The following is a 112,904-nucleotide window of genomic DNA, read 5'->3' on the forward strand; positions in this document are numbered from 1 at the left end:
GATGCAAATCTGCCAGCAGGCGCTTAGATCGATGTCTTATAGCGGCCTCTGTAAAGCAGTCATAACCTGACTCTGGAAGCCAGCCGCAAGTTCATTCGAAATGATGTTCGGCGCCCCGGCCACACAGGTGTAGGCTTTGCAACTCAGACAGATCGGGCACACAGGCAGGTTCATCGTTCATGATTTCACGGATTACCCGACGTCATCGCCAGGCCTTGCGTCTGGCTGCGAGCTTCATCGCGCCGTATCGCTGGCAGGCGCTCGGCGCGTTGTTGGCATTGGTCATCACCGCAGGTATTACCCTGTCGATCGGGCAGGGCATCAAACTGATGGTCGATCAGGGTTTCATGACCCGCTCACCGCAACTGCTCGAGCGCTCGATCGGGTTTTTCATGCTGCTGACGGTCGGCCTCGCCGTCGGAACCTTCGCCCGCTTCTATCTGGTGTCGTGGATCGGCGAGCGTGTGGTTGCCGACTTGCGCAAGAAAGTATTCGATCACCAGATCGAACTGCATCCGGGCTTCTACGAAAACAATCGCAGTTCGGAAATCCAGTCGCGACTGACCGCCGACACCACGCTGTTGCAGTCGGTCATCGGCTCGTCAATGTCGATGTTCCTGCGCAACGCGCTGATGGTCATTGGCGGTATCGTGTTGTTGTTCATCACCAACCCCAAACTCACCAGTATCGTGGTGGTGGCGTTGCCGCTGATCATCGCACCCATTCTCATGTTCGGGCGGCGGGTACGAAATCTGTCGCGCGAAAGTCAGGACCGGGTCGCCAATGTCGGCAGTTACGTGGCCGAAGCCCTGGGGCAGATCAAGACAGTGCAGGCGTACAACCATCAGCAGCAGGACAAGCAGCGTTTTTCGCATACGGTGGAGCAGGCGTTCGAGACCGCTCGCAAACGTATCCTGCAGCGCTCATGGCTGATCACGCTGGTGATCGTTCTGGTGCTGGGTGCCGTGGCGGTGATGTTGTGGGTCGGCGGTATGGACGTGATCAGCGGCCGCATCTCAAGCGGTGAGCTGGCAGCATTCGTGTTCTACGCGCTGATGGTCGGTATGGCGTTCGGTACGTTGAGCGAGGTGATTGGCGATCTGCAGCGCGCCGCCGGTGCCGCAGAGAGGATCGGCGAGCTGCTTCAGGCACGCAGCGAGATCAGTGTGCCGACCACGGATCTGCAGAGCCTGCCGCAGCGCATCAGTGGGCGTCTGGCGCTGGAGAATGTCACCTTCGCCTACCCATCGCGTCCTGAGCGCAATGCGCTGGATAACCTGACCCTGAGCATCGAGCCCGGTGAAACCCTGGCGCTGGTCGGGCCCTCCGGCGCGGGCAAGTCGACCATTCTGGATCTGCTGTTGCGTTTTTACGACCCGATTCAAGGGCGCATTCTGATCGAGGGCGTACCGATCGCGCAGCTCGATCCCCATGATCTGCGCCGCTGCTTCGCGCTGGTTTCACAATCGCCCGCCCTGTTTTTCGGCAGTGTCGAGGACAATATTCGTTACGGTAACGCCACTGCGAGCCTTGAGCAGGTACAGGCGGCGGCGCGTATTGCCCATGCGCACGAGTTCATTCTCGACATGGCCAACGGCTACGGTACGCATCTGGGTGAGGGCGGGGTGGGATTGTCCGGCGGACAGCGTCAGCGTCTGGCGATTGCCCGTGCCTTGCTGGTCGATGCGCCGATTCTGTTGCTGGACGAGGCGACCAGTGCGCTGGACGCGCAGAGTGAGCACTTGATTCAACAGGCCCTGCCGAGCCTGATGCAGGGGCGTACGACGCTGGTCATCGCCCACCGGCTGGCCACGGTGCAGAATGCCGACCGGATTGCCGTCATGGATCAGGGGCGGTTGGTGGCCGTGGGCACCCATCAGCAGTTGATTGCCAGCAACCCGCTTTATGCGCGACTGGCGGCGTTGCAGTTCAATGCCGGGGTTGAGTAGGAGAGGGCGAGGAGGGCCTGTGGGCAACGTGGGAGGTCAAGCCTCCCACTCGCTGAGTCTCAGCGATATTCGCACAGGTAGGCGGTATCGACTTTGACCTTGAGCTGGAACTTGCTGTTGGCCGGTACGTTGAACTGGTTGCCGGTGGCAAAGGTTTCCCAGTCAGTGCTGTCCGGAAGCTTCACGCTCAATTCGCCGGAGATCACATGCATGATTTCCCGTTGCGCCGTACCGAACTCATATTCGCCCGCTGCCATGACACCGATGGTTGCCTCACCATCGGCCTGGGTGAAGGCGATGGATTTGACGGTGCCGTCGAAGTACTCGTTGACCTTGAACATGGGCGATTCCTTTTGAAAGGGCTGAAAATGGCTCGCCAGTATGCCCAACACGTTAAAACTCGTCACGCCCCTTGCACATCGACGCTGACGAAACGTCGACCTGCAGCGGCATTCAGTTGGGCAGAATCAACGGCAGCAGCCTGGCAGTATTGCGCGCATCGACCAAGGCGCGGTGCTGTTGCCCGCTGAACTGCATGCCTGCCAGTTGCAAGGCACTGTTCAGCCCCATCGGTTTCTGCAAGTGGCGGGCCTGGGCGAAACGCTGTTTGAGATTGACGTGCGGCATGCTGGACAGTGCACTGTCGAGGTGATGCTGACGCCATTCCTCTTCCAGTTGCTGACGATCGTAATCCCCCCAGCTGGCCCAGCCCACGATGCGTGCACGGTGATGGCTCAACCAGCGCTCGAACTGCGGCCACACCGTCGTCAGCGGTGCAGCGCTGTCGATGCTGCTCTGGTTGATATGGGTCAGCTCGCGGCAGAAATGGGTCAGCAGCGGCCTGCGCGTCGGGCGCACGAAGCGTTCGAAATGGTCCAGCTCGCGTCCGTCCTGATTGACCAGTGTCGCGCCTATCTCGATGACTTCCATTTCTGCGACCGGCCACCCACCTTCTTCGGTCGTAGCCTCAAGATCAATCACCAGCCAGTGCGGCATCATCAAGCTTCCTTACGATAGTCAATGGCTTGAGCGTAGCCAGATTAACCCGTTGCGCACACCCTGAGCCTTGCATCGGCACCCTTGTTGTAACAACTGCCCCTACAGTGACCACGGGTGATTGCATTGGTGCCTCGCAGGCGGCTGTCACTTGTCTGGGCGAATACCGCAAGGATGCCGCAGAGCGCTGACGCCGTCGATTTGACAGTTGTTTAAATCATGGAAACCGCATAGTTTGAACGGCTTTGATTGATGTCGTGTTTTATGAAAAGACTTGCAGTGTTAATTGACGGTGTGGCGCGCAAGATCGTTACCGGCGTCATGCTCTTCATTCCGTTGATGGCAACGCCGCAGGTCTTCGCCGCGCAGATCGTGCGCGTGGCCGCAGTGCACTTCCCCCCTTATATGGTGCGCCCTGAAAAAGGTGAAGACGCCGGTCTTTTACCCAGGTTGATCGACGCCCTGAATGGCGAGCAGGACGACTACGAATTCGTGATGATCCCGACCTCGGTGCCCCGGCGTTTTCGTGATTTCACGGAAGGGCGTTTCGATGTTGCAGTCTTCGAAAACCCTGACTGGGGCTGGAAGGACATTCCACATGAACAGCTCGATATGGGGCTCGAGGATGCCGAGGTCTATGTGGCGCGCCGGGAAGAAGGGCGGGGGCAGGATTACTTCGACACCCTGGCTGACAAACGTCTGGCATTGTTCAGTGGCTATCATTATGGATTTGCCAACTTCAATACCGATCAGAAGTACCTGAGCGAGCACTTCACCATTACCTCCACGTACTCCCACGACAGCAACTTGCTGATGGTGGTGCGCGGCCGCGCCGATATTGCACCCGTTACCCGTTCGTACCTGATTGATTTCATGGCGCATAACAAGGATGAAGCGGCGCAGTTGATGGTGTCCGACCGTGTCGATCAGATCTACCGTCAATATGCGTTGTTGCGCCCGAACGGCAACATTGATGTTTCGCACTTCAGGCAATTACTGGAGAGGTTGCGTGCAGATGGGCAGTTGGCGAAGATTTTCGAGCCGCTAAACATCAAGGTGCTTCCGATAAACGCCGAGATGCCTGACAAGTAGCGGGTGGCAGGTGTCCGCCTGCCACCCGGAGGCACTTAGCGGTCCTTGGCGTCCTTGGCATCCATTTCTGCGTTGCGCTCGTGGACGCGCTTGAGCTGTTCTTCAGTGAGGGGCAGTTTCTTGGCTGTGTCGCGCAGCATCATCAGACCGCCGACGACCGAGCCAATGGCTACGAGCAGAATTAACCAGGCATACCAGGGCATAGCGCTCTCCTTGTTGTGATACCGGTTTGAGCAGCACGGCTACCCAATGGTTCAAGTGTATGCGCCTTGAAGGGGTTGCGTGCGAAAGCATTCGCCCGCAACCCGAAGAACTCCGGTGATTACTCCCCGGTCAGCATCGCGTCGGTCGGCGCGTCGGCGCGGGATTTGGCGGTCAGACTGAAGTAGATAAAGCCGATGGCCATCAGGCCCAGGAAAATCAGGCCGATCAGTGCGTTGAACCAGGCCATTGCCACCAGGCACACGACGGCCAGCGCCAGAGCGATGCCGGGCATCACTGGATAGCCGGGTGCGCGGAACGTGCGCTCCAGGCCAGGCTCGGTCTTGCGCAGTTTGAACAGGCTGAGCATGCTCATGATGTACATGACGATGGCGCCGAACACGGCCATGGTGATCATCGCAGCGGTCAGCGTCATGCCGCTCAGGTTGATCAGGCCGTCGCTGTAGATCGCGGCGATGCCGATCAGGCCGCCGGCGATGATTGCCCGGTGCGGTGTCTGGAAGCGCGAGAGCCTGGCCAGCGAGGCGGGCAGGTAGCCAGCGCGGGCAAGGGCGAAGAACTGGCGCGAGTAACCCATGATGATCCCGTGGAAGCTGGCGACCAGGCCGAACAGGCCGATCCACACCAGCATGTGCAGCCAGCCGGAGCTGTCACCGACCACGGCTTTCATGGCTTGCGGCAGGGGATCGTTGATGTTGGCCAGGGTGCGCCAGTCACCCACGCCACCGGCAAACAGCATGACGCCGATCGCCAGTATCACCAAGGTCAGAATGCCGCTGATGTAGGCCTTCGGGATGGTACGTTTCGGGTCCTTGGCTTCTTCGGCGGCCATTGCAGCGCCTTCGATGGCCAGAAAGAACCAGATGGCGAAGGGAATGGCAGCGAACATGCCGGCAATGGCTTCGGGTCCGAAAGTCTGCGAACCGGCCCAGCCGTTCAGGGCGAAGTTGCTGAAGCTGAAAGCAGGTGCAACCACGCCCATGAACACCAGCAACTCGGCCACGGCCAGAATGCACACCACCAGCTCGAAGGTTGCCGCGAGCTTCACGCCCACGATGTTGAGCGCCATGAACACGATGTAGGCGCCGACTGCCGCATGCTTGGGGTCAAGACCCGGGTATTGCACATTGAGGTACGCACCGATCGCCATGGCAATCGCCGGTGGCGCAAAGACGAATTCGATCAGCGTGGCCATGCCGGCGATCAGTCCGCCTTTTTCGCCAAAGGCGCGACGGCTGTAGGCGAACGGACCGCCCGCGTGGGGGATGGCAGTGGTGAGCTCGGTAAAACTGAAGATGAAACAGGTGTACATGGTTGCAACCATCAGGGCTGTTACCAAAAAGCCCAACGTACCCGCGACGCCCCAGCCGTAGCTCCAGCCAAAGTATTCGCCGGAAATCACCAGCCCCACCGCGATCCCCCATAAATGAATCGTGCCGAGCGTCGGCTTGAGTTGTGTGCTCATTGTTCTCTCCCTGGGATTCGATAAACGTTGAAACATCCTGTTGCAGAGGCCGTGCCAGTGCACGCATCGGTGTCGTGATGCTTCAAAACGGGTCGTTTACAGAACGTCAGGGTGAATCGATTCAACTCGTTGTAAAGCTTTGGTCCGGATTGGTGCGGCGATGACCGCCAGGGGTGCATGGAATTCAGAGGTGTCAGGACGCTGTTCGGGCAAATGCCGATCTACGGGTCCCGCCAGTGCGCCGGTTCAGCTACAATGCGCGCCGATTTCGACTTACCTGAGACCACGCTCATGTCCGCCTGCCAGACTCCTGTCATCGTCGCCCTGGATTTTCCGACCCGCGAAGCCGCCTTGCGCCTGGCTGATCAGCTTGATCCCAAACTGTGCAGGGTCAAAGTTGGCAAGGAACTGTTCACCAGTTGCGCGGCCGACATCGTCGAGACCCTGCGCCACAGGGGCTTCGAGGTGTTTCTGGATCTGAAATTCCACGACATCCCCAACACCACGGCGATGGCGGTCAAGGCGGCGGCCGAGATGGGCGTGTGGATGGTCAACGTGCACTGCTCGGGTGGCCTGCGCATGATGGCGGCCTGTCGGGAAGTGCTTGAGCAGCGCACTGGCCCACAGCCGCTGCTGATCGGTGTGACCGTTCTGACCAGCATGGAACGTGAGGACCTGGCCGGTATCGGCCTGGACATCGACCCGCAGGTGCAGGTGCTGCGCCTCGCTGCTCTGGCCGAGAAAGCCGGGATGGATGGTCTGGTCTGCTCGGCGCTGGAAACGCAGGCTCTGAAAGCCGCTCACCCGTCATTGCAACTGGTGACACCGGGCATTCGTCCGGCGGGCAGTGCGCACGACGACCAGCGTCGTATCCTGACCCCTCGTCAGGCACTGGATGCAGGCTCCGACTACCTTGTCATCGGCCGCCCGATCAGCCAGGCGGCTGACCCGGCGAAGGCTCTGGCGGCGGTGGTTGCCGAGCTGGCTTGAGTGGATGGGTTCGTAGCGTCACGGCTCTTTACCTGCATCGTGGGGAAGGGCTGTGACGCTGCGAAAACCCTGCGGGTTTATTCCACTTTCAGGATCAGCTTGCCCTGATTCTCACCGCTGAACAGCATCTGGAAGGTTTCCGGGAACGTCTCGAGGCCTTCCACGATGTGCTCCTTGCTCTTGAGCTTGCCTTCCTTGATCCAGCCGGCCATGACCTGGCCCGCTTCTGCAAAGCGCTCCGGGTGGTCCAGTACGATGAAGCCTTCCATACGTGCACGGTTGACCAGCAGCGACATGTAGTTGGCCGGGCCTTTGATCGCCTTGGTGCTGTTGTACTGGCTGATGGCGCCACAGATCACCACACGCGCGCCGACCGCCAGTTGGCTGAGTGCCGCATCGAGGATGTCGCCACCGACGTTGTCGAAGTACACATTTACGCCATCCGGGCAGTGACGTTTCAGACCGTCCATGACGTCTTCGGATTTGTAGTCGATGGCGGCGTCAAAGCCCAGCTCCTCGGTCAGCAGACGGCATTTTTCCGTGCCTCCCGCAATGCCGACGACCCGGCATCCCTTGAGCTTGGCGATCTGCCCGGCCACGCTGCCGACAGCGCCTGCCGCACCGGAAATCACCACGGTGTCACCGCTTTTCGGTTGGCCGACGTCCAGCAGCGCCAGGTAGGCGGTCATGCCGGTCATGCCCAGTGCTGACAGATAAAGGGGCAGTGGCGCAAGGTTCGTGTCCACCGTGTAGAAACCCTTCGGTTCACCAGCAAAGTAGTCCTGCACGCCCAGAGCGCCCTGAACATGGTCACCTACGGCGAACTTGGGGTTTTTCGATTCAATTACTTCACCCACGCCGAGGGCACGCATTACTTCGCCCAGCTTTACGGCTGGAATGTAGGATTTGCCGTCATTCATCCAGCCACGCATTGCCGGGTCCAGTGACAGGTATTTGCTCCTGACCAGAATCTGCCCGTCGGCAAGTGCGCTGACCGGGACTTCCTGATAGGTGAAGTCTTCACGGCGCGCATCGCCCGAAGGGCGCTTGGCGAGCAGGAACTGGCGGTTGGAAAGATCGGTCATGGCAGGGTCTCCTGAAAAGGGTTCAAGAATGGATTCAAACGCTCATCGCGCCATTCGGACAAGAAGCGATCACCCAGCGAATGCCGTTTGATCCATGTGATTGATAGGAGTCCATTGCGCCGCTGGCGTTCAGACGGATCTGCGGATGAGCCATGCTGATGACGGATATGGCTTGAGTCGCGCCCCCTCAGTGCTCTAGGCTCTGCACGAAAAGTGGCTGCGCTCGGTGATGCTACGTTAAACACAGGCTCGGAATGTTCATTTACAACACGTACACTCCGCTTCCTCGCCTGTTTTTGCCTTGCCTGACCTTCGCTCGCCGACTTTTCGTACAGAACCTAGATTCCTAGTTCGATCAACGCTTGGACGACCGTGATGCCTACCACCTCTTCAAACACTCTTCACCCCCGGGCTCTGCGAGCTGGCGACGCCGTGGCACTGGTCTCTCCGGCAAGCCCTGTGGACCCCGGCAAGATCCAGGCGGCGGTGGCGGTACTTGAGGGGTGGGGGCTGCGCCCGCGGGTCTATCCGCATGCGCTGGGCAACTACTCGTTCTATTCGGGGACCGATGAAGAGCGGCTCGCCGACCTCAACGCCGCGCTGGCCGACCCGGAAATCCGCGCGGTCATCTGCACTCGCGGTGGCTATGGCGTGCAAAGGATTGTCCAGCAGGTGGATATGGACGCGGTGCGTCGTGATCCCAAGCTGGTGACTGGCTTTTCTGACATCACCGCGCTGCACGGTGCGCTGTGGAACCATGCGCGCCTGGCGACCATTCATGGACCGGTCGCTTCGCAGCTGGAACGTGGCGGTCTGTTCGTCAGCGGTATGCGCCATGTGTTGATGAGCACAGAGCCGGTCCTGCTCAAGGCTGATCCGGCCTCGCCAACGGCCAGGGTCAGAACCGCTGGCAGCGCACAGGGCCTGCTGTTGGGCGGCAACCTGTGCATCCTCGATACCTCTGTGGGTACGCCGTTCATGCCTGACTTGAGCGGCGCCATCCTGCTCATCGAAGAGGTCAACGAACCCGCCTACCGGGTCGACCGCATGCTCACCCACCTGGGTAACTGCGGGATTCTTGCGTCTCTGGCCGGCATTGCCGTCGGCGAATTTACCCCTGCTCCAAACACTGGCCGCACCATCAGCCCCGCGGATGTGCTGCTGGAGCGGCTGGGCAGTCTCGGCATCCCGGTGCTCGGCGGTCTGCCGGTAGGGCACGGAGATCCCAATCAGGCAGTGCCCCTGGGCACCCAGGCGATACTCGATGCCGACGCCGGAACCCTGCTGGTAGCGGCTGCCGCGCGTAGTTGATCTCTGCCGCGCTGCCAGCGGTTGGCCTAATCGGCCTTGCGTGTGTTCAGGATCAGCAAGGTCAGCAAACCCGCGACGATGCCCCAGAATGCCGAGCCTATGGAAAACAGCGTGAGTCCCGAGGCGGTTACCATGAAGGTGATCAAGGCGGGTTCGCGTTCCCTCGGTTCGGCCATCGCAACGGTCAGGCCATTGGTGATCGACCCGAGCAGCGCCAGCGCGGCAATCGAGAGCATCAGTTCCTTGGGGAACGCACTGAACAGACCCGCCAGGGTGGCACCGAAAATGCCGGCTATCGCATAGAAAATCCCGCACCAGATCGCCGCTGTATAGCGTTTGGACTTGTCCTCGTGCGCATGAGGGCTGGTACAGATGGCGGCACTGATCGCGGCCAGATTGATCCCGTGGCAGCCAAACGGTGCAGTGAGCAATGAGGCAAAGCCTGTCACCGATATCAGCGGCGAAACAGGCGGGAAGTAGCCGTCGGCTCGCAACACGGCCACACCCGGCATGTTCTGCGAGGTCATGGCCACCACGAACAGCGGGATGCCAATGCTCACTGTCGCTGCCCATGAAAACGCCGGGGTGGTCCAGACCGGTATGGCGACTTCCAGCGCCAGGCCGTCAAAGTTCAGCAAACCCAGCATGCCAGAGATGCCGATACCGACCAGCAGCGCGAGCAGCACCGAGTAGCGCGGCGACAGGCGCTTGACCAGCAGGTAAGTGAAAAACATGCCCATTACCAGGCTGGTGTGGTGCTGTGCGGCAATAAAGATCTCACTGCCGATCCGGAACAGAATCCCTGCCAGCAAGGCCGCAGCCAGCGACGCTGGCAGACGCCGCACAATGCGCTCGAAACTGCCGGTCACCCCGCACAGAATCACCAGCAGCGCGCTGGTGATGAACGCGCCAATGGCCTGCGGGTAGCTGACGCCGCCCAGGCTGGTGATCAGCAGTGCGGCGCCGGGTGTCGACCACGCCACGGTAATTGGCATGCGGTAGCGCAGCGAGAGGCCGATGCTGCACACCGCCATGCCTATGAACAGCGCCCACAGCCACGATGAAATCTGCACGCTGCTCAGCCCTGCCGCTTGGCCCGCCTGGAAAATCAACACCAGCGAACTGGTGCAGCCGGTCATCATGGCGATGAAACCGGCAACCACCGCCGACGGCGATGAGTCTGTCAGCGGGCGCAATGGCACCTTCAGGGATTGGTTCATGCTGGGCGTTCCTTGAAACGGGCAGGTAGCAAAGGGCGCCAAGCCTAAACGCCTGGCCGCTCGGCCTTGCAATACAGCGACACGAGTAAACGCCAGCACAGTTACGGCCGTGGCGTTTACTCGGTGTCAGCCCCGGTCGGGCAGGCGCCCGACTGCAGGGTCTGCCCCAAGGCCCGATTGACCGTCAGCCAGCCATCCACGGCATCCTGACCTGCTTCGGCGAACACCCGTTGTAGCAGTTTGACCTGTTCGCGGCGCAAGCCCTGTTCAAAGAGGGCGCCTTCATCGGTGAGGCCCAGCAGTCGTTTGCGCTTGTCATTTTCGGGGGCCGCGCTGTGCACCAGATTCATGGCGATCAGCTGACGTAGCGGGGCATTGAGGGCCTGTTTGCTGACGCCCAATACGGTGAGCAGCTCCTTGACGCTCAGGCCGGGGTAACGGGCGATGAAAAATACGATGCGCTGGTGCACGCGACTGAAGCCGCGTCTGGCCAGCATTTCATCAGCCTTGGCAGTGAATGCCTGATAGCCGAAGAAGAACGCTTCCATGGCCATTTGTTGATTGGCAGGTTTTTTAAGGTCAAGCATGTTGACGTATCCGGGTTGATCGTCGTAATTTGAGTCAACCAGTTTGACGTATTTCCAATTGTCTCGGCTACAGGTAACTGCCATGGCTTTCTCCGAACGCGTTTCCCGTCTGAAAAGTTCTCTGATTCGCGAGATCCTCGCCGCCGCTCAGCGCCCGGAAGTGATGTCGTTCGCCGGTGGGCTGCCCGCCGAGTCAATGCTGCCCAAAGTGGAGTGGGCCGACATGCCCGTTGCGCTGGGTCAGTACGGCATGAGCGAGGGCGAACCTGCGCTGCGTGAAGCGCTGGGCGCCGATGCCCGTGCTCTGGGTATCGACTGCGACGCCCGTCAGGTAATGGTGGTCAGTGGTTCTCAGCAGACACTGGACCTGGCCGCCAAGCTGTATATCGACAAAGGCACCGAAATTCTCCTCGAGGCGCCCACCTATCTGGCGGCGTTGCAGATATTCCAGCTGTTCGGCGCCGACTGCATCACCGTGCCGTTGCAGGCCGAAGGCCCGGACCTGCTTGCGATGCGTCAGCGTCTGGAACAGCACAAACCAGCCTTCGCCTACCTCATCCCGACGTTCCAGAACCCCTCGGCGGTGCGCTACAGCCAGGCCAGTCGCGATGCCGTTGCGGCCTTACTCGATGAGTTCGGTGTCACGTTGATCGAGGACGAACCGTACCGTGAACTGAGTTTTGACGGCGGCAGTGCCAGGCCGATTGTCAGCAGTCTGAAAACGGCCAGCTGGATTTATACCGGCACGGTTTCCAAGACACTGCTGCCAGGCCTGCGGGTGGGTTATCTGATCGCCAGCCCCGATCTGTTTCCGCACTTGCTGCGTCTGAAGCAGTCGGCCGATCTGCATACCAATCGCCTCGGCCAGTGGCAGGCCTTGCAGTGGATTGGTACTGAGCACTATCGTGAGCATCTGGTGACGCTGTGCGAGTTTTACCGGGGCCGTCGTGATGCGTTCGAGAGTGCCTTGCAAACGCATTTTTCAGACCTGGCCATCTGGAACAGCCCGCAAGGCGGACTGTTCTTCTGGTTGACGCTGAAGCAGCCGCTGGATACGCGCACCTTGCTGGATGCAGCGCTGGCGCACGATGTGGCGTTCATGCCGGGCGAACCTTTTTTCGCCGATCCGGACGCCAATCACGGTCACTTGCGGCTCAATTTCAGCCATATCGACCCTGCTCGGCTCGATGAGGGTATAAAACGTCTGGCGTCGGTGGTCCGCGCAGCACACCTTCTGCAAGCCGCCTGATTCAAGACGTCAACATAGACGCAGAAAGGGAGCAGTCTGATGTACAAGGTTTATGGCGATTACAACTCGGGCAACTGCTACAAGGTCAAGCTGATGCTTAATCTGCTGGGCAGCGAGTACGAGTGGGTGCCGGTCGATATTCTCAACGGCGAAACACAGACCCCGGCGTTTCTGGAAAAGAACCCCAACGGCAAGATTCCGGTGCTGGAGCTGGAGGATGGCACTTGCCTGTGGGAGTCCAACGCGATTCTCAACTTTCTGGCTGACGGCTCTTCGTACCTGCCAAGCGAACCGAGGTTGCGCACCCAGGTGCTGCAATGGCAGTTCTTCGAACAGTACAGCCATGAGCCGTCGGTCGCGGTGGCCCGTTTCATCCAGTTCTACCTGGGCTTGCCGGCTGAACGCATGACCGAGTATCGCGCCATGCAGAAAGCCGGCTATCGCGCACTGGCGGTCATGGAGCAGCAGCTCGACCGTACGCCGTTTCTGGTCGGCGAGAATTTCTCCATCGCCGACATTGCCTTGTATGCCTACACCCACGTCGCGCATCAGGGTGGTTTCGATCTGGCACCCTATACCGGGATCCGCCGTTGGCTGGATCGGGTCAAGGCACAGCCGGGTTATATCGGTATGCTGGACTGACACATCCGTCATTTGAACAAAGGGAAATGTATGCGCGTTTCAATCGTACTTCTGGGTGCTTTCATTGCGCTGGGTATCGGCTGCTCGGCCCAGGCCCAGGCCGAGGACTGCGACGCCAATCAGGCCAGCATGAACCGCTGCGCTGCCAGTCAGCAGGCAGCGCTCGATGCCGAGCTCAACAAGCAGTACAACGCGCAAATGGGGTGGTTGAAGACCCCGGCGAAAAAGCAGGCACTCAAGGACGCACAACGAAAGTGGATAGCCCTGCGTGATGCCGATTGCCTGTATCAGGCGGGCAAGCCCGAGGACTCAGGCTCTGTCTGGCCGTTGCTGCAATCGCAATGCCTGGCCGAGCAGACCCATGTGCGCCTGAAGCAGCTGCAAGCCTATGTGGCTTGCCGCGAGGAAGGTTGCCCGCGCTGAGAGGCGCCGGGCAAACAGCGGTCAGATCGCTCCGAAGCGCTGGTTCAGATAGTCGATGATCACCTTGGATTCATACATCCATACGGTTTTGTCGCCTTCCTCGATGCGCAGGCAAGGCACCTTGATCCTGCCGCCCTCGTTGAGCAGTGTCTGGCGATCAAGCTCATTGTTTTTCGCATCGCGCAACGCGACCGGAACATTCAGGCGGCGCAGGGCGCGACGCGTCTTCACGCAGAACGGGCAGGCATGGAACTGATACAGCGTCAGGTCCTGAGCCGCTTCAGCGACAGCCGCCTGGGCCTGCGGGTCACGTTTTTTCCTGCTCGGGCGAGTCAGGAAATCAATGCCGATGACGAGTTGGCCGAGGCCGACTCTTAACGCTTTCATGAACAAGGTCATACCTCTTGCGGGCGGTGGCGTGGCCAGCCGTGCATTCAGCGTGCCTCACGGCAGGTGAACGCAGGCTGAACGGTCACTTGATCAGGCTGAGAAACTCGCTGCGGGTGGCCGCGTTTTCACGGAACTCGCCCAGCATCACCGAGGTGATCATGGCCGAGTTCTGCTTCTCGACGCCACGCATCATCATGCACATGTGCTTGGCTTCGATCACCACCGCAACGCCCAGCGCGCCGGTGACCTGCTGAATGGCCTCGGCGATCTGGCGGCTCAGGTTTTCCTGGATCTGCAGACGGCGGGCATACATGTCGACGATCCGCGCTACTTTCGACAAGCCAAGCACCTTGCCCTGCGGGATGTAGGCCACGTGTGCCTTGCCAATGAACGGCAGCAGATGGTGCTCGCACAGTGAGTACAGCTCGATGTCCTTGACCATCACCATTTCACTGGCATCGGAGCTGAACAGCGCGCCGTTGGTCACTTCTTCCAGGGTCTGCGCGTAGCCGCGACACAGATACTGCATGGCCTTGGCGGCGCGCTTGGGGGTGTCCAGCAGACCTTCGCGCGAGACGTCCTCGCCCAATTGCCCGAGTATGGCGGTGTAATTCTGTTCCAGTGTCACAGAGGGTGATTCCGTATAGGTTTCAGAGCGGTACGTTTGGGGCTGTACCGATTTTTTACCAATCGAGCTGGTGTCCCGTTTGCCGATCCCGCTCCAGTGGAATTGGGCGATTTCGCATACGTGACCTGCGGATCTCGTTGATTGGCGATGAATGCGGGGTTTATCCCGGCGATTGGGCACATGGTAGCGTAGGTGTGCTCGCAGTTGTACTGCCGTGGCCTCGTAATGCTTTCGCAATCAGCTCCGGTTTTTAGACTTTGCCCGGCATTGCGCTATAGCCAGGTGCTTTCCAGAGTCGCTGGACCAAGCGCAGGTGTGCACATAACGCATGAACCGGCATTTCGAGAGAAGATGAGTATGAGTCACGATCAAGTCATAAAGCGGATGCGCGAAGACCTTGAGCAGTTGGGCAACGAGGTCCGCAATATGTCTGCCCATGAACCACGAAACGTCCTGGTGTCTGCTGCATCCGGTGCAGTATTTGCTCTGGTTTTTTCATGGCTTGCATTCAAGGTCTGGTTCTGAACGCCTGCGAGAGCTAGGCCACGGCAGTTAATCGCCTGAGTCAGGCCAAGGCCGTATGGCTTTTTTGTGTCTGACGGCCCGTATCTTGTTTGCCCTTGGAAATCCGCTTTTACAGCTTTTGTATCCTCTCGCTTACACGTTGGCGACCAGATCGCTACCCACTTCTGCCGTCCATCACGGTCTGAGTAGGCAGGTCATCAATCCATTGCCTGTCTAGAGAGTAAACCCGGATGTTGAGTCGAGTAGCAAAAATAGCGTTGTTCGCGATTGTACTGTCGTCCGTTTCAGGCTGCTGGCCGTTCTGGCCTGGCCCGGGCGGACATGGCGGCGGTGGCGGTCACCATGAAGGCGGTGGCCCTGGTCCTGGCGGCCCTGGCCCGGGTCGCTGATTCACCAGCAGGGCGGCGGTTCGCTGCCCGGCGTACAGGGTCTGACTGACTGGAAGGGCGCGGCGGGTTCTACTCGTCGCGCCCTTCCATCATGGTGCGCCTGAGGATTACGTACACTGCGCCTGCACCACCGTGTTTGGCCAGGCAGGAGCAAAAGCCCAGTACCTGCGGATGCTGACGCAGCCAGGTGTTGACGTGGCTTTTGATCATCGGTCGCTTGCCGTCCAGGCGTACCGCCTTGCCATGGGTGACACGTACGCAGCGTATTTCCAGACGCGTCGCTTCAGCCAGAAATTCCCACAGCGTCTCTCGCGCCACTTCCACGCTCATGCCATGCAGGTCAAGGCTGCCCTCGAAGCTGATCTGCCCGAGTTTGAGCTTGCGCATCTGACCTTCCTGCACGCCGTCACGCGACCAGCTCAGGACATCCTCAGGACCGACGTCGATCACGAATTGATCCGACAAGCCGTCGACGGTCACCGAGTCGGTACGCACGGTTGCCGACTGGCGCAGACGGGCCAGCATTTTTCGATCGGTCTTGGGTTTGCCGACATCGGCGTGTTCATGCTTGAGCGGCTTGACGCCGCGTGTCTCGCTTCTGAACAGGGAAAAATCGTCGTCTTGCATGGGGCCTCCGCGAAGGAGGCCATTCTAACCGCTCAGGCGAGAGGGTCAGTTGTGTTTTTTCATCAGATGCGAAGAGATACTCAAGCCGCCGCCACTGCGCTGACGACGGCAGCGGCGCCATAGCCAGACGCCCATGTACAGCACCAGCAATCCGCCGATGGCGACAAACGCCGCGCCGCCCGGGCTGGCATTCAGTTCGCCCAGCATCTGCGGGTGAACCGTGAGGCTGGATGCACCGGCAACTGCCAGCAACAGGCCTGCGACCACAAGGAGCAGTGCGATCAGCGTGCCGATGCGTTTGCCCCAGTTGCCCTGACCCCTGGGGCGCAGGCGACGTGCATCGAAACCATCTGACGTTTTCATGCCTTTTCCTCAACAGGTATCAGCTCAATGGAGTATCGGCGCTCTGACCCGGGGAAGGAGGGGTGGTTCCCGCCTCCGGGACGATCCATGACGGCAAAGGATGGGCGGTTATGTGAACGCTGTCACACGCTCCTTCGCCTGTGTAGCGTCAGACAAGGTCTTTGGTCAGTGCCAGGGTGGCGAAGTTGTCGGCCATGATTGCCATCTCGGTTTTGTGCACGACCTCAGCGCTGACCACACCGTGCGGGCTCGGCAGGTCACGGGTTGCGCAGGCATCGTCGACCAGGGTGCAGCGATAGCCGTAGTCCTTGGTGGCGCGAACCGTGGTACTGATACTCGAATGGCTCATGAAGCCGCAGACGATCAGGTCCAGGTGCCCCAGGCTCTGCAGCAGTTCATGCAGTCCGGTGCCATTGAAGGCATTGGGCAGGCGTTTTTCGACCAGATGTTCATCACCCTGCGGCAACAGCTCCGGCACCAGTTCGCCGCGCTCGCCATGTGGATCGAACGGGCCGCCCACAGTGCCCAGATGGCGGATGTGAACAATCGGGCACTTGACCGCCCGTGCTTTCTCGACCAGTCGGCCGATGTTGGCCATCGCTTCCCTGACGCCGGTCAGGGCCAGCGGGCCGCGAAGGTATTCTTTTTGCGCGTCGATGATGATCAGCGTCGCGTTACTCAGATGGGCAGGCGCATGCACCCGGCCACTGAGTTGAAACATGGTCTTTAAATCGGACATTCACGGGCTCCTTGGTGTGGGGCTTTTGCGACATTGTCCTCTGGCTGAAGCGTTCTGGGAATGGCAACCATCGCAAGCCACGGTTTTTATGGCCTGCAGGGCAGTTGGAGGAGGGGGTGGATGGCGGTTTGCCTTGATGGCGGTACGCGAATCATGGAAACTTCCCCGCCTATCGGGTACGAAGAATGCACGTTGTTCGTAACCAGACTGTTCACCGAGGCTCGTCTTACAACAGTTCGTGCCTTTCAAGGAGTTTGTCCATGATCACTTCCCGTCTGCGTACCGTGCGCGACCATATACGCTGGGCCGTCAGCCGCTTTCACGAGGAAGACGTATTTTTCGGTCATGGCACCGACAATGCCTGGGATGAAGCGCGGCAACTGGTACTGGGCGCACTGCACCTGCCTTGGGAAATTGCCGACAGCTACCTGGATTGCCGCCTGGAAGTCGACGAAATATCCGAACTGCAACGCTTGATCAAGCGGCGCATCGATGACCGTGTGCCGACCCCGTACCTGCTGGGCGAGGCCTGGTTCTGTGGCATGTCGTTCATTGTCGATGACCGCGTTCTGATCCCGCGCTCACCTATTGCCGAGCTGATCGAAGAGCGTTTCGCCCCTTGGCTGGCCGACGAGCCGGCGCGGATTCTCGACCTGTGCACTGGCTCCGGTTGCATCGGTATCGCCTGTGCCGATGTGTTCCCGGACGCCGAGGTGGCCTTGGCCGACCTGTCCTACGACGCGCTGGAAGTGGCCAACCAGAACATCGAACGTCACGGCATGGAGGACCGGGTCTACACCGTTCAGGGCGACGGATTCGACGGCCTGCCGGGTCAGCGCTTTGACCTGATCGTTTCCAACCCGCCCTATGTGGACGCCGAAGACTTTGCCGATATGCCTGACGAGTATCAGCATGAGCCGGAGCTGGCGCTGGCCTGTGGCAGCGATGGCCTGAACCTGGTCCGCCGCATGCTCGCCCAGGCCGCCGATCATCTCAACGAGAAGGGCCTGTTGATTGTCGAGGTCGGCAATAGCCAGGTGCACGTGCAGGCGCTGTATCCGGAGGTCGATTTCGCCTGGCTGGACTTCCAGCGGGGCGGGCATGGTGTGTTCATGCTCACGGCAGAACAGTGCCGCGACCATCAGGCATTGTTCCAGTCGAAGGTTTGAGCTCAACAACCGCGATAAGCGGCTGAGACCAAAGGGAGGCTGATATCAGCCTCCCTTTTTTATCGGCGTGTCTTTTATCGGTGCGTCGCGATCCAGATCAGCAGTCCGGCCTGAAAGACCGCGAAGGTCACCAGGCAGGCAATCGTGAAGCGCAGGCCGCTGTCCTCACGCTTGTATTTGCTCACCCGGTCTTCATGCTGACGGATCGTCACCTCCTGTTCGATCAGGTTTTTCTCGGCCTTTTCCAGCATTTGCGAGGCTTCGAGAATCTCGATGATCTGCACCTTGTCGTTGTTCCAGGTGCTGTGCAGGTTGCCGACGTGTACATCCTTGATCGCGCCTTTCATGTGCTGGGCATCGGCATACGTCACTTCAAAGCCCAGAGTGCGCAGAAAGTGATCGCGACGCAGACGTGTGTCTTCGTTCAGACCGTCCTTGCTGGCCAGCGCCACGCCTTCAATCTTGTAGGAAGACCATCTTTTCTGCGCCCAATGCACCGCATGCGCAATCATGAAACGCCCGATGCCGCGGTTCCATGGCTCGATCTGCAAGCCTGACTCGGGACCGAAGCGCACCATGCGCTTTTCATGGTCGGCCCAGATATCCAGATGGTTCTGTTCCTTGCGGACCCGCTGACCTGGCAATTGCACCGTGATCCGCAGCAGGCTCAAGGCCTTGCTGTGCCGCTCGGCACGCCCGAACTGTATGAAGCGCAGAGGGCGGCCGCCGGTAGCACGGTCGGTAGGCAGTGGCGACAGACGCAGCATCTGAAAGCTTTCGGGCAGAACGTCTTCCCACGGCTGCGGGGGTACTGGCACTGCGACTTCTGCGCTGGCCGGTTCTGCGAGGGTTTCAGTCATGGTAGTTGCGTCTGTCATAAGGGTGTCCTTTCCTGGGCCTTGCCCCGGAGCATGTTTGCCGGGGCATAAAGGTGCCGAAACACTAAGGTGCCGGAACACAGGGCCAGCACATTGCTATCGGCCAGATTTGCCAGGACTGAAGGGCTGTTGACTCGTGCGCGTCAGATCTTTTTTCCGTGTGGGGCGTCCGGGGCAGGGAGTGCCTTGATGAAGCTCAGGATCCGCTCGGTCACTTCACTGGCCAGCGGCTGGGTCGGATTGCGGTAGGAGAGCAGTTGCTGCTGCAGATCGTCCGGGACGATGCGCAGCACATGATTCATGCCGTCGATCAGGGCCAGTTGGGCATCCGGTTTGGCTTTCTGCAGCAGCAGCGCGTCGCCCACACCGACCTGAATATCGTTGCGACCCTGAACGATCAGCGCCGGAATGTGCAAGGCACCGAAAGCCGCCGCCGGATCCTGGCGGAACAGCGAGATCAGGTACGGCTGGACACTGGGGCGGAACACCACTTCCAGCTCGGCGGGCACGTTGTCATCGGTCTTGCCAGCCTTGAGTTCGTCGAGCAACTGATCGCTGCGCTGCAGCAGGTCCGGTGGCAGGCGCTCCTGAAACTGTTCACGCAGCACCTGATCCACCGGGCGTCCGGTGCCGGCCACGGAAATCAGTGCTGCTGCACCTACCTTCTCAGCCGCCAGCGTCGCCACCAGCGCACCTTCGCTGTGGCCCAACAGAATCAACTGGCCCAGGCGCGGGTTGGCTTTCAGTGCTCTGGCCCAGAGCTGGACATCGGCCACGTAGCGCTCGACGCTCAGGTTGCGTTCATCCGGTGTGACCGCCTTGCTGGCTGCGACGCCACGTTTGTCGTAGCGCACGCTGGCGATATTGTTGCTGGCCAGGATCACTGCCAGGCGTTTCATGCTGTCGTTGCGTCCACCTTCCGGGTTGTTGCCGTCGCGGTCGGTGGGGCCGGAACCGGCGACGATCAGCACCACCGGCACCGGTTTGTCGGAACGCGGCATCAGCAGCGTGCCGTACAGCTTGCCGTTTTCGGTGTCCACGCTTATCGGCCGCTGCACCGTGCCGGGGGCCGCAGCGCTGGCGGTCGCGGCGGCCAGACTCAGGATCAGGGTTATCGGCAGGGCCAGCAGACGCAGCGCGTTGGGAACTCGAAGCAGGGAAATACCGGATAACATCGCAAGGCCATCATTGGGGGAGTCACGCTTGGACGCACGCCGTGACAGAAGGTTCGAGGATGAACTGAACCGCGAGCCTGCGTATACTGGCGCGCTTGGTTTAACGATCTGGTTTTTTGGCTGATTTTTCGGAGCGCCCGCATGTCCGGCAACACTTTCGGCAAGCTGTTCACTGTCACCACCGCCGGCGAAAGCCACGGCCCGGCGCTGGTCGCTATCGTCGACGGCTGCCCGCCGGGGCTGGAGCTGGACCTGCAAGACCTGCAGCGCGACCTGGATCGGCGCAAGCCGGGCACCAGCCGCCATACCACGCAGCGTCAGGAGGCCGATGAGGTCGAGATTCTCTCGGGTGTCTTCGAGGGCAAGACCACAGGTGCGTCCATCGGCCTGCTGATCCGCAACACCGATCAGAAGTCCAAGGACTATTCGGCGATCAAGGACCTGTTCCGCCCGGCCCACGCCGATTACACCTATCACCACAAGTACGGCATCCGCGATTACCGTGGTGGTGGCCGCAGTTCGGCAAGGGAAACCGCCATGCGTGTGGCCGCAGGGGCCATTGCCAAGAAGTATCTGGCAAGCCAGGGCATCGTCATTCGCGGCTACATGAGCCAGCTTGGCCCGATCCCGATCCCGTTCAAGACCTGGGATTCGGTCGAAGACAACGCGTTTTTCTGCCCCGACCCTGACAAGGTGCCGGAACTGGAAGCCTACATGGACCAGCTGCGCCGTGATCAGGACTCGGTCGGTGCGAAAATCACCGTGGTCGCAGAAGGCGTGATGCCGGGGCTCGGCGAGCCGATCTTCGATCGTCTGGACGCTGAGCTCGCCCACGCGCTGATGAGCATCAACGCGGTCAAGGGTGTGGAGATCGGTGCCGGTTTCGACTGTGTTGCCCAGCGCGGCACCGAGCACCGCGACGAGATGACGCCCCAGGGTTTCCTGTCCAATCACGCGGGCGGCATTCTCGGCGGCATTTCCTCCGGCCAGCCGATCATCGCGAATCTGGCGCTCAAGCCGACCTCCAGCATCACCACGCCAGGGCGTTCGATCGATGTCGATGGCAACGCCGCCGACGTGATCACCAAAGGTCGGCATGACCCGTGTGTCGGCATCCGTGCCACACCGATTGCCGAGGCAATGATGGCCATCGTTCTTCTGGATCATCTGCTGCGTCATCGCGGTCAGAACGCCGACGTCAGCGTCAACACGCCTGTGCTGGGGCAGGTGTAATGCACGCTGTTACGGTTGCGGACTGCTAGCGTGGCGCAACCTGCCGGCGGACAGCTGCCTTACTGGCGGCTGTCCGGGTTCTACGTATGCTATTTCGCCTTGCTGGGCCTGTCGGCGCCTTTCATGGCCCTTTACCTGCATCATCTGGGTTTTTCCAGCGCACGGATCGGCGAACTGGTCGCCATCCCCATGCTGATGCGCTGCGTTGCGCCCAGTCTCTGGGGGTGGCTGGGTGATCACACCGGTTGGCGTCTGACCATTGTGCGGTCCGGCGCCATCTGCACGTTGCTGGCGTTTTCGCTGATCCTGGTCGAAAAAAGCTATGCCTGGCTGGCGATGGTCATGGCGCTCTACGCGTTCTTCTGGCACGCCGTGCTGCCGCAGTTCGAAGTCATCACCCTGGCACACCTGCAAGGCCAGACCTCGCGTTACAGCCAGATCCGCCTGTGGGGCTCGATCGGTTTCATTCTGGCGGTCGTGGTGCTGGGGCGGGTGTTCGAATGGTTCAGCCTGGACCTGTTCCCCTACATCGCACTGGCGATCATGTCCGGTATCGTTGTCAGCAGCTGGTGGGTGCCGAATGCGCATCCAGCACCGTCGAGCCTTGAAACCGGGCCGGGCGGCTTTCTCAGGCAACTGACGCGCCCCGGTGTATTGGCGTTCTACCTCAGTGTCGCGCTGATGGTGCTCAGCCATGGCCCGTATTACACCTTTTTGACCCTGCACCTCGAAGCGCTTGGTTACAGCCGGGGCCTGATCGGCCTGCTGTGGGCGGTCGGCGTGGTGGCCGAAGTGCTGATGTTCACGGTCATGAGTCGGATTCTGCAGCGCTTCACCGTGCGCCAGGTACTCTTCGCCAGCTTTCTGCTGGCCGCATTGCGCTGGCTGCTGCTGGGGCTGTTTGCCGATCACCTCACCGCGCTGCTGATTGCGCAGGTGATGCACGCCGCGACATTCGGCAGCTTTCACGCCGCTGCCATTCACTTCGTGCAAAGTAGCTTCGGTCCGCGTCAGCAAGGTCAAGGGCAGGCGCTTTATGCCGCCTTGTCCGGCGTCGGCGGGGCGTTGGGTGCTCTGTATTCCGGTTACAGCTGGAACGCACTGGGCCCGGTCTGGACCTTTGCCATCGCCAGCCTTGCAGCCTTGGCCGCTGCCGTCATGATTGTCACACCCAAGAAAGAGGAAGGTGTATGAGCCGCGAACAATTGAGCCTGGAAATCATCGAGGCCGGGCGTTTTCTGTACGGCCGTGGCTGGTCGCCTGCCACCAGCAGCAATTACTCTGCGCGTCTTTCTGCCAGCGAGGCGCTGTTGACCGTGTCCGGCAAGCACAAGGGCCAGTTGGGCCCTGACGATGTGTTGGCCACCGATCTGGCTGGCAACAGCCTGGAACCCGGTAAAAAACCGTCTGCCGAGACCTTGCTGCATACCCAGTTGTACAGCTGCAGGCCGCAGGTCGGCGCCGTGCTGCACACCCACTCGGTCAACGCGACCGTGTTGTCGAGGCTGACCACGGCCGATCATCTGGTGTTCGAGGATTACGAACTGCAAAAGGCCTTTAGCGGCGTGGTGACTCATGAGTCGCAGGTCGTGGTGCCGATTTTCGACAACGATCAGGATATTGCCCGCCTCGCGGCAAAGGTGCAGCCTTGGCTGGACGCCCATCCCGAGTGCGCCGGCTACCTGATCCGCGGTCATGGCCTCTACACCTGGGGCGCTAAAATGAGCGACGCCTTGCGCCAGATCGAAGCGTTCGAGTTCCTGTTCGAGTGCGAACTGAAAATGCGCGCGGTATTGAACCGCTGATCGTATCCCGCCCAAACCAGCTTTTAAGCCTGACCGGCCTGTAAAAGCCGGAAGGTGTTGCACCAAACCGAGGATTTCACGCATGAGCAGCCTGTCCGTTTATCACGTTTCAAGCCCTGATATGCCCAACAAGGTGCTGACCCATCTGGAAGACATCGCGTCGACGCTGGCCGAGCACGGTGTGGCGTTCGACCGTTGGGAGGCCGCGACGCCGATCACCCCCGGTGCCAGCCAGGAAGAGGTGATCAGCGCCTATCGCACCCAGATCGACAAGCTGATGACCGAGCGCGGTTATGTCACCGTGGACGTCATCAGTCTCAACAGCGATCATCCGCAAAAAGCCGAATTGCGCGCCAAATTTCTTGAAGAGCACCGCCACGGTGAAGACGAAGTACGCTTTTTTGTCGCCGGGCGCGGCTTGTTCACCCTGCACATCGACGACTATGTGTACGCCGTGTTGTGTGAAAAGAACGACTTGATTTCCGTACCGGCCGGCACGCGGCACTGGTTCGATATGGGCGAAAACCCGCACTTCGTTGCCATCCGCCTGTTCAACAACCCTGAAGGCTGGGTGGCCAATTTTACCGGTGAAGACATTGCCGGCCGTTTTCCACGGCTGGAAGACTGAGAGGAGCCCGATTCTGATGCCCATCAAAGCTATCCTCACGGATATCGAAGGCACCACCAGTGCAGTGAGTTTCGTGTTCGACGTGTTGTTTCCGTTCGCCAGAAAGCACTTGCCCGCATTCGTTCGCGAAAATGCCGAGCAACCGGCCGTGGCGCAGCAGCTGCAGGCGGTACGCGAGCAGGCCGCTGAACCGGACGCTGATGTCGAGCGCGTCATTGCGCTTCTGCTGGAGTGGATCGCCGAGGACCGCAAGGCCACGCCGCTCAAGGCCCTGCAGGGCATGGTCTGGGAGCAGGGCTACAGCGCCGGACAGCTCAAGGGCCATGTTTATCCGGATGCTGTCGAGGCCTTGAAACACTGGCATCAACAGGGTTACCGGCTTTACGTTTATTCCTCGGGCTCGATTCAGGCTCAACAATTGATTTTCGGCTGCTCCGAGGCGGGCGACCTGTCCGGCCTGTTCAGCGGTTACTTCGATACGACGTCCGGCCCCAAACGCGAAGCGCAGTCCTACCGGGCGATAGCGCAGGCAATGGACTGTCCTGCCGGGGAGATTCTGTTCCTGTCGGATATCGTCGAAGAACTCGATGCCGCACAGGCCGCCGGCATGGCCACCTGTGGTCTTGCGCGTGATGGCGGGGCACTTGCCGGGCACCGACATGTGGCCAGTTTTGCGCTTATCGATCCAGCGTCCTTCTAGAAAACTCCCGCCTGCTGTGCGCGGCATCGCCCTGATGCCGCTGCATTGAAATATGCCTGCCACAAGGCTCACACATTACTTTTGTAGGGCTTTTCCTGTTATCGAGTGAGCTGTTGCCTGGTCGAAAGTGCGTTGAATCTGTTTGTTCTGTTCGCGGTTTTTCAACGTGATTATTCGTGTAAGTTCTGCGCCATCGTCACCGGGGGCACGGACAACACCTGTACCGACTGCCGGGCGAAGAAGGAGCGGCAGCGATGGGCAGTGCCATGACAGAAAGCGCAACCAGGGATTTATTGATACAGCAGATGGTGAGCACGATTACCGAGCTTGATGGGCAGACTGCCATCGAAAACGCACTCGAGTGGTTACGGCGCGAATGCAGCAGTGAGCGCGCGATGTTCTTTCAGTTCAAGGGCCCGGTGTTGCTGACATTCATCACGTCCAGCGTCGACGATGCCTGGGGCGAGGCCTACCGCCAGCACGATTTGATCACGCAGGACCCGGTGATCCGTTGTTATCGCAATCAACTGGGCTTCCTGAACTGGCAGGATGCTTTCAGGCAATACCCGGTCTCCGCCTTTTATGACGAGCTCGTCGATGCCTGCGAACTGCTTCCGGCCATCTCCTACGGCTACACCAATCATTGCCGTGGTGCCGACAGCGTGACATCGGTCTGTACCCTGGGCGAAGTTGAGCGTCCCATCAGCGCTGAACAAAAGTACCTCATGAGCAGTCTCATGCCAGTGCTGCACAGTGTCGCGCGTGGTCTGAAGTTCTGTTCACGCGGTCTGACTCATCGCGAACTGGAAGTGTTGCAGTGGGCCAGAGACGGGAAAACGGCCTGGGAGATCTCGATGATCCGCGACGTATCGGAATCGACGGTGAAGTATCACCTCAAGACCATCTACTCCAAGCTGGGCGTTGCCAACAGGGCACAGGCGGTGGGCGAAGCACTTTGTCGTGGTCTGATCAGATAGTCGGCCGACAAAACGCAGGCAAAAAAAGCCGCGAGAACAAAGTGTAATCGCGGCAAACAAGGGATGAGAGAGCGTACAGCGGGTGCCACCCAAGAGGGTGGCGGGCAAAATCAACGTGTGTGGTACGTCGGCAGATCAAAACGGTGCTGGCTTTGCAGCATCGAGATAGCTGGCAGCTCGCTGGCTTGTGCAGCCAGGTCGCGGCGGATGGCGCTGATTACCCATTCCAGTTGAACTGGTGTGTGCAACTGAGCATAAGAGACTGAGCGACGGATCTGCTTACCATCCTGGGTACGCAGTGACAACAGAACACCACCATCTGGGCGCGGCTGGGTAGTAACGGTGTAGTCGGAGAATACGGAAGCGAATTTTTCTTGAATAAAAGTCATGTGAGGCGGCTCCATTGCTCATGGGATAACAAGCTTGCAAGTACTATTGCAGTGTCTGTGCCAGTCTTTCTCTTAAAATAAATCCTTTAAAATCAATCACTTGAAATAACCCCTAATTTTAGTCTTCGTGCATTTTGCATGAACACCCGTCGTGCGCCCTGCATTTTGCCGTTTCCTGCACGATGAGGATCGGGCAGAAGGGGGATTGCATGGATAGCGGCGATCAGGAGCAGGCATTGCGCATCCGCGTCGATGCTGATCGAACAGCTGGCGAGACTTGAGGTCAGTGTGTGTATCGACGCCGGGTCAACGCATGCCCGGAGTACCGTGCGCCAAGGAGTAGTTAATGACCGATACAGATATCAGCGCTTCGAAAACCATGACTGAAGACGAAGCCGCCGAGTTCGCCGAGCAGGTATTCGATGTGGCTCGCCAGGGAAATGCAGTCATGCTGGAGCGCCTGCTTGAAAAGGGCCTGCCTGCAGATCTGCGCAACCACAAAGGCGATACGCTGCTGATGCTGGCCAGCTATCACTGCCATGCGGATGCGGTCCGTGTGCTGCTGAACCACAAGGCTGATCCTGAAATCCGCAACGATAACGGCCAAAGCCCCATCGCCGGTGCAGCGTTCAAGGGCGATCTGGCGGTGGTCAGGTTGCTGGTCGAGGCGGGTGCCGACATAGACGGTGCCTCTGCTGATGGCCGTACCGCATTGATGATGGCGGCGATGTTCAATCGCAACGAAATAGTCGATTACCTGATCAGTCAGGGCGCGGACCCGCATGCCACTGACGCCAAGGGCATCACTGCACTGGGCGCCGCTCAGGCAATGGGTGCGACCGTCACCATTGAGCAGTTGACCAGAATGGGCGTGCAGCCAGCCCGGTCCTGACAGCGAGTGCAGTGACAGCAAGGCATGAACACATAGAGGCGCGATGGATTTACCGTTATCCTTCGCGCCTCTTTTTTTGCCCGCTATCAGGATCGCCCCCCATGAAAGACTCACTGGTCGAATTAATCAGCAAAGTCAGCTCCGGCTGCATGGGCGACGATGAAATCGTGCATATCGCCGATGAGGCCGCGCAGGCGTATGCCGATCCGCAGGCATTTCTGGCCGCCAACCCTGATATCAACTACGACGATACATTCCCGATCCCGCTGGGCGAGTGGGTCGTGGTGGGCAGTCTGCCGGAAACCGTTCTGTTCCAGGCCGACAGCTACATGGACCTGTTCGAGCAGATCGTTCAGTCGTTTGGCAAGGACGTGACCTTCAACATCAAGCCCAGGCAGCTGGCCAAGGTCGAGCCGCTGGTCGCGCTCAATCGCATTCAGATTCAGTTGAGCAGCATGAACAAGGAGATGGGCGGCTATGTGCTGATGAACTTCAGCCAGCCACTGGATGACGAGTTGCAAGCGGTGCTGGTGTACGGCCGTGACGAAGCGCGCGTAGTCGAGCTGGCAGCATCGGCAGGCATCCATGCCGCACCTGCACTGCAGGCATTGCGCGGTTAACCCAGCGCCGTATCGAGAAACATCATCACCGCAAAGCCGCCCATAAGGCCCAGGGTTGCCGAGGTCTGATGGCCATTGCGGTGGGTTTCCGGGATGACTTCATGGGACACCACGAAGATCATCGCGCCTGCTGCCAGCCCCATGCTCAGCGGATAGGCGATGGCAAAGCCGCTGGAGATACCCAGGCCCACCAGTGAGCCCAGTGGCTCCATGAGGCCGGAACCGATGGCCACCAGCATCGCCTTGAAGGCTGACAGGCCGGTGGCGCGCAGGGCCAGCGCAATGGCCAGACCTTCGGGAATGTCCTGAATGGCGATGGCGGTGGTCAATGGCAGGCCGACATTCATGTCGCCGCTGGCGAAACTGACGCCAATCGCCATGCCCTCAGGCAGGTTATGCAGGGTGATCGCCAGCACGAACAGCCAGACCCGACTGATTCGCTCCGAATGAGGTCCCTGGCGGCCTACGCTTTCATGCTCGTGCGGGGTGAATTTGTCCAGTCCCAGCATCAGCAGCACACCCAGTCCCAGACCGGCGACAACCGTCGCAGCGGCCCATGGGCCGCTGTCGGTAATGTCCCGGGCGGCTTCCAGGCCTGGAAGAATCAGCGAGAACGAACTGGCCGCCAGCATCATTCCAGCGGCAAAGCCGAGCATGATGTCCTGAGCGCGTTGCGAAACATTGCGCAGGGCAACCGCCATCACGGCGCCTAGCGCCGTGGCCAGAAAACCCGCCATGCCGCCCAGCAGGGCGTGATTGAAGTTGACCTCACTGGTGCCATGGAAGGCGTTATAAAGACTGATGCCAACGAGGCCGACGACGATCAGCAGGGCGAGGGCAAAGCCCAGGCTCACCAGTGGGCTGCCCTGGAACTGGTTTAACCAGGCCGCCCAGGGCGTTTGGGGTTGTGCGGGCGTAGGCATTGACAGGCTACCTTTGATAAAGGGGGAGCGATGGTGACTGAAATACAAAGTCGACCCCGTCTGGGAGACCGAGAATATAAGGTTGGTTCAACGGAACCCCCGAACGGCGCTACTATCCTAGGAGGGTAAGCATTCAATTTAGGGGCAACACCATGGGTTCTAGCTTCAACGGCCTGGTCGGCTTGATCATTCTGGCGCTCGATATCTGGGCCATCATCAACGTCTTGAAAAGCGGTGCCGAGACCGGCAAGAAAATCCTCTGGGTATTGCTGATCGTACTGCTTCCTGTGGTAGGCCTGATCATCTGGGCAATCCTCGGACCGCGTGGCAACGTACGCATGTGATACGTCCACACGCTGGGCAACACAACGCTTGATTACTTTGGGTAATCAGGCGTTTTTCGTTTCATGCGCCGGGCATTCGCAGCGGCAATGGCACGCCAGGCTGCATAGAGGTTCGACCTGTCATGTTCCTCGACGTAGAATGCGCGCCTTTGTTGTGGGCGGTCGGCCGTCCTGTCATCAGTACCCAGCGGGAGCTTACCCATGAGCGATTATCAGGAAACGTTATACGAAGGCTACGGCCAGCGCTTTCGTATGGAAAAAATGCTTCACGAAGTACGTACCGATCACCAGCACCTGGTGATCTTCCAGAACCCGCGCATGGGCCGTGTCATGGCGCTGGACGGCGTCATTCAGACCACCGAAGCCGACGAGTTCATCTACCACGAAATGCTCACCCATGTGCCGATTCTGGCGCACGGTGCAGCCAAGCGTGTGCTGATCATCGGCGGCGGCGACGGCGGTATGCTGCGTGAAGTCGCCAAGCACATGAGCGTCGAACACATCACCATGGTCGAGATCGATGCGACCGTGGTCGAGATGTGCAAGGGATATCTGCCCAATCATTCCAGCGGCGCCTTTGACGATTCGCGTCTGAACCTGGTCATCGACGACGGCATGCGCTTCGTCGCGACCACCGAAGAAAAGTTCGACGTGATCATCTCCGACTCCACCGATCCGATCGGCCCGGGTGAAGTCCTGTTCTCGGAAAACTTTTATCAGGCCTGCCATCGCTGCCTCAACGAAGGCGGCATTCTGGTCACCCAGAACGGCACGCCCTTCATGCAGTTGAGCGGTGTGCAGACCACGGCCGGGCGTATGAACGGTCTGTTTGCCGACTGGCATTTCTATCACGCTGCCATCCCGACCTACATCGGCGGAGCGATGACCTTCGCCTGGGGCTCGACCGACAAGAGCTATCGCAAATTGCCGCTGGAAACCCTGCGTCAGCGTTTCTCGGGCAGCGGTATTGTTACGCGTTATTACAATCCGGAAGTCCACATCGGTGCGTTCGCCTTGCCGCAGTACGTTCTGCAGGCCGTGGGCAAGGCCAGCAACGACTGATGAGTCGGTCCGGCTTCTCGAGCCGGATTCTCTCGAGCGTCGCCTGCAAGGCTTTATAAGCGCTTAATTCGCGACAGAAATTTCACACGTTCTGTCACAGAATTGCGCGCGAAGCTGAACAGGCACGCGTCTTCATGGGCTGACCTGGCCCCTGCGACCCGCAATCAAGTAATATCTGCGCCCTGTCGCGCGCCGTCTGCCTCAAGAGCAAGGCGGCGCTGCACCCTGAACCTACCCCTGAATCCACCGGATCCTGACAACCATGGCCAAAACGGACGCCCAGATTCATCGGCAAGCCCGCCTGCAAAATCCCACTGTCAAATCGCATCTGGCTTACATCCTGCTCAGTGGCTTCGCCCTGATGGTGATGTACACGCTGTTGCGTATCGGTCTGCTGGTCTACAACCGCGAGATGATTGGCGACACGCCTGCCTCGACGTTCCTTGAAGCACTGTTCAACGGCACGCGCTTCGACCTGCGCCTGACCATGTACCTGTTGATTCCGCTGGTGCTGTCGCTGTTCAGCGCACGCGCCATGGCGGCACGCGGGTTCTTCCGTTTCTGGCTGACCCTGGTCGGCAGCATCACGCTGTTCTTCGGCTTGATGGAAATGGACTTCTACCGTGAGTTTCACCAGCGCCTGAACGGCCTGGTGTTTCAGTACGTCAAGGAAGACCCGAAGACTGTCCTGAGCATGCTCTGGTACGGTTTCCCGGTGGTCCGCTACCTGCTGGCATGGGCCGTGGTGACCTGGCTGCTGAGTCTGGTGTTCAAGGGTATCGACCGTGCAACCCGTCCACGTGTTGCTGCAAAAACCAGTCCGGAGGCCACTCGTTCCATTGCGCCTTGGTATGTGCGCGCCGGTGTGTTCGTGCTGGTGTTGCTGGTCATGGTGGTCTGCATCCGTGGCACCTTGCGCCAGGGCCCGCCTTTGCGCTGGGGCGACGCCTACACCACCGAGTCCAATTTCGCCAACCAGTTGGGCCTCAATGGCACTCTGACGCTGATCACGGCGGCCAAGAGCCGTATGTCCGAAGATCGCGACAACATCTGGAAAGCCACGCTGCCACAGAACGAGGCCCAGCAGACCGTGCGCGACATGCTGCTGACCCCGAATGACAAGCTGGTCGAGCCGGATATTGCCGCTGTGCGTCGCGACTTCACGCCACCGGCAGAGACCACCTTGCCGATCCGCAACGTGGTCGTGATCCTGATGGAAAGCTTCGCCGGTCACTCGGTAGGCGCCCTGGGCAACGATGCCAACATTACGCCGTACTTCGACAAGTTGTCCAAGGAAGGCCTGTTGTTCGATCACTTCTTCTCCAACGGTACCCACACCCACCAGGGCATGTTCGCCACCATGGCGTGCTTCCCGAACCTGCCGGGCTTCGAGTACCTGATGCAGACGCCGGAAGGCAGCCACAAGCTGTCGGGTCTTCCGCAATTGCTGAGTACGGGCCGCAACTACGACGACGTCTACGTCTATAACGGCAACTTTGCCTGGGACAACCAGTCGGGTTTCTTCAGCAACCAGGGCATGACCAACTTCGTCGGCCGCGAGGACTTCGTCAATCCGGTGTTCTCCGATCCGACCTGGGGTGTTTCCGACCAGGACATGTTCGACCGTGGTGCGCAGGAGCTCAAGGCCCGTCAGGACGGCAAGCCGTTCTATGCCTTGTTGCAGACCCTGTCCAACCACACGCCGTATGCGCTGCCGGATCCTCTGCCGGTCGAGCGCGTCACCGGGCACGGCTCGCTGGACGAGCATTTGACCGCCATGCGTTATGCCGACTGGGCGCTCGGCCAGTTCTTCGAGAAGGCCAAAAAAGAGCCTTACTACAAGAACACGTTGTTCGTGGTGCTGGGCGACCATGGTTTCGGTAACGATAAGCAACTGACTGAAATGGACCTGGGCCGTTTCAACGTGCCTCTGCTGCTGATCGGCCCTGGTGTGCAGGAGAAGTTCGGCCAGCGCAGCAGCATTGTGGGTACGCAGGTTGACGTAGTGCCGACCATCATGGGGCGTCTGGGTGGCCTGAACCGCAACCAGTGCTGGGGCCGCGATCTGCTGAACCTGCCTGAGGGTGACAAGGGCTTCGGTGTGATCAAGCCGTCGGGCAGTGAGCAGGTGGTCGCTATCATCAGCGGCAATCGCATCCTGATCGAACCGACCGAGATGCCTGCCAAGCTGTTGACCTACACGCTCGGTGCCAAGCCGCATGCCGAAGAAGTGCCTGATGCGCCGGACACGCAGGAGCTCAAGCGCAAGCTGGAAAGCTTCCTGCAGACGGCCACCAAGAGCCTTCTGGACAACACGGCCGGTGTAGAAGCCAGCAAAAACCGCAACTGATGACAACTGACTCGTCCGGCTGACCGGCGAGTCGGATCAGTCTGGCGACAAGGGCCCTCGGCATTGACTGCGAGGGTCTTTTTTTTGCCCGTCATGGGTGGCCCTGCGGCGTAATCGGTTGAACGAATGCGTGGGCCAAAAGGTCCAGATCACATAAGCCAGAGTGCCTGGCTTCGTATGGGAGGCATTGATGAAACAGTGGGCCATTTTATATCTGGACAAGGATGGTGTGCAGCAGCGCCGCGAGGCTGGTTTTGATGAGCGTCCCAGTGAGGAAGAGGCTGCGCGTTTCCTGCGCAAGGACCTTTACCCAATGACCGACGAGCTGGATCTCAATGATCTTGACGGGCGTACTGAGGAGCCTACCGTGAAGACGCTCAAGGACCATAACAGTGTGCAGATTATTTCCATTACAGAAGTTGCCTGATCTGCGCTGATTCAAAAACCTTTTCGTGGCAACCACTTGGCATCCGGCCCACGATGGGGCTACTCTGCAGATGAGGCTGTTCAGACGGCCTCTGACATCTCGATACCCGACCGGCGCCAAGCCTGGTCCGGTCAGCTACATGCTTGATTCCCCACGCCGGATTATCTGTCGTGAGGCGGCCCCCGAGGACTCGGCGGTCGCTCTGGAAGAGTTGAAACTCTATCTATCGTTGCATAGGAGGACGTTTCATGAGCACAGCCTATCAAGAGGACATCAGCAGTAACGTACTGCGCCGCATGAAAGAAGGCGGTTTTGACTTCGCGCGAATCTATCCCATCGAGTTCTACGCCATCTTCCCGGATGAGGAACGGGCACGGCAGGCCGCAGAGCAATTTCGCGGCGAATCCCTCAACACCCAGGTAAACGTACGTGATGACGGCCATTGGCACCTGCAATTGAGCAAAGTCATGTACGCGACTTATCACGGCATTGGTGACTTCGAGCAGGACTTCCAGACGGTCATTTCACCTATGGACGGCGAAGTCGAGGGATGGGGCGTTACTCAGGAGATCAGAAGACTGCACGCTTGATGGCTGCGGATTGTCAGGCATACACCACCGGCTGATTCGGGACACGTTCCGGATCGGCCGGTTCTGTTTTCGGCCCGCGTTCATAAACAGTGGTCAAAAAAAAGCCACTCAAACGAGTGGCGCAAAGGGAAGTCTGTTTAAAATCCGCAGGCGTTCTTCATCTGCTGGACAAAATATCGGTTGCGGCAAAAACAGCGTTTGGTGCCCTGTTTGCTCGGTTGCTGTGGAGTGTGGCGAACTAATGCTGTTGGCGGAAATCAACTCTGACTATGCTGATCATAGATTTCACGGTTGAATGACGCTTCCGAATGAGGCGCGAAAGAATTGGCTTGGGCGTTTAGTGCACAGGAATGGTGCGTAGAACGTCGAGTGTTTACCTAACCTTTTGAAATTAAAGCGTTTATGCCGGTGGCACGGGCTTTGCGATGGTCTTGGTGTCCATGGTGACAAGGAGTACGGCATGATCCGCACCTTTTATGACGAGATGTACGATGCGGGCGGCGTAGTCCGTCCGCACTATCGGGAGTTCGCCCGCTGGCTGGGTGATACGCCTCCCGAGCTTTTGGCTCAACGCAGGCGCGAAGCCGATCTGCTGTTTCACCGTGCCGGGATCACGTTCACACTCTATGGTGATGAGCAGGGCACCGAGCGGCTTATCCCTTTCGATACCATCCCGCGCAGCATCCCGGCCAGCGAATGGCGGGTTGTCGAGCGTGGCTGCATTCAGCGCGTCAAGGCGCTGAACATGTTTCTCGCGGATCTGTATCACGACCAGCGGATTATCAAGGCCGGGATCATTCCCGCCGAACAGGTGCTGGCCAACGAGCAGTACCAGTTGGCAATGCAGGGCCTGAATCTGCACCGCGATCTGTACTCGCATATTTCCGGCGTCGATCTGGTGCGCGACGGTGATGGCACTTATTACGTGCTGGAAGACAACCTGCGCACTCCGAGCGGCGTAAGCTACATGCTCGAAGACCGCAAGATGATGATGCGCCTGTTTCCGGAGCTGTTTTCCGCACAGCGCATTGCGCCGATCGACCACTACCCGAACCTGTTGCTCGACACGCTCAAGAGTTCCAGCCATCTGGACAACCCAAGTGTCGTGGTGCTGACGCCTGGCCGCTTCAACAGCGCCTTTTTCGAGCATGCGTTTCTGGCTCGCGAGATGGGCGTCGAACTGGTGGAAGGTGCCGATCTGTTTGTCCGCGATGACCGCGTGTTCATGCGCACCACCGACGGCCCGAAAGCCGTTGACGTGATCTATCGTCGCCTCGATGACGCATTCCTAGATCCGTTGGCCTTCAACCCTGATTCGATGCTGGGCGTTCCTGGGCTGCTGTCTGCCTATCGATCCGGCAACGTGGTGCTGGCCAATGCCATCGGTACCGGCGTCGCGGATGACAAGTCGGTTTACCCCTACGTCACCGACATGATTCGCTTCTATCTGGACGAAGAGCCGATTCTCAAAAACGTGCCGACCTGGCAGTGCCGCAAGCCGGAAGAGCTGTCACATGTGTTGGCCAACCTCGGCGATCTGGTCGTCAAGGAAACCCAGGGCTCCGGTGGCTACGGCATGCTGGTCGGCCCCGCAGCGACCGCCGCCGAGATCGAAGCCTTCCGGGCGCGCCTCAAGGCCAAGCCGCATGCGTACATCGCCCAACCCACCTTGTGCCTGTCGACCTGTCCGACCTTTGTCGAGAACGGCATAGCCCCGCGACATATCGATTTGCGCCCGTTCGTTCTGTCCGGTCGCGAAACCCGCGTTGTGCCTGGCGGGCTTACCCGAGTGGCCTTGCGTGAAGGCTCGCTGGTGGTCAATTCGTCACAGGGTGGCGGAACCAAAGACACCTGGGTGGTCGAGGATTAAGGATGCCTGCCAATGTTAAGTAGAACTGCCTCTGATCTTTTCTGGATGTCGCGTTACCTGGAGCGAGCGGAGAACCTCGCCCGCATGCTGGACGTGAGCTATTCGCTGTCGCTGATGCCGCAGGACGGGCGGGGCGACGGGCTGGATGAAATAGCCATGCCGTTGCTGATCACCGGAACGCTGGAAACCTATATCGAGCGTCATGGCGAGCTGCATGCCGAGCGCATGCTGCATTTCTTTGCCCTGGACGCCACCAACCCGGCCAGCATCTACAGCTGCCTGGGCGCAGCGAGGGCCAGTGCGCACGCGGTGCGCGGGCGTATCACCGCAGACATGTGGGAGAACATCAACTCCACCTGGCTGGAGATTCGCGGCATCGCCCAGCAGGGGCTGACCCGCTACGGCATGAGCCGTTTCTGTGAATGGGTCAAGGAGCGTTCGCATCTGTTCCGTGGCGCGACCTACGGCACCATCATGCGTAACGATGCGTTCCGTTTCATCCGTCTGGGTACGTTCATCGAGCGCGCCGACAACACCATGCGCATGCTCGATGCCCGCTATGAAATGCTTGAATTGCGTGGGCCACAGGCCAATGCTGCGGCAGACAACTCGGCGGCCGGTTATTACCAGTGGAGCGCCTTGCTGCGCGCACTGTCCTCGTTCGAGGCTTACACTGAAGTCTATCGGGATGCGCCAGGCGCGCGTCAGGTTGCTGAACTGTTGTTGCTGCGTGCTGACATTCCACGCTCGCTACGCGCGTGTCTGGAGGAGATGGACGTCATTCTGGCCAGCCTGCCGGGCGTCAACGGGCGTCCCGCACAGCGCATGGCTGCCGAGATGGATGCCAGATTGCGCTACACCAGCATCGACGAGATCCTGGCTGAAGGCCTGCACGAGTGGTTGAACGAATTCATTCCGCTGCTGGCCCAACTGGGTGATGCCATTCACACTTCGTACCTGGAGGCTGCATGAGACTTTCGATAAGCCATGAGACCACCTATCACTACGATGACCAGGTGCGCTCGAGTATCCAGTATCTGCGCCTGACGCCTCACGACAGTGAGCGCCAGCAAGTGCTCAGCTGGCAGCTGACGTTGCCACGTCCGGTGCGTGCGCAGATCGACCCCTTTGGCAATATCCTGCACGTCCTGAGCCTGGAAGAGCCGCACGAAGCAATCATCATCGGCGCGCGCGGGCAAGTGGAAATCGATGAAACCCGCGAGGCCGAGCACGAAAGCCAGTCGGCATTACCGTTTTTGCGCGTGACGCGACTGACCGAGCCTGACGAAGCGATTCGCAGTTTTGCGGCCATGGAGTGTCGCAAGCGGGCTGACCGCACAGGGTTGATCGACCTGATGCAGGCGCTCAACCAGCACATGACCTACACCCAGGGCGCGACCGAAGTGGACACCAGTGCCGCGCAGGCCTTCGCCGGACGCTCTGGCGTCTGTCAGGACCATACTCACGCGTTTCTGGCCTGTGCCCGCAGCCTTGGGGTGCCGGCCCGTTATGTTTCCGGTTATCTGTGCAGCGAAGACAGCGAGCATCTGTCCAGCCACGCCTGGGCCGAGGCCTGGATAGACGACGCCTGGTACAGTTTCGATGTCACCAATCAGTTGGCGATCCCCGAGCGCCATTTGAAACTGGCGGTAGGCTTGGATTATCTGGACGCCTGTCCGGTGCGCGGCATGCGGCGCGGCGGCGGATCCGAGCAGATGCACGCCAAGGTCGTGGTGTCGCCCATGACCGGCACGCCGAAAGTGAAAACCCGCGTGCAGGTCCAGACGCAGCATCAGTAACCCGCAGCGGGTCTGCGCATCATGAAATGGCCGGGCTCAACTACCCGGCCATTGTTCATTCGGCAGGGTCGTCGGTGATGTCGTAGAGCGCGTTGTGCAGCTCTTCATAGTTGCCGCCATTGATGACGCTGAAGTAGCCCGCAGCCCTGAGCTGTTCCTGAGCCTTGTCGGCCTTGCTGTCCGTGCTGCTGAAAATGACGAACACGGCATTGCGGTCGTTGAGCACCTGTTTCATCTGATTGACCAACCGTCGGTCATCGACGCGTACGGCGTTCAGTACCGTGCCTGCGTCATAGTCGGTCTGGCTACGTACATCCATTGCCAGTTTGCCTTCCTTCAACGCTGCCACGGCCGCAGCCTGATCGACCATCCCCGCGTGTGCTGCGAAGCTGCTGACAAGTGCCCAAACAGCAATCCATTGGCGCATAAACCCACCTCCCTCAGTGCGAATGGAAAGAGTGGCACAGTTGAACATAGTTCGAAAGCGCGTGGATCAGCCAAACAATCGATTCAGGTTAGGCACGATCAATAACAGCGCAGTGGTAAAGAGGATCAATCCCGCCTGACGTACTTTGGAGTGCTTGAACTTGAACATGGCTGACCGCCTTTTGTTGTTATTCCTGAGCGACAGAAGCAGGCCGATCCGCAAAACAGATCATCGACTGCTGGCAAGGTTGCGCATTGAACAGGTGGGTCCGGTCATTCGACCGCTGGCCCGAGCGCTGAAAGGATTTTGCGCGCTTCCTGTTACAGATCTAACCATAGAGCCGAGGTGCCCTGGAGTTTAGAACTGTTGGGAATCTAAAATTGCTTATCTAGAAGCGAAGGCTATTATCGGAAGGGGCGCTGAATCAACAGGCCTTTTCTAGACGCTTCGTCTTTGCCCGTCAGCTTTGCACCGTTCGTCCGGGACAGATTTTTCCTACATGGAATAAACGTCTGAAACGGGCCGGGGCGCTGCTTGATTTGCCGAGGTCTTCAAGGCAGGCTCTGCCGGTGCGCTACTGCCTCATTACTGCTTCAGGGTCCCTTTTATGTCTTTACGCATCTGTATTCTGGAAACCGACAATCTGCGACCTGAACTGGTCGAGCAATATCACGGGTATGGGCGGATGTTCGAATTACTCTTCGCTCGCCAGCCCATCGCCGCAGAGCTGACGGTTTACAACGTTGTGCAGGGCGACTATCCACCTGCAGACGAGCAGTTCGATGCTTACCTGGTGACCGGCAGCAAGGCCGACTCATTTGGCACCGACCCTTGGATTCAGACCTTGAAGGTCTATCTGCTGGAACTGTATCAGCGCGGCGAAAAACTGCTGGGCATCTGCTTCGGTCACCAGTTGCTGGCCTTGCTGCTGGGCGGCAGGACCGAGCGTGCCGTGCAGGGGTGGGGCGTCGGGATTCACCATTATCAACTGGCCCCCGCCAGGCCGTGGATGACACCGGCGATGGACACGCTCACGCTGCTGATCAGTCATCAGGATCAGGTCACCGCGCTGCCCGAGAACGCCACGGTCATTGCGTCCAGCGAGTTCTGCCCGTTTGCGGCTTACCATATCAATGATCAGGTGCTGTGTTTCCAGGGGCATCCCGAGTTCATCCATGATTTTTCACGCACCTTGCTTGACCTTCGTCAGGAAGCGCTGGGCGAGCAGATTTACAAGCAGGGTGTGGCTAGCCTGGACCACGACCATCATGGCGCGACAGTGGCGGAATGGATGATGCGCTTTGTGGCGCACAAACCGGAAAAACAGTCAGTCTGACCCGGCGCATGGCCCATCGTCATGCGTTCGCCGGACTGTTTGAATGAGGTTGCAGTGGCGGGTTTATAGCCAGCCGGAGCGCTTGAAGCTGGCGAACAGTGCCGTACACCCGCCCAGAATGACGCCCAGCACGATGAAGTAGCCGTATTCCCACTTGAGTTCAGGCATGTTCTCGAAATTCATGCCGTAGATACCTGCAATCGCTGTCGGGAACGCCAGAATCGCTGCCCAACCGGCGAACTTGCGTTGCACGATGCTCTGCCGCGAAGACTCCAGCAGCAGGCCGATTTCGATCGTCTGGCTGGCGATGTCACACAGGTTGCCCAGGTCTTCCATCTGGCGCTTGACGTGAATTTCGACATCGCGAAAGTAGGGGCGCATGTTCTTGTCGATGAACGGAAAACTCAGTCTCTGCAATTCTTCGCCCACTTCCACCATGGGTGCCACGTAGCGACGCATGCGTAACAGGTCGCGGCGCAGGGCATGAATGTGCTGGATGTCGGACTCGCGCAACGAGCCACCGATGACGCTCTGCTCCAGTTGCTCGAGCTCGGCGTGAATGGCTTCGGTCACCGGCTGATAGTTCTCGGTCACGAAGTCCAGAAGCGCGTAGAGCACGAAGTCTTCGCCGTGCTCCAGCAGCAGTGGTCTGGCCTCGCAACGCTGACGCACCAGTCCGTAGGACTTGGAGTGGCCGTTGCGCGAGGTGATGACGTAGCCCTTGCCGGCGAAGATATGGGTTTCGATGAACAGCAGCTTGCCGTTGTCGCGTACGGGGGCGTAAGTCACGATGAACAGTGCATCGCCAAAGGTTTCCAGCTTCGGACGGCTATGCACCTCCAGCGCGTCTTCAAGGGCCAGCTCATGCAGATTGAACTGCTCCTTGAGGCTGGTCAGCTCCGCGTTGGTGGGCTGCTCCAGTCCTATCCAGACGAAGTGATCGGGCTTGGCTGCCCAGGCGGCGCCCTCATCGAGGGTGATATCACGGACTTTTTTACCCTTGCTGTACACCGCTGCTGCAACAACTCGACCCATGGTGCTATCGCTTCTTCAATTTGTCAGTGGCGCAAAAACATGCGCGGTCGCTGATCAGATTGATCAAATGCGTATGAGTTCGCCGATAAACGAAAGCCCGTTGGCGCGGGCTTCGGTCGAGCATCAGAGCATGTGCTGCCGATCCTGTTCGATCGCTGCCTCCAGCGTGTCGAGCAAGGCCTTTCTGACCTTGAGTTTGGTCTTCCTGTGCGCGCTCATGTTGATCTTCTTCAATTGCCCGGCGACGGCCAGCGCGGTGCTCTGCAGCTCCTCGACGCTGACCACGCGGTCGAGGAAGCCGGCGGCCATCGCTGCTTCAGGGTCGAACATCTCGGCGTTGATCACTGAGCGATTGAACGCCGATTTGCGCAGGCGATCGCGCGCCAGCTCTATACCGGCATGGTGCATGGTCATGCCGATCTGCACTTCGTTCAGACCGATACTGAATGGCCCGGCGACGCCGATTCGATAATCGGCGGACAGCAGCAGAAAAGCGCCCTTGGCAACCGCGTGGCCGGGGCAGGCGACGATGATCGGGAAGGGGTGCGACAGCATGCGCCGCGCCAGCGTCGAGCCCTGTGCGACCAGCTCGATCGCGGCCTCGGGGCTGGAGGTCATGACCTTGAGGTCGTAACCGCCCGACAGAATGCCCGGCTGGCCGGTGAGAATAACGATGGCCCTATCCTTTTCGGCCTGGTCCAGCGCGGCGTTGAACGCAACGATCACGTCCGGGGAAATGGCATTGACCTTGCCGTTGTTCAGGGTCAGCGTGGCGACACCGTCGTCCAGATGGTATGAGACCAGATCACTCATGACGTGATTCCTTTATTGAAGTGAGCAGACGTTACTCATCCATAGGGAGCAGGTAAAGCGCTGACTGCCGGGTCACTGAATGGCGTGCCGATCAATGGCGGATTCAGCGCCGACTGCGCTCTGCGTCATGGCTGGATATCGTTGAATCCGCAATATTCTTCCCAGTCCATCCCCAGCGCTTCGGCGACCTGGCGGTGTGCTTCCAGACGCATGCTCTGCAACTGTTCGGGCGACTCGGCAATCAGTTCCAGCGCCAGCTCCCAGGTTTCGAGACCCTGGCTCTCGGCCTCGTCTTCGAACGCCCACTGCACTTGCTGCTTTTGCTCCTTGGGGCTCAACGCGCTGATCTCATCCTTCAGGGTCGGATGGGTCGCGAGGTATTTCGCCAGCGCGGCCTCGTTCCACTCAAGCGTATTCATGTGGTTTTTCCTCAAACGTTTCGATAGCCAGGCTGTCTCTTGGAATAGCCCGGCAAGACGGCGTGATTGTGAGGGAGGTGCCCAGCAAAGCGAACATCGACAGCGTTATTGAAAGCCTTTTCATGATGTACTCCCGGCAGACGCAAGCATGGCGCAAGGCTACCATTTGCTCTTTGCCGCTGCCATATCCCTCTGCCAGGTCCGTTCGTCAGACACATCGCACGGCTGTGGTCACAGGCTCTCTGACTATCAGGTCCTGAATTTAACAAACGGAGGCGCACATGACCGGCACCCAGCCAGGCAGCAGCAACGGAAACAACAACGATCAGGGTTTCGACGAGAAGTCGCCGGACGCCAAAGACCCGCAGATCGACCCTACCGAGCCTGCAAAGACTCCTGCGACCGAAAAAGGCAGCAAGGATGATTACCCGCCTTACACCCCGGACAAGTAACTAACAGATTGCCCTCGGTGAGTACCGGGGGCGATTTATAGCCGAACCTCGCTTTACCCCCTCGTACTACTTGTTGGCATCAAGGTATTCCAGCAGATCTTCCATTCGCTCATCGTTACCCATCCACCACAGTTTCATGCGAGTGCCGGGGACAACTTCGCTCGGGTCCTTGATATACGTGCGCAACTCTTCGCGCGTCCATACCAGCCCCGAGTTCTTCATCGCGTCGGTGTAAACGTAGCCTTCCTGTTGCCCCGCCTGACGACCAATGATGCCGTTGAGGGGCGGGCCAAATGCGCTGCGTGCAGAAGGGCCGATCTTGTGACAGCCCGAGCAGAGGCGGGTGAAGACTGCTTTCCCGGCCTCTGCATCGCCCGCGCCTTGAGCAAGCGCAGGTAGGGCCAGTGCCAACAGGAGTAATGCGGTTTTTTTCATCGGTCATCCACAGCGCGTTCGGCCTTTTGCTCAAAAGTGGCAAATGTTAGCGCAATTATCGCGGGATCACTTGCTGGCCGGTATCTGGCTCGACAGTTCGTCGAAGTCACGCTTGTAACTCGCCATCTCGGCTGCGCTGACAAAGCTCTGCTCAAGAACCAGTTTCTTCGCTCCGGCTTCGATGGTCTCCAACTGGTGAAGAAAGCGCTTTTTCTTTCTGGCTTCCATTCGCGTGCCTGCCTCATCGATAGCTGTGCGTAGCTCTGTTGCCCGCTGGTTTACAAAATCCTGGCCTCGGCGGTCAACCGTGAGCCCGTCATTTTCGACATAACCTTCCAGCCCGGTTTTTTTCAAAACCAGCCACAACGCTTGATCCGGGGTAAACGTGCCCTTGAATTTCTTGACCTTTCTGCTGCTGTCCGCGCCCAGATCGACCTTCACCGGGCAGCCAGATCGGTGCGCCAGTTGCTGCAAGGCCTCGTCCAGACGTTGCGAAGGCATGTCATACGCCACCGGCGTCATCTGACACGCAGCGAACGCGGGAGCAGCCGCGAGACACGCAACGGCGAGGAGCAGTTTTTTCAGGGTGTTTTTCATGATTGCAGGGTTTTATCCGGCAGGTAGGGCTTGGAAATCGTTTTCTGCATGATGTTCCCTGTCTGCCCGACGCTTGCTTGAGCAGTCGTGTCCCTTATGTCTCTTGACCCATGCCAGACGCTGCATGCTCAAATCGCAGACAAAGAAAAGCCCGCGATGGGGGGTAGCGGGCTTAAGGTCTTGCTGGGAATTGAGTTAACAATAAACCCGCGAACGTGAAAAAAGCGTGAACTGCCAGATACAATTTACAAACAATTCAAATCACGGCTCGCCGTCCCAGTAATCGAGGTTTTCCGTGGTCCGCTGGTTGGCGGTGAACACTCGGGTCCCTTGAACCGAAACCATCGCCTGGTACTTGCCCGAGTCCGGGTACTCACACACTTCGGGCGTTTCCCGGGTGCTGATCGACAGGTACTTCAGCGGCGCCTGTGAGGTATTGATGATCTGGTGCGGGTAATCGGCACCCGCGGGGATAAATACGATGTCACCCGTTCTGATCGGCAGCATCTCGCCCGCAACACGCAAACTGCCTTCGCCCTCGATGATCACGAACATCTCTTCCTGCGCATGATGAAAATGATAAGGGCACGAGCGCTTGCCCGGCGCGACGACATCAATCGAGGCCCCGAGCTTTTGTGCCGCCGTGCCTGTGCCCAGGCGGGCTGCCGAGCTTTCATAGAGCGGTTCACGAACTTCATGTGCGAGGGGAGCCTCGTTGAAATTGCGAATCAGACGAGACGCCAGTTCACGTGCGCGTTCATTCATGTCGGTCGACGCTCGATGAGTTCAGAAGAGGGTACTTTAGACCAGAGCGCGTGAGGTGTTGCAGGCAGTTACCTCGATCAGGAAAAAACAGCCCCAGGCAGCCGCCACAAAAAGCCCGCTGCGCCGTATGCATGCGTTGCGCAACTCGGAAAGCTATTCACCTGAAACTCGTCTACACTTCAAATCACGATTTGGCCCCTATCAGAGGACGCACCATGTTTTCAAAACCCGACATTCAGCGCGTTCTTGAGACAGCTTTTCTGCCTTCAAAGTGCGAGTGCGTCGTAGCGCCAAATGAAACCTTCTCGGTGAAGCTTCTCCATCCCGAGTCAGGTGATATCCAGCCCTACGTAACGGGGCTGTCCCTGTCCGAGGTAGACAGCAGCCGATCCATCGCACGGCTGGTGCTTTCGCTGAGAGAACAACGAGACCTGATGGGGTTGATGGATTTGTCCCTGAGGCGGATGGCGTAGGGGCTGGGCTCGTATGTTGATTGCGTTGTATCAGTGATGACCAGAAAGCATCTTTCAGGGTGAAGTTACCTTCAACCCTGACAAGGCTCTTTACTCGCAGTGGGTAGCGGTGGGCAAATGCATAGGCAGTCACTCCGACCGAATGCCCAACAGGACTCACTGCTCATTCATTGAGCTCGGCTTCGACGCATGTCGTGTATTCGTCCGACCCGTCCCTGAATATTGATATTCCCTACAGGCGTATCTTGGTGGTTTCAATAGCCGTAAAGGTCAGGTGCAAGGAAGGCCGATCACCGAGCTGTCTATGAATCTCGGGATCATTCAATGTACCGATAAGCCACTCCTTGGGTATCGTCGTTCCGCGCATGCTTGCTTCGATCTTCTGATGATCTCAACCCTATATTCATTCAGATCACGAAAGTTCTTGATCGTCCAAGCATGCGGAGGCACTTTCATGCCGTTCTCTTTCAAGGTTTTAGGGATCAGATTGCCGTTGGGTCGCGGTATGACCGACGACACGATAACTCCAGAATACTCCGCCCGACGCCTCTTGAATCCCCGGGTCGTCGAGTCGGGCGTCGGTGGTGAGCTTTTGTGAGCCAGCGGGCCTGTGCTCCTGAGGTCCGATCCATGACAGACAGTGAAGAAGATTCTCTGGCCAATAGGACTCTGTGATTCGTTACAGGGTGTACTATCGAAGACTACCCATCAGAAATCAGCTAGCCATGTCCGCGCTAAACGAAGAGAGCCGCCAGATCGTAGCTGCTCTGGCGTACCGGGTTGGCCCGAATGCTGATACTGCAAGCATCGCGCAAGCGACGGTCTCGATTTTGGAGGCTATGCACGCAGCACTTACCCCCATCATTGGTCAGCAGGGGGTCGCGGCGCTTCATCGACGCAGCCTTCATCTCTGCGCCTCCCGCCAGCCGCACCTGGCCCACATATCCGATCGTGTGCAAACCGCGCCGGATCTGAACACGCTTAATTCTGAACTCGTTACAGAAAGCGAAGCAGACGCCTTGTTGTTTGGTGAAGTGATGCTGACCACCTTCTACGAACTGCTCACTACGCTGATCGGGCCCTCGCTCACCGCACGTTTGCTTCGTGACGTGTGGAAACCTTCTTTGAGCGACACATCTGCGCAGGAAAATTCGCCATGAACACCAAAGTGACTATCAACCGCTTGGCCACTGGGGTGCCAGGACTGGACGAGGTACTGGGCGGGGGATTGCCGGAGTTTTCGTTCAATCTTATCGCCGGCCCGCCTGGCTGTGGCAAAACCACTCTGGCGCACCAAATGATGTTCGCCCTGGCAACGCCCGAGCGTCCGGCATTGTTCTTCACCGTGCTCGGCGAACCTCCGTTGAAGATGCTGCGTTATCAACAGCAATTTGACTTTTTCGACGACGAAGCCATCAACCAGTCGATCCGTTACATCAACCTGGCCAGTGACACTCTGGCGGGGGATCTGGATGAAGTATTACGCCGAATCGTCGCTGAGGTAGAGGCATACTCTCCGGCGCTGGTGTTCGTCGACTCGTTTCGCTCAGTGGTGCTGGCGAGCCAGACCCAGGACAACCCCAATAACAATTTGCCGCAGTTCGTTCAGCAACTGGGCATGTTGATGACCACTTGGCAAGCAACGACCTTCCTGATTGGCGAATACTTCAACGAAACTGACACCAACCCGATTTTCACCGTGGCCGACGGTCTGATCTGGTTGCGCCAGAGCGTGCAGCGCAACTCCATGGTGCGCAAAATGGAAATCATGAAGATGCGCGGCCAGCCGACGCTGCCGGGACTGCACACCTTTCGTATCGCCACCTCAGGCATAAAGGTTTTCGCACCGGCGCCCATCAGCCATGTTGACCTGCCCGTGACGTTTCCGATACAGCGCCTGAAAATGGGGGTGCCACAACTTGACGAGATGCTCGGGGGTGGCTTGCCCCGTGGTTACTCCCTATTGGTGGCAGGCCCATCAGGGTCGGGCAAAAGCATTCTCGCTGCGACGTTCCTGGCCGAGGGGGCGCGCAATGGCGAGACCGGCGTGATCGCGGTATTCGAGCAACGCCCCAACCACTCCCAGAATGCCACTCTCGCGGGCTTGATCAAGGATGGAACAGTCAGTCTGGTCGATAGCCGCGCGCCGGATTTGTCCATTGACGAAATCGTTCAGTTGCTGTTGCACGAGATCGGCCGACTAAATGCCACACGCGTCGTGATCGACTCCCTGTCAGGCTTCGAACTAGCCTTGGCCCCGACGTTCCGCGAGGATTTCCGTGAGTCGCTGTCGCGCATGGTCACGGCGCTCACCAGTGCAGGCGTCAGCGTATTAATGACCTCCGAGCTGGAAGACCGTTACACCGATCTGCGCTTCAGTCCCTACGGTACGGCATTTCTGACCGACGCAATCATTGTCCAGCGCTACATTGAGGTTGAGAGCCGTTTGTTGCGAATCATGGCTGTGGTCAAGGTGCGGGCCAGTGCTCACTCCGATGAACTAAGGTTGTACTGTATCGACGATGATGGCTTGCAGATTGGAGGCATGTTGCCGAATAAGGAAGGCTTGCTAGGGGGGCGCCCGACCCAACAGCGTATGGTCACATTCGAAGGATGAGCGAAATATCATGAGCGAGGGCAACGGCAAGAATGCGCAAGCCACGGCGGCCGCAGCACGCGAACTGTTCCTTCTCGGCCAGAAAACGGTCGCAGCGCGTGCGGCGCTGGCAGCGGTTCATAAGGAACTCAACCAGACCAATGCCAAACTCGTCGATAATCGCCACGTCGAGCAATTGATCGAGGCCAACCAGCAGTTGGTACTGTCAATTCTAGCCGCGCAATCGGATGTGGAAAATCCGGAAAGCGCGCAGACAGAACAGAACATGTACCTCGAGATGCGCGAGGCAAACGAGCAATTGGTAATAGCCGCGCTTAGCGCACGAGACCTCCAGGTTACAGCGGAACATGCGCTGGATCAGCAACGCAACTTTCTGAACCAGGTGGCCCACGAACTCCGAAATCCACTGACGCCCATCAGCATGATTGCTGGCAGGCTGGTATGTGTGCCTAGCGAAGAATTACCCCGTATGCAGATGTTGATTGAGGGGCAGGTGAAGCAGATGTCCCGATTGGTGGAAGATTTGCTCGACATCGCCCGCGCCAGCACCGGTAAATTTCGCCTTGATTGCCACATTGTCGATATGGCTCAAACAATCCATGAGGCAATAGAGATCTGCACCCCGATCATGATCGCTCATAACCTGCATTTCAGTTCGCAACTGCAGGAGTGCACGATGATGGTTAAGGGCGATTCTGCTCGCCTTGCTCAAATCCTTGGCAATCTGCTGAGCAATGCAGCGAAGTATACTCCTGCCGGTGGTACGGTCACTCTGACCGCGACAACTCAAGCCGAACACCTGGAAATACTTATCCTCGATACCGGTATTGGTATAACTGCTGGCGCGCTGCCATTTATTTTCGAGCCCTTTGTACAGGATGTTCACGCGGTGGGGTTCAACGGTGCAGGCCTGGGCATTGGTCTGACGGTCGTGCGTGAGTTGATCGAAGCCCATGGCGGTACGGTGACTGGTACTAGTGAGGGAGAAGGTAAGGGGAGCGAGTTTATAATGAAACTACCCTTGGCGAGCCATTGACGGCGTCTAGACGCAAAACAGGCTTTCCGTGCGGTACATGCACCCACTGTTTCGACTGCGCTTCGGTATTTACTCCCTCATATCAACCTGGATTCAGCGCCTGCAATGCCCTGAATTTCTGTGCTAATGCTTGTTAATACTCACTGACGATCGTGCCTCAGTGTTGCATCTGTAAAACGCTAATTATCCTCTCCCGTCCGGACATGTGAATCGTTCCTGATTGTGTAAAGCAATCAGGCATTGATAATGAACAGATTCGCCGCGAGCCCGTGCCGTTGATGCCACGGATGACCAATCCGCCCGTTCAAACCCGACTGAACTGTGAAGCCCTCCCGAGGCCTGAACTTAACACCCCTTGAAGGAGCCAGCCCCATGAACAGCGATCAACTCAATCAATACGACGCCGAGCGCCTTCACCAGCGAGTAGCGGCCGAACTGGGCATTACGGCCGAAGAGCTGACCACCTGGATGATCAACGATATCGAACGCGTGACCGAAGGCGGCAAGGACGTCGGGCACATGGTGGTCTTTCGCGAGTCGACCCCTGCGGAGGTTCTCGACAAGGTTCAGCACAAGCAAAGCCATTTCACGGCCATGACCGGTGTAATCGATCTGAGCTAAGTGCAGCGGGCTTTGATGCTCAAAGCCCGCAGACTCAATAGCCTGCCCCGGTGCCTGCGCCTGTCACGATCGCAATCCCGGAACTGGTGCCCAGGCGTGTTGCGCCGGCTTCAATCATCGCTCTGGCCGTGGCTACGTCACGCACGCCGCCAGACGCCTTGACGCCGATGTCAGGGCCGACCACCCGGCGCATCAGCGCCACATCCTCGAGCGTCGCGCCACTGCGGCTGAAGCCTGTGGAGGTTTTAACGAATGCCACGCCCAGCTCGCGGCAGATCTCGCAGGCGCGCACTTTCTGCGCCTCATCGAGCAGGCAGGTTTCCAGGATCACCTTGAGCGGCACCTTGCCACAGGCTTGCAGCACTGCGGCGATATCGTCGCGGACCTCATCGAACAGGCCGTCCTTTAGCCAGCCGATGTTCAGCACCATGTCGATTTCCTGAGCTCCGGCAGCGATCGTCAGGGCGGCTTCCGACGCCTTGCTGGCACTCAGCCCGGCGCCCAGCGGAAAGCCCACCACCGCACAGACCTTCACGGCAGAGCCGGCCAGTTGTCGAGCGGCAAAAGGTACTTGGCTGGAGTTCACGCACACCGAGTAGAAACCTTGCTCCCGGGCTTCGGCGCAAAGTGTTGCAATCTGCTCTCGGCTGGCATCCGCCGCCAACAAGGTGTGATCGATGGTCTGGGCCAGTGCAGCGGGTTCGAGTGAATTCATCAAGGGATTCCTGTCATCAGTAAAAACACTTGGGTGGATACCCATAAGTTAAAAAATTAACACTTGGTGTTACTCTAGCGACACCTCCAACGGATTGCCGGGATGCCCATGGACGTCAAGAAAAACGACCGCATCAAACAGATTCAACAGGCCCTGCAAGATCAGAAAGCCATCCATCTGCGGGAGATGGCGGCGCTGCTCGATGTGTCCGAAATGACCTTGCGCCGTGACCTCAGCCGGCACCCCGAGCAGTTACGGCTGCTGGGCGGCTACATCACCCGCGCCCATGATGATCCTGAACCGGGGGATTACCGGGTCAGCGAGCAGGACACCCGTCATGTCGAGGAGAAGCGCCGCATCGGCAAGCTGGCCGCCACCTTCATCCGACCCGGCGACACGGTGTTTTTCGACTGTGGCACGACGATCCCCTTCGTGGTCGATTTCATCCCCGACGAGCTGGAGTTCACCGCGGTGTGCAACTCGCTCAACGTGCTGCTCAAGCTGCAACAGAAACCCAACTGCAGCATCGTCCTGTGCGGCGGCATGTTCCACCGCAAAAACCAGGTGTTCGAGAGCCATGCCGAAACCAGCATCCTCGATGGCGTGCGCCTGACCTGGGCCTTTGTTTCGGCGGCCGGGGTCAGCCTGGACTGCGGTGTCACCTGCTTCAATTTCCATGAGGTGGAGGTCAAGCAGAAGGTCATGCGCCAGGCCCGGCAAAGCCTGCTGCTGGCCGATCACTCCAAATTCGACGCCGTTCGCACTGCACACTTCGGTGCCTTGAGCGATTTCCATTGCGTGGTCAGCGATAAGAAAATCCCGCGTAGCTACCGCGAGGCCATCGAGGCTGGCGGGGCGCAGCTTGTAATCTAGAAGCATCACGGTTGCAGCGCCCGGCGTTCGGCTGCGTTCAGGTAACCGGTGGTCAGGCTGAACTCGGCGCTGGCACCGGGCGCGAGGCTGCGCACGTTGCCTTTGGCGAGTTCGGCGCGGTAGCCCTCCGGTTCACAGGTAGCCGGCAAGATGAAGGCCGCCACCTGCTGATCGGTGTTATGCAGGATCCAGCGCGCGGCATGTTCAAATTGCAGGGGGCTGTAGCGGGTGTAGAACGCCGCGCCGTCGGGATGATCAAGGAAGAAGTGCGCCTGCCCCTGAGCGTCGCTGCGCACGTCGTCGAAGAAGCAGACGATTTCCGGGTCATACAGCGCGGGCGAGTCGAGCACCTTGAGGCGGGTCGGGTCCTCGCTCAGTTCTGCTATATAGGCGCTCCAGGTCGGCGTCGGCCGCACATGGGCCGGCACGCTGGCACGCACCCGTGTGCGCTCGCAGCCCAGGGGCTGGGTGAGGCGGGCGCCGTCGACGTAGGCGTAGTTCATGTGCGCCATGTACATCAGGTCCATGGGCTTGCCGGCCAGATTGACCACCTGCATACCGATCTCGAACAGCCCGCTGGCCGGGCGCAGGGTCACGCTCGGACTGGCCCGGTAATGGTCGCCGAAGCCCTGCACGTATTCGCAGGTGCCGCCGAGGCGCAGATAAGCGCCGTGCTCGTCTTCACCTGCCTGCAGCCAGGCATCGTCCATCGGCGCGCAGGGCATCTCGCCGTGCAGCGCATGATCATCCTCCGGCCCCGGGCAACCGTTGCGCAGCAGGCCGCTGTGAAACATGAAACAGCCGTAGGTGCCGATCACGCTGGCACTGGGCCGCGGCTGGGTGAACATATTGAGCATGGTCAAATCAACGCCGTCGAATTCGGCCGACCAGATCATTTGCCCCTGCCAGGGCAGGATCACCAGCTTGCCGCGGCTGTTTTCCAGTGACAGCGCCTTGACCCCGCTGGGGTAGGTCCAGGCACGCACGCTGAAATTCTCGGATTCGAGCAGCAGCCGGCTGGTCTGGTCCCAGAGCTGGGGGTAGAGCGGCAGGCGCAACGCTTCGCTACTCATTGCGCCACCGCCGTGGCCGAACCACCCAGCACCGGTTGCGGCTGACGCATGCAGTACACTGCGTACATCACGATGGCCACGAAGCACAGCAGCGGCACGCTATAGGCAATCTGCATGTTGCCGCCATTGGCGTCGCTGAGCAGGCCTTGGAAAATCGGCATCACGCCACCGCCGACGATGCTCATCACCAGCAACGAGCCGCCAACACCGGTGTCCTCGCCGAGCCCGTCAATGGTCAGACCATAGATGGTCGGCCAGCAAGGCCCGAGAAACACACTGACCCCTACGGCGGCATACACCGCAGTGATATTCGGCACCAGGATGGTGTAGGCCAGCAGCGCGATGCACAGCACGCCATACACCGCGAGAACTTTGGCCGGATGCATTTTGCGCATCAGCAGGTTGGCGATCATCTTGCCGATGAAATAGGCGGCAAAGGTGGTCAGCAGGAACCACGAGGCACTGCGCTCGTTCATGCCGCCCATTTGCATGGCCAGGCGAATGGTGAAGCTCCACACCCCGACCTGCGCGCCCACGTAGAGAAACTGCGCCAGTACACCGAAGCTGAAGCGCGGATTGCGACGCAGGCGGCCGAGGCTCTGGCCGATGCTCGAACGCGATTCGCTGACGGTGCCGTTGCCCTTGCACGCGGGGAAGCGGGTGATGGCGATCAGGAAGAACATCAATATGAGTACCGCGATCATCCATTTGTACGGCAGCAGGGTCGACTGGATCATTTGCAATTGCTGCGCTGCTGTCTCGCTGGCGCTCATCTGGGCCAACTGTTCGCTGGTGGCGTCGGTGTCCTTGAACATCACGAAGCTGCCGACGTATACACCGGTCATTGCGCCGAACGGGTGGAAGGTCTGCGAGATGTTCAGGCGCCGTGTGCCGGTTTCCCGTGGCCCCATCAGTGTCGAATAGGTGTTGCACGCGGTCTCGAGAAACGACAGGCCGGCGGCGATGACGAACAGTGCCATCAGGAACATGCCGTACTTGGCGGTCGACGCCGCTGGAAAGAACAGGGCGCAGCCGAACAGGTACAGCATCAGGCCGATGAGGATGGTGGTCTTGTAGCTGAAGCGACGCACCACCAGTGCGGCCGGAATGGCGACGAAAAAGTAGCCCAGGTAGAACGCCGACTGGACGAAAGCGGTCTGGAAGTCGCTGAGCAGGAAGGCCTTCTTGAAGTGCGCGATCAGCACGTCGTTCATGCTCGCGGCCGCCGCCCACAGGGCGAAGATGCTGCAGAGCAGGAGGAAGGCGAACCACGGCGTACGGTTCAGGTAGAACCCGTCCGGGGTTTGTTGCAGCGCAGGCTTATTCATTATTGTTCTCCGCGAGATGCTGGTGAGTGTCAGTTGGCCGATGCATCGAGGAAGCGCGCAAACGTCGGCGCATCGGGGTAAGAAGATTGCGTGCCGAGGCCGGTGACCGAGCAGGCCGAGTAGGCCACCGCCTGGTGCATGGCCTGGCGAATATTGCCGTCCTGGCTCCAGTGCCGGGCGAAGCAGCCAATGAAGGCGTCACCTGCACCCGTGGTGTCGCGCGCCTGAACCTTGACCCCTGGCACCTGCCACTCGCCTTCGGCGCCGACGTACAGCGCCCCTTGTTCGCCCAGGGTGACGATGACGTGGCGTACACCCAGCTTGACCAATTGCCGTGCCGCCTGAGCCGCCTCTTCGGCGCACGTCACCGGCTGGCCGCTGATCAATGCCAGCTCGCTCTCGTTGGGGATCAGGAAATCCAGCTGCGCCAAGTGCTCGCGGCTCAGGCCGGCCAAGGCCGGTGCCGGATTGAGCAGCACCGGGATGGCATGCCGATGAGCGAAGGCGATGGCGTGGTAAACGGTCGCCAGCTCGACTTCCAGTTGCAGCACAATCAACGCGCAATCGCGCAGCTGCGCCTCGGCGCGGTCGATATCGGCCGGGCTCAGGTGAGCATTGGCACCTTTGACGATGAGGATGCTGTTATGGGAGTTCTCCTGGACGAAGATCGGCGCGACGCCGCTCGACACGCCCGGCACCCGTTCGACGAAGCGTGTATCAATGCCCAGCCGTTGAAAATTGGCCAGGGTGGTATCAGCAAAAGCATCGTCGCCGACCTTGCTGAGCATCAGCACGTCCGCGCCCAACAGCGCTGCGGCAGCGGCCTGATTGGCACCCTTGCCGCCGCAGCCCATGGCAAAACGCGGTGCTTCGAGCGTCTCGCCTTGGGCAGGCATGCGTTCGATGTAAGTAATCAGGTCGACCATGTTGCTGCCGATGACTGCAATCTTGCTCATTGTTATTTTGACCTCACCAGCGCCGATGGAAGCCTCGACGGCTTTATTTATGTTATTTAAATAACATTTTCTGTGAGGATTCAATCTTTATTTTTTGATATGAGCGTGCGCTATCAAAACGCCTGCAGGGCGTTTGGGTGGCCGTTCCGGATTGGAGGCAGGGTTGTCGCGCGCGTGAGGCGTGCCCCTGAATAATTGATTCCACGGCCATTTTTTTAGACCCCAGAAACCACAAAACCCCTGAATTCGTTGAAGAATTCAGGGGTTTTGTGTGTTTCAAATATGGCGGTGAAGGAGGGATTCGAACCCTCGATACAATTTCTTGTATACACACTTTCCAGGCGTGCTCCTTAAGCCACTCGGACACCTCACCGTATCTCGACGACAACGTTGTGTCTGTCGAGGCGCGCTAATGTAGTCGAAACCTTTTCCTAACGCAAAACTTTTTTTCAGATTTTTCATGCGCTTAAGCAAATAAACGCTTATGTGCCACTGAAAAGCCCAAGAAGGCGGTGCGACGCTGAGGCGCAGCGCCGCTCGTCTCGTGAAGTTCAGGCGCTAAAGCCGCCATCGATGGTCAGGCTGGCACCGGTGATGTAGCTCGCTTCAGGCCCAGCGAGGTAGGCAACGAAGCTGGCAATTTCTTCGCTGGTGCCGTAACGGGGCAGGGCCATCAGTGCTTTCAGGGTTTCGGCGAATTCGCCCTGCGCCGGGTTCATGTCGGTGTCCACCGGGCCGGGCTGGACGTTGTTGACGGTGATGCCCTGCGGGCCGAGGTCGCGGGCCATGCCTTTGGTCAGGCCGATCAGCGCCGACTTGCTCATGGCGTACGTGGCACCGCCCGCAAAGGGCATGCGGTCGGCGTTGGTGCTACCGATGTTGATGATGCGGCCGCCTTCTTCCATGTGCCGGGCGGCTTCCTGGCTGGCGATGAACACGCTACGCACGTTGATCGCCAGGGTTTTGTCGAAGTCCTGCATGCTGAATTCATTGAGTGGTGCGATCGCCAGAATGCCGGCGTTGTTGACCAGAATGTCCAGCCTGCCAAGGGTTTCAGCGGTGTTCTGCACGGCCTGGCGAATTGCCTTCTCATCGGCACTGTCTGCGCGAATGGCCAGTGCCCGACCACCATTGGCGACGATGCTGTCTTGAATCTCCAGAGCGTTGACCTCGGAGCTGACGTAGGTAAATGCCACGGCGGCGCCTTCTTTGGCCAGGCGCTGGACGATGGCCGCGCCGATACCGCGTGAGCCGCCCTGCACGAGCGCTACTTTGCCGGCGAGTTTAAGGTGTTCGATCATGATGTTCTCCTTGGGGGCAGGTCTCGGACAGGCCTGAGCCTATCGACGATTGCGACCAGAATAGACCTTGATTGCGATAGTCTTGCTGAACCAAAAGTTCGGACTGATTCATCATGGATATTCAAGGCAACAGCGCGCTGATCCTGATCGACATGCAGCAGGGCATCAATCACCCCAAGCTGGGGCGGCGTAACAATCCGCAGGCCGAGGCGAATATCGGCGCGCTGCTGAGTGCCTGGCGACAATCCGGGCGGCCGGTGATTCATGTCCGGCATTTCTCGACGTCGCCGCAATCAGTGTTCTGGCCGGAGCAGTCGGGGGTCGAGTACCAGCCAGCGTTCTTGCCGCACGCCGATGAGCGGGAATTGAGCAAGCAGGTGCCTGACGCGTTTTGCGGATCGTTTCTGGAGATGTGGTTACGTTCGGACGGGATTGGGCAGGTGGTGATTGTCGGCGTGATCACCAACAATTCGGTCGAGTCCACCGCGCGCAGTGGCGGCAATCTGGGGTTTGATGTGCTGGTCGCGCACGATGCCTGCTTTACCTTCGATCAACAGGACTTCTTCGGCACGCCGCGCAGTGCCGAGGACGTGCATGCAATGTCGCTGGCCAACCTGCACGGTGAATACGCCACGGTCCTGTCCACGGCGCAAATTCTCCAGCAGGTTGCTGTCGAATAAGCGCCGGACGGGTTTACTTGCGGGTTTTCTTCGGGGCTGCGGGAAGCGGGGCGAACAGTGCCTGCAAATCTTCGTCGCGCAATTTCCAGTCGCCGCTGGTGCGACCGTCAAGCACACCCGAGGCCAGCGCTGATTTTTCCCGTTGCAGGCGCTGGATTTTCTCTTCCACGGTGCCGCGCGCGATCATCTTGTAGACGAACACCGGCTTGTCCTGGCCGATACGGTACGCGCGGTCGGTCGCCTGATTTTCCGCTGCCGGATTCCACCACGGGTCGTAGTGGATCACCGTATCGGCGGCGGTCAGGTTGAGGCCGGTGCCGCCTGCTTTGAGGCTGATCAGGAAGATCGGCAGCTTGCCACTCTGGAAATCATGGATCGGTGTGCGGCGATCGCGGGTCGACCCGGTCAGCAGGGCGTAGGCGATACCGCGTTGCTTGAGCTCTTCCTCGATCAGGCTGAGCATCGAAGTGAACTGCGAGAACAACAGAATCTTGCGACCTTCGGCCAGCAGTTCTTCGAACATCTCCATCAGGCTGTTGAGCTTGCCCGAGGTGCCCTGTTTGCTGTTGACCGGCATGTCCTTATTGACCAGACGCAGGTCGCAGCACACCTGACGCAGCTTGAGCAGCGCTTCGAGAATGATGATCTGGCTGCGTGCCACGCCTTTGCGGGTGATTTCGTCCCTGACCTTTTTATCCATCGCCAGGCGCACGGTTTCGTACACATCGCGCTGCGCGTCGTTGAGGTCTACCCAGTGGATGATCTCGGTCTTGGGTGGCAGTTCGGTCGCGACCTGTTCCTTGGTGCGACGCAGCAGGAACGGCTTGATGCGCGCATTGAGGTGATGCAAGCGGTCCTGGTTGCCGTGCTTTTCGATCGCCGTGCGGTAATTGCTGTTGAATTCCTTGCTGTTGCCCAGCCAACCGGGCATCAGGAAGTGAAGCAGCGACCACAGCTCGCCCAGGTGGTTTTCCAGTGGCGTACCGCTCAGGCACAGGCGCTGGCGGGCGTTGAGGTTGCGTGCGGCCTGGGCGGCCTTGCTGTTGGGGTTCTTGATGTACTGCGCTTCATCGAGAATCAGCACGTGGAAGGGCTGTTTTTCGAGCAGTTCCAGGTCCCGTGGCAACAGCGCGTAGGTGGTCAGGATCAGGTCGTAATCCTGAAGATTGCCGGCGTCCTGGTGGCGATTGGCGCCGTACAGAGCCAGCACTTTCAAATCCGGGGTGAAGTGCTCGGACTCGTCCAGCCAGTTGGGTATCAGGCTGGTCGGCATGACCGCCAGCGCCGGGCGGTCGAGGCGTCCGGCCTGTTTTTCCATCAGCAGATGAGCGAGGGTCTGCAGGGTCTTGCCCAGGCCCATGTCGTCGGCCAGCACACCGCCGACTTCCAGCTCGCGCAGCGACTGCATCCAGCTCAGGCCTTCCAGCTGATACGGGCGCAGCGTGGCGTTCAGGCCATCGGGCAGGCTGACCGGCGCGTCCTTGATGTTGATCAGGCGTTCGGCAAAGTGACGCAGGCGGTCGCCGCCCTGCCAGGTCAGCGGCAGGTCTTCGAGCTGGGTAAGGCGCGCCGCATCGGCTTTACTCATGCGCAGCGCGTTGTTGCCCTCCTGACGCCAGTAGAAGTCCCCCAGCGTCGCCAGTACCGGCTTGAGTCGGCCATAGGGCAGGGCGATCTGTACCGGGCTGCCGCCGCTTTGCGTGAAGTGGTTGAGCTGCACCAGCAATTGTTCTTCGTCCCCGCGCTTGGTCACGGCCGACGGGCTCATCAGTTCGGGATGGCTGCGGATCAGGTTGATCAGAATCGGCAGCAGGCTCAGGCGCTCGCCGTTGACGATGATGCCCAGTTCCAGGTCGAACCAGTCGCGTTCGTTCTCTTCGTCGATGACCGCGTACCAGTCTTCCACCGGCGTGACGTCGAAACCGAACTCGTCCTGAATGTCGATTTCCCAGCCTTGCTCGCGCAGGCGCGGCAGGTCATCAAGGACAAAGTGCAGCCAGGCCTTGTCGTTGGGCAGTTCGTACATGTCGCCGGCGCTGTCGGGCAACGCCTTGCTTTGCCGGGTGGCGACCTTGAAGCCCAGGTCGGCCAGTTCCTGACGCAACTGCCGCTCCCGTTCGCCCTGACGACGGATGCGCAGGGTTTCGGTGTCGGTGTGTTCGATGATGTCGCTTTTCTGATTCACCAGATCGCTGCCCAGCGAACTGACCAGAATGCTGACGTTGGTGGTGCCGACCGCGTAATGCTTGCCGTAGGCAAAGGCCAGCGCGGCACGGTGCTGAATGTGCCGCTGCATGCGCCCGTTGCGCGGCTCGTAGGCACTGAACTCGATGCTGGCCAGAATCAGCCTGGGCCGTGGCTGCAGGTCATCGATCAGGCGCTCCGGCAGCCTGGGTTTTTGCTCGACGGGCTTTTCCGGCTCTTGCTGGTGCGAGGCCAGTGCGGCCTGCAGCAACGGACGGTTTTGCGGGTCCTGCAGAAACAGCAGGGCGGCCACGCAATGTTTGCAATCGTTGCGAACCGGGCAGGTGCATTTGCAGGTCAGGTAATTCTTGTAGCGATCGGGGTCCTTGAACAGCAGTGTCTGGGTATAGATTTCCAGGCCCGAGCCTCGACAGGCGGTGCGGATGATCTGCGGGCTGGAGTCTTCCAGCACGATGCGTTTTTGCCGGGCGTAGTCGCGCCCTCGCTCAAGCGTTCGCTCGTGGAATAGGTCTGTCCAGGCCGCAGCCAGGACTTTTTCGAGAATGGACGACAAGTTTTAAAAAGCCCTACGCCGCAGCGATGCTCAAAAAGAAAGGGGACGCCCGGGCGTCCCTTGCGTACGTAAAGATCAAAGAGGAGAAACCTTGATCAGCAACGCGAGGTTGCCGTTGTCCAGATAGGTCAGCTCACCGTTCTTTACCCTGGCAGTCTGCTTCAATCGTTCACTGCTGATGACCACGCCATGCGGGTCCAGCTGGTTGACCCAGAATTGTGCACCAATATCGGTGAAGCATGCCATCGCCAGACTCACTGTACCTTCGATCGGGAAATGCCCAAGCCGCTCTTCACCATTGGTGATGGCGACTTTGCCCGGTTCGCTGCCGATGCTCTGCTGCCAGGCGCGCTGCATCAGCACTTCATAGTTGCCACTGCCTTGCAGTTTGCTCGCCAGATCATTGAGGGCGGGGCTTCGTTCATCGTTCGCGTCGATCTTCTGTGCGCCCTTGTCCCAGTTTTCCGGTACAAGCTGGCGGGTCGAGGCCGGCTCGCCGTTCTGGCGAAACAGCAGAATCTCGACCTGATACAGGCCGTCGGCGAACGCGGTCGGCGCGATCAGCGTCAGCAGCAGGATCAATGAACGAAACAGACGCATGCGTGAATCCTTCAAGCAGTTTTCGGGGTCAGGCGCTCAAGCAGCGCTTCGATCGTGTTGAAGCGCTCTTCCGGGCGCTCCATGGGAACCATGAATTTGAACAGCGTGGCACCTTCGAACTTGTAGCGGTTGGGCTGGCTCTGGATCAGCTTGATCAGGGTCAGTGGGTCAACCGGCGTCTCGGCCGCGAACTCGATACGGCCACCTTGCGGGCCACCGTCGATTTTCCGGATGCCCAGCTGTTCGGCGTGCAGTTTGAGCAGCGTGATACGCACCAGATTCTTGGTCGGTTCCGGAAGCAGGCCGAAGCGGTCGATCATTTCGACCTGCAGGTCCTTGAGGGCCTCTTCGTCGGCGGCGTTGGCAATGCGCTTGTAGAGGATCAGGCGCGTATGCACATCCGGCAGGTAGGCTTCGGGGATCAGTGCCGGCACGCGCAGGTTGATTTCCGGTCCGCCGCCCAGCGGCTGGTCGAGATTGGGCTGCTCGCCCTTGCGAATCGACTTCACCGCGCGCTCGAGCATTTCCATGTACAGGGTGAAGCCCACCGCCTGGATCTGGCCGCTCTGGCCGTCACCGAGCAGTTCGCCTGCGCCACGGATCTCCAGGTCGTTGGTGGCGAGCACGAAGCCCGCGCCCAGGTCCTGGGTGTTGGCAATCGCTTCCAGACGCTTTTCGGCATCCGGGGTGATTTGTTTGCGTGGCGGGGTCAGCAGGTAGGCATAGGCCTGGTGGTGACTGCGCCCGACGCGACCGCGCAACTGGTGCAACTGGGCCAGACCGAACTTGTCGGCGCGCTCGATGATGATGGTGTTGGCGCTCGGTACGTCGATGCCGGTCTCGATGATGGTCGAGGCGATCAGCACATTGAAGCGCTTGTGGTAGAAGTCGCTCATCACCTGTTCGAGTTCGCGCTCGCGCATCTGCCCGTGGCCGATGCCGATACGCGCCTCCGGCACCAGCTCGGCCAGGTCGGCGGCGCATTTCTCGATGGTCTTGACGTCGTTGTGCAGGTAATAGACCTGACCGCCGCGCAACAGCTCGCGCAGCAGGGCTTCCTTGATGGTCGGCTTGTTCTGCTCCATCACGAAAGTGCGTACCGACAGCCTGCGCGCCGGTGGCGTGGCGATGATCGACAGGTCACGCATGCCCGACACGGCCATGTTCAGGGTGCGCGGGATCGGCGTTGCGGTCAGGGTCAGAATATCGACCTCGCTGCGCAGCGCCTTGAGCTGTTCTTTCTGGCGCACGCCAAACCGGTGTTCTTCGTCGATGATCACCAGACCGAGGTTCTTGATCTTGACGTCATCCTGCAACAGCTTGTGCGTCCCGATAACGATGTCGATCTTGCCCTCGGCCAGATCGGCAACCGCGGCGCTGACTTCCTTGGCCGACTTGAAGCGGCTCATCACCTCGACGGTCACCGGCCAGTCGGCGAAACGGTCGCGGAAACTGTTGTAGTGCTGCTGGGCGAGCAGGGTGGTCGGCACCAGAATGGCCACCTGACGCCCGCCATGCACGGCGATGAAGGCGGCACGCATGGCCACTTCGGTCTTGCCGAAACCCACGTCGCCACAGACCAGCCGATCCATCGGCTTGGGCGCCAGCATGTCGGCGCGCACGGCATCGATGGTGGTCTGCTGATCCGGTGTCTCTTCGAACGGGAAGCCTGCGCTGAAGGTCGCGTAATCGGCTTTCGGGTCGGCAAACGCATAGCCTTCGCGGGCTGCGCGACGCGCGTAGATATCCAGCAGTTCGGCGGCCACGTCACGGACCTGCTCGGCAGCCTTGCGCTTGGCTTTCTGCCAGGTTTCCGAGCCCAGGCGGTGCAGCGGCGCGGTTTCGTCGTCGCTGCCGGTGTAGCGGGCAATCAGGTGCAGGTTGGCGACCGGGACGTACAGCTTGGCGTCTTCGGCGTAGGCCAGCATCAGGAATTCGGCGACCTGGTTTTCGACTTCCAGGGTCGCGAGCCCGAGATAACGGCCCACGCCATGATCGATGTGCACCACCGGCGCGCCTTCGCGCAGCTCGGTGAGGTTCTTGATGACTGCATCGTTATTGCCGCCGTCGGTGCGCTTTTCGCGGCGACGGCGCTGCATGACGCGCTGGCCGAACAGCGGGCTTTCTGCGATCAGCGCCAGGGCTGGTTGTTCCAGCAGCAGGCCTTCGTCAAGCGGCGCGATAGTGATTGCCAGCCGGTCCTTGCCGTCGACGAAATCCAGCCAGCTGTCGACGGTCTTGGGTCGCAGCTTGAGGCGTTCGAGCAGTTCCAGCAGCACTTCCCGGCGCCCGGCGGACTCCGCGGTGAACAGCACGCGACCGGGGAAGTCATCCAGAAAATTCGACAGGGCCGCCAGTGGTTGAGTGGCCTTGGCTTCGATGGACAGGTCCGGCAGGGACTGCGCCGGGAAGCGCTCGCGTTCGGCACCGGCGTCGACATCCTGCTGGCTGGCGACCACGCGCGGCCAGTTTTTCAGGCGCGCGAAGCAGTCTTCTACCGGGAGAAACAACTCGGCTGGCGGCAGCAGCGGCCGGGCCGGGTCGACGCGGCGTTCTTCATAGCGGTTGCGCACGTCGTTCCAGAAGTTCTCGGCAGCCTGTTCGATGCCCGGCAGGGAGAACACCTGGGTGTCCTGCGGCAGATAATCGAACAGCGTCGAGGTTTCCTCGAAGAACAACGGGATGTAGTACTCGATGCCGGCAGGCGTGATGCCGCTGCTCAAGTCCTGGAAAATCGGGCTGCGCCGGAAGTCCACGTCGAAGCGTTCGCGAAAGCGCGCCTTGAAGCGTGTGACTTCCTCTTTCTGCAGCGGGAATTCACGGGCGGGCAACAGGCGTACCGACTCGACCTTGTCGATGGAGCGCTGGGTGTCCGGGTCGAAGGTACGCAGCGTTTCGATCTCATCGTCGAACAGGTCGATACGAAACGGCAGCTTGCTGCCCATCGGGAACAGATCGATCAGCGCCCCGCGTACGGTGAACTCGCCGTGTTCGTAGACCGTGTCCACATACCGGTAGCCGCTGGCCTCCAGGCGCGTACGCATGGCTTCCACGTCGAGCTTCTGGCCGACATCCAGTACCAGGCTGCTGCCGAGCAGGAATTTGGTCGGCGCCAGTCTGTGTAGGGCGGTGGTGATGGGAACTACCAAAACGCCATGCTCCAGTTCCGGCAGGCGATAAAGGCTGGCAATGCGCTGGGAAATGATGTCCTGGTGCGGCGAAAACAGGTCGTAGGGCAGGGTTTCCCAGTCCGGGAAGTGCAGAACCGGCAGCGTAGGCGCAAAAAACTTCAGCTCTTGCTCGAGCCGCTCGGCGCTTTGGCTGTCGGCGGTCAGGAGCAGGGTGAAGCGCTTCGCCGCGCTGGCGGCTTCGGCAATGGCCAGGCTCAGTGTGGCACCGGGAAGATTGCCCCAGTGTTGTTTGCCTGCAGCGGCAGAAAGATGCGGTAGACGCAGAACTGGCACGGGAAGGTCGGGCTCCAGGCGTTGCAACAGGGGCGGCGATTGTAACGGGGGAAGGTGGTGGCTGTCAGTTTTCCGGAGTATTACCGAGTGTTTACGGGCGAAAATTATGTAGTGCGCGTCGATATGACAGCCGTGCATTGCTCATAAACAAAGGCGCGGTCATAATGTAGCCCCTTTTTTCAGCCCCTACATGTGGAAGGTTCCCGTGACTCAGAAGCCCGACCAGTGTCTTGGTGAATGGATTGATCGTGAAGCTCTCGCCGAAGCGATGATCCCGCTCATCGGTCAGCTCTACCGCAATAATAATGTGGTGAGCTCGATCTATGGCCGTAGCCTGATCAACCGTTCAGTCATCGCGATTCTCAAAGCTCACCGCTTTGCGCGTCATCGTCAGTCCGATGCGGTTGAGTTGTCCGTACACGAGACGTTCCCGCTGATCAAGGCGATGAGCGAGCTCAAGCTGGGTGCCGCTTCGGTGGACCTGGGCAAGCTGGCCGTGAAGTTCAAGACCGAAGGCAATGGCCGCACGCCAGAGCAGTTTGTTCGCGAAGAACTGGCCAGTGTAGTGGGTCAGCAGGGCACCAGCCCACGCAAGGGCACCGATGTCGTGCTGTATGGTTTCGGTCGTATCGGCCGCCTGCTGGCGCGGATCCTGATCGAGAAGACCGGTGGTGGCGACGGCCTGCGTCTGCGCGCCATCGTGGTCCGCAAGGGCGCGGAAAACGATCTGGTCAAGCGCGCCAGCCTGCTGCGCCGTGACTCGGTTCACGGTCCGTTCGATGGCACCATCACCATCGACGAAGCCAACAGCACGCTCACCGCCAACGGCAACCTGATTCAGGTGATCTACGCCAAGAACCCGTCCGAGGTGGATTACACCCAGTACGGTATCAAGGACGCTCTGCTGGTGGACAACACCGGTGTATGGCGTGATGCCGACGGTCTGGGTCAGCATCTGGCCTGCCCGGGCATCGACCGCGTGGTCCTGACCGCGCCGGGCAAGGGCAAGCTGAAGAACATCGTGCACGGTATCAACCACGGTGAAATCACTGCGGACGACAAGATCGTCTCGGCGGCATCCTGCACCACCAACGCCATCGTGCCGGTGCTCAAGGCGGTCAACGACAAGTTCGGCATCACCAACGGTCACGTCGAAACGGTTCACTCGTACACCAACGACCAGAACCTGATCGACAACTTCCACAAGGGCGACCGTCGTGGCCGTAGCGCTGCATTGAACATGGTCATCACCGAAACCGGTGCCGCTACCGCTGCTGCCAAGGCATTGCCTGAGCTGGCCGGCAAGCTGACCGGCAACGCTATTCGCGTTCCGACGCCGAACGTGTCCATGGCCATTCTCAACCTCAACCTCGAGAAGCAGACCACTCGCGAAGAAATGAACGAGTACCTGCGCTACATGGCGCTGCACTCGGACCTGCACAAGCAGATCGACTTCGTGAACTCGCAGGAAGTGGTCTCCACTGACTTCGTCGGCTCGCGTCACGCCGGTGTGGTGGACGCCGAAGCGACCATCGTCAATGACAACCGCGTTGTGCTGTACGTCTGGTACGACAACGAATTCGGTTACAGCCATCAGGTAGTTCGCGTGATGGAAGACATGGCAGACGTCAATCCGCCAGCATTCCCGCAGTAAACGTTGAACGCTTGAGCTGCCCGGTCTGACCGGGGCAGCAGATAAACGGGCCGATCCCTGCGCAAGCAGGCTTCGGCCCGTTTTGTTTTATGGCTGACCATGAGAATCTGTCACGCGCAGATTTTCTGGACGATGGAGTATCAAGGATGAGCAGTTCGGCCCTGGACGGTTCGCAACACCCCCTCAACAGCAGCTTCTTCCTGCTGTTTCTGACGATCTTCATCCCCTTCGGGCTGGGGCATTTCGTTTCCTACCTGTTTCGTACCGTCAATGCGGTGATCTACGTCGATCTGCAAACTGACCTGAGCTTGCCCGCCAGCAGTCTGGGTTTGCTGACCGGCGTGTACTTTCTGACCTTCGCCGCCGCGCAGATTCCGCTCGGCGTCATGCTGGACCGCTATGGGCCACGCAGCGTTCAGGCGCCGATGCTGTTGTTCGCGGTTGCCGGTTCGGTCATCTTCAGTATTTCCAGCACCGAAACCGGGTTGTTGATCGGGCGTGGTCTGATCGGCCTGGGGGTGGCGGGTTCGCTGATGAGCGCCATCAAGGCGTGTGCCATCTGGTTGCCGGTCGAGCGTTTGCCACTGAGTACCGCCTGTCTGCTGTCGATTGGCGGGCTGGGCGCGATGGCGTCGACTACGCCTTTGCATGTGCTGCTGAGCTGGTTGACCTGGCGAGAAGCATTTCTTGTTCTGGCGCTGCTGACCTTTTGTGTGGCGGTGGTCATACACCTCAGCGTCCCCAAAGCCTACGAAAGTAAAAACACGCGATACAGCGATATGTTTGCCGCGGTCGGCAAACTGTACTCGTCGTGGAAGTTTTGGCGTCTGGCGCTGTACTCGGTGTTCGCGCACGCCATCTACATGTCGGTCCTGTCTCTGTGGATGGGGCCGTGGTTACGTGATATGGCGGGCTTGAGCGATTCCGGGATGGCCAATGTGCTGTTGTTCGGAGCTATCGCGATGGTGGCGGGATCTCTGACGTTCGGCGCGATCACCGATTATCTGCGCAGGTTCGGTGTGCAGCCAATCATGATCTGTGGCACCGGTACGGTGATCTTTATCGGTTTTCAGGTGCTGATGGCCAGCGGCTTGCCGGTATCGCCTTACCTGATTGCCATGGGCTTCAGCTTCTTCGGCACCTCGACGACCATGAACTACGCCATTGTGGCGCAATCGGTATCACCGGAACTGGCGGGCAGGGTGAGTTCTTCATTCAATCTGGTGGTATTCGTGCTGGCGTTTTTCCTCCAGTGGCTGATGGGCGCTGTCCTTAATCTATGGCCAGCATCTCAGGGTGCCGGTCACTCGTTCGAGGCTTACCAGTGGTCGTTGGGCCTCATGATTGCCCTGCAATTGCCTGGCGTGCTGCTCTGGCTCAGCTTCCGTCCCTGGAAACGCAGGGCCTGAAACGCAAAACCCCGGCCGAGAGTCTCTCGAGCCGGGGTTTTCTTTTGCGATGCAGCGATCGATCAGCTGGCGGAAGCCGCCACAGGCGCTTCAAGCTTTTGCCCGCCCTTGCGGAACAGCACCAGCGTGGCTATCAAGCCCAGCACTGCTGCGCCGGTCAGCCAGATGCCTGGCGCTGCCTTGTTGCCCAATTCGTGAATCAGGTAAGTACAGGCCGCCGGGGTGAAGCCGCCGAAGGTCGCGGTCGCCAGGCTGTAGGCCAGCGAGAAACCCGTGGTGCGGACTTCGACCGGCATGATCTCGGTCAGCGCCACGACCATCGCGCCGTTGTAGGAGCCGTACAGGAACGAGAACCACAACTCGACCATCAGCAGATTGCCGAAGCTTGGGTGTGCGACCAGCCACGACAGGGCAGGGTAAGCAGTGGCGATGGCCAGCACGGTCGCGGCAATCAGCAGCGGCTTGCGGCCGATGCGATCGGAGAACGAACCCATGATCGGCAGCCAGATGAAGTTGGACACACCCACGCAGACCGTCACCAGCAGGCTTTCCAGGTCGGTCAGGTTCAGTTCGTTCTTGCCGAAGGTCGGAGTGTAGGCGGTGATCAGGTAGAACGACACGGTGGTCATCACCACCAATGCCATGCCGCCCAGCACCAGGCCGAAGTTCTGGCTGATGGAGCGCACCACTTCACGCAGCGTTGGGCGATGGGTACGGGCTTCGAACTCCGGGGACTCTTCCAGCGAGCGACGGATGATGAAGATCGCCGGCACGATCAGGCAGCCGATCAGGAACGGCACGCGCCAGCCCCATTCGCCCATCTGCTCAGGGCTCAGCCAGTGGTTTAGACCCACGCCCAGCAAGCCGGCGAAGACCACGGCGGCCTGTTGGCTGGCGGACTGCCAGCTGACGAAGAAGCCTTTGCGGCCCGGTGTCGAGATTTCAGCCAGATACACCGAAACGCCACCCAGTTCCACACCCGCCGAGAAACCTTGCAGCAAACGACCGAGCAGCACCAGCAAGGGTGCGATGACACCCAGTGTGGCGTAGCCCGGCACGCAGGCAATCAACAGAGTGCCCATTGCCATCATCGCAAGGGTGATAATCAGCCCTTTGCGACGCCCGTGACGATCGATGTAAGCACCGAGAAAAATCGCGCCCAGAGGACGCATGAGGAAGCCTGCGCCGAAGGTCGCCAGCGACAGCATCAACGAAGCGAAAGCGCTGTCGGAAGGGAAGAAGGTTTTTGCGATGGCTGTGGCGTAGAAGCCATAGACCATGAAATCGAACATCTCGAGGAAGTTACCGCTGACAACGCGAAAGATCGCTTTGCCCTTACTTGTTGTGGAGGCCATTTAGTTACTCGCTCAGGCTCGTCGGCTTGGAGTCCGTTGTCGTTTTTATCCCGTTCGCATCGTCAGTTCGTGTGTGCAACTGGCGATGCGCACTTGTAACAGTATGTGTAACAGGGCTCAAAGACAACCGTTTCGGCGATTTGCTATCGGTTAACTGACGCTTGACAGGTCAAGACAATTGAGATCTTGCGGCGTGTCATTTTGATGAAACCTGATGAACAGGCATGTCATGCAGGGATCATAAGTCGCCTTCGACCACTCAATATGCCGGTTGGCCTTGTATTGGGGTTGTTCACGGGGTGTCAGGGCGGGTTTATGGACGCTTTTCTGTCTTGTTCGCTGATGGCGGCAAGTCACTTTGAAGGTTTTTATAGTGCGGGGCATGGGTTTGCGTAGGTTTGGCAAGGTTGCAGGGTGCCTCGTGTTGCTGGTGTGCGGTGGTTGTGGCCAGGAACGCAAGCTGGAAAGCTTTGGCGGGCCGACCATGGGCAGCCATTATTCCGTGGTGTATGCGCGCGCTTCCGGGCAGCCAGAGCCTGCGGCTGTGCGTCCCGAGGTTGAAGCGATTCTGGACGAGGTCGATCAGCAGATGTCGCTCTGGCGCACTGATTCTGATATCGAACGCTTCAATGCATTGCCTGCCAATAGCTGCCAGGCGATGCCGGAATCGGTCTTGAAGATGATCGGTGTGGGCGAACAGCTATCGCAGGAGAGCGACGGTGCCTTCGATCTGACGATCAAGCCGCTGATGGACCTGTGGGGATTGGGGCCTCATATGCTGTTCGAGCAGATGCCGCTGGTGCGGCAACTGGCCCGGACTCAGGCGCTGGTCGGCTATCGCAACCTGCGCATCGTCGGCGACCGGTTGTGCAAGAGTGCTGCCGTGCAAGTGGACCTCAACAGCATCGCCGCCGGCTATGCGGTAGATCGCATCAGCGAGCGGATGGACGCGCTCGGCTTGCACGATTATCTGGTGCAGGCTACGGGTGAACTGAAAGTCAGCGGGCTCAAGCCTGACGGCTCGCCCTGGAGAGTGACGCTCGATGCGCCGCTCGATGATGGCAATGTCACGCAAAAGGTATTTCCGCTGAAGGGCTACGCCGTATCTACGTCGGGCGACTATCGTCGTTACATCGACCATGACGGGTGGCGCATTTCCGATACGCTCGATGCCTTGACCGGTAAGCCGACCAGCCACGGCCTGGCGTCGGTGACCGTCATTCATCCCTCGGCGCTGATGGCCGACGGTCTGTCCTCCCTGCTGTTGATTCTCGGCCCGCAACAGGGCTGGAATTATGCGCAAGAACATAAAATCCCTGCTTTTTTTGTGATTCGTGCCGATAAGCGCTTTATCATCCGCAGCAACGCGTCGTTTGATCGTCTGGTCGTGGAGCAGTCGCGCTAATTCAACATGCCGGATCAGCCGGTCACTGGCGCCTCGTGCAGACAAAAATTGGCCTTCGACGCGACCAAGGGTTAATGTTCGCCGCCTCGGTGTAGCGCTAGACTGCGCCGCGTGATTTAGCCAGAGATGCCAGAGTGGCGCCTCGGTCTGTTTAAAGGAGTACGCATGGCTGTCTACAACTACGACGTAGTGGTACTGGGTTCCGGCCCTGCCGGAGAAGGCGCGGCAATGAACGCCGCCAAGGCGGGGCGCAAGGTCGCCATGGTCGACAGCCGTCGGCAGGTGGGCGGTAACTGCACCCATTTGGGTACCATTCCGTCCAAGGCCCTGCGTCACTCGGTCAAGCAGATCATTCAGTTCAACACCAATCCCATGTTCCGTGCCATCGGCGAGCCGCGCTGGTTTTCGTTTCCGGATGTGTTGAAAAACGCCGAAATGGTCATCTCCAAGCAAGTGGCCTCGCGCACCAGTTACTACGCCCGTAACCGCGTCGACGTGTTCTTCGGCACCGGCAGTTTTGCCGACGAGACCAGCATCAACGTGGTCTGCACCAACGGTGTGGTGGAAAAGCTGGTGGCCAACCAGATCATCATCGCCACCGGTTCGCGCCCTTATCGGCCGGCCGATATCGATTTCAGTCACAAACGCATCTACGACAGCGACACCATCCTCAGCCTGGGCCATACCCCGCGCAAGCTGATCATTTATGGCGCCGGTGTGATCGGCTGTGAATACGCCTCGATCTTCAGTGGCCTTGGCGTGCTGGTCGAGCTGGTCGATAACCGCGACCAGTTGCTGAGCTTCCTGGATTCGGAAATTTCCCAGGCGCTGAGCTATCACTTCAGTAACAACAACGTGATGGTTCGCCACAACGAAGAATACGAGAAGGTCGAAGGTCTGGATAACGGCGTTATCCTGCACCTCAAGTCCGGCAAGAAGATCAAGGCCGATGCCTTGCTGTGGTGCAACGGCCGTACCGGCAACACCGACAAGCTGGGTCTTGAGAACATCGGTCTGAAGGCCAACGGCCGTGGTCAGATCGAAGTGGACGAGACCTACCGCACCAGCGTTTCCAACGTCTACGGCGCCGGCGATGTGATTGGCTGGCCAAGCCTGGCCAGTGCGGCTTACGATCAGGGTCGTTCGGCAGCGGGCAGTATGGTCGACAATGGCAGCTGGCGTTATGTCAACGATGTGCCGACCGGGATCTACACCATCCCCGAGATCAGCTCGATCGGCAAGAACGAACACGAACTGACGCAGGCCAAGGTGCCTTACGAAGTGGGCAAGGCGTTCTTCAAGGGCATGGCGCGTGCGCAGATTTCCGGGGAGCGGGTCGGGATGCTGAAGATCCTGTTCCACCGCGAGACGCTCGAAGTGCTGGGCGTGCATTGCTTCGGTGACCAGGCGTCCGAGATTGTGCACATCGGTCAGGCAATCATGAGCCAGCCGGGTGAAGCGAACACCATGAAGTACTTCGTCAACACCACCTTCAACTACCCGACCATGGCCGAAGCCTATCGGGTAGCTGCATACGACGGCCTCAACCGGCTTTTTTAAGCGACTCCGGCCGGTGGCCTGAGCCGGCCGGGGAGACCGATTTCAGCGATTCCCGAGCGTGGCAGTGGCCAAACCGGGAAAGTCTGTAATCAGGCTGTCGACGCCGAAATCAGCGAGCCTGCGCATCAAGGCAGGCTCGTTGACTGTCCATACCGACACATGCAGGCCCTGACGCTGTGCTTTCTGCAGGCGCTCCGGGGTACACAGTGTCCAGTTCAATGCCAGAATTTCACAGCCGTAACTCTGGGCGATCTTCAGCGGTTCAAGCCAGGCGTACTCGGCTACCAGCCCGCGCGAGATGTCCGGCGTCAGGTCCAGCGCGGCGCGCAGTACTTCGCGAGAGCTGGAGGTGATCGTCACCTTGTCCAGCAAGCCATGGCGCTGAGCCATTTCACGAATCGCCAGCACGGTGTTGGCGGCGCGAGTGCGTGAAGCGCTTTTGACCTCCAGCTGCCAGTGCTCGAAATCGCATTGTTCGAAGAGTTCTTCCAGGCGTGGAATCGGGCACGGTGAGACCCAGCCAGGGCCTCCCTTGCGTGCGTCATACGTCACCAGATCGGCTGCCAGGTGTTCATTGACCTTGCCGCGCCGGTCGGTGGTGCGCTTGAGGGTAGGGTCGTGAATGACCATCAACTCCCCGTCCTTTGAAAGGTGCAGGTCCAGTTCACAGCGGCGCACGCCGTGCTTGAGGCATTCCTGAAAGCTGGTCAGGGTGTTTTCCGGTGCTTCGCCCTTGGCGCCGCGGTGGCCGTAGATAAGGGTCACGTTTACTCCTGGCTACTGCTGATAGTGAAAAAGGGGCAGGGCGTTCAATTTCCGGAGGGCTGGCCCTGTTCCAGTGCCTGACGTCGCTGCTGAGCCTGACGCTGCAACACATGGCGGGCGAGTAACTGGCGCTGGGCGTCCGGAAGATTGACAAAGTCGGTGCTGACATCGAAGTTGCCGTCTGCCAGCGTGTCGCACTGCGAAACCCTCGCGCGCAGCATCAGACCCGCGGCCTGTGGCATGAGCACCATCTTGATCGACAGCTGTTCGCCGACGGCAAAAGCCTGTTGCGAATTGAACTGGATCCCGCCTTCGGACAGTTTGACCGGCTGGGGAGCGCCCAGTTTGCCCAGTGCGGTGTGGGCAACCACTTCGCCCAGCAGGTCGATGCGCTTGCTCAGCGACTTGAGAAAACTGTTCAGCACCCGGTCGCGCTCGTCGAGCTGGCGCATCAGATGCTGCGACTCGAACTCGCTGACGTGCAGCTCGCTGAGCAGGTCGAACAGCGTCGAGGTGTCCTGCATGGCATCCTGGCTTGCCTGATCGGCGGCAGACAGGGGGTTAATTTCCAGTGCGACGCTGTCGTCGATACGGTAGTATTCGCGGCGTCCTGCTTCATCTAATGTCGACATGGCGAACCCAAGCTAGCGGCGGTGGTCAGAGAGTTTCGAGTGTAAAGCTGCACGTCAAGGCCCGCCACACGGACGTCCTCATTCCTGCGAACAAATTCCTACATGTTCAGACCTCTTTTTGTATTTATCGGCACGCGCTACACCCGTGCGAAGCGACGCAATCATTTTGTTTCCTTCATCTCCCTGACATCCATGATCGGCCTCGCCCTGGGCGTTGTGGTCATGATAGTCGTGTTATCGGTGATGAATGGTTTCGATCACGAAATGCGTACCCGTGTGCTCGGCATGGTGCCGCACGCGACCATCGAATCCGCTGACCCGATCACCGACTGGCGCGGTCTGGCCGCGAAGGTTCAGGAAAACCCGCAGGTGCTGGCCGTGGCGCCGTTCACCCAGATGCAGGGTTTGCTGACTCACGACGGCAAGGTCCAGAAAGTGCTGCTCAACGGTATCGACCCGCTTGAAGAGCGCAAGGTCTCGATCATTGACCGCTTCATCAAGCAGGGCCAGCTCGACAGTCTTTCGCCCGGCAGCTTCGGCATCATGATCGGCGACAAGGCCGCGGCCAAGCTGGGCGTCGGCATCGGTGACAAACTGACCTTCGTTGCACCTGAGGTAACGGTGACGCCGGCCGGGATGTTCCCGCGTATGAAGCGTTTCGAGGTGACCGGCATCTTTCACGTCGGCGCTGGCGAAATCGACGGTTTCCTCGGGCTGACCAACCTCGATGACCTGGGCCGTCTGCACCGCTGGAAGCCCAATCAGGTGCAGGGCCTGCGTCTCAAGTTCGACGACCTGTTCGCCGCGCCACGTACCTCGTGGGAAATCGCGCAGAAGCTGGGCGAAAACAATTTCTACTCGCGTGACTGGACGCGCACCCACGGCAACCTGTATCAGGCCATCCGCATGGAAAAAGCCATGATCGGTCTGTTGCTGCTGCTGATCGTGGCGGTGGCGGCCTTCAATATCATTTCCACGCTGGTGATGGTGGTCAATGACAAGAAGGGCGACATCGCCATTCTGCGTACCCTGGGCGCTACGCCGCGACAGATCATGGCGATATTCATGGTCCAGGGCACGGTGATCGGCGTGGTCGGTACGCTGATCGGCGCGGCACTGGGTATTCTGGCGGCGCTCAATGTCAGCGCAGCCATTGCTGCACTCGAAGGGCTGATCGGCCACAAGTTTCTCAACGCCGACGTCTACTTCATCGATTACCTGCCTTCGCAACTGATGGCCCAGGACGTGTTCCAGGTCTGCGGTGCAGCGTTGGTCCTGAGTTTCCTCGCCACCCTGTATCCCGCCTGGCGTGCTGCGCGCACCCAGCCGGCGGAGGCGTTACGTTATGAGTGAGTCGGGCATGTCTGATAAAGCAGTATTGAGTTGCCGCAACCTGGGTAAGTCCTACGAGGAAGGCCCGGAATCCGTGGTGGTGTTGTCCGGTCTGCAGCTGGAGTTGCACCCCGGCGAGCGTGTCGCGATCGTCGGCAGTTCGGGGTCGGGCAAAAGTACCTTGCTCAACCTGCTGGGTGGGCTGGATACGCCGTCCGAAGGCAGTGTGTGGCTCGCGGGCGAAGAGTTGTCGGCGCTGGGCGAAAAGGCCCGAGGCCTGCTGCGTAACCGGGCGCTGGGTTTCGTCTACCAGTTCCACCATTTGCTGCCGGAATTCACCGCGCTTGAAAACGTCTGCATGCCATTGCTGATCGGCCGTACGCCCATCCCTGAAGCCCGCAAGCGTTCCACCGCACTGCTGGAGCGTGTCGGTCTCGGGCATCGTCTGGCGCACAAGCCTTCGGAGCTGTCCGGTGGCGAGCGTCAGCGTGTGGCAATTGCCCGTGCCTTGATCAATCAGCCGGGTCTGGTGATGCTCGACGAGCCTACCGGCAACCTCGATCACCACACGGCGCAGGGCATTCAGGACCTGATGCGTGAATTGAGCACGTCGTCGCGCACGGCGTTTCTGATCGTGACCCATGACATGAACCTGGCCCGGCAAATGGACCGTGTCCTGCGCCTGGAAGACGGCCGCCTCGTCGAGGCCTGATCGACCCGGCCCGGCGCCATTCATCGCGTCGGGTTCCAGTTTTTATACGGTGTATTTTTTCACGGTGCTTCGCGAATGTTCAGACCGTTACCCATCTTCATCGGCATGCGCTATACCCGCGCCAAACGCCGCAAAAGCTTCATCTCGTTCATTTCGATGACCTCGATGATCGGTCTGGCACTCGGTGTCCTGGCGATGATCGTGGTGCTGTCGGTCATGAACGGTTTCCAGCGGGAAATGAGCTCGCGGATTCTCGGCATGGTGCCGCACGCGGTCATTGCCGGTACCACGCCGGTCGATGACTGGAAACCGCTGGCCGACGCTGCGCTGAAAAACCCTGAAGTCACCGCTGCGGTACCGTTCACCGACATGGAAGGCATGCTGTCCTACAAGGGGTCGATGCAGCCGATCCAGATCAGCGGTGTCGACCCGGCGCTGGAACATGAAGTGTCGATCGTCACGCAGCACATCACCCGCGGAAGCCTCGAAGACCTCAAGCCGGGCGAGTTCGGCGTGGTGCTCGGTGATATCACCGCACGCCGCTTTCGTTTGACCATCGGCGACAAGCTGACCCTGATCGTGCCGGAAGTGAGCAGCGCCCCTGGCGGCATCACGCCGCGCCTGCAACGCCTGACTGTCGTGGGTATCTTCAAGGTCGGTGCCGAGCTGGACGGTTCGATGGGCCTGATCAATATCGCCGATGCGGCGCAGATGCAGCGCTGGCAGCCCAACCAGGTTCAGGGTGTGCGACTGGCGCTCAAGGATCTGTACAAGGCGCCTCAGGTGTCCACCGCCATTGCCGCCGGCCTCGGTGAGGGCTATCGCGCCGATGACTGGACCCACACTCAGGGCAGCCTGTTCAGCGCCATGAAAATGGAAAAGACCATGATCGGTCTGTTGCTGCTGATGATCGTCGCCGTGGCGGCGTTCAACATCATTGCCACGCTGATCATGGTGGTCAACGACAAGGGCGCAGATATCGCCATCCTGCGCACCATCGGCGCCACGCCGCGGCAGATCATGGCGATTTTCGTGGTCCAGGGCACCGTCATCGGCATTGTCGGTACATTGATCGGCGGCATCCTGGGGATTATTGCAGCGCTGAACGTCAGCAGCCTGGTGGGCTGGATCGAGCGGGTCAGCGGCCAGCACATCTTCAGTTCCGATGTGTATTTCATCAGCAACCTGCCGTCCGAACTGCAGGCCGGTGACGTGCTGCTGATCTGCAGTGCCGGGTTTATCCTGAGCTTTCTGGCGACCATCTACCCTGCATGGCGCGCCGCGCAGATCCAGCCAGCGCACGCACTGCGTTACGAGTGACAGGGCCTTAGCCACCTTCGTCGAGGCCGCACGGCGGCCTGCGCGGGTGGCGGGGCAAAGCTGATTTTCGCTGAAAGCCCCGCGCAAACGCTATAAACTCGCCGCGTTAATTCATGATCCAGGTATCGCCATGCATCCCGCAGCCGAACACTCGCCGCTGGGCAAGTCCAGTGAGTACATCGCCACCTACACGCCGTCTCTGTTGTTCCCGATTCCTCGTGCCGCAAAATGGGCCGAGCTTGGGCTCACCGCGCAGACGCTGCCTTATCAGGGTGTCGATTTCTGGAACTGCTACGAGCTGTCATGGCTGCTGCCTTCCGGCAAGCCGGTGGTGGCCATTGGCGAATTCAGTATTCCGGCCGAATCGCCGAACATCATCGAATCGAAGTCGTTCAAGCTGTACCTCAATTCGCTGAATCAGACAGCTTTCGCGAGCGTCGAACAGCTGCAGACCACCCTTGAGCAGGATCTGTCGGCCGCGGCGGGCAAGCCGGTCGGGGTGCGTATTCGCAGTCTGGCGGCGATCGAAGAAGAAGGTGTCGCGGCTTTGCCGGGCGTATGTATCGACGACCTGGACATCTCGGTCAGCAGCTATGACCGGCCGCAGCCCGAGTTGCTGCATTGTGATGACTCGCGGGTGGTGGAAGAGAGCGTGCACAGTCACCTGCTCAAGTCCAACTGCCCGGTCACCAGTCAGCCCGACTGGGGCAGTGTAGTCGTCGAATATCGCGGCGCGGCGCTGGATCACGCCAGCCTGCTGGCGTATATCGTCAGCTTCCGCCAACACTCGGATTTTCATGAGCAGTGCGTGGAGAGAATCTTCCTTGACCTGCAGCGCCTGCTCAAGCCGGAGAAGCTCACCGTGTATGCGCGCTACGTGCGCCGCGGTGGTCTGGACATCAACCCGTACCGCAGCACTGAAACGCTGGACGTGAGCAATCGCAGGCTGGCGCGGCAGTAGTAGCGTCTGCCGCCAAGGGCGTGGGCGCAGAGCGTCCGGAACGGCATTCCCACGCGGAGCGTGAGGAACGATAGGTGTGTGGGCATGCATTGGGTGACGCTCTGCGTCACAGCTCTGCGTCGCACTGCGCATCAGCGGCCGGACGCAGAGCCATTAGAACGGCATCCCCCAATCAGACCCCGATATTGCCCAGCGTCTGCACGATGTTGCGCAAGGTGCCGGCGATGGTCGGATGCTCCAGCTCGAAACGTTCGACGGCCAGATTCACGCCATCAGCCAGGCTGCTGTCCTGCTCGTGGGTGGCCTGTTCCAGCTGAATTTTAGTTTCAATTTGTTGCATGAGTTCGTGCAGGTTTTCCCGCTCGGACTCTGACATCGGCGGGTTATGCTCCAGTTGCTCGCGCAGGGTATTGAGTTGTTCTTGCAGTTCGCGGGCGGGCATGACGTGCTCCTTGATTGATAAGTCTGTCTCATGGACTTCGCCGGAGCGTTAAAGGTCCATGTTCACTCAAGACTAATCCAGTCAACGCCTTGCTGCATATGTATCAGGGTTTTTCACCCTTGCTGCGTCGCAGGGCAATGTCGGCCAGGCAGGATTCCAGTTCACCCAGGTGGTCGATCACCGAATGCACGCCCAGCGAATAGAGTTTGAGCGTGGCCTGTGCGCGTCGCTGTTCGCGTTCTGCATCGCCGAGTGCCTGCCATTGTGAAGGCGAGAGCCCGCACAGTGGTCCGCAGGATGCCAGGCCAATGGTCCACAGTCCGGCGTTCAGTCCGGACTGCAACAGGCGCGGGTCGCCGCTGATCAGGACGCAACCATCCAGGTGGCTGACTTTCAGGGCCATCAATGCCATCCAGCAGGCATCCGGGGCGGGCCAGCCTGCAGTGGGGCGGGGCGCGGGAATCATCCAGTCATTCACCGGCACAGCCAGTGCGCTGCTCACGCTTTCAGGCAGTTCCTCGAGCCAGGCGCAAGGCATGCTCTGCTCGCGCAGGGTCTGCAGAATAGCCTCTGCGCCCGGTGTGAACTGTGTGTGCTCATGGCCGGGTGCGCGCGAGTTCGCGGCCTGCGCACCGAAGTCCACCAGGCAGCCGCTCAGGCCGAACAGCAGGGCAGGGAAGGTTGGCAAAGGCGTGATGACCGGGGCGAGCATGAGGATCTCTCTGAAATATCGAGAAACGCTACCGATCTTTTGTGACACTTCGATGAATGTGCGATGACGGGGTTTATGCGGAACCCTTTGCTGACAGACCTGCCTTATTCTCGACAGAAGGCTTTATACTCCCTGTCCTAGCGTGTGGGGCGTAGCACCCGCGTCATTATTTCGATATCTCGATCAGGAGTGTCAGCTATGCCCGTGACCGGTGCAGGCTTTATCAAACGTTTGGTGCAATTGTCCCTGTGTGCAGGCATCGCGCTGGTTCCGGTAGCCGTTCAGGCCGCCGAGGACGATCCCTGGGAAGGTATCAACCGTTCCATTTTCACCTTCAACGATACCCTTGATGCCTACACGCTCAAGCCGCTGGCCAAGGGGTATCAGTATATCGCGCCGCAATTCGTCGAAGACGGTATCCATAACTTCTTCAGCAACATCGGCGATGTCGGCAACCTGGCGAACAACGTGCTGCAGGCCAAGCCTGAGGCCGCGGGCGTCGACACGGCGCGCCTGATCGTCAACACTACTTTCGGTCTGCTGGGCTTCATCGACGTGGGTACCCGCATGGGCCTGCAGCGCAACGATGAAGACTTCGGTCAGACGCTGGGCTACTGGGGCGTGCCGAGCGGCCCGTTCGTGGTCATTCCGTTTCTGGGGCCAAGCACCGTACGTGATGCGTTCGCCAAGTACCCGGACACCTACACCTCGCCTTACCGCTACATCGATCACGTCCCGACCCGTAACACGGCGCTGGGCGTCAACCTGGTCGATACGCGGGCCAGCCTGCTGTCTGCCGAGCGCATGGTCAGTGGCGATCGCTACACCTTCATTCGCAATGCCTATTTGCAGAACCGCGAGTTCAAGGTCAAGGATGGCAAGGTCGAAGACGATTTTTAATCACTGCTTTGCCTCTGCATGAATCAATAAAGGCGACCCTGGGTCGCCTTTATTATTTTGTAAAAATGTGAACCTGTTCCGCCTGTTTTCACTTCATCGAGACGATTGAAAGCCCCAGTTTCTGTACGCCACCTTCTTCATCATTCACCCAGACCACCTCGGTTTCGGCTTCAAGCCCTTTGAGCGCAGGATGGTCAGAGTCAATGCGCACGCTGAGTTTGTCTCCGACCTGGAACAAGCGTGGCGCCTGAACCTGCATGCCGGAGCTTGAAAGATCAATGCATACGGCAGGGATGACCTGGCCGGCGTGGATCAGGTTGACGTCTGCATCGACGCGCATGCGGATGTAATCCCGCTTTTCCTCGTAGTCGCGATCATTTCGACTCATGTACAGTCCTTCGTTTTAGTTGCTGATTTGTGAGTTCTTATAACTCTGGGTGATTTGCGATGTAAAGAGCGCAAAGTGAGGGTAGGAGCATGCTTGAAACACCCGTCGGATGGGAGTACCGTCTGCGCCTTGAAGGGCACCTCTGAAACACGACAGACTTATCAAGTTACTGCGTGTTATTGCGGAGAGGCTAGAAGCGAATCCAGTAAGCGGTTTCCGGTAATCCCGGGCCGCCTACGCCAACCTGATCTGGCGCCGTTTGCCCCCATGCCAAAAACCAGTGCCAAGCTGCTGATTATCGATGACGACGACGTAGTGCGCGCAAGCCTTGCCGCCTACCTTGAAGACAGTGGCTTCAGCGTTCTGCAAGCGAGTAATGGCTTGCAGGGAATTCAGATATTCGAGCAGGAGAACCCCGATCTGGTGGTCTGCGATCTTCGCATGCCACAGATGGGCGGGCTTGAGCTGATTCGTCAGGTCACCGCTATCGCTCCGCAGACGCCTGTCATCGTCGTTTCCGGTGCGGGCGTGATGAGCGATGCAGTCGAGGCCTTGCGCCTTGGCGCTGCCGACTACCTGATCAAGCCTCTCGAAGATCTTGCCGTGCTCGAGCATTCGGTGCGCCGTGCGCTGGATCGGGCGCGCCTGCTCACTGAAAACCAGGTCTACCGCGAAAAGCTGGAAAAGGCCAATCGCGAACTCGAAGCCAGCCTTCACCTGTTGCAGGAAGACCAGGACGCAGGTCGGCAAGTGCAGATGAACATGCTGCCAATCACTCCGTGGTCGATTGATGCATTCAAGTTTGCCCACCAGATCATTCCGTCGTTGTACCTGTCCGGCGATTTTGTCGATTATTTCAGGGTCGACGAGCGGCGTGTCGCTTTTTACCTGGCCGATGTTTCAGGTCATGGGGCGTCATCGGCATTCATTACCGTACTGCTGAAGTTCATGACCACGCGGCTGCTGTTCGAGTCCAAGCGTGGCGGAACGCTTCCGGAGTTCAAGCCATCGGATGTGCTGGGGCATATAAATCGCGGCCTTATCAGTTGCAAGCTGGGCAAGCACGTTACGATGGTCGGCGGTGTCATCGATGAAGAGTCAGGTAAACTGACGTACGCAGTGGGCGGACATCTGCCACTGCCTGTGTTGTATTCCGAAGGGCAGGCGCATTATCTGGAAGGTCGTGGACTGCCGGTCGGGTTGTTCAATGAGGCCACCTATCAGGATCATGAAATTGATCTGCCCGAGTCCTTCAGTCTGACCATGTTGTCTGATGGCATACTGGACTTGTTACCCGGTGATACACTCAAAGAGAAAGAAGCCGTCCTTCCCGAATTGGTCAAGACGGCTGGCGGCAGCCTGGATGGCTTGCAGCGGGTTTTTGAATTGGCAACGCTAGGGGAGATGCCGGATGATATCGCCTTGTTAGTGTTAAGCAGGAATCTTGAATGAGTACCGGTAGAATCCAGTTCGCCGAGCAGGAAGGCACCTTCGTTCTCAAGTTCGTGGGTGAAGTACGGTTGACGCTGTGTTCGGCCCTGGATGCGACTATCGAGCGCATCTTCACTGCGCTGAATTTCTCGGCGGTGGTCATTGACCTGACCGAAACGCGCAGCATTGACAGCACCACGCTTGGCCTGCTGGCCAAACTCTCGATTCTGTCACGCCAGAAGGTGGGCCTGTTGCCGACGCTCGTGACCACTCACGAGGACATCACGCGCCTGTTGCAGTCGATGGGCTTTGATCAGGTCTTCAACATCGTTGACCGGCCTCTGCCGCGGCCTGAGTGCCTGACTGATCTGCCTTCACAGGACCAGTGCGAAGAAGTGGTGAAGGCCAAGGTGCTCGAAGCGCACAAGATCCTGATGGGCCTCAACGATTCCAATCGTGAAGCGTTCCATGATCTGGTCAATGCACTGGAAGGTCAGCGCTAGGTATCAGTTGCGTCTGTCTCTCTGATCGCCGAACCCCAGGCAGCAAAAAGGGCGACACCTGCGAAGGTGTCGCCCTTTTTCATGTTCAGGCTTTTTTGGCGGAGAGCAGTGCTTCCAGCTTTTCCTGATCGCGAGCGAACTGGCGAATACCTTCAGCCAGCTTTTCAGTGGCCATGGCATCCTCGTTGGAGGCCCAGCGGAACTGGCTCTCGGTCAGGCTCTGACGCGCTTCGCCGGCGTTACCCGGTGCAAGCTTGCGTTCCAGAGTGCCGGTGTCTTCGGCCAGCTTCTTGAGCAGGTCGGTGCTGATGGTCAGGCGATCACAACCGGCCAACTGTTCGATCTGGTTCAGGTTGCGAAAGCTCGCACCCATGACCACGGTCTTGAAGTCGTTGGCCTTGTAGTAGTTGTAGATGCGCGTAACCGACTGCACACCCGGGTCTTCTGCGCCGGTGTAGTCGGTGCCTGTCGACTTCTTGTACCAGTCGTAGATGCGGCCCACGAACGGCGAAATCAGGAACACCCCGGCCTCGGCGCAGGCGACTGCCTGGGCGAAGGAGAACAGCAAGGTCAGGTTGGTCTGGATGCCATCCTTCTCGAGCTTTTCAGCTGCGCGGATACCTTCCCAGGTGGCGGCCAGTTTGATCAGCACCCGGTCACGCTTGATGCCTGCGGCGTCGTACAGACCGATCAAACGCTCGCTGCGCTCGATCAGGGCATGGGTGTCGAAGGAAAGGCGTGCGTCCACTTCAGTGGATACGCGGCCCGGAACCACCTTGAGAATCTCCTGACCGATGGCGACTGCAAAGCGGTCGCAGGCCAGGCCGATGTCGCCCTTGCTACCGTCGAACGCTTCGCCCAGCATCTTGGCGTTGTTCGCATCGGAAGCGGCCTTGAGCAGCAGGGAAGGGTTGGTGGTGGCGTCCTCGGGTTCGAGGCTCTTGATTGCGCCGAAGTCGCCGGTGTCAGCAACAACGGTGGTGAATTTCTTGAGTTGATCCAGCTTGGAAGTCATGAGCGTGCTCTGTCCTGTGCGGTTGGATGACATTACCCGAGCGCTGCCGACCACTCAAGGCCGCAGCGTTTACTGCTGCCGATGATAGGCCCTGAGGGACGGCATTGTCGTGAATACCTTTGTCTAGGATGTTTTTGAGCCTCGCACCGACTGCTTGTTCCCTTGATGTGAATTTAACCTCTTGAAGAGCGGCCTGCACGTTGCGCAATGGGCGCGAACATCAGCTTACCGTGCCTTTGACAGAGGGCCGCTGCGCCGGGGTGAGCCGGGTTCGCAATCAGACCGGGCTGTGGCGTCGAGCGGCGCATTGGGGTAAAGATGCTGTTCAACTCGCGATGATCTGAAGGAACCAGCATGCATTCACGACGCTTCCCCCTCACTGCCGCCATCGGACTTTCCCTGGTTTCCATGGGTCTGTTTTCCATGGCTGCCAATGCCGCCGAGCTGTCACCCGATCAGTTGCTGAAAAAAGCCCAGGCCGAACAACCGGCCTACCTCGACACTGTCCGGCAACTGGTCGATATCGACACAGGCACCGGCCAGGCACCCGGGCTGAAGACCGTCAGCGCGATGCTGGTCGAACGTCTCAAGGCGCTGGGCGCTGAAGTCTCCACCACGCCGGCAGATCCTTCGGCGGGGGACAATATCGTCGGCACGTTCAAAGGCAACGGCACGCGTTCTTTTCTGTTGATGGTCCACTACGACACGGTGTTCGGGCCGGGCACTGCCGCCAAGCGTCCCTTCAGGCTCGACAGCGAGCGCGCCTATGGGCCAGGGGTGGCAGATGCCAAGGGCGGCGTGGCGATGATTCTGCACGCACTGCAGTTGTTGCAGAATGAGCACTTCAAGGAGTTCGGTACGCTCACTGTGCTCTTTAACCCGGACGAGGAGACCGGCTCCAGCGGTTCGAAAAAAGTCATCGCCGAACTCGCTCGCCAGCATGACTACGTGTTTTCGTACGAGCCGCCTGACAAGGATGCCGTCACCGTCGCCACCAACGGCATCAATGGCCTGCTCCTCGATGTCAAAGGCAAGTCATCACATGCGGGCTCCGCTCCCGAGGCCGGGCGCAATGCCGCCATCGAGCTGGCGCATCAGTTGCTGCAGCTTAAGGACCTCGGCGACCCAGGCAAAGGCACGACCGTCAACTGGACACTGATCAAGGGCGGGGAGAAGCGCAACATCATTCCATCCAGCGCATCAGCCGAGGCGGACATGCGCTATTCCGACCTCAGCGAGAGCGATCGCGTACTGGCTGATGGCCAAAAAATCGTGAAGAAGACACTGGTCGATGGCACCGAAGTGACCTTGCGAATGGAAAAAGGCCGACCGCCGCTGGCCAGAAACCCTGGCTCCGAACAGCTGGCGAAAACCGCGCAGGCGCTGTACCAGAAAACAGGCCGCACTCTGGAACCGATTGCCATGCGTTTCGGTACCGATGCGGGCTATGCCTACGTACCGGGCAGTGCAAAACCTGCGGTACTCGAAACCATGGGCGTGGTCGGCGCCGGTCTGCATGCCGACGATGAATACATTGAGTTGTCGAGCATCGCGCCCAGGCTTTACCTGACCGTGGCGCTGATTACGCAGTTGTCGAAGGGCGATGCTGCGCCCTGACGACTCGTGAGGGGAGCGTTGACAGGCGTGGTCTGCGGGCCACGCCATCTGTCGATGCGTGGGGCATTGCGATTGACCTGATCACCGATAAACGATTAACTGTATATGTATACAGTTAATCAGAAAAGGCTCGCCTCATGAGTGTTACATTCCTTGGCCCGTTGTCGGCAGGTGGCATCAAGCTTCCGTTCATATCGCTGTCGTCCGTTGGCTCCAGATCGCCAGTGGTCGAGAAGCATGTTTCCATCGCCGAGCTTTGCGAGGTCCGTGAGCCGCACGCCTACCTGGCCAGGATCGAAGACCAAGGCATGCAAGGGGGCGGCATGTGCAGCGGGGACATGCTGGTGGTCGACCGCAGCCAGTACGCTGAGCACGGTGACATCGTCGTTGCCTCGCTCAATGCACGGCAGATCTGCCGGCGTCTGCACATGCGCGGCGATGTGGTGATTCTGGAATCGCAAAATCCGGATTACCCACCACTGCGTGTCACCGACAACGATGACCTGATCATTCTGGGCGTGGTCACCTACAGCCTGAAAAACCTGCTGGAGGGCCGCGCTGCATCATCAGCTCATCGATGAACAGACGCATGTCCTTGCATTGCAAGGCGCTGCGTGATTTGCTGCTCACTCTATGGCTTTTACCGGAATACCGAGCGCATGCAAGAACGACTTGACCAGCTACGGCTCCCCAAGCCTGTACAGGGAGCAATCAGTGATCTGGTAAGGGCGCTCGACGCAACCAGCACCTGCGCCGACGTGGAAGCCGAAGCCGCGTTGCAGATCGAATACATTCACGGTCTTGAGACCAGCAGAAAGTTGCGTCCAGCCGATGCCGAAGCGCTTTACATCATTTTCGACGACGCAGTTCAGGCTCGTTTACAGGCACTTGCCGATTAGATTCGGTAATCCGTTATTCCCCTGCCTGCGTGAACTTCACCTAAGACGCTATCTGTCAGCTGGGCCGGGACGGATGCATTGGCTCACCCTGCGAATCTGCAATCTGCGGGCTCTTGTTCAGGTTTGAATGGTTATGCGTTTATCAGGCTTTATCCTCGAGAACATCGAACCTATCGTGCGCGAGTGGACCGATTTCGCACGCACCCTGTCTCCGGCCGGTGAGCCTCTGGATACCACAGAGCTCAGGGACCATGTCGAGCAAATGCTGCGGGCGATCGCCACTGATTTGGAAACGGATCAGTCGTTGCAACAGCAGGTCGACAAATCGCAGGGCCACGGCGTGTCACATGAACAAACCGCAGCCAAAAGCCACGCGATCACTCGACTGATGTCGGGCTTCACCATCGATCAGGTGGTTTCGGAGTTTCGGGCATTACGGGCGAGCGTGATCAAACAGTGGATGTCACGAGAGGCGCTGGACACTCAACAGCAGATCGAAGACATGATTCGTTTCAACGAGGCGATAGATCAGGCCCTGGCCGAGTCTATTTCCAGCTATACCAGCGCGATTCAGGCATCACGCAATATATTCCTTGGCATCCTCGGGCACGATTTGCGTACCCCGCTAAGCGCCATACTGCTGGGGGCCGACGTATTGCTGCGCACCCATGATCTGGGCGCACGGCCAACCAAGGTTGCATCGAGGATCTACTCCAGCGTGAAGCGGGCCAACCAGATCGTCGGTGATCTGCTCGACTTTACGCGCTCACAGATCGGTCCCGGCATCCCGTTGAAAAAGACCAAAATAGACATGCAACCGATCTGCGTTCGCATCGTTGACGAATCGAGTACCGTCAACCCGGAAGCAGACATTCGCTTGACGTCGGAGGACCCGGTCATCGGCCGCTTCGATGGCGATCGACTGGAGCAGGTCTTCTCGAACCTCATCGGCAACGCCATACAGCACGGCAATAGCTGCGATCCCGTCGAAGTGACGCTGGCCGTTTCGGAGGGCGAGCTGCGCTTTACCGTCCACAACACCGGCAGCCCGATTCCCGCAGATGTGCTGCCGTTCATCTTCAACCCGATGGACCGCTACTCACCCGAAAAGATGACCGACAACGGACCTTATTCAAGCCTGGGGCTGGGTCTGTTCATCGTCGACAGGATTGTCGACGCGCACGGCGGGCGTATCGAGGTGACGTCGAAAGCGGATCATGGGACTACGTTTGCGGTGTTCATTCCGTTGAGTGCGGGGTGAGGTGGGGGCGGTTGTCAGTCAGAGGTGTATATCCGACACCGACACACATAGTGTCCCGGTCTTGCTCCTGAGGTGAGGACCTGCTTTCAAGCATCTTGCGGGCGACAGAGATGCCCGCTTGATCAATTCCTAAAGACCTCAAACTTATCCATCAAAACCTTCCCAATTTACAGCCATCCAGCGGCATCAATTGGCTAACGTGGCTGCACAACGACGCCCGATGATAGAATGCCTCCATACTTCTCTCTGAGCTACCGACGCTAATGTCATCCGCAAGCCCCGATAAAAGGCGCTCGTTCACGCGCCGCTTCTCCGTCGCTCCGATGATGGACTGGACCGACCACCACTGCCGCTACTTCATGCGCAAGCTCTCAAAGCATGCCTGGCTCTACACCGAGATGGTCACCACCGGCGCCTTGCTGCATGGCGACCGCGAGCGGTTCCTACGGCATGATGAAACCGAGCATCCGTTGGCATTGCAGTTGGGTGGCAGTACGGCGGCGGATCTGGCTGCGTGTTCGCGTCTGGCGGAAGAGGCGGGGTATGACGAGGTCAATTTGAACGTCGGTTGCCCGAGTGACCGGGTGCAGAACAACATGATCGGTGCGTGCCTGATGGCGCATCCTGCGCTGGTGGCGGATTGCGTCAAGGCGATGCGCGATGCGGTTGGTATTCCGGTTACGGTCAAGCACCGGATCGGTATCAATGGCCGTGACAGCTACGCCGAGTTGTGTGATTTCGTCGGCAAGGTTCAGGAGGCGGGTTGCCAGAGTTTCACGGTTCACGCGCGTATCGCAATTCTCGAAGGACTGTCTCCCAAGGAAAACCGCGATATTCCGCCACTGCGTTACGACGTGGTCGCGCAGTTGAAGTCTGACTTTCCTGACCTGGAGATTGTGCTCAACGGCGGCATCAAGACGCTGGAGCAGTGCAGTGAGCATTTGCAGTCGTTCGATGGCATCATGCTGGGGCGTGAGGCTTATCACAACCCGTATCTGTTGGCGCATGTCGATCAGCAGTTGTTCGGCAGCACGGCGCCGGTCATCAGTCGTTACGACGCGTTGGAGTCGATGCGGCCGTACATTGCGGAGCACATTGCCAGCGGCGGCAATATGCACCACGTCACCCGGCATATGCTCGGTCTGGGCCTGGGTTTCCCTGGTGCGCGACGCTTCCGGCAGTTGCTGTCGGTTGACATACACAAGGCCGAAAACCCGATGCTGTTGCTGGATCAGGCCGCGGCGTTTCTGCAGGGGCATTGATCGCATGTGCCGTGAATTGATCTGAGTTGAGCCGAATCAAAGGAAACGCTTATTCCAGTAGCGGCGTTATCGGGCTGCGGTTATGTTGAGCGCATAACCCAACAAGGAAAACGCCCATGCACAAAGTTCTGGTTCCTTTCGACGGCTCCGAGCACGCCATGCGTGCCTTGGGCTATGTCATCGAGTTGTCTGGCGAGCTCACCAAGTCGCTCGAGGTACATATCCTGAATGTGCAGGCCAGCCCCATCGATTACAGCCTTTATCTGGCTCCCGACATGATTGATGGCGTCAAGGCCGGCTTGACCAATGAAGGCAAGCGGGTGCTGGCTGATGCGGTTGCATTGTTGACTGCTGCTGGTATGTCGTTTCAGGCCCACGTCGATCTGGGCAACGTGGCAGAGCAGGTCGAGGCTGAGGTTCAGCGGCTCGGCTGCGACGCCGTGGTCATGGGCACCCGCGGGCTCGGTAACTTTGGCGGCCTGCTGCTGGGCTCCGTGGCCACGCGGGTGATCCACGAAGCATCGGTGCCGGTGACGCTGATCAAATAATCACTGCTGCGCCAGCGTTCGCGGCTGGCGCAGCAGTTCGATATTTTCCGCAGGCACCAGCTCGCGCAGCGATTTGTACAGCGCTCGGGTCTCCAGCAGGTTCCAGATGCGCAGCATGGTTTCCAAGGCATCCAGCGGCTTGCTGATGAAGTCCCGCGCGCCCAGCGCCAGTGCGCGCAGGCGGGTATCGCGTGTCGCGTCGGCGGTCAGCACCATGATCGGCAGGTAGTCATTGGCCGGTATGCGCCGGTTGAGCTGCTCCAGCACCGCAAAGCCATCGAATTCGGGCATGTGCAGATCTAGCACAACCAGGTCGGGCTCGAAGCTGTTGAACAGGTCCAGCGTGCGCAACGGCTCGGTGCTGCTCAGGACGTTGGTCAGCCCCTCGCGGGCAAGCAGTTGCTCCATCAGATCGAGGTTGGGCCGTTGGTCATCAATGATCAGAATGCGAAAGTCGCCGGTCATGTGGGCTCCGGTAAATACTGGTCCAGGAGGGCCAGAAACACCGGCACCTGGATGGGTTTGATCACAATGGCCGTGGCTCCGGCCTGTTTCAGTTCGCGATGGGCTTTATCACTGGTGTCGGCAGTGATCATCAGCACCGGTGTGTGAGCAGTAGCCGGCAGGCGTCGTAGACGTTGCAGCACCTCAAGCCCCTTGATGTCCGGCAGGCTGAGGTCGAGAAGAATCAGCTGTGGCGCATGCTGGCGCGCCAGATCAAGCCCCAGCTGGCCCTGCATGCTCGACAGCAACTGGATACCCGGTCTGCGTTGCAGCAGCGTTTCAATCAAGGCCATGCTCGACAGATTGTCTTCGATGCACAGCAGCTTGCCATGATAGGCCGGGCGGGCGGGCGAGCGGACATCCGGCGTTATCTCGAGAGCAGTGTCAGCTTGACGTGGCGGTTTGGCGGCGGGCGGCTGCACCCGCACAAGCGGCAGCGCGAGTATGAACCGGCAGCCCTCGTCCGGTGTGTTCTGTACGGACAGCGTGCCGTGCATCATCTCCAGCATGCTTTTGCTCAGCGCCAGTCCCAGCCCGGTGCCTTCGACGCTCGGGTTGGCGTCCAGCCGCTCGAACGGCTTGAACAGCTGTCCGATACGCTCCGGCGCAATCCCGTAGCCGGTGTCCACTACGCTGACCGTCACCTGCTCGGTAGTCTGCTCGATTTCAATCCGCACCTGGCCAGCGGGCCGATTGTATTTGATCGCGTTGGACAGCAGGTTCAACAACACCTGAATCAAGCGCTGTCGGTCAGCGACCACGCCGATCTCGTCAGGCAGGTTCGGCAAGGGCTTCAACTCGATATTGGCGTCGGCAGCCATCGGCGAGACCAGCACCAGCGCTTCTTCAAGCACGCTCGACAGGGATACGGGCTCGAGGACCAGAGAAACATGCCCGGCTTCGATTCTGGCGATATCGAGTACTTCATTGATCAGCTTCAGCAAATGCTGGCCCGCTCGCAGAATATGACCGATTTGCGGGCGCTGGCTGGCGGGCGAGTCCATGTCCAGCAACTGGGCAAAGCCCAGAATCGAGTTCAGCGGTGTGCGCAGTTCATGACTCATGCGCGACAGGAATTCACTTTTGGCCCGGCTGGCGCGTTCGGCTTCCTCACGCGCAGTACCCAGAGCAATTTCGGCAACGCGACGATCACTGATGTCACGGGTGATCTTGGAAAAACCGCGCAGTTCGTCATTGCTGTCGTATTGCGCGGTGATCACCACGCTGGCCCAGAAACGGCTGCCGTCCTTGCGCTGGCGCCAGCCTTCCTCGGTATACCGGCCGTTGACGGTGGCCTCATGCAATGCCATGTCGGGGTGTTGCGGACATTCCTGCTGCAGATAGAACACAGAAAAGTGCTGGCCGATGATTTCTTGTTCCGTGTAGCCCTTGATACGCTCGGCTCCTGCGTTCCAGGTGGTGATGTAGCCGTTGCGGTCCAGCGCGAAGATGCCGTAGTCCTTGACCCCTTCGATGATCAGCCTCAAACGCTCCTCGTTGTCGCGCAGTGCGCGTTCACGTTCGGCCAGCAGCTGGCCGGCCTCGACCAGACGGGTGCCGAGCTGGCCGATCTCGTCCTTTTCAGGCGGTTGGGGCAGCAGCGGATGCCCGAGCGCCAGACGCTGGGCGTTGCGCTGCACCTGATGCACCCTGGCGACGATGCCTTTGGACAGCATCAACACGGCAAGAATGGCACCGAAGATGCCGCAGGCTGCGGCCAGCAGAGTCGATAGCAGCAGGCGCTCGCGAGTGGCTGCCGCAGCCTCGGTACGTTCGGCGAGCAGCGCGTCTTCACGCTCGCGCATGATGCCGATGCGTTCGCGCAACTGGTCGAGCACGTACTTGTTTTCGATCAGGATGCGGGCGACGGTTTCTTGATCTTGCCTATCCATCGAGCGCAGTTTTTCCAGGCCTTCGACCTTGGTGTTGATCAGCGGCTCGATGGCTTTCAGGTGTTCGCGCATCTGCTCGTCACGCACATTGGTGTTGAGCCGGGTCAGCGCCGCCTCGATCAGCGGTTGCGCGTTGAGGTAGCCGGGCAGGAAGTCTTCCCGGTGAGTCAGCAGGTAGCCACGTACGCTGGCCGCACCTTCTGCGATCTGCGTATGAAGGGTCTGAATGTCGCCTTGCACAAGCAGCACGCGCCTTACGTCCTCCTCTGCCTGAGCGGTCTGGCGCTCGGCGATATAGATCAGCACCAGCGAGAACATGAGAATCGCCAGTGGCAGCGAAATGGCCACCAGCGCCTTGCCGCGTAGCGGAAGGTCTTCCCAGCGACTGCTGGCGTTTGCGGTCATTGCCAGTCGCTCGTTGATTGGCTCACCAGCCCCAGCGCCACACCGCGTACCGCCGCCTGAGTGCGGTCCGAGGCGCCGAGTTTGCCGATGACCTTTTCCACGTGGGCCTTGGCCGTGCCGGTGGTGATGCCAAGTTTTTCGCCGATTTCCCGATTGCTGAAGCCGCCCGCCACCAGCCCGAGCACCTGGCGTTCACGCGGGGTGAGGGTTTCCGGCAGGGCTGCGCCACTGGTATTGCGTTCGGTCATGCGCCGCAGCAGGCGCGCGCTGACGGCGCTGTTCAGTGCTTCTTCACCACGCGCCACGCGTTGCAGGCCGTCGATCACTTCGTCGCGGCTGGCATCCTTGAGCAGATAGCCCACTGCACCTGCGCTGATGGCGGCTTCCAGGTGATCGGTGCTGTCGTCCATGGTGAAAATCACCACTTTCAGATCCGGCATGCGCTGCTGGAGAATCCGCGCAGCGCCCAGCCCGTTGAGCACCGGCATACGGATGTCGAGGATGGCGATGTCCGGTTGCAGCTCTTGGCACAGATCGATGGCTTGCTGGCCGTCGGCCGCCTGACCGACCACTTCGAACTCCGGATGCCCCGCCAGCAGTGAGACGAACCCGGTACGCGTCACTTCATGATCGTCCGCCAAAACCAGTCGTACAGTGTCAGTCATGTCATTGCCTTGTCTGCGGTAAAAGGAACGATGGCGCGCAGTCGGGTGCCGTGCCCGGGCCGACTGACGCAGGTCAGACGGCCGCCGAGCAGGCTGGCGCGCTCTTGCATGGCCACCAGGCCCAGTTTCTGCACGCCTTTGTCATTGAACGGTTTTTGGGTGACGAAACCACTGCCGTTGTCTTCGAGCAGCAGTGAAATGTGCTCTTCACTCAGTTCCAGAGCCAATTCTACGTTGCTCGCAGCGGCGTGTTTGAGCACATTGTTGATGCCTTCCTGGGCAATACGGAACAGGGCGATTTCCAGGTGGCTGGGCAGGCGGGTCAGGGAGCGCGACTGCCAGTGCACCGCGATTCCGGCTTCGCGCAACCGGTCAGCTTCCTTGTCGACCGCCTGCAGCAGGCCAAAATCGTCCAGCACGCTTGGCCGCAAGCCACTGATCAGTTGGCGACCTTCGCCCACGCAGTGCTGCGCCAGCTTGAGAATGGCCTGCAGATCGGCGTCCAGCGGCTCAGGCAGATCAGGACAGCGACCGGCAAAACCCTGCAGCCGCTGGTGCAGCCCGGCCAGGGTCTGGGCCAGCCCATCATGCAGGTCGTAGGCCACGCGTTTGCGTTCGTCTTCCTGAGCGGTGAACAACTGGCGGACCAGCTCGGACATGGTCTGTTCTCTGACCACCAGCGCATCAAGCAGCCGATTGTTCTCCAGGTGTGCCGCCAGCAACGTCGCCAGCAATTGCAACGACTCGATGTCCTCATTGTCCGGCGTATTGATGCCCACGCTGTTGGCCAGCAGCAGGGTGCCAAAAGAGCCTTCGTCGGCGCCGCGCAACGGTAACAGCAGCATGCACGGCAGGTTGGCATCGGGCCGCTCCAGCCACTGCGGGCCGATGGCCAGCGGGTCGGCAGCGGTCTCAAGTGTCGCCAGGCGTTCTGCACTGCCATGACGGGCGGTGGTCTGCACACCGGTGTCGGCGCTCCATTCCAGCAGCAGGCCATGGTCCATCGCCACGAATGCGCACGCGCGTTGCAGCACGCGCTGACGCATGGCCTGAGGTGGCAGATGGGTCAGCTCCTGGCCGGTATCCACCAACAGGCGAAGCCGCGCGGCACGGCTTTGCGACTGGCGATACTGGTTACGAATGGCCAGTGCGCTTGCCGGATCATGGGGGGGACTTTGCATGGGATGCTCCAGCGAGGGTTGATGCCCGCGCGGGCATAACAGAAGTAAGGCTATTAGAACTGTATCAGGAGGTGAAGCCTATCTGCCGATCGGCATACACAGTTAACCCCGGTTGGCCGATGGCGAGCCGTGGCGGGGAGGGCAAAGTGGCACTCACTGAATCCCTGAACAGATCCCCGTAGGAGAGTAGCGATGAAAATGAAATTGACCGCCCTGGCCCTGTTGCTGGCTGTGAGTGCGCCGATGGTCCACGCCGCCGCCGAGCCTTCCGGCTACACCTACCGCATGGTGGCCGAGACCCCAAGCAACGTGAACGACAAGGAGATCGCCAGTCTGTTCGACCGCTGGAACAAGGCCCTGAAGACCGGCAGCTCGCAGACTGTGGTGTCGCTCTATGCACCGGACGCAGTTCTGCAGCCGACCGTTTCGAACAAGGTCCGGGCGACGCCTGCGGAGATCAAGGACTACTTCGATCACTTCCTGGCGCTCAAGCCGGCCGGTGAGATCAACTACCGGGAAATCCGCCGCCTGGGTCCGGATGCAGCGGTGGACAGTGGTGTCTACACGTTCACCCTGACCGCCGCTGACGGCAAAAAGAGCACAGTCCAGGCGCGCTATACCTTTCTGTACCACCGCGTCGGCAACGAGTGGAAGATTCTCAACCACCACTCCTCGGCGATGCCGGAAGTACAGCCCGAGTATCAGGTCAGCCGCTGATCTGTTATCCGCCAGGCGGAAAACAAAAAATCCGGAGCCAGTGCTCCGGATTTTTTTTGCCTGTCTGAACCGCTCGCTGTCAGGCTTCGGCCTGTGCGCCATTGACCTTGCGGCAATGAATCAGCGCATCGCGAATCATGAAGTTGACCAGCGTCGGCGACACACCCAGTTCCTTGGCAATGTCCTTTTGCGGCACGCCGTGCAGGCGGTACATCTCGAATGCATAGCGAGTGCGGGGCGGCAGCTCGGTCAGGGCATCGGCAATTTTCTCCAGGCTGGAGAAGTTGATGTGCGAGATTTCCGGCGAGGCACCTTGAATCACCACGTTCAGCCCCTCGGCCTCCGGGCCTGTGTATTTCTGTTCGAGCGCCTGTTTGCGGTAATGATCGATGGCCAGGTTGCGCACGATCTGAAACAGGTAACTGAGCTGGGCCTTGAAGGTCAGCGTGGCCTGAGGTGCCGAGCGCAGTCTGAAAAAGGCATCCTGCACGACGTCTTCGGCGCGCGAGCGACAACCCACGATGCGGGCCGCAATCTTGACCAGCAGCAAGTAGTTATCGACGAAGGCCTGGAGTAAGGGTGAGTCGCACTTACTTGTGATTACGTGTTCCGTCATGGAATTCACCTTGCTGCTTCAACAATGGAGGGGAGGGCCGCATGGAGGGGCAGCACCGTCACATGGGGCGACAAATTAGCCTTAATGATAATTATTGTCAAATGCGAAATCCAATCAGTGCACTTTGAAAGGGCGCTTTCATCGTGCCTGTTCTCGCTGCGTGCATCCGCCTAATTATTTGCAGACGCCATCCGTTCTCATTGGTGACAGGCCCGACCACGGTTGCGGCCAGGGAATACCTCAGGAGAACCCCATGCGTTCCGATCACGCGCATCGCCGCCTTTACATCCGCGCCCACAGACAGGCGGTTTCGATATGAGCACGCCGGTGAGCCTGACGCTGTTCTGTCTGCCTTATTCCGGGGCCAGCGCGATGTTCTACAGCCCTTGGCGGCGCAAATTGCCGGAGTGGCTGAACGTGCGCCCGCTGGAGCTTCCCGGTCGTGGCATGCGCATGGACGAGCCCTTGCAGATCGACATCGTGCAACTGGCCAATCATCTGGCCGACGAAATCAGCGCCGAGCTGGACAAGCCCTATGCGTTGTTTGGCCACAGTCTGGGCGGGCTGCTGGCCTTTGAGCTGGCGCACGCCTTGCGCGAGCGCGGTCTGCCCGCACCGCTGGCGCTGTTCGCATCAGCGACTGCCGGTCCGGTGCGCCGCGATGTCAGCGAATACGTCGCCGCCAAGACCGATGCGCAACTGATCGACCGGCTGCGCACGCTCAAGGGCACCAGCGAAAACGTCATCGCCAATCAGGAACTCATGCAGTTGATGCTGCCGATCCTGCGCGCCGATTTTCTGCTTTGCGGCAGCTTTGTGTACGGCAGGCGCGAGCCGCTCAGCGTGCCGATCCATGTATTTGGCGGCAAACAGGACAGCATCAGCGTCGAGGAACTGCTCGACTGGCAGGAAGAGACCCGCACCGGATTCTCTCTGGACATGTTCGAGGGCCATCACTTTTATCTGGTCGACGAGCAAACACAGCTGCTCCGTCTGCTGCGGCGCTATTGCGAACAGCACCTGGCCCGCTGGCGCAACAGCACCTCACGGCAAATGAACCGGGCCGCCGGTTGACCCTGTTTGCCTCGCGCGCGGCCTCTTTGCAGGGCGCGCGTCTTTTTTGAAATTCAGATTTTATCTGGCACGCCGAATCTAGCAGGAACCCCATCATGGATGCGTTTGAACTCCCCGACACTCTGGCTCAGGCTCTTCAGCGTCGCGCCTTGCACACGCCGGATCGGCTGGCGCTGCGTTTTCTCACCGATGAGAAAGACCAGGGCCTGGTGTTGACCTACCGTGATCTGGACCTGCGCGCGCGGACCATCGCTGCTGCGTTGCAACGTCAGGCCGTGCCGGGGGATCGGGCGATTCTGCTGTTCCATAGCGGGCCGGACTATGTCGCGGCGTTCTTCGGCTGCCTGTATGCCGGGGTCATTGCCGTGCCGGCTTATCCGCCGGAATCCAACCGTCGCCATCACCAGGAGCGCCTGCTGTCGATCATCGCCGATGCCGAGCCGCGTCTGCTGCTGACCGGTTCCGATTTGCAGCCGGCCTTGCTGCAGATGGACGAGTTGACCGCCGCCGATGCGCCGCCACTGCTCTGTGTCGACACGTTGCCTGTTGCCCCGGCACGAGACTGGCAGGGCCCGCAGTTGCAGGCCGACGACATCGCATTCCTGCAATACACCTCGGGCTCGACCGCGCTGCCCAAGGGCGTGCAGGTCACGCATGGCAATCTGGTCGCCAACGAGTTACTGATCCGCCACGGCTTCGGCATCGACCTCAACCCGGACGACGTGATTGTCAGCTGGCTGCCGCTGTACCACGACATGGGCCTGATCGGCGGCTTGTTGCAGCCGATTTTCAGTGGTGTCCCGTGCATCCTGATGGCCCCCGCGTACTTTCTTGCCCGGCCATTGCGCTGGCTGGAAGCCATAAGTGAATACGGCGGCACCATCAGCGGTGGGCCTGACTTTGCCTACCAGCTGTGCAGCGCACGGGTCAGCGAGTCAGCGCTGGAGCGTCTGGACCTGAGTCGCTGGCGCGTGGCGTATTCGGGCTCCGAGCCGATTCGCGAAGACAGCCTGAGGGCATTTGCCGAGAAATTCGCCAGTTGCGGCTTCACGCCTGACAGCTTCATGGCGTCCTACGGCCTGGCCGAAGCGACGCTGTATGTGGCCGGTGGCAAGCGCGGCAAGGGTATTCCATCGTTGCGCCTGAATGCGCAGGCGCTGGCACGCAACGTCGTAGAACCGGGCGACGGTCAGCCGGTCATGAGCTGCGGCACAGGCCAGCCAGGGCATGGCGTACTGATTGCCGACCCGGCCAGCCTGCAGGTGCTCGACGAAAATCAGGTTGGCGAAGTCTGGGCCAGCGGGCCGAGCATCGCCCACGGCTATTGGCGCAACCCTGAGGCCACCGCCAAGGCATTCGTGCAGCATGCCGGGCAGACCTGGCTGCGCACCGGCGACCTGGGTTTTCAGCGTCACGGCGAGCTGTACATCACCGGTCGCTTGAAGGACATGCTGATTGTTCGTGGCCATAACCTATACCCGCAGGACATCGAAAAGCTCATCGAGAGTGAGGTGGATGTCGTGCGCAAAGGCCGTGTGGCGGCGTTTGCCGTCACTCAGGACGGTAACGAAGGCATCTGCATTGCTGCTGAAATCAGTCGCAGCGTGCAGAAAAGCCTCACGCCCGAAGCGTTGATTAAAATCATCCGGCAGACCGTGGCCGAGGCGTTTCAGGAAGCGCCGAGTGTCGTGGTGCTGCTCAATCCGGGCGCGCTGCCCAAGACCTCCAGCGGCAAATTGCAACGCTCGGCCTGCCGCACGCGTCTGGCCGACGGCAGCCTGGACAGCTACGCGGTGTTCCCCGCGAGCGATACCACTCTTTCAGGCTGTGCCCCAAGCCGCGGCTCGGACCTGCAAGCGCAGATTGCCACAGTCTGGTGCGAGCAGTTGCAGTGTGAGCAGGTCAGTGCCGACGACCATTTCTTCCTGCTGGGCGGCAACTCGATTATCGCGACTCAGGTGGTGGCCCGCCTGCGCGAAACGCTGGGGATCGACCTGAACCTGCGACTGCTCTTTGAAGCGCCGACGCTGGCGGCCTTCGCGGCGCAGGTCGAAGCGCTGCAGGTCGCCGCCTTGCAAGGCGACAGCCAGACGCAGAGCGCCATCGCCCGATTGCCCGGCAACGAGCATCTGCCACAGTCCATGGCCCAGAACCGCCTGTGGTTCCTCTGGCAGCTCGATCCGCACAGCAGCGCCTACAACATTCCCGGTGGGCTTCACTTGCGCGGTGAACTCGACAGCACTGCATTGCGCACCAGCTTCCAACGCCTGATCGAGCGTCATGAATCGCTGCGTACGCGCTTCTACGAACAGGGCGGTGTGGCCCTGCAACGTATCGACGCGCCCAGTGAATTCCACCTCGACACCCTCGATATCAGCGATCTGCCCAGCACCGATCGTCAGGCACGGGCCGTGGCAATTCGCGAACAGCAGGCGCGTATGCCGTTCGATCTGCAACATGGCCCATTGCTGCGCGTCACGTTGTTGCAACTGGACGAAGAAGAGCATCAATTGCTGGTCACGCTGCACCACATCATTGCCGATGGCTGGTCGCTGAATGTGCTGATCGACGAGTTCTCGCGCCTTTATGCCTCGGCCGTTCAGGGCCAGACCCTGGAGCTGACACCGTTACCGCTACGTTATGCCGATTACGGCCAATGGCAGCGCGAATGGCTGGCGAACGGCGAGGCCGAGCGCCAGTTGGCTTACTGGCAGCAGCAACTGGGTGATGAACAACCGGTCCTGACGCTGAACACCGACCATCCGCGTTCGGCCCGTCAGCAGCACAGCGCTTCGCGCTACAGCCTGCGCTTGACTGCCGAACTGAGCACCGCCGTGCGCAACACCGCGCAAGCCTGGCAGTCGACGTCGTTCATGTTCCTGCTGGCAGGGTTCCAGACCCTGTTGCATCGTTACAGCGGGCAAGCCGACATTCGCATCGGTGTGCCCGGCGCCAATCGGCCACGCCATGAAACCCAGGGCCTGATCGGCTTCTTCATCAACACCCTGGTGCTGCGCGCAGAGCTGGACCCGCGTCTGCCATTCTCGACCCTGCTGGCTCAGACCCGGCAGGCGGCGCTTGAAGCCCAGGCCCATCAGGACGTGCCGTTCGAGCAACTGGTCGAAGCGTTTCCGCAGGCGCGCGAGCACGGTCTGTTTCAAGTCATGTTCAACCATCAGCAACGCGACCTCGGCGCACTGCGTCGTTTGCCGGGGCTGCTGGCCGAAGAGCTGCCGTGGCACAGCCGCGAGGCCAAGTTCGATCTGCAACTGCACAGCGAGGAGGACCGCAATGGTCGCCTGACGCTGTCTTTCGATTACGCTGACGAACTGTTCGAGCACGACACCATCGTCGCCATGGCTCGGCACTATGTACGGCTGCTGGCGCAGGTCAGCCAGCAGGCACAGCTCGCGCTGGGTGATGTGCAACTGCTCAGCGCCGAGGAGCAGGAGCAACAGGCGCAATGGAGCGCCGCGCCTTGCGCAGCGGCCACGTTGTGGTTGCCTGATCTGCTGGACCGCCAGGCGCGGCAGACCCCGGAACGTATTGCGCTGGTGTGGGAGGGTGGCAGCCTCGACTTCACCGGCCTGCACACGCAGGCCAACCGCCTGGCGCATTACCTGCGCGACAAGGGCGTTGGTCCGGACATCAAGGTGGCGATCGCCGCCGAGCGTTCGCCGCAGCTGTTGATCGGGCTGCTGGCGATCCTCAAGGCGGGCGGGGCGTACGTGCCGCTGGACCCGGACTATCCGATGGATCGACTCGCCTACATGCTCCAGGACAGCGGGGTCGAACTGCTGTTGACCCAGAGCCATCTGCTGGGCGACCTGCCGAGCGCCGAAGGCGTGTGCACGGTCGCGATGGATAGGCTGCACCTGGACAATTGGCCGGTCAGCGCGCCGCGTCTGAACCTGCACGGCGACAACCTGGCGTACGTGATTTATACCTCCGGCTCGACCGGTCAGCCCAAAGGCGTCGGCAACACCCATGCGGCACTGGCCGAACGCCTGCAATGGATGCAGGACACCTACGCGCTGGATGAAAGCGACGTGCTGATGCAGAAGGCACCTATCAGCTTCGACGTCTCGGTGTGGGAGTGCTTCTGGCCACTGATCACCGGCTGCCGTCTGCTGCTGGCAGGCCCTGGTGAACACCGCGACCCGCAGCGCATCGCGCAGCTGATCAACGCGTATTCGGTCACCACGCTGCACTTCGTGCCGCCGCTGCTGCAACTGTTCATCGATGAGCCGCTGGCGCAACAGTGCAGCAGCCTGCGTCGGCTGTTCTCTGGCGGCGAAGCATTGCCCGGCGAGCTGCGCAACCGGGTGCTGGAGCAACTGCCCGGCGTACAGCTGCACAACCGCTATGGCCCGACTGAAACCGCGATCAACGTCACCCACTGGCAGTGCCGGATCAGCGACGGCCTGCGTTCGCCGATCGGCCGTCCGCTGGGCAATGTGCTGTGCCGGGTGCTGGACAGCGAACTGAATCCGCTGCCACGCGGGGTGGCCGGTGAGTTGTGCATCGGCGGCATCGGTCTGGCGCGCGGTTATCTGAAGCGTCCCGGGCTGACCGCCGAGCGCTTTGTCGCCGATCCGCTGGGGCAAGTGGGTGAGCGCCTGTACCGCACAGGGGACCTGGTACGCTGGGGCACTGATGGCGCGCTGGAATACCTTGGCCGTCTGGATCAGCAGGTCAAACTGCGCGGTTTTCGCGTCGAACCACAAGAGATCGAAGCCCGCCTGCTGGCCCAGCCAGGCGTAGGCCAGGCAGCCGTGCTGCTGCGCGAAACCGTTGCCGGGCCGCAACTGATCGGTTACTACACCGCCGAAGCAGGGCAGAGCGTCGAGGCCGAGCGGATCAAGTCGGCGCTGGCCCTGGAACTGCCGGATTACATGGTCCCGGCGCAGCTGGTGCGTCTCGACAGCATGCCCCTGAGCCCGAGCGGCAAGCTGGATCGCCGCGCCTTGCCCGAGCCGCAATGGCAGACCCGCGAGCATGTCGAGCCGCAGACCGATCTGCAAAAACAGATCGCCGCTGTCTGGCGACAGGTGCTGGGTGTGCCGCGTGTCGGCCTGCGCGATGATTTCTTCGAACTGGGCGGGCACTCGTTATTGGCCACGCAGATCATTTCCCGCGTGCGGCAGGCGTGCGACATCGACCTGCCGTTGCGGGCGCTGTTCGAAGCCAGCGAACTCGGTGCATTTGCCGAACAGGTTGAGGCCATTCAGCAGTCAGGCGCACGCAGCAGCCTGCAGCCGATTGCCCATGTCGACCGCAGCCAGCCGGTGCCGTTGTCCTATTCCCAGCAGCGCATGTGGTTTCTCTGGCAAATGGAGCCGGACAGCCCGGCCTACAACGTCGGCGGCATGGCGCGCCTGAAAGGCGTGCTGAACATCGAGTGTTTCGAGGCAGCGCTGCAAGCCTTGATTCTGCGCCACGAAACCCTGCGCACCACGTTCCCGAGCATCAACGGCGTAGCGTGCCAGAAGGTCAGCGAGCAGTCCGGCCTGCGCGTGCAATGGCAGGACTACTCGGCATTGCCCGCCGAGCTTCGTCAGCAGCGCATTCAGGCGCTGGCCGACAGTGAGGCGCACCAGCCCTTCGATCTGGAAACCGGACCGTTGCTGCGCGCGTGTCTGGTCAAGTCGAGCGACTTTGAGCATTACTTTGTCCTGACCCTGCACCACATCGTCACCGAAGGCTGGGCGATGGACATTTTCGCCCGCGAACTGGGGCAGCTTTACGAGGCCTTCCTCGAAGGACGACCTTCGCCGCTGGAACCGCTGGCGGTGCACTACCTGGATTACAGCGTCTGGCAACGGCAGTGGATGGAAGCCGGTGAACGCCAGCGCCAGCTCGATTACTGGACCGCACAGCTGGGCAACGAGCACCCATTACTGGAGTTGCCTGCGGACCGACCGCGTCCGCCGGTGCAAAGCCATCAGGGCGAACTGTATCGCTTCGACCTGAACGCCGACCTGGCCGCGAAAGTTCGTGCATTCAATGCCCGCAATGGCCTGACCCTGTTCATGACCATGACCGCCACCCTGGCGGTATTGCTCTACCGCTACAGCGGCCAGAACGACCTGCGCATCGGCGCACCGGTGGCCAACCGTATCCGTCCGGAAAGCGAAGGGCTGATCGGCGCGTTCCTCAATACCCAGGTGCTGCGCGTGCAGCTTGACGGGCAGATGAGCGTCGCCCAGTTGTTCGAACAGGTTCGCCACACGGTGATCGAAGGCCAGTCACATCAGGACCTGCCGTTCGATCATCTGGTCGAAGCCCTGCAACCGCCACGCAGCGCCGCCTACAACCCGCTGTTTCAGGTGATGTGCAACGTGCAGCGCTGGGAATTCCAGCAGAGTCGCGAACTGGGGGGCATGACCGTCGAGTACCTGGTCAACGATGCGCGGGCCACCAAGTTCGACCTCAATCTGGAAGTCACCGAGCTGGATCACCGACTGGGTTGCTGCCTGACCTACAGCACCGATCTGTTCGACGAACCGCGCATCGCGCAGATGGCCGAGCACTGGCTGAACCTGCTGCAGGCGCTGCTCGCTGATCCACAACAACGCCTGAGTGAATTGCCGCTGCTGCAGGACACAGAGCGTCAGCAACTGCTCGACAGCCTCGGCGTCGAAGCGGGTGAGCAGCGGCTCGACCAGTGCATTCACAGCCTGTTCGCCGAACAGGCACAACGGCGTGCAGACGCGCCGGCGCTGACCTTCGCCGGGCAAACCCTCAGTTACGCCGAGCTGGACGCCAAGGCCAACCAATTGGCCTGGATGCTCCGCGAGCGCGGCGTCGGCCCGCAGGTTCGCGTCGGTCTGGCGCTGCCGCGCTCGCTGGACATGGTCGTCGGCCTGCTGGCGATCCTCAAGGCTGGCGGTGCCTACGTGCCGCTCGACCCGGAATACCCGCTGGAACGCCTGCACTACATGATCGAAGACAGCGGCGTCGGGCTGCTGCTGAGCGATCGTGCCCTGTTTGCCGCATTGGGTGAGTTGCCTGAGGGTGTTGCCCGCTGGTGCCTGGAAGATGATCAGCCATTGCTGGCGTCCTGCCCAACCTGTGAGCTGCCGTTCATCAACCTGCCGCAGCACCAGGCGTACCTGATCTACACCTCCGGATCGACCGGCAAACCCAAAGGCGTGGTGGTGTCCCACGGTGAAATCGCCATGCATTGCCAGGCGGTGATCCGGCGCTTCGACATGCGCCCTGACGACTGCGAGCTGCATTTCTACTCGATTAATTTCGATGCTGCCACCGAGCGCCTGCTGGTGCCCTTGCTCAGCGGTGCACGCTTGGTGCTGCGTGCTCAGGGGCAGTGGGACGCCGAAGAAATCTGCACGCTGATTCGCCAGCAGCAGGTCAATATTCTTGGCTTCACGCCCAGCTATGGCAGCCAGTTGGCGCAGTGGCTGGCAACCCAGGGCCAGACCCTGCCGGTGCGCATGTGCATCACCGGCGGCGAAGCGCTGACCGGCGAACACCTGCAACGTATCCGTGCAGTGTTCCAGCCCGAGCTGTTGTTCAATGCTTATGGCCCGACCGAAACCGTGGTCATGCCGTTGGCCTGCCTAGCCCCGCAGCAACTGGAGGAGGGCGAAGCCAGCGTGCCGATCGGTCGCGTGGTCGGCGCAAGGGTGGCGTACATTCTCGACGCCGATCTGGCGCTGGTGCCCCAGGGCGCGAGCGGTGAGCTGTACATCGGCGGAGCGGGCCTGGCGCAGGGCTATCACCAGCGCCCCGGCATGACTGCCGAACGCTTCGTGGCCGATCCATTCGCCAGCAACGGCGGGCGTCTGTACCGCACCGGCGATCTGGTGCGCCAGCGCGCCGACGGTTTGGTGGAATACCTGGGGCGTATCGACCATCAGGTGAAGATTCGCGGCTTCCGCATCGAGCTGGGTGAAATCGAGACCCGTCTGCTGGAGCATGCAGCGATCCGCGAAGCCATCGTGCTGGCGCTGGACACGCCGTCGGGCAAGCAGCTGGCGGGCTATCTGGTCAGCGACGTGGCCGGGCAGGGCGACGAGCAGCAGACGCAATTGCGTGAAGCGCTCAAATCGCACCTCAAGGCGCAACTGCCGGACTATATGGTGCCGACCCACCTGATCCTGCTCGACAGCATGCCGCTGACCGCCAACGGCAAACTCGACCGCCGTGCCTTGCCTGCACCAGACCCGGAACTCAATCGTCAACACTACGTAGCGCCCGCCAGTGAGCTGGAACAGCAGTTGGCGGCAATCTGGTGTGCGGTGCTGAACGTGGAAAAAGTCGGCCTCAACGACAACTTCTTTGAACTGGGCGGCGATTCGATCCTGTCGATTCAGGTGGTCAGCCGGGCGCGTCAGTCGGGCATTCATTTCAGCCCGCGTGATCTGTTCCAGCACCAGACCGTACAGACCCTGGCCGCCGTGGCGACCACCCGCGAATTGATTCAGGCCGAGCAGGGCCAGCTTGACGGTGCTTGCGGCCTGACGCCGATTCAGCACTGGTTTTTCGACACGCCTATCCCCGAGCGTCAGCACTGGAACCAGTCGCTGCTGCTGGAGCCGCTCAGCGCCCTGGACCCGAACCTGCTGGAGCAGGCGTTGCGTGCGCTACTCGAACAACACGATGCCCTGCGCCTGAGTTTCACCGAGCACGAGGGTACGTGGCAGGCCGAACACCGCGCAGTGACCGCCGACACCCTGTTGATTCGGGCGCGGGTCACCGACATGGCCGAATGCGCAGCTCTGTACGCCGACACCCAGCGCAGTCTCGATCTGCAAGACGGTCCGCTGCTGCGCGCCTTGCTGGTCGATGGGCCGCAGGGCCGGCAACGGTTGCTGATGGTGATTCATCACCTGGTGGTCGATGGCGTGTCGTGGCGTGTGCTGCTCGACGGTCTGCAAAACGCTTATCGTCAACTGCGCGACGCGGCGCCTGTGCGCTTTACGGCGAAGACCAGCGCATTCCGCGACTGGGCCGCGCGTCTGCAGGCCTACGCAGGCAATGAATCGTTACGTGAAGAACTGCAGCTGTGGCAGCGCCAGCTGGGCGGTCCTGCGACGACTCTGCCGTGCCATAACACGCAGGGCGGTCAGCAGAATCTGCATGCGCAGACGGTCAGCGTGCGACTGGATGCCGAACGTACCCGGCAATTGCTGCAACAGGCGCCGAGTGCCTACCGAACCCAGGTCAACGACCTGCTGCTGACCGCGCTGGCACAGGTGGTCTGCCGTTGGAGCGGGCAGCCGTCGACGCTGATCCAGCTTGAAGGTCACGGCCGTGAAAACCTGTTCGATGACATCGACCTGACCCGCACGGTGGGCTGGTTCACCAGCGCCTATCCGCTGCGCCTGACGCCAGCGCCGGCTGCCGATTCGGCACCGGGCGACTCGATCAAGGCGATCAAGGAGCAGCTGCGTCAGGTGCCGCACAAGGGGCTGGGCTATGGCGTGCTGCGCTACCTGGCCGACAGTGCCAGCAAGGCTGCCATGCAGGCGCTGCCGGTGGCGCCGATCACCTTCAACTACCTCGGCCAGTTCGATCAGAGCTTCGCTGACGACGCGCTGTTCCGTCCGCTGGAAGAGTCGCCAGGCGCGGCCCACGACCCGCAGGCGCCGCTGCCCAACGAACTGAGCATCGACAGTCAGGTGTATGGCGGCGAGTTGTTGCTGCGCTGGACCTTCAGTGCCGAGCGCTATGAACCGGCTGCCATCGAAGCGCTGGCACAGGATTACCTGGCCTGCCTGCAGGCGCTGATTGCCCATTGCCTGAGCGATGGCAGCGGTGGCCTGACGCCTTCGGACTTCCCGCTGGCCGATCTGGATCAGGCGCAGCTCGACGCGCTGCCGGTTCTGCCAAGCCACATCGAAGACGTCTACCCGCTGACACCAATGCAAGAGGGCATGCTGCTGCACACCCTGCTGGAACCGGGCACCGGCCTGTATTACATGCAGGACCGCTACCGCATCAACAGCGCGCTCGACCCAGAGCGTTTTGCCCAGGCCTGGCAGGCGGTGATCGCCCGTCATGAAGCGCTGCGCGCCTCGTTCTGCTGGGATATCGGCGAAGCCATGCTGCAGGTCATTCACAAGCCGGGCAGCACGCCGATTGATTATCTGGACTGGCGTGACGTACCGGAGGACCAGCAGGAGCCGCGTCTGCAGGCCTTGCTCAAGTCCGAGCGCGAGGCCGGTTTCAATCTGCTTGATCAGCCGCCGTTCCACCTGCGCCTGATCCGCGTCGACGAGGCGCGCTACTGGTTCATGATGAGCAACCACCACATCCTGATCGATGCCTGGTGCCGCTCGCTGCTGATGAACGATTTCTTCGACATCTACACTGCGCTGGGCGAAGGCCGCGATGCGCAACTGGCCCCCGCACCGCGCTATCGCGACTACATCGGCTGGTTGCAACGCCGAGGACTGACGCAGGCGCGTGACTGGTGGCGAGATAACCTGCGCGGCTTCGAACGACCGACGCCGATCCCCAGCGACCGGCCGTTCCTGCGTGAACATGCCGGCGACAGCGGTGGCATGGTGGTGGGCGACTGCTACACCCGTCTCGATGAACACGACGGTGCACAGCTGCGCGAACTGGCGCAGCAGCATCAACTCACCGTCAACACCTTCGCCCAGGCGGCGTGGGCGCTGACCCTGCGGCGCATGAGCGGTGAGCGCGACGTGGTGTTCGGCGTTACCGTGGCCGGGCGGCCGGTGGAACTGCCGCAGATGCAGCGCACGGTCGGCTTGTTCATCAATACCATCGCCCTGCGTGTCGGCATGCCGGCTGACGACCAGCGTTGCAGCGTTCGCCAGTGGCTCGGCCAGTTGCTGGACAGCAACATGCAACTGCGCGAGTACGAATACCTGCCGTTGGTGACCATTCAGGAAAACAGCGAGCTGCCCAAGGGCCAGCCACTGTTCGACAGCCTGTTCGTGTTCGAGAACGCGCCGGTCGAGGTCTCGGTGCTGGACCGTGCGCAAAGCCTGAATGCCACCTCGGATTCCGGTCGTACCCACACCAACTACCCGCTGACCGCAGTCTGCTATCCGGGCGATGACTTGGGTCTGCACCTGTCCTACGACCAGCGCTATTTCGACGAATCCACCGTGCAGAGCATGCTCGGTGAGTTCAAGCGCCTGCTGCTGGCGCTGGTCGAAGGCTTTCATGGCGACATGGCCGAACTGGCGCTGGTCAGTGAGCAGGAACGCGCTTTCCTGATCGACGGTTGCAACCAGAGTGACCATGCTTACCCGCTGGATAAAAGCTATGTCGAGCTGTTCGAAGCGCAGGTCGCGGCGCATCCGGAGCGCATTGCGGTCAGTTGCCTGGAGCGCCAGCTCAGCTATGCCGAGCTGAATATCGCCAGCAACCGTCTGGGCCATGCCCTGATCGAGGCCGGTGTCGGGTTCGATCAGCCGGTTGCCTTACTGGCCGAGCGCGGTGTTGAATTGCTCGGCATGATCATCGGCAGCTTCAAGGCCGGTGCCGGTTACCTGCCGCTGGACCCGGCGCTGCCGAACGCCCGTCTGAGCGGCATCATCGGCCAGAGCGCCACACCGCTGTTGGTGTGCAGCGCTGAGTGCCTGGAACAGGGCAGGGCGCTGCTCGAAGCACTGCCCGAAGGGCGCCGACCGCAGTTGCGGGTCTGGGAAGACGTGCAGCAGAGCGATTCCGCGCAGCACGATCCTGGTCGCTACAGCGCGCCGGACAACCTCGCTTATGTAATCTTTACCTCAGGCTCCACCGGGCTGCCGAAGGGCGTGATGGCCGAGCAGCGCGGCATGCTCAATAACCAGTTGAGCAAGGTGCCTTACCTGAGCCTGAGCGACCGCGATGTGATCGCCCAGACCGCCTCGCAGAGTTTCGACATTTCGGTCTGGCAGTTCCTCGCCGCGCCGCTGTTCGGTGCTCGGGTGGACATCGTGCCGAACGACATCGCCCGCGATCCGCAGGCGCTGTTGGCGCATGTTCAGGCACAGCGCATCAGCGTGCTGGAAAGCGTGCCGTCGCTGATCAACGGCCTGCTCGCCGAACCGCAGGCAGCGCTCGACGGCCTGCGCTGGATGTTGCCGACCGGTGAAGCCATGCCGCCGGAACTGGCCAGCCAGTGGCTGCAACGTTACCCGCAGATCGGCCTGGTGAATGCCTATGGTCCGGCTGAATGCTCTGATGACGTGGCGTTCTTCCGGGTCGATGCGCAGTCCACTCGCAGCGCTTATCTGCCGATCGGTTCGCCGACCGACAACAATCGTCTGTACCTGCTCGATGATGCGCTGGACCTCGTGCCGCTGGGTGCGGTTGGTGAGCTGTGTGTGGCCGGGGCCGGTGTCGGTCGTGGTTATGTCGCTGATCCGCTGCGCACCGTTCCGGTGTTCGTACCGCATCCGTTCGGTGCGCCGGGCGAACGTCTGTACCGCACCGGTGACCTGGCGCGGCGCCGCAAGGACGGCGTGCTGGAGTACGTCGGCCGGGTCGATCATCAGATGAAGATTCGTGGTTATCGCATCGAGCTGGGCGAAATCGAAACCCGTCTGCTGGAGCATCCCGCTATCCGTGAGTCAGTGGTGCTGGACGTCGATGGCCCATTGGGCAAGGTGCTGGCGGCCTACCTGGTGCCGCGCTCCGCAACGCAGGATCATGAGGCCCTGCGTGACGAGGTGAAAAGCCACCTCAAGGCCAGCCTGCCGGACTACATGGTGCCGACGCATCTGGTGCTACTGGAGGCCATGCCGCTGACCCCGAACGGCAAGCTGGACCGCAAGGCCCTGCCGGCGCCGGACGTCAGCCTGGCGCAGCAGGATTACCTGGCACCACAGACGGAAATGGAGCAGCAGCTGGCAACGATCTGGGCTGATGTGCTCAAGGTCGAGCGCGTGGGCATTACCGACAATTTCTTCGAGTTGGGCGGGCACTCGCTGCTCGCGACCCAGGTGGTGACCCGTGCGCAGAAGCGCTTGCAGCGTAACGTGCCGTTGCGGGCTATGTTCGAATTCAACACCGTTCAGGCGTTGGCGCAGCACCTGGAAAGCCTTGAAGGAGCGCAGGTCGACGAGCAGAAATTCGACCGTCTGGCGGACTTGATGGCGGAACTGGAAGGGCTCTGATCAGCCTCTCGTCGGAGCGACGGGGCTGCGGATAAAAAACTCGTTACCGGGTGTAAATCCGCAGCTCGCTGGCGCGTTTTCAAAGGACCGAACACACACCTGAGGCGGCATGCGCCGACGCCCATGCTTCAGGTTATTCAAGACTCGAATTGAGGGTTGCACAGATGTCAGTCGCTACCAGGTTTATCGATGATCAGCCGACACGGGTTGCCCCGGCTGCGGCTGAGACGCTCTACCAGTTCGCCGAGTCGCCACTGCTGGCCCGGCAGAGTCGCCAGGAGTCCAACGCACGCAGCTACCCGCGGCGCATACCGCTGGCGCTCAAACGCGCCAAAGGTATTCACGTCGAGGACGTCGAAGGGCGGCGCTTCATCGATTGCCTGGCAGGCGCGGGAACCCTGGCGCTCGGGCATAACCATGCGGTGATTATCGAAGCGATCCAGCAAGTGATCACCGACGAGTTGCCGCTGCACACCCTGGACCTCACCACGCCGGTCAAGGACCAGTTCGTTCAGGACCTGTTCGGCCTGCTGCCACCAGCGCTGGCCGATGACGCGAAGATTCAGTTTTGCGGCCCGACCGGTACCGATGCGGTGGAAGCCGCGTTGAAGCTGGTGCGTACCGCTACCGGACGCAGCACGGTGTTGTCATTTCAGGGGGGGTATCACGGCATGAGCCAGGGCGCGTTGAGCCTGATGGGCAGCCTGGGGCCGAAAAAGCCGCTGGGTGCGTTGCTCGGTACAGGCGTGCAGTTTCTGCCATACCCCTATGATTACCGCTGCCCGTTCGGGCTCGGCGGCGAACAGGGCGTGCGCGCCAACCTGCATTACCTGGAAAACCTGCTCAACGACCCGGAAGCTGGCGTGCAATTGCCCGCGGCGGTCATCCTTGAAGTGGTGCAGGGCGAGGGCGGAGTGATCCCTGCTGATCTGGACTGGCTGCGCGGCGTGCGGCGTATCACCGAAAAGGCTGGCGTGGCGCTGATCGTCGATGAAATCCAGAGCGGTTTCGCGCGCACCGGCAAGATGTTTGCCTTCGAGCATGCCGGGATCATCCCGGACGTGGTGGTCATGTCCAAAGCCATCGGCGGCAGCTTGCCGTTGGCGGTTGTAGTCTATCGTTCCTGGCTGGACACCTGGCTGCCGGGCGCACACGCCGGGACGTTTCGCGGCAACCAGATGGCCATGGCTACCGGTTCTGCCGTAATGCGCTATCTTCAGGAGCACTCTATTTGCGAACACGCGACAGCCATGGGCGCGCGGCTGTCCGGGCATTTGCGTGCCTTGCAGCGTGACTTCCCGCAACTGGGCGATATTCGCGGGCGCGGGCTGATGCTCGGTGTCGAGCTGGTCGACCCGTCCGGTGCATGCGATGCACAGGGTCATCCTCCGGTATTTGCGCGTCTGGCCCCGCTGATCCAGCGTGAATGCCTCAAGCGCGGGCTGATTCTGGAGCTGGGTGGGCGACATGCCAGCGTGGTACGTTTTCTGCCACCGCTGATCATCACCGCCGAGCAGATCGACGAAGTGGCAGAGATCTTCGGTCGCGCGTTGAATGCCGCTGTCGCCCAGGTTTAATTTTTCGACGTAGTGATACGTTCAATCCCTATAGCTGCCATGAATTGGCACGGCAGCCCTGAACACACATGGAGAGCAGCAATGACTTCAGTATTCGATCGGGAAGACATCGTCTTTCAAGTTGTAGTCAACCACGAAGAACAGTATTCCATCTGGCCCGACTACAAGGCGATCCCCAACGGCTGGCGCACCGTGGGCAAAAGCGGCTTCAAGAAAGAATGCCTGGCCTACATCGAAGAAGTCTGGACCGACATGCGCCCCCTGAGCCTGCGCCAGAAAATGGAAGCGCAGACGGCCTGATTGAGCGTTATACACAAGTCCTGTGGGAGCGGGCTTGCTCGCGAAGAGGCCGGTACAGCCTTGACTATCGTGCGACGCTCCGCGTCGTCATGCCGTTCTGGACGCTCCGCGTCCTCTTTGCGACGCAGAGCGTCGAGACCTGCCGGAGCGTGAGCAACGATAACCTCACCCCTTGCCAGCCAGCACCCCGATAACTCCCTGAATATCCCCCTGCAACTCCGTCAGCGGATCAGCGCCATCAATCCCCAATACCAGCAACTTGCTGTCTGCCGCTTCAATTGCAGCCTTTACCGGCTCTGGCGGCTGACGATGATCAAGCACCAGCGCCACGTCGTTATCCTTGAGGGTCGCGCTCAGTTTGCTCAATGCCTCGGGCGTCCACTGTTCGTCGGTCAACACCTGAGTGTCGATCAGCTCCAGATTCAGCCCGCTGATCAGGTAGCCGAAGCGGTCTGACAAACTCACCACACTCAAATTGTCTGCACCGGCCAGTGCCGCTTCGCTGCTGGCACTCAGCTTGAGCAACTGCTGCTTGAACGCCGCCAGATTGGCCTCGATCTTCGGCTTCGCACTCGGTGCCAGGCGCACCAGGTCCGCCGCCAGCACATCGGCCATGCGCCCCATATTATTGCTCGCCAGCCACGGCTGACTGTTCAGCCCGTCAGTGCCTTGGCCCGGCTGCACGGCAATCCCCGGCAAACCGCCGTCCACCGGCCGCGCTGCATCAATCTCGACGATACGAATATTGCTGCGCCGTGCATTGGGGTAGAGCGGGTCATCGGCCCAGATCGAGCGCAAGCCGATCACCGCGTCGGCGTTGGTGGCCAGCCCGCGCAACGCATCGGCACCACGCCCGGTGAAATACGCCGTCTGACGCGAGCCCGGCAGATTGGCCGCGGCAGCGCGTTCCAGCATCACACCACTGTCCTTGAGCAGTATTTCGCCCAGGCCATAGGTGATCGGCAGGCTGGCCAGTACTCGCACCGGTTGCGGACTGTCAGTTTTGCTGTCGGCCGCCTGCAGGCTGTTGCTGAACAGGCCGGTCATGGCCAGCGCCAGGGTCAAGGTACGTAATGTAAGCATTTATCCAATATTCCCTTTCAGGCTCGGCAGCGTGCCGCGCGCGATGGCGGCGAGGGCGAAAGCCATGCCCGCCACCAGAATGATTGCCGCGCCGGACGGCACGGGCAGGTCGAAGACGATGGGCAGCAGGATGCCGCACAGGGTGCTGAACGTTGCAATGGCGACCGAAATCCAGAAAAAGCCCTTGAGCGACTGACTCAACAGGCGTGCCGCCGCCGCTGGAATCACCAGCAACGCACCGACCAGAATTGCACCAATGACTTTCACCGCAGCGACCGTGTTCAGCGTCACCAGAATCACGAACAGGTAATCCAGCGTCTTCACCGCCACACCGCGCACCGCAGCCAGTTGTGGATTAAAACTGGCCAGCATGATGCGGTTGTACAGCGGCAGGCTCAGGCCCATCACCAGCGAACCGACGATCAGCAGCACCAGCAGGTCATTGCCGTTGACGGTCAGCACCGAGCCGAACAGCACGTTTTCCAGGATGTGCACGTTGATCTTGCCAGCCAGCACCAGCAGCAGGCTCGCGCCCAGCGCCAGCGACACCGAGAGGAACACACCGATCAGCGTGTCCGGTGCCAGCCCGGTGCGGTTGCGCAGGTAGTTGAGGACGATACCGAACAGCAGGCAATAGCCGAACAGCGCGCCATAAGGCCCGGTGTACGGCTCACCGAGCAGAATGCCGATGGCCACGCCGGTCAGTGCCGCATGGCCCACCGCTTCAGAGAAGAACGCAAAGCGCTTGACCACGACCAGCGTGCCCAGACCGCCCAGCACCGGGCCGATCAACAGGCCCGCAAGCAGGGCGTTGACCACGAAGCCATAAGCCAGCGCCTCCGGCAGATAGCCGGATGAAGCGAGGCCCTGAATGAACAGGCGAAACGTTTCGTAATCCATCACACGGCGCTCCCGTTAACAGCATCAGCAGTGCGCGGATGAGCAGAAAACAACGTCAGCAGGCGTTCCGGCGTCAGTGCTGTGGCGGCAGGCTCGTCGAACAATACGCGGCGATTGAGCCCGGTCACCTGATCCGCCAGACGCCGCACCGCATCCAGATCGTGCTCGATCCACAGCACCGTTATACCGCTTCGGCGCCAGTCACCAAGCAGGCGCTCGAAGACTTGAATCCCTGCTTCATCCAGCGCCGACATCGGCTCATCCAGCACCAGCAATTGCGGCGCAGGAATCAGCCCCTGCGCCAGCAATACGCGCTGTCGTTCGCCACCGGAAAGCGCGCCCATGCGCCGTTTGCGCTTGTCCTGCATGCCGACCCGTTCCAGTGCCTCGCCAATCGCTGCCGCGTAGTGCTTCGACAAGCCCAAAAACGCCGGGCGTCGCTGACACATCGCAGCCATGAAATCGTCGACGGTCATCGGCAGGCCACGGTCGAACTCCAGCGCCTGCGGTACATAGCCAATCAGTCCTGGAGCAGCAGGCCACAGCAGGCTCAATTGGCCCTGATGCGGTGTCTGCCCAAGCAGGGTCTTGATCAGCGAGCTTTTGCCACCGCCGTTCGGGCCGACCAGTGCGTGTACGCTGCCGGCGCGCACATTGAAGTGAACCTGATCGAGAATCGTGGTGCGCCCGAGGGTCAGGCTGACCTGATTGAATTCGATGCCCGGCCCCTGGCTGGCGATGTCGAGGTGCTGTGCGGCCGTCATGCGCCCAACTCCTGAATGGCTCGTACCACCGTGTCCAGGTTGCCGGCCATCTCCTTTTCGTATTTGTCGGCGGTGTATTCGCCATAGGAAATATGCGACAGCGGGTACAGCTTGACCCCGGATTCACGCTGAATGGTCTCGACGTAGGTGGACGGGAAATCCATCTCCGAGAAGATCACCTTCACGTCCAGTTCGCGCAGTTGGTCGATGGTTTTTTTCAACTGGCTCGGGCTGGGCTCGATGCCATGCGCCGGTTCAACCACGGCGGTGACTTCCAGGCCGAATTCGCGCAGCAGGTAGTCGTAGGCGGCATGTACCGTGGCCACGCGCAGGTCGGCGTTGGGTGCCTTGGTCAGTTTGGCGAGCGCATCGGCGCGCATCTGACGCAGGCGCTTGCCGTAGGCGCGGGCGTTGGCGGTGTAGGTTTTGGCATTGTCCGGGTCCAGCTTGCCCAACTCGCGGGCGATATTGTTGACCTGCGCAATGGACGCACTGATCGACAGGAAGGTGTGCGGGTTGACCACTTTGCCGGCACCTCGCGCCGCCACCCCGGTGGCCGCCAGCAACGGCACATCGGCATTGGCCTCGATGGTTTTGATGTTCGGCGTTTCACTGGCGGCGATCATGCGGTCGGCAAAGTCGTCGTGGCCGACACCGTTGAGCACGATCACGTCCAGTGAACCGATGCGCTTGATGTCCTCGGCGCGCGGCTCATAGGCATGCGGGTTGAAGCCCGCCGGGATCAGCGGCACAACGTCGGCCTTGTCGCCGACAATATTGCTCACGTAGCTGTAGTAAGGGTGCAGGGTAATGCCGATGCGCAGGCGTTTGGCCGGTTCGGCGGCGAAGCTGGACGGCGCCAGCAGAGCGACCATCAGCCCCGTCAGCAGGACGCGCAGCAAGGGACGGCGTTTGAATGAAATAGGCATGGGCAAGCGGTCTTCTTTCAAAGGAATGCGGAGTTTCAGTGCGGGTGCTGACGGGTCACGCCAGCATCGAATTGCGCGACGACCTGTTTCCAGCCTGAATCTATCAAGGCCTGGTCACTGAGGTCGCTGACCGCCGCCGGCGAGGCATTGCGGTTGATCCAGATGTCCGGCTGCTCGCCGGAATCGACACGCATCAGAAAGGAACCGGCCACGCTCGGCGTCCGGCTCAGTCCCAGGTAGGACTGCTCGATCATCTGCCAGGCATGGTCGCCACGGCTCACCGAACTGGCATCCGTGGCGAACGGCGCAAAGCCTTCGTCGCCCAGTTGCCCCGGGGTGATCGGTGTCTGCTGCTCGCTGGCCAGCAAGCGGATTTCGTCGAGGGTCACGCGCAGGTCGACGTAAATGCCTTGTTCCGCAGCGCTCAGGTCGCGTCGTGCGTCCAGTTGGTAGATGGCAATGCTGTGCGTTTCCCGGGTATCACGGTGCAGGCTGATCACGCCTGCAGCGCAGCCAAGGATCAACAGGCACAGCATCAGCACATACAGGGTTTCATGCCCGGCGCCTGCCGGACGGACGATGTGTCGGGTCGGTGTGCTCATGGGGCCTGGATATCCGCCTGATCGATTTCCACCACGTGACCGGGACCGGCGTCGAACAGCACGTAGAACTCGGAGGCGGGGCGTTTGAAGGTCACCGTCGAGTCTTCGCCGAGCTTGCCGGGCACCAGAATGGTTTCGTCGTAGCCGATCACGTCCAGGGTCACACCCGGCGCACCACTGCCGTCGGAAAAACCGCCAGTGCAGCGGATCTGCTCTGTGTCGATCTGTTTGCATTCGCACATCGGGTTATGCGCCAGGGCGTTGCCGCTCAGGCCAAGCAGGCATAGGGCACTGGCCGTCAGCCAGCGCAGGGAAGGGCGGGCACTCATGGTTGGGCTCCTTGTTTTTTCAGCCACGCCACGGTGCTGGGCGAAGCCTGTTGCAGGGGGATGGAAGTCTGATGCACGGCGCCGTCCCAGCCTTCCATGGTGATCCACAGCTCGGCGTCGGGATCGGTGTTTTGCGCGATCTGCATGAAGGCGCTCATGCGGTAGCCGCCACCGAAGAAAATCACCCCGGCGGTGCGCAGGCTGCGCGGTTTGCCGATGCGCAGATAAGTGGCCTTGACCCGGTCGATGCAGGCGTTGCACAGCGCAGCGTTGAAACTTTTCATGTAGCCCGAAGGGCCGGACAGTCGCGGCGCTTCGTTGCGGTCCTCTGCCAGACGCAGGCTCCACGGGCCGACCTGAATTTCGCCGACCTCGCGCTGGCCGAGGCCCTGATCACCACGGTCCAGCGCGTTGTCGGAGAAGTACTTGGGCATGAAACCCAGCGGGATCAGCACCAGCAGCACGTTGATGTGGAAGCGCCACTTATGCCAGAAACGGCTCAGTGACGATGCAGGTTGTGCAACAGCGGCGGCCTTGCTCACAGACTGTTCTCCGGGGTGCGGGTCACCAGCGGCGAGGGCGTGGTGTTTCGTGGGGTTGCAGCGGCCGTTGCCGGGCGGGTTCGGGCTTCACGCTTGAGGGCGTTGAGCGTCGCCAGGGCAGTACGTTTGCTCCAGATC

General features: G+C 60.1%; 107 protein-coding genes and 1 tRNA gene (1 of these 108 cut by a window edge). 56 read left to right on the forward strand and 52 right to left on the reverse strand.

Translation table 11 applies throughout. The features are described 5' to 3' along the window. The first annotated feature begins 179 nt into the window (after window positions 1–179). Window positions 180–1,949 carry an ABC transporter transmembrane domain-containing protein gene (locus tag ACW55A_RS12580; RefSeq protein WP_498811000.1) on the forward strand — a complete coding sequence of 590 codons (1,770 nt, stop codon included), beginning with the start codon at window positions 180–182 and terminating at the stop codon, window positions 1,947–1,949. Window positions 1,950–2,008: 59 nt separating this feature from the next. On the opposite strand, the gene ppnP is transcribed toward ACW55A_RS12580, so the two are convergent. Together ppnP and ACW55A_RS12590 are read right to left on the reverse strand one after the other, a co-directional pair. After that, on the reverse strand, window positions 2,009–2,290 hold the full coding sequence (gene ppnP, locus ACW55A_RS12585; RefSeq protein WP_003371493.1) for a pyrimidine/purine nucleoside phosphorylase: 282 nt from the start codon (window positions 2,288–2,290) through the stop codon (window positions 2,009–2,011). A 112-nt stretch (window positions 2,291–2,402) separates the two neighbouring features. Continuing rightward, window positions 2,403–2,948: a 3'-5' exonuclease gene (locus ACW55A_RS12590; protein ID WP_498811001.1), complete on the reverse strand. Its 546-nt coding sequence runs from the start codon at window positions 2,946–2,948 to the stop codon at window positions 2,403–2,405. Between the two features lie 276 nt (window positions 2,949–3,224). Here ACW55A_RS12590 and ACW55A_RS12595 point away from each other — a divergent pair, with 276 nt between their 5' ends. Further along, complete coding sequence (locus tag ACW55A_RS12595; RefSeq protein ID WP_498811002.1) at window positions 3,225–4,037, forward strand: substrate-binding periplasmic protein; 813 nt, start codon at window positions 3,225–3,227, stop codon at window positions 4,035–4,037. Between the two features lie 35 nt (window positions 4,038–4,072). On the opposite strand, the gene ACW55A_RS12600 is transcribed toward ACW55A_RS12595, so the two are convergent. Further along, the gene (locus ACW55A_RS12600) at window positions 4,073–4,240 is read right to left on the reverse strand and encodes a DUF2897 family protein (RefSeq protein WP_003371498.1); all 168 of its coding nucleotides are present in this window, start codon (window positions 4,238–4,240) and stop codon (window positions 4,073–4,075) included. 119 nt (window positions 4,241–4,359) lie between these two features. Beyond that, window positions 4,360–5,724: an ethanolamine permease gene (gene eat / locus ACW55A_RS12605; RefSeq protein ID WP_498811003.1), complete on the reverse strand. Its 1,365-nt coding sequence runs from the start codon at window positions 5,722–5,724 to the stop codon at window positions 4,360–4,362. Between the two features lie 291 nt (window positions 5,725–6,015). Between eat and pyrF the strand changes: the two genes are divergently transcribed. After that, window positions 6,016–6,714: an orotidine-5'-phosphate decarboxylase gene (pyrF, locus tag ACW55A_RS12610; protein ID WP_498811004.1), complete on the forward strand. Its 699-nt coding sequence runs from the start codon at window positions 6,016–6,018 to the stop codon at window positions 6,712–6,714. A 77-nt stretch (window positions 6,715–6,791) separates the two neighbouring features. Here pyrF and ACW55A_RS12615 read toward each other — a convergent pair whose 3' ends face one another. Further along, window positions 6,792–7,799 (reverse strand): NADP-dependent oxidoreductase, encoded by a 1,008-nt coding sequence (locus ACW55A_RS12615; protein WP_003436735.1) that lies wholly within the window; start codon window positions 7,797–7,799, stop codon window positions 6,792–6,794. A 432-nt stretch (window positions 7,800–8,231) separates the two neighbouring features. Here ACW55A_RS12615 and ACW55A_RS12620 point away from each other — a divergent pair, with 432 nt between their 5' ends. Further along, window positions 8,232–9,110: a S66 peptidase family protein gene (locus ACW55A_RS12620; protein ID WP_498811005.1), complete on the forward strand. Its 879-nt coding sequence runs from the start codon at window positions 8,232–8,234 to the stop codon at window positions 9,108–9,110. A 26-nt stretch (window positions 9,111–9,136) separates the two neighbouring features. Here the strand turns inward: ACW55A_RS12620 and ACW55A_RS12625 are convergent, their stop codons facing one another. Further along, window positions 9,137–10,330, reverse strand: coding sequence for a benzoate/H(+) symporter BenE family transporter (locus ACW55A_RS12625; protein WP_498811006.1), 1,194 nt, complete (start codon window positions 10,328–10,330; stop codon window positions 9,137–9,139). A 116-nt stretch (window positions 10,331–10,446) separates the two neighbouring features. Continuing rightward, window positions 10,447–10,917, reverse strand: coding sequence for a MarR family transcriptional regulator (locus ACW55A_RS12630; RefSeq protein WP_096115426.1), 471 nt, complete (start codon window positions 10,915–10,917; stop codon window positions 10,447–10,449). An 82-nt stretch (window positions 10,918–10,999) separates the two neighbouring features. On the opposite strand from ACW55A_RS12630, the gene ACW55A_RS12635 reads away from it, so the two are divergent. The 3 genes from ACW55A_RS12635 to ACW55A_RS12645 are packed head-to-tail and all read left to right on the forward strand — an operon-like array spanning window position 11,000 to window position 13,231. Next, entirely contained in the window at window positions 11,000–12,166 is a 1,167-nt protein-coding gene (locus ACW55A_RS12635) for an aminotransferase-like domain-containing protein (protein WP_498811007.1), read from the forward strand. A gap of 39 nt (window positions 12,167–12,205) precedes the next feature. After that, the gene (locus tag ACW55A_RS12640) at window positions 12,206–12,808 is read left to right on the forward strand and encodes a glutathione S-transferase family protein (RefSeq protein WP_003343108.1); all 603 of its coding nucleotides are present in this window, start codon (window positions 12,206–12,208) and stop codon (window positions 12,806–12,808) included. A 30-nt stretch (window positions 12,809–12,838) separates the two neighbouring features. Then, window positions 12,839–13,231 carry a lysozyme inhibitor LprI family protein gene (locus tag ACW55A_RS12645; RefSeq protein ID WP_455808024.1) on the forward strand — a complete coding sequence of 131 codons (393 nt, stop codon included), beginning with the start codon at window positions 12,839–12,841 and terminating at the stop codon, window positions 13,229–13,231. Between the two features lie 21 nt (window positions 13,232–13,252). On the opposite strand, the gene ACW55A_RS12650 is transcribed toward ACW55A_RS12645, so the two are convergent. Continuing rightward, window positions 13,253–13,618 carry a glutaredoxin family protein gene (locus ACW55A_RS12650; protein ID WP_004418433.1) on the reverse strand — a complete coding sequence of 122 codons (366 nt, stop codon included), beginning with the start codon at window positions 13,616–13,618 and terminating at the stop codon, window positions 13,253–13,255. A gap of 85 nt (window positions 13,619–13,703) precedes the next feature. Further along, window positions 13,704–14,249: a GTP cyclohydrolase I FolE gene (gene folE / locus ACW55A_RS12655; protein WP_010427107.1), complete on the reverse strand. Its 546-nt coding sequence runs from the start codon at window positions 14,247–14,249 to the stop codon at window positions 13,704–13,706. 357 nt (window positions 14,250–14,606) lie between these two features. On the opposite strand from folE, the gene ACW55A_RS12660 reads away from it, so the two are divergent. Continuing rightward, complete coding sequence (locus ACW55A_RS12660; RefSeq protein WP_003371518.1) at window positions 14,607–14,774, forward strand: hypothetical protein; 168 nt, start codon at window positions 14,607–14,609, stop codon at window positions 14,772–14,774. 458 nt (window positions 14,775–15,232) lie between these two features. On the opposite strand, the gene ACW55A_RS12665 is transcribed toward ACW55A_RS12660, so the two are convergent. The 3 genes from ACW55A_RS12665 to ACW55A_RS12675 form a co-directional block, all read right to left on the reverse strand. Then, window positions 15,233–15,790, reverse strand: coding sequence for a Smr/MutS family protein (locus tag ACW55A_RS12665; protein WP_003371521.1), 558 nt, complete (start codon window positions 15,788–15,790; stop codon window positions 15,233–15,235). 45 nt (window positions 15,791–15,835) lie between these two features. Then, window positions 15,836–16,153, reverse strand: a complete 318-nt coding sequence (locus ACW55A_RS12670) for a hypothetical protein (RefSeq protein ID WP_003371523.1) — start codon at window positions 16,151–16,153, stop codon at window positions 15,836–15,838. 148 nt (window positions 16,154–16,301) lie between these two features. Beyond that, a complete protein-coding gene (locus ACW55A_RS12675) occupies window positions 16,302–16,892 on the reverse strand; it encodes a cysteine hydrolase family protein (RefSeq protein ID WP_498811008.1) in 591 nt (196 codons plus the stop codon). 260 nt (window positions 16,893–17,152) lie between these two features. On the opposite strand from ACW55A_RS12675, the gene prmB reads away from it, so the two are divergent. Then, complete coding sequence (prmB, locus tag ACW55A_RS12680) at window positions 17,153–18,061, forward strand: 50S ribosomal protein L3 N(5)-glutamine methyltransferase (protein WP_058396596.1); 909 nt, start codon at window positions 17,153–17,155, stop codon at window positions 18,059–18,061. 74 nt (window positions 18,062–18,135) lie between these two features. On the opposite strand, the gene ACW55A_RS12685 is transcribed toward prmB, so the two are convergent. Continuing rightward, complete coding sequence (locus ACW55A_RS12685) at window positions 18,136–18,939, reverse strand: hypothetical protein (protein ID WP_498811009.1); 804 nt, start codon at window positions 18,937–18,939, stop codon at window positions 18,136–18,138. Between the two features lie 143 nt (window positions 18,940–19,082). Then, a complete protein-coding gene (locus tag ACW55A_RS12690) occupies window positions 19,083–20,114 on the reverse strand; it encodes an alpha/beta hydrolase (protein ID WP_003436719.1) in 1,032 nt (343 codons plus the stop codon). Between the two features lie 141 nt (window positions 20,115–20,255). On the opposite strand from ACW55A_RS12690, the gene aroC reads away from it, so the two are divergent. The 6 genes from aroC (at window position 20,256) to ACW55A_RS12720 (ending at window position 25,457) form a co-directional block, all read left to right on the forward strand. Further along, window positions 20,256–21,347, forward strand: a complete 1,092-nt coding sequence (gene aroC / locus ACW55A_RS12695; protein WP_455808023.1) for a chorismate synthase — start codon at window positions 20,256–20,258, stop codon at window positions 21,345–21,347. 30 nt (window positions 21,348–21,377) lie between these two features. Next, window positions 21,378–22,541, forward strand: coding sequence for an MFS transporter (locus ACW55A_RS12700; protein WP_498811010.1), 1,164 nt, complete (start codon window positions 21,378–21,380; stop codon window positions 22,539–22,541). Further along, window positions 22,538–23,152: a methylthioribulose 1-phosphate dehydratase gene (locus tag ACW55A_RS12705; protein ID WP_003371534.1), complete on the forward strand. Its 615-nt coding sequence runs from the start codon at window positions 22,538–22,540 to the stop codon at window positions 23,150–23,152. The genes ACW55A_RS12700 and ACW55A_RS12705 overlap by 4 nt, the downstream gene beginning before the upstream one ends. 82 nt (window positions 23,153–23,234) lie before the next feature. Next, window positions 23,235–23,780, forward strand: a complete 546-nt coding sequence (locus ACW55A_RS12710; protein ID WP_003371536.1) for a 1,2-dihydroxy-3-keto-5-methylthiopentene dioxygenase — start codon at window positions 23,235–23,237, stop codon at window positions 23,778–23,780. 16 nt (window positions 23,781–23,796) lie between these two features. Then, a complete protein-coding gene (mtnC, locus tag ACW55A_RS12715) occupies window positions 23,797–24,480 on the forward strand; it encodes an acireductone synthase (protein ID WP_058396593.1) in 684 nt (227 codons plus the stop codon). 254 nt (window positions 24,481–24,734) lie between these two features. Then, window positions 24,735–25,457, forward strand: coding sequence for a helix-turn-helix transcriptional regulator (locus tag ACW55A_RS12720; protein WP_003436709.1), 723 nt, complete (start codon window positions 24,735–24,737; stop codon window positions 25,455–25,457). A 110-nt stretch (window positions 25,458–25,567) separates the two neighbouring features. Here the strand turns inward: ACW55A_RS12720 and ACW55A_RS12725 are convergent, their stop codons facing one another. Then, the gene (locus ACW55A_RS12725) at window positions 25,568–25,846 is read right to left on the reverse strand and encodes a DUF3509 domain-containing protein (RefSeq protein WP_003315128.1); all 279 of its coding nucleotides are present in this window, start codon (window positions 25,844–25,846) and stop codon (window positions 25,568–25,570) included. A 346-nt stretch (window positions 25,847–26,192) separates the two neighbouring features. Here ACW55A_RS12725 and ACW55A_RS12730 point away from each other — a divergent pair, with 346 nt between their 5' ends. Further along, window positions 26,193–26,738: an ankyrin repeat domain-containing protein gene (locus ACW55A_RS12730; protein ID WP_003436706.1), complete on the forward strand. Its 546-nt coding sequence runs from the start codon at window positions 26,193–26,195 to the stop codon at window positions 26,736–26,738. A gap of 101 nt (window positions 26,739–26,839) precedes the next feature. Continuing rightward, the gene (locus tag ACW55A_RS12735) at window positions 26,840–27,358 is read left to right on the forward strand and encodes a hypothetical protein (protein ID WP_003371543.1); all 519 of its coding nucleotides are present in this window, start codon (window positions 26,840–26,842) and stop codon (window positions 27,356–27,358) included. On the opposite strand, the gene ACW55A_RS12740 is transcribed toward ACW55A_RS12735, so the two are convergent. After that, window positions 27,355–28,281 carry a ZIP family metal transporter gene (locus tag ACW55A_RS12740; protein ID WP_455808021.1) on the reverse strand — a complete coding sequence of 309 codons (927 nt, stop codon included), beginning with the start codon at window positions 28,279–28,281 and terminating at the stop codon, window positions 27,355–27,357. The genes ACW55A_RS12735 and ACW55A_RS12740 overlap by 4 nt on opposite strands. A 152-nt stretch (window positions 28,282–28,433) precedes the next feature. Between ACW55A_RS12740 and ACW55A_RS12745 the strand changes: the two genes are divergently transcribed. From ACW55A_RS12745 to ACW55A_RS12780, 8 genes are all read left to right on the forward strand, one after another. Then, complete coding sequence (locus ACW55A_RS12745; RefSeq protein WP_003315122.1) at window positions 28,434–28,625, forward strand: PLDc N-terminal domain-containing protein; 192 nt, start codon at window positions 28,434–28,436, stop codon at window positions 28,623–28,625. Window positions 28,626–28,826: 201 nt separating this feature from the next. Continuing rightward, a complete protein-coding gene (gene speE, locus ACW55A_RS12750) occupies window positions 28,827–29,687 on the forward strand; it encodes a polyamine aminopropyltransferase (protein WP_498811011.1) in 861 nt (286 codons plus the stop codon). Between the two features lie 262 nt (window positions 29,688–29,949). Beyond that, on the forward strand, window positions 29,950–32,037 hold the full coding sequence (locus tag ACW55A_RS12755; protein WP_498811012.1) for an LTA synthase family protein: 2,088 nt from the start codon (window positions 29,950–29,952) through the stop codon (window positions 32,035–32,037). 190 nt (window positions 32,038–32,227) lie between these two features. Further along, window positions 32,228–32,464, forward strand: coding sequence for a hypothetical protein (locus ACW55A_RS12760; protein WP_003436696.1), 237 nt, complete (start codon window positions 32,228–32,230; stop codon window positions 32,462–32,464). 248 nt (window positions 32,465–32,712) lie between these two features. Further along, window positions 32,713–33,054 carry a ribonuclease E inhibitor RraB gene (locus ACW55A_RS12765; protein ID WP_003371555.1) on the forward strand — a complete coding sequence of 114 codons (342 nt, stop codon included), beginning with the start codon at window positions 32,713–32,715 and terminating at the stop codon, window positions 33,052–33,054. Window positions 33,055–33,514: 460 nt separating this feature from the next. Continuing rightward, window positions 33,515–34,924, forward strand: a complete 1,410-nt coding sequence (locus tag ACW55A_RS12770) for a circularly permuted type 2 ATP-grasp protein (protein ID WP_003371557.1) — start codon at window positions 33,515–33,517, stop codon at window positions 34,922–34,924. Between the two features lie 12 nt (window positions 34,925–34,936). Then, entirely contained in the window at window positions 34,937–35,896 is a 960-nt protein-coding gene (locus ACW55A_RS12775) for an alpha-E domain-containing protein (protein ID WP_003371559.1), read from the forward strand. Next, window positions 35,893–36,723, forward strand: a complete 831-nt coding sequence (locus ACW55A_RS12780) for a transglutaminase family protein (protein WP_003371560.1) — start codon at window positions 35,893–35,895, stop codon at window positions 36,721–36,723. Before ACW55A_RS12775 ends, ACW55A_RS12780 begins: the two co-directional genes overlap by 4 nt. A 55-nt stretch (window positions 36,724–36,778) precedes the next feature. Here the strand turns inward: ACW55A_RS12780 and ACW55A_RS12785 are convergent, their stop codons facing one another. Next, on the reverse strand, window positions 36,779–37,150 hold the full coding sequence (locus ACW55A_RS12785; protein WP_005731508.1) for a rhodanese-like domain-containing protein: 372 nt from the start codon (window positions 37,148–37,150) through the stop codon (window positions 36,779–36,781). Between the two features lie 607 nt (window positions 37,151–37,757). Between ACW55A_RS12785 and ACW55A_RS12790 the strand changes: the two genes are divergently transcribed. After that, window positions 37,758–38,486, forward strand: coding sequence for an amidotransferase (locus ACW55A_RS12790; RefSeq protein ID WP_003436690.1), 729 nt, complete (start codon window positions 37,758–37,760; stop codon window positions 38,484–38,486). A 63-nt stretch (window positions 38,487–38,549) separates the two neighbouring features. Here ACW55A_RS12790 and ACW55A_RS12795 read toward each other — a convergent pair whose 3' ends face one another. The 3 genes from ACW55A_RS12795 to ACW55A_RS12805 form a co-directional block, all read right to left on the reverse strand. Next, window positions 38,550–39,521 carry a magnesium and cobalt transport protein CorA gene (locus tag ACW55A_RS12795; RefSeq protein WP_003371567.1) on the reverse strand — a complete coding sequence of 324 codons (972 nt, stop codon included), beginning with the start codon at window positions 39,519–39,521 and terminating at the stop codon, window positions 38,550–38,552. A 123-nt stretch (window positions 39,522–39,644) separates the two neighbouring features. Then, window positions 39,645–40,334: a crotonase/enoyl-CoA hydratase family protein gene (locus tag ACW55A_RS12800; RefSeq protein WP_003371569.1), complete on the reverse strand. Its 690-nt coding sequence runs from the start codon at window positions 40,332–40,334 to the stop codon at window positions 39,645–39,647. A 125-nt stretch (window positions 40,335–40,459) separates the two neighbouring features. Beyond that, window positions 40,460–40,753: a DUF6388 family protein gene (locus tag ACW55A_RS12805; RefSeq protein ID WP_044309813.1), complete on the reverse strand. Its 294-nt coding sequence runs from the start codon at window positions 40,751–40,753 to the stop codon at window positions 40,460–40,462. Window positions 40,754–41,034: 281 nt separating this feature from the next. On the opposite strand from ACW55A_RS12805, the gene ACW55A_RS12810 reads away from it, so the two are divergent. Continuing rightward, on the forward strand, window positions 41,035–41,205 hold the full coding sequence (locus ACW55A_RS12810) for a DUF6021 family protein (protein WP_003371575.1): 171 nt from the start codon (window positions 41,035–41,037) through the stop codon (window positions 41,203–41,205). 66 nt (window positions 41,206–41,271) lie between these two features. On the opposite strand, the gene ACW55A_RS12815 is transcribed toward ACW55A_RS12810, so the two are convergent. From ACW55A_RS12815 to ACW55A_RS12825, 3 genes are all read right to left on the reverse strand, one after another. Next, entirely contained in the window at window positions 41,272–41,640 is a 369-nt protein-coding gene (locus ACW55A_RS12815; RefSeq protein WP_044309816.1) for a c-type cytochrome, read from the reverse strand. Window positions 41,641–41,706: 66 nt separating this feature from the next. Then, window positions 41,707–42,141 (reverse strand): hypothetical protein, encoded by a 435-nt coding sequence (locus ACW55A_RS12820; protein WP_499140326.1) that lies wholly within the window; start codon window positions 42,139–42,141, stop codon window positions 41,707–41,709. 357 nt (window positions 42,142–42,498) lie between these two features. Further along, window positions 42,499–43,002 (reverse strand): cupin domain-containing protein, encoded by a 504-nt coding sequence (locus ACW55A_RS12825; RefSeq protein WP_096243351.1) that lies wholly within the window; start codon window positions 43,000–43,002, stop codon window positions 42,499–42,501. 215 nt (window positions 43,003–43,217) lie between these two features. Here ACW55A_RS12825 and ACW55A_RS12830 point away from each other — a divergent pair, with 215 nt between their 5' ends. The 5 genes from ACW55A_RS12830 (at window position 43,218) to ACW55A_RS12850 (ending at window position 47,749) form a co-directional block, all read left to right on the forward strand. Beyond that, window positions 43,218–43,475 carry a DUF1652 domain-containing protein gene (locus tag ACW55A_RS12830; RefSeq protein ID WP_498811013.1) on the forward strand — a complete coding sequence of 86 codons (258 nt, stop codon included), beginning with the start codon at window positions 43,218–43,220 and terminating at the stop codon, window positions 43,473–43,475. 725 nt (window positions 43,476–44,200) lie between these two features. Beyond that, window positions 44,201–44,635 carry a hypothetical protein gene (locus ACW55A_RS12835; RefSeq protein ID WP_455808018.1) on the forward strand — a complete coding sequence of 145 codons (435 nt, stop codon included), beginning with the start codon at window positions 44,201–44,203 and terminating at the stop codon, window positions 44,633–44,635. Then, on the forward strand, window positions 44,632–46,092 hold the full coding sequence (locus tag ACW55A_RS12840) for an ATPase domain-containing protein (RefSeq protein ID WP_498811014.1): 1,461 nt from the start codon (window positions 44,632–44,634) through the stop codon (window positions 46,090–46,092). The genes ACW55A_RS12835 and ACW55A_RS12840 overlap by 4 nt, the downstream gene beginning before the upstream one ends. A 10-nt stretch (window positions 46,093–46,102) precedes the next feature. Continuing rightward, window positions 46,103–47,128 carry a sensor histidine kinase gene (locus ACW55A_RS12845; protein WP_498811015.1) on the forward strand — a complete coding sequence of 342 codons (1,026 nt, stop codon included), beginning with the start codon at window positions 46,103–46,105 and terminating at the stop codon, window positions 47,126–47,128. Between the two features lie 372 nt (window positions 47,129–47,500). Next, window positions 47,501–47,749 carry a hypothetical protein gene (locus tag ACW55A_RS12850; RefSeq protein ID WP_032698248.1) on the forward strand — a complete coding sequence of 83 codons (249 nt, stop codon included), beginning with the start codon at window positions 47,501–47,503 and terminating at the stop codon, window positions 47,747–47,749. A gap of 34 nt (window positions 47,750–47,783) precedes the next feature. Here the strand turns inward: ACW55A_RS12850 and deoC are convergent, their stop codons facing one another. Then, entirely contained in the window at window positions 47,784–48,464 is a 681-nt protein-coding gene (deoC, locus tag ACW55A_RS12855) for a deoxyribose-phosphate aldolase (protein WP_498811016.1), read from the reverse strand. Between the two features lie 102 nt (window positions 48,465–48,566). Between deoC and deoR the strand changes: the two genes are divergently transcribed. After that, window positions 48,567–49,337, forward strand: a complete 771-nt coding sequence (deoR, locus tag ACW55A_RS12860) for a DNA-binding transcriptional repressor DeoR (RefSeq protein ID WP_003371587.1) — start codon at window positions 48,567–48,569, stop codon at window positions 49,335–49,337. Window positions 49,338–49,342: 5 nt separating this feature from the next. Here the strand turns inward: deoR and ACW55A_RS12865 are convergent, their stop codons facing one another. The 5 genes from ACW55A_RS12865 to ACW55A_RS12885 form a co-directional block, all read right to left on the reverse strand. After that, window positions 49,343–50,410, reverse strand: a complete 1,068-nt coding sequence (locus ACW55A_RS12865; protein WP_368985003.1) for an aldose 1-epimerase family protein — start codon at window positions 50,408–50,410, stop codon at window positions 49,343–49,345. Next, window positions 50,407–51,738 (reverse strand): L-fucose:H+ symporter permease, encoded by a 1,332-nt coding sequence (gene fucP / locus ACW55A_RS12870; protein WP_498811017.1) that lies wholly within the window; start codon window positions 51,736–51,738, stop codon window positions 50,407–50,409. Before fucP ends, ACW55A_RS12865 begins: the two co-directional genes overlap by 4 nt. A 29-nt stretch (window positions 51,739–51,767) precedes the next feature. Then, window positions 51,768–52,694 (reverse strand): ribokinase, encoded by a 927-nt coding sequence (rbsK, locus tag ACW55A_RS12875; protein WP_455808014.1) that lies wholly within the window; start codon window positions 52,692–52,694, stop codon window positions 51,768–51,770. Window positions 52,695–52,977: 283 nt separating this feature from the next. After that, a tRNA-Ser gene (locus ACW55A_RS12880) sits at window positions 52,978–53,067 on the reverse strand. Between the two features lie 178 nt (window positions 53,068–53,245). Beyond that, on the reverse strand, window positions 53,246–53,995 hold the full coding sequence (locus ACW55A_RS12885) for a 3-oxoacyl-ACP reductase family protein (protein ID WP_455808013.1): 750 nt from the start codon (window positions 53,993–53,995) through the stop codon (window positions 53,246–53,248). 113 nt (window positions 53,996–54,108) lie between these two features. Between ACW55A_RS12885 and ACW55A_RS12890 the strand changes: the two genes are divergently transcribed. Beyond that, entirely contained in the window at window positions 54,109–54,675 is a 567-nt protein-coding gene (locus tag ACW55A_RS12890; protein ID WP_003371601.1) for a cysteine hydrolase family protein, read from the forward strand. A gap of 13 nt (window positions 54,676–54,688) precedes the next feature. Here the strand turns inward: ACW55A_RS12890 and ACW55A_RS12895 are convergent, their stop codons facing one another. From ACW55A_RS12895 to mfd, 3 genes are all read right to left on the reverse strand, one after another. After that, on the reverse strand, window positions 54,689–57,433 hold the full coding sequence (locus ACW55A_RS12895) for a DEAD/DEAH box helicase (RefSeq protein WP_498811018.1): 2,745 nt from the start codon (window positions 57,431–57,433) through the stop codon (window positions 54,689–54,691). Between the two features lie 75 nt (window positions 57,434–57,508). Then, complete coding sequence (locus ACW55A_RS12900) at window positions 57,509–58,033, reverse strand: CsiV family protein (RefSeq protein ID WP_498811019.1); 525 nt, start codon at window positions 58,031–58,033, stop codon at window positions 57,509–57,511. 11 nt (window positions 58,034–58,044) lie between these two features. Continuing rightward, window positions 58,045–61,497: a transcription-repair coupling factor gene (gene mfd, locus ACW55A_RS12905; protein ID WP_498811020.1), complete on the reverse strand. Its 3,453-nt coding sequence runs from the start codon at window positions 61,495–61,497 to the stop codon at window positions 58,045–58,047. A 205-nt stretch (window positions 61,498–61,702) separates the two neighbouring features. Between mfd and ACW55A_RS12910 the strand changes: the two genes are divergently transcribed. Together ACW55A_RS12910 and ACW55A_RS12915 are read left to right on the forward strand one after the other, a co-directional pair. Then, on the forward strand, window positions 61,703–63,151 hold the full coding sequence (locus ACW55A_RS12910; RefSeq protein ID WP_003436627.1) for a glyceraldehyde-3-phosphate dehydrogenase: 1,449 nt from the start codon (window positions 61,703–61,705) through the stop codon (window positions 63,149–63,151). Window positions 63,152–63,297: 146 nt separating this feature from the next. Next, window positions 63,298–64,560 (forward strand): MFS transporter, encoded by a 1,263-nt coding sequence (locus ACW55A_RS12915; RefSeq protein WP_455808010.1) that lies wholly within the window; start codon window positions 63,298–63,300, stop codon window positions 64,558–64,560. 62 nt (window positions 64,561–64,622) lie between these two features. On the opposite strand, the gene ACW55A_RS12920 is transcribed toward ACW55A_RS12915, so the two are convergent. Next, entirely contained in the window at window positions 64,623–65,915 is a 1,293-nt protein-coding gene (locus tag ACW55A_RS12920) for an MFS transporter (RefSeq protein WP_003436625.1), read from the reverse strand. Between the two features lie 382 nt (window positions 65,916–66,297). Between ACW55A_RS12920 and ACW55A_RS12925 the strand changes: the two genes are divergently transcribed. Together ACW55A_RS12925 and sthA are read left to right on the forward strand one after the other, a co-directional pair. Further along, the gene (locus ACW55A_RS12925; protein WP_161428690.1) at window positions 66,298–67,320 is read left to right on the forward strand and encodes an FAD:protein FMN transferase; all 1,023 of its coding nucleotides are present in this window, start codon (window positions 66,298–66,300) and stop codon (window positions 67,318–67,320) included. Between the two features lie 165 nt (window positions 67,321–67,485). Beyond that, window positions 67,486–68,880 (forward strand): Si-specific NAD(P)(+) transhydrogenase, encoded by a 1,395-nt coding sequence (sthA, locus tag ACW55A_RS12930; protein ID WP_003436620.1) that lies wholly within the window; start codon window positions 67,486–67,488, stop codon window positions 68,878–68,880. 42 nt (window positions 68,881–68,922) lie between these two features. On the opposite strand, the gene ACW55A_RS12935 is transcribed toward sthA, so the two are convergent. Next, window positions 68,923–69,645 (reverse strand): glycerophosphodiester phosphodiesterase, encoded by a 723-nt coding sequence (locus tag ACW55A_RS12935; protein ID WP_498811021.1) that lies wholly within the window; start codon window positions 69,643–69,645, stop codon window positions 68,923–68,925. Between the two features lie 44 nt (window positions 69,646–69,689). Continuing rightward, window positions 69,690–70,277 (reverse strand): PilZ domain-containing protein, encoded by a 588-nt coding sequence (locus ACW55A_RS12940; protein ID WP_003371621.1) that lies wholly within the window; start codon window positions 70,275–70,277, stop codon window positions 69,690–69,692. A 102-nt stretch (window positions 70,278–70,379) separates the two neighbouring features. Between ACW55A_RS12940 and ACW55A_RS12945 the strand changes: the two genes are divergently transcribed. From ACW55A_RS12945 to queF, 4 genes are all read left to right on the forward strand, one after another. Next, window positions 70,380–71,630, forward strand: a complete 1,251-nt coding sequence (locus ACW55A_RS12945) for a lipoprotein-releasing ABC transporter permease subunit (RefSeq protein WP_455808008.1) — start codon at window positions 70,380–70,382, stop codon at window positions 71,628–71,630. 7 nt (window positions 71,631–71,637) lie between these two features. Then, window positions 71,638–72,321, forward strand: a complete 684-nt coding sequence (gene lolD, locus ACW55A_RS12950) for a lipoprotein-releasing ABC transporter ATP-binding protein LolD (protein WP_016567727.1) — start codon at window positions 71,638–71,640, stop codon at window positions 72,319–72,321. 75 nt (window positions 72,322–72,396) lie between these two features. Further along, on the forward strand, window positions 72,397–73,641 hold the full coding sequence (locus ACW55A_RS12955; RefSeq protein WP_003371628.1) for a lipoprotein-releasing ABC transporter permease subunit: 1,245 nt from the start codon (window positions 72,397–72,399) through the stop codon (window positions 73,639–73,641). Between the two features lie 130 nt (window positions 73,642–73,771). Beyond that, entirely contained in the window at window positions 73,772–74,602 is an 831-nt protein-coding gene (queF, locus tag ACW55A_RS12960; protein ID WP_003436606.1) for an NADPH-dependent 7-cyano-7-deazaguanine reductase QueF, read from the forward strand. Between the two features lie 172 nt (window positions 74,603–74,774). Here queF and ACW55A_RS12965 read toward each other — a convergent pair whose 3' ends face one another. Beyond that, a complete protein-coding gene (locus ACW55A_RS12965) occupies window positions 74,775–75,044 on the reverse strand; it encodes a DUF4404 family protein (protein ID WP_003315072.1) in 270 nt (89 codons plus the stop codon). Window positions 75,045–75,147: 103 nt separating this feature from the next. Beyond that, complete coding sequence (pcrP, locus tag ACW55A_RS12970; protein WP_003436603.1) at window positions 75,148–75,756, reverse strand: HAD superfamily inactivated hydrolase PcrP; 609 nt, start codon at window positions 75,754–75,756, stop codon at window positions 75,148–75,150. Window positions 75,757–75,954: 198 nt separating this feature from the next. Here pcrP and ACW55A_RS12975 point away from each other — a divergent pair, with 198 nt between their 5' ends. Beyond that, a complete protein-coding gene (locus ACW55A_RS12975) occupies window positions 75,955–76,656 on the forward strand; it encodes an MlaA family lipoprotein (RefSeq protein WP_003371636.1) in 702 nt (233 codons plus the stop codon). Window positions 76,657–76,744: 88 nt separating this feature from the next. Here ACW55A_RS12975 and ACW55A_RS12980 read toward each other — a convergent pair whose 3' ends face one another. Beyond that, complete coding sequence (locus ACW55A_RS12980; protein WP_003371638.1) at window positions 76,745–77,044, reverse strand: PilZ domain-containing protein; 300 nt, start codon at window positions 77,042–77,044, stop codon at window positions 76,745–76,747. A 267-nt stretch (window positions 77,045–77,311) separates the two neighbouring features. On the opposite strand from ACW55A_RS12980, the gene rssB reads away from it, so the two are divergent. Then, window positions 77,312–78,496: a two-component system response regulator RssB gene (rssB, locus tag ACW55A_RS12985; protein ID WP_003315068.1), complete on the forward strand. Its 1,185-nt coding sequence runs from the start codon at window positions 77,312–77,314 to the stop codon at window positions 78,494–78,496. Beyond that, window positions 78,493–78,978, forward strand: coding sequence for an anti-sigma factor antagonist RssC (gene rssC, locus ACW55A_RS12990; RefSeq protein WP_003315067.1), 486 nt, complete (start codon window positions 78,493–78,495; stop codon window positions 78,976–78,978). Before rssB ends, rssC begins: the two co-directional genes overlap by 4 nt. 85 nt (window positions 78,979–79,063) lie before the next feature. Here the strand turns inward: rssC and tal are convergent, their stop codons facing one another. After that, a complete protein-coding gene (gene tal / locus ACW55A_RS12995) occupies window positions 79,064–79,993 on the reverse strand; it encodes a transaldolase (protein WP_003423528.1) in 930 nt (309 codons plus the stop codon). Between the two features lie 354 nt (window positions 79,994–80,347). Here tal and ACW55A_RS13000 point away from each other — a divergent pair, with 354 nt between their 5' ends. From ACW55A_RS13000 to ACW55A_RS13025, 6 genes are all read left to right on the forward strand, one after another. Then, the gene (locus ACW55A_RS13000) at window positions 80,348–81,610 is read left to right on the forward strand and encodes a M20/M25/M40 family metallo-hydrolase (RefSeq protein ID WP_003436597.1); all 1,263 of its coding nucleotides are present in this window, start codon (window positions 80,348–80,350) and stop codon (window positions 81,608–81,610) included. Between the two features lie 137 nt (window positions 81,611–81,747). Beyond that, a complete protein-coding gene (locus ACW55A_RS13005; RefSeq protein ID WP_003371644.1) occupies window positions 81,748–82,191 on the forward strand; it encodes a LexA family protein in 444 nt (147 codons plus the stop codon). Window positions 82,192–82,269: 78 nt separating this feature from the next. After that, on the forward strand, window positions 82,270–82,509 hold the full coding sequence (locus tag ACW55A_RS13010) for a hypothetical protein (RefSeq protein WP_003346461.1): 240 nt from the start codon (window positions 82,270–82,272) through the stop codon (window positions 82,507–82,509). A 133-nt stretch (window positions 82,510–82,642) separates the two neighbouring features. Next, window positions 82,643–83,770, forward strand: a complete 1,128-nt coding sequence (locus tag ACW55A_RS13015) for a sensor histidine kinase (protein ID WP_248680673.1) — start codon at window positions 82,643–82,645, stop codon at window positions 83,768–83,770. Window positions 83,771–84,033: 263 nt separating this feature from the next. Then, window positions 84,034–85,032, forward strand: coding sequence for a tRNA dihydrouridine(20/20a) synthase DusA (dusA, locus tag ACW55A_RS13020; protein WP_498811022.1), 999 nt, complete (start codon window positions 84,034–84,036; stop codon window positions 85,030–85,032). 116 nt (window positions 85,033–85,148) lie between these two features. After that, window positions 85,149–85,580 (forward strand): universal stress protein, encoded by a 432-nt coding sequence (locus ACW55A_RS13025; RefSeq protein ID WP_498811023.1) that lies wholly within the window; start codon window positions 85,149–85,151, stop codon window positions 85,578–85,580. Here the strand turns inward: ACW55A_RS13025 and ACW55A_RS13030 are convergent, their stop codons facing one another. From ACW55A_RS13030 to ACW55A_RS13045, 4 genes are read right to left on the reverse strand one after another with little or no spacing between them, the layout of a single operon-like run. Continuing rightward, entirely contained in the window at window positions 85,581–86,045 is a 465-nt protein-coding gene (locus tag ACW55A_RS13030; protein ID WP_003406975.1) for a response regulator, read from the reverse strand. Continuing rightward, a complete protein-coding gene (locus ACW55A_RS13035) occupies window positions 86,042–88,381 on the reverse strand; it encodes an ATP-binding protein (protein WP_058396577.1) in 2,340 nt (779 codons plus the stop codon). The genes ACW55A_RS13030 and ACW55A_RS13035 overlap by 4 nt, the downstream gene beginning before the upstream one ends. Further along, window positions 88,378–89,046: a response regulator gene (locus ACW55A_RS13040; protein ID WP_003371654.1), complete on the reverse strand. Its 669-nt coding sequence runs from the start codon at window positions 89,044–89,046 to the stop codon at window positions 88,378–88,380. Before ACW55A_RS13040 ends, ACW55A_RS13035 begins: the two co-directional genes overlap by 4 nt. Beyond that, window positions 89,043–90,227 (reverse strand): sensor histidine kinase, encoded by a 1,185-nt coding sequence (locus ACW55A_RS13045; protein WP_455807967.1) that lies wholly within the window; start codon window positions 90,225–90,227, stop codon window positions 89,043–89,045. The genes ACW55A_RS13040 and ACW55A_RS13045 overlap by 4 nt, the downstream gene beginning before the upstream one ends. A 192-nt stretch (window positions 90,228–90,419) precedes the next feature. Here ACW55A_RS13045 and ACW55A_RS13050 point away from each other — a divergent pair, with 192 nt between their 5' ends. Further along, the gene (locus tag ACW55A_RS13050; RefSeq protein ID WP_003371658.1) at window positions 90,420–90,944 is read left to right on the forward strand and encodes an SgcJ/EcaC family oxidoreductase; all 525 of its coding nucleotides are present in this window, start codon (window positions 90,420–90,422) and stop codon (window positions 90,942–90,944) included. A 79-nt stretch (window positions 90,945–91,023) separates the two neighbouring features. Here the strand turns inward: ACW55A_RS13050 and ACW55A_RS13055 are convergent, their stop codons facing one another. Continuing rightward, on the reverse strand, window positions 91,024–91,560 hold the full coding sequence (locus ACW55A_RS13055) for an RNA polymerase factor sigma-70 (RefSeq protein WP_003319375.1): 537 nt from the start codon (window positions 91,558–91,560) through the stop codon (window positions 91,024–91,026). A gap of 315 nt (window positions 91,561–91,875) precedes the next feature. Between ACW55A_RS13055 and ACW55A_RS13060 the strand changes: the two genes are divergently transcribed. The 4 genes from ACW55A_RS13060 to ACW55A_RS13075 all read left to right on the forward strand — a co-directional run bounded on the left by ACW55A_RS13060 (window position 91,876) and on the right by ACW55A_RS13075 (window position 107,617). Then, on the forward strand, window positions 91,876–92,634 hold the full coding sequence (locus ACW55A_RS13060; RefSeq protein ID WP_003371661.1) for a thioesterase II family protein: 759 nt from the start codon (window positions 91,876–91,878) through the stop codon (window positions 92,632–92,634). Between the two features lie 95 nt (window positions 92,635–92,729). Next, entirely contained in the window at window positions 92,730–105,740 is a 13,011-nt protein-coding gene (locus ACW55A_RS13065; RefSeq protein ID WP_498811024.1) for a non-ribosomal peptide synthetase, read from the forward strand. Between the two features lie 164 nt (window positions 105,741–105,904). Next, window positions 105,905–107,317, forward strand: a complete 1,413-nt coding sequence (locus tag ACW55A_RS13070; RefSeq protein WP_498811025.1) for an aspartate aminotransferase family protein — start codon at window positions 105,905–105,907, stop codon at window positions 107,315–107,317. 81 nt (window positions 107,318–107,398) lie between these two features. Beyond that, the gene (locus ACW55A_RS13075) at window positions 107,399–107,617 is read left to right on the forward strand and encodes an MbtH family protein (RefSeq protein WP_003304661.1); all 219 of its coding nucleotides are present in this window, start codon (window positions 107,399–107,401) and stop codon (window positions 107,615–107,617) included. Window positions 107,618–107,782: 165 nt separating this feature from the next. Here ACW55A_RS13075 and ACW55A_RS13080 read toward each other — a convergent pair whose 3' ends face one another. The 8 genes in view from ACW55A_RS13080 to ACW55A_RS13115 are tightly spaced (at most 35 nt apart) and all read right to left on the reverse strand, a layout consistent with a single transcriptional unit that may run on beyond the window. Continuing rightward, a complete protein-coding gene (locus ACW55A_RS13080) occupies window positions 107,783–108,700 on the reverse strand; it encodes a metal ABC transporter substrate-binding protein (protein ID WP_455807963.1) in 918 nt (305 codons plus the stop codon). After that, window positions 108,701–109,600 carry a metal ABC transporter permease gene (locus ACW55A_RS13085; RefSeq protein WP_498811026.1) on the reverse strand — a complete coding sequence of 300 codons (900 nt, stop codon included), beginning with the start codon at window positions 109,598–109,600 and terminating at the stop codon, window positions 108,701–108,703. Continuing rightward, window positions 109,600–110,364 (reverse strand): metal ABC transporter ATP-binding protein, encoded by a 765-nt coding sequence (locus ACW55A_RS13090; protein ID WP_096137096.1) that lies wholly within the window; start codon window positions 110,362–110,364, stop codon window positions 109,600–109,602. The genes ACW55A_RS13085 and ACW55A_RS13090 overlap by 1 nt, the downstream gene beginning before the upstream one ends. Continuing rightward, window positions 110,361–111,293, reverse strand: coding sequence for a metal ABC transporter substrate-binding protein (locus ACW55A_RS13095; protein ID WP_498811027.1), 933 nt, complete (start codon window positions 111,291–111,293; stop codon window positions 110,361–110,363). Before ACW55A_RS13095 ends, ACW55A_RS13090 begins: the two co-directional genes overlap by 4 nt. A 35-nt stretch (window positions 111,294–111,328) precedes the next feature. After that, window positions 111,329–111,895 (reverse strand): DUF6162 family protein, encoded by a 567-nt coding sequence (locus ACW55A_RS13100; RefSeq protein WP_455807961.1) that lies wholly within the window; start codon window positions 111,893–111,895, stop codon window positions 111,329–111,331. Then, window positions 111,892–112,224, reverse strand: coding sequence for a hypothetical protein (locus ACW55A_RS13105; protein WP_003318855.1), 333 nt, complete (start codon window positions 112,222–112,224; stop codon window positions 111,892–111,894). The genes ACW55A_RS13100 and ACW55A_RS13105 overlap by 4 nt, the downstream gene beginning before the upstream one ends. Beyond that, window positions 112,221–112,766 (reverse strand): PA2404 family protein, encoded by a 546-nt coding sequence (locus tag ACW55A_RS13110; protein WP_044308434.1) that lies wholly within the window; start codon window positions 112,764–112,766, stop codon window positions 112,221–112,223. The genes ACW55A_RS13105 and ACW55A_RS13110 overlap by 4 nt, the downstream gene beginning before the upstream one ends. Then, window positions 112,763–112,904 carry the end of a PepSY-associated TM helix domain-containing protein gene (locus ACW55A_RS13115; protein WP_455807959.1) on the reverse strand. Its footprint extends 1,082 nt past the window's final position, so only the last 142 of its 1,224 coding nucleotides appear in the window; its start codon lies off the right edge, out of view; it ends in the stop codon at window positions 112,763–112,765. Before ACW55A_RS13115 ends, ACW55A_RS13110 begins: the two co-directional genes overlap by 4 nt.

The sequence above is a fragment of the Plantibacter cousiniae (nom. nud.) genome (assembly GCF_977070315.1).

Bases quoted from the DNA above. Each gene is read 5' to 3' on its own strand.
- ACW55A_RS12580 (WP_498811000.1), top strand. From the start codon at position 180: ATGATTTCACGGATTACCCGACGTCATCGCCAGGCCTTGCGTCTGGCT.
- ppnP (WP_003371493.1), bottom strand. From the start codon at position 2,290: ATGTTCAAGGTCAACGAGTACTTCGACGGCACCGTCAAATCCATCGCC.
- ACW55A_RS12590 (WP_498811001.1), bottom strand. From the start codon at position 2,948: ATGATGCCGCACTGGCTGGTGATTGATCTTGAGGCTACGACCGAAGAA.
- ACW55A_RS12600 (WP_003371498.1), bottom strand. From the start codon at position 4,240: ATGCCCTGGTATGCCTGGTTAATTCTGCTCGTAGCCATTGGCTCGGTC.
- eat (WP_498811003.1), bottom strand. From the start codon at position 5,724: ATGAGCACACAACTCAAGCCGACGCTCGGCACGATTCATTTATGGGGG.
- pyrF (WP_498811004.1), top strand. From the start codon at position 6,016: ATGTCCGCCTGCCAGACTCCTGTCATCGTCGCCCTGGATTTTCCGACC.
- ACW55A_RS12615 (WP_003436735.1), bottom strand. From the start codon at position 7,799: ATGACCGATCTTTCCAACCGCCAGTTCCTGCTCGCCAAGCGCCCTTCG.
- ACW55A_RS12625 (WP_498811006.1), bottom strand. From the start codon at position 10,330: ATGAACCAATCCCTGAAGGTGCCATTGCGCCCGCTGACAGACTCATCG.
- ACW55A_RS12630 (WP_096115426.1), bottom strand. From the start codon at position 10,917: ATGCTTGACCTTAAAAAACCTGCCAATCAACAAATGGCCATGGAAGCG.
- ACW55A_RS12635 (WP_498811007.1), top strand. From the start codon at position 11,000: ATGGCTTTCTCCGAACGCGTTTCCCGTCTGAAAAGTTCTCTGATTCGC.
- ACW55A_RS12640 (WP_003343108.1), top strand. From the start codon at position 12,206: ATGTACAAGGTTTATGGCGATTACAACTCGGGCAACTGCTACAAGGTC.
- ACW55A_RS12645 (WP_455808024.1), top strand. From the start codon at position 12,839: ATGCGCGTTTCAATCGTACTTCTGGGTGCTTTCATTGCGCTGGGTATC.
- ACW55A_RS12650 (WP_004418433.1), bottom strand. From the start codon at position 13,618: ATGAAAGCGTTAAGAGTCGGCCTCGGCCAACTCGTCATCGGCATTGAT.
- ACW55A_RS12660 (WP_003371518.1), top strand. From the start codon at position 14,607: ATGAGTCACGATCAAGTCATAAAGCGGATGCGCGAAGACCTTGAGCAG.
- ACW55A_RS12665 (WP_003371521.1), bottom strand. From the start codon at position 15,790: ATGCAAGACGACGATTTTTCCCTGTTCAGAAGCGAGACACGCGGCGTC.
- ACW55A_RS12670 (WP_003371523.1), bottom strand. From the start codon at position 16,153: ATGAAAACGTCAGATGGTTTCGATGCACGTCGCCTGCGCCCCAGGGGT.
- ACW55A_RS12675 (WP_498811008.1), bottom strand. From the start codon at position 16,892: ATGTCCGATTTAAAGACCATGTTTCAACTCAGTGGCCGGGTGCATGCG.
- prmB (WP_058396596.1), top strand. From the start codon at position 17,153: ATGATCACTTCCCGTCTGCGTACCGTGCGCGACCATATACGCTGGGCC.
- ACW55A_RS12685 (WP_498811009.1), bottom strand. From the start codon at position 18,939: ATGACAGACGCAACTACCATGACTGAAACCCTCGCAGAACCGGCCAGC.
- ACW55A_RS12690 (WP_003436719.1), bottom strand. From the start codon at position 20,114: ATGTTATCCGGTATTTCCCTGCTTCGAGTTCCCAACGCGCTGCGTCTG.
- aroC (WP_455808023.1), top strand. From the start codon at position 20,256: ATGTCCGGCAACACTTTCGGCAAGCTGTTCACTGTCACCACCGCCGGC.
- ACW55A_RS12705 (WP_003371534.1), top strand. From the start codon at position 22,538: ATGAGCCGCGAACAATTGAGCCTGGAAATCATCGAGGCCGGGCGTTTT.
- ACW55A_RS12710 (WP_003371536.1), top strand. From the start codon at position 23,235: ATGAGCAGCCTGTCCGTTTATCACGTTTCAAGCCCTGATATGCCCAAC.
- mtnC (WP_058396593.1), top strand. From the start codon at position 23,797: ATGCCCATCAAAGCTATCCTCACGGATATCGAAGGCACCACCAGTGCA.
- ACW55A_RS12720 (WP_003436709.1), top strand. From the start codon at position 24,735: ATGGGCAGTGCCATGACAGAAAGCGCAACCAGGGATTTATTGATACAG.
- ACW55A_RS12725 (WP_003315128.1), bottom strand. From the start codon at position 25,846: ATGACTTTTATTCAAGAAAAATTCGCTTCCGTATTCTCCGACTACACC.
- ACW55A_RS12730 (WP_003436706.1), top strand. From the start codon at position 26,193: ATGACCGATACAGATATCAGCGCTTCGAAAACCATGACTGAAGACGAA.
- ACW55A_RS12735 (WP_003371543.1), top strand. From the start codon at position 26,840: ATGAAAGACTCACTGGTCGAATTAATCAGCAAAGTCAGCTCCGGCTGC.
- ACW55A_RS12740 (WP_455808021.1), bottom strand. From the start codon at position 28,281: ATGCCTACGCCCGCACAACCCCAAACGCCCTGGGCGGCCTGGTTAAAC.
- ACW55A_RS12745 (WP_003315122.1), top strand. From the start codon at position 28,434: ATGGGTTCTAGCTTCAACGGCCTGGTCGGCTTGATCATTCTGGCGCTC.
- speE (WP_498811011.1), top strand. From the start codon at position 28,827: ATGAGCGATTATCAGGAAACGTTATACGAAGGCTACGGCCAGCGCTTT.
- ACW55A_RS12755 (WP_498811012.1), top strand. From the start codon at position 29,950: ATGGCCAAAACGGACGCCCAGATTCATCGGCAAGCCCGCCTGCAAAAT.
- ACW55A_RS12760 (WP_003436696.1), top strand. From the start codon at position 32,228: ATGAAACAGTGGGCCATTTTATATCTGGACAAGGATGGTGTGCAGCAG.
- ACW55A_RS12765 (WP_003371555.1), top strand. From the start codon at position 32,713: ATGAGCACAGCCTATCAAGAGGACATCAGCAGTAACGTACTGCGCCGC.
- ACW55A_RS12770 (WP_003371557.1), top strand. From the start codon at position 33,515: ATGATCCGCACCTTTTATGACGAGATGTACGATGCGGGCGGCGTAGTC.
- ACW55A_RS12775 (WP_003371559.1), top strand. From the start codon at position 34,937: ATGTTAAGTAGAACTGCCTCTGATCTTTTCTGGATGTCGCGTTACCTG.
- ACW55A_RS12780 (WP_003371560.1), top strand. From the start codon at position 35,893: ATGAGACTTTCGATAAGCCATGAGACCACCTATCACTACGATGACCAG.
- ACW55A_RS12785 (WP_005731508.1), bottom strand. From the start codon at position 37,150: ATGCGCCAATGGATTGCTGTTTGGGCACTTGTCAGCAGCTTCGCAGCA.
- ACW55A_RS12790 (WP_003436690.1), top strand. From the start codon at position 37,758: ATGTCTTTACGCATCTGTATTCTGGAAACCGACAATCTGCGACCTGAA.
- ACW55A_RS12795 (WP_003371567.1), bottom strand. From the start codon at position 39,521: ATGGGTCGAGTTGTTGCAGCAGCGGTGTACAGCAAGGGTAAAAAAGTC.
- ACW55A_RS12800 (WP_003371569.1), bottom strand. From the start codon at position 40,334: ATGAGTGATCTGGTCTCATACCATCTGGACGACGGTGTCGCCACGCTG.
- ACW55A_RS12805 (WP_044309813.1), bottom strand. From the start codon at position 40,753: ATGAATACGCTTGAGTGGAACGAGGCCGCGCTGGCGAAATACCTCGCG.
- ACW55A_RS12810 (WP_003371575.1), top strand. From the start codon at position 41,035: ATGACCGGCACCCAGCCAGGCAGCAGCAACGGAAACAACAACGATCAG.
- ACW55A_RS12815 (WP_044309816.1), bottom strand. From the start codon at position 41,640: ATGAAAAAAACCGCATTACTCCTGTTGGCACTGGCCCTACCTGCGCTT.
- ACW55A_RS12820 (WP_499140326.1), bottom strand. From the start codon at position 42,141: ATGCCTTCGCAACGTCTGGACGAGGCCTTGCAGCAACTGGCGCACCGA.
- ACW55A_RS12825 (WP_096243351.1), bottom strand. From the start codon at position 43,002: ATGAATGAACGCGCACGTGAACTGGCGTCTCGTCTGATTCGCAATTTC.
- ACW55A_RS12830 (WP_498811013.1), top strand. From the start codon at position 43,218: ATGTTTTCAAAACCCGACATTCAGCGCGTTCTTGAGACAGCTTTTCTG.
- ACW55A_RS12835 (WP_455808018.1), top strand. From the start codon at position 44,201: ATGTCCGCGCTAAACGAAGAGAGCCGCCAGATCGTAGCTGCTCTGGCG.
- ACW55A_RS12840 (WP_498811014.1), top strand. From the start codon at position 44,632: ATGAACACCAAAGTGACTATCAACCGCTTGGCCACTGGGGTGCCAGGA.
- ACW55A_RS12845 (WP_498811015.1), top strand. From the start codon at position 46,103: ATGAGCGAGGGCAACGGCAAGAATGCGCAAGCCACGGCGGCCGCAGCA.
- ACW55A_RS12850 (WP_032698248.1), top strand. From the start codon at position 47,501: ATGAACAGCGATCAACTCAATCAATACGACGCCGAGCGCCTTCACCAG.
- deoC (WP_498811016.1), bottom strand. From the start codon at position 48,464: ATGAATTCACTCGAACCCGCTGCACTGGCCCAGACCATCGATCACACC.
- deoR (WP_003371587.1), top strand. From the start codon at position 48,567: ATGCCCATGGACGTCAAGAAAAACGACCGCATCAAACAGATTCAACAG.
- ACW55A_RS12865 (WP_368985003.1), bottom strand. From the start codon at position 50,410: ATGAGTAGCGAAGCGTTGCGCCTGCCGCTCTACCCCCAGCTCTGGGAC.
- fucP (WP_498811017.1), bottom strand. From the start codon at position 51,738: ATGAATAAGCCTGCGCTGCAACAAACCCCGGACGGGTTCTACCTGAAC.
- rbsK (WP_455808014.1), bottom strand. From the start codon at position 52,694: ATGAGCAAGATTGCAGTCATCGGCAGCAACATGGTCGACCTGATTACT.
- ACW55A_RS12885 (WP_455808013.1), bottom strand. From the start codon at position 53,995: ATGATCGAACACCTTAAACTCGCCGGCAAAGTAGCGCTCGTGCAGGGC.
- ACW55A_RS12890 (WP_003371601.1), top strand. From the start codon at position 54,109: ATGGATATTCAAGGCAACAGCGCGCTGATCCTGATCGACATGCAGCAG.
- ACW55A_RS12900 (WP_498811019.1), bottom strand. From the start codon at position 58,033: ATGCGTCTGTTTCGTTCATTGATCCTGCTGCTGACGCTGATCGCGCCG.
- ACW55A_RS12915 (WP_455808010.1), top strand. From the start codon at position 63,298: ATGAGCAGTTCGGCCCTGGACGGTTCGCAACACCCCCTCAACAGCAGC.
- ACW55A_RS12920 (WP_003436625.1), bottom strand. From the start codon at position 65,915: ATGGCCTCCACAACAAGTAAGGGCAAAGCGATCTTTCGCGTTGTCAGC.
- ACW55A_RS12925 (WP_161428690.1), top strand. From the start codon at position 66,298: ATGGGTTTGCGTAGGTTTGGCAAGGTTGCAGGGTGCCTCGTGTTGCTG.
- sthA (WP_003436620.1), top strand. From the start codon at position 67,486: ATGGCTGTCTACAACTACGACGTAGTGGTACTGGGTTCCGGCCCTGCC.
- ACW55A_RS12940 (WP_003371621.1), bottom strand. From the start codon at position 70,277: ATGTCGACATTAGATGAAGCAGGACGCCGCGAATACTACCGTATCGAC.
- ACW55A_RS12945 (WP_455808008.1), top strand. From the start codon at position 70,380: ATGTTCAGACCTCTTTTTGTATTTATCGGCACGCGCTACACCCGTGCG.
- lolD (WP_016567727.1), top strand. From the start codon at position 71,638: ATGTCTGATAAAGCAGTATTGAGTTGCCGCAACCTGGGTAAGTCCTAC.
- ACW55A_RS12955 (WP_003371628.1), top strand. From the start codon at position 72,397: ATGTTCAGACCGTTACCCATCTTCATCGGCATGCGCTATACCCGCGCC.
- queF (WP_003436606.1), top strand. From the start codon at position 73,772: ATGCATCCCGCAGCCGAACACTCGCCGCTGGGCAAGTCCAGTGAGTAC.
- ACW55A_RS12965 (WP_003315072.1), bottom strand. From the start codon at position 75,044: ATGCCCGCCCGCGAACTGCAAGAACAACTCAATACCCTGCGCGAGCAA.
- pcrP (WP_003436603.1), bottom strand. From the start codon at position 75,756: ATGCTCGCCCCGGTCATCACGCCTTTGCCAACCTTCCCTGCCCTGCTG.
- ACW55A_RS12975 (WP_003371636.1), top strand. From the start codon at position 75,955: ATGCCCGTGACCGGTGCAGGCTTTATCAAACGTTTGGTGCAATTGTCC.
- ACW55A_RS12980 (WP_003371638.1), bottom strand. From the start codon at position 77,044: ATGAGTCGAAATGATCGCGACTACGAGGAAAAGCGGGATTACATCCGC.
- rssB (WP_003315068.1), top strand. From the start codon at position 77,312: ATGCCAAAAACCAGTGCCAAGCTGCTGATTATCGATGACGACGACGTA.
- rssC (WP_003315067.1), top strand. From the start codon at position 78,493: ATGAGTACCGGTAGAATCCAGTTCGCCGAGCAGGAAGGCACCTTCGTT.
- tal (WP_003423528.1), bottom strand. From the start codon at position 79,993: ATGACTTCCAAGCTGGATCAACTCAAGAAATTCACCACCGTTGTTGCT.
- ACW55A_RS13000 (WP_003436597.1), top strand. From the start codon at position 80,348: ATGCATTCACGACGCTTCCCCCTCACTGCCGCCATCGGACTTTCCCTG.
- ACW55A_RS13005 (WP_003371644.1), top strand. From the start codon at position 81,748: ATGAGTGTTACATTCCTTGGCCCGTTGTCGGCAGGTGGCATCAAGCTT.
- ACW55A_RS13010 (WP_003346461.1), top strand. From the start codon at position 82,270: ATGCAAGAACGACTTGACCAGCTACGGCTCCCCAAGCCTGTACAGGGA.
- ACW55A_RS13015 (WP_248680673.1), top strand. From the start codon at position 82,643: ATGCGTTTATCAGGCTTTATCCTCGAGAACATCGAACCTATCGTGCGC.
- dusA (WP_498811022.1), top strand. From the start codon at position 84,034: ATGTCATCCGCAAGCCCCGATAAAAGGCGCTCGTTCACGCGCCGCTTC.
- ACW55A_RS13025 (WP_498811023.1), top strand. From the start codon at position 85,149: ATGCACAAAGTTCTGGTTCCTTTCGACGGCTCCGAGCACGCCATGCGT.
- ACW55A_RS13030 (WP_003406975.1), bottom strand. From the start codon at position 86,045: ATGACCGGCGACTTTCGCATTCTGATCATTGATGACCAACGGCCCAAC.
- ACW55A_RS13035 (WP_058396577.1), bottom strand. From the start codon at position 88,381: ATGACCGCAAACGCCAGCAGTCGCTGGGAAGACCTTCCGCTACGCGGC.
- ACW55A_RS13040 (WP_003371654.1), bottom strand. From the start codon at position 89,046: ATGACTGACACTGTACGACTGGTTTTGGCGGACGATCATGAAGTGACG.
- ACW55A_RS13045 (WP_455807967.1), bottom strand. From the start codon at position 90,227: ATGCAAAGTCCCCCCCATGATCCGGCAAGCGCACTGGCCATTCGTAAC.
- ACW55A_RS13050 (WP_003371658.1), top strand. From the start codon at position 90,420: ATGAAAATGAAATTGACCGCCCTGGCCCTGTTGCTGGCTGTGAGTGCG.
- ACW55A_RS13055 (WP_003319375.1), bottom strand. From the start codon at position 91,560: ATGACGGAACACGTAATCACAAGTAAGTGCGACTCACCCTTACTCCAG.
- ACW55A_RS13060 (WP_003371661.1), top strand. From the start codon at position 91,876: ATGAGCACGCCGGTGAGCCTGACGCTGTTCTGTCTGCCTTATTCCGGG.
- ACW55A_RS13065 (WP_498811024.1), top strand. From the start codon at position 92,730: ATGGATGCGTTTGAACTCCCCGACACTCTGGCTCAGGCTCTTCAGCGT.
- ACW55A_RS13070 (WP_498811025.1), top strand. From the start codon at position 105,905: ATGTCAGTCGCTACCAGGTTTATCGATGATCAGCCGACACGGGTTGCC.
- ACW55A_RS13075 (WP_003304661.1), top strand. From the start codon at position 107,399: ATGACTTCAGTATTCGATCGGGAAGACATCGTCTTTCAAGTTGTAGTC.
- ACW55A_RS13080 (WP_455807963.1), bottom strand. From the start codon at position 108,700: ATGCTTACATTACGTACCTTGACCCTGGCGCTGGCCATGACCGGCCTG.
- ACW55A_RS13085 (WP_498811026.1), bottom strand. From the start codon at position 109,600: ATGGATTACGAAACGTTTCGCCTGTTCATTCAGGGCCTCGCTTCATCC.
- ACW55A_RS13090 (WP_096137096.1), bottom strand. From the start codon at position 110,364: ATGACGGCCGCACAGCACCTCGACATCGCCAGCCAGGGGCCGGGCATC.
- ACW55A_RS13095 (WP_498811027.1), bottom strand. From the start codon at position 111,293: ATGCCTATTTCATTCAAACGCCGTCCCTTGCTGCGCGTCCTGCTGACG.
- ACW55A_RS13100 (WP_455807961.1), bottom strand. From the start codon at position 111,895: ATGAGCACACCGACCCGACACATCGTCCGTCCGGCAGGCGCCGGGCAT.
- ACW55A_RS13105 (WP_003318855.1), bottom strand. From the start codon at position 112,224: ATGAGTGCCCGCCCTTCCCTGCGCTGGCTGACGGCCAGTGCCCTATGC.